This window comes from Desulfobotulus sp. (genome assembly GCF_034006065.1).
GTDB lineage: Bacteria > Desulfobacterota > Desulfobacteria > Desulfobacterales > ASO4-4 > Desulfobotulus.
Genome location: NZ_JAVETM010000008.1, coordinates 1 through 94,629, shown reverse-complemented (window position 1 = coordinate 94,629; position 94,629 = coordinate 1). Strand labels below are relative to the sequence as shown.

General features: G+C 55.7%; 72 protein-coding genes, 1 tRNA gene, 1 other RNA gene and 1 pseudogene. 55 read left to right on the top strand and 20 right to left on the bottom strand.

Features of this window, described 5'->3' with window-relative positions; translation table 11 throughout:
- The 3 genes from RBR60_RS05335 to RBR60_RS05325 all read right to left on the bottom strand — a co-directional run.
- The coding region (locus RBR60_RS05335; protein WP_413815450.1) for a sodium:solute symporter family transporter at nt 1-316 on the bottom strand (316 nt) is incomplete at its 3' end.
- Nucleotides 317-555: 239 nt separating this feature from the next.
- Entirely contained in the window at nt 556-828 is a 273-nt protein-coding gene (locus tag RBR60_RS05330) for a DUF485 domain-containing protein (RefSeq protein ID WP_320354847.1), read from the bottom strand.
- Nucleotides 829-1,415: 587 nt separating this feature from the next.
- The gene (locus tag RBR60_RS05325) at nt 1,416-1,736 is read right to left on the bottom strand and encodes a hypothetical protein (protein WP_320354846.1); all 321 of its coding nucleotides are present in this window, start codon (nt 1,734-1,736) and stop codon (nt 1,416-1,418) included.
- Nucleotides 1,737-2,267: 531 nt separating this feature from the next.
- On the opposite strand from RBR60_RS05325, the gene RBR60_RS05320 reads away from it, so the two are divergent.
- The 3 genes and pseudogenes from RBR60_RS05320 to RBR60_RS05305 all read left to right on the top strand — a co-directional run bounded on the left by RBR60_RS05320 (nt 2,268) and on the right by RBR60_RS05305 (nt 6,276).
- On the top strand, nt 2,268-3,167 hold the full coding sequence (locus RBR60_RS05320; protein WP_320354845.1) for a transporter: 900 nt from the start codon (nt 2,268-2,270) through the stop codon (nt 3,165-3,167).
- Between the two features lie 273 nt (nt 3,168-3,440).
- Nucleotides 3,441-4,246: pseudogene (locus RBR60_RS05315) on the top strand (2-amino-3,7-dideoxy-D-threo-hept-6-ulosonate synthase).
- 239 nt (nt 4,247-4,485) lie between these two features.
- Entirely contained in the window at nt 4,486-6,276 is a 1,791-nt protein-coding gene (locus RBR60_RS05305) for a methyl-accepting chemotaxis protein (protein ID WP_320354842.1), read from the top strand.
- Here the strand turns inward: RBR60_RS05305 and RBR60_RS05300 are convergent.
- The gene (locus tag RBR60_RS05300) at nt 6,255-9,812 is read right to left on the bottom strand and encodes a homocysteine S-methyltransferase family protein (protein ID WP_320354841.1); all 3,558 of its coding nucleotides are present in this window, start codon (nt 9,810-9,812) and stop codon (nt 6,255-6,257) included. The two genes, RBR60_RS05305 and RBR60_RS05300, sit on opposite strands and share 22 nt — an antisense overlap.
- Nucleotides 9,813-10,127: 315 nt before the next feature.
- On the opposite strand from RBR60_RS05300, the gene RBR60_RS05295 reads away from it, so the two are divergent.
- The 9 genes from RBR60_RS05295 (at nt 10,128) to RBR60_RS05255 (ending at nt 20,289) form a co-directional block, all read left to right on the top strand.
- On the top strand, nt 10,128-13,364 hold the full coding sequence (locus tag RBR60_RS05295; protein ID WP_320354840.1) for a PAS domain S-box protein: 3,237 nt from the start codon (nt 10,128-10,130) through the stop codon (nt 13,362-13,364).
- A 103-nt stretch (nt 13,365-13,467) separates the two neighbouring features.
- Nucleotides 13,468-15,012 (top strand): methyl-accepting chemotaxis protein, encoded by a 1,545-nt coding sequence (locus RBR60_RS05290; RefSeq protein ID WP_320354839.1) that lies wholly within the window; start codon nt 13,468-13,470, stop codon nt 15,010-15,012.
- Between the two features lie 95 nt (nt 15,013-15,107).
- A complete protein-coding gene (locus RBR60_RS05285) occupies nt 15,108-16,118 on the top strand; it encodes an ABC transporter substrate-binding protein (protein WP_320354838.1) in 1,011 nt (336 codons plus the stop codon).
- Complete coding sequence (locus tag RBR60_RS05280) at nt 16,115-16,900, top strand: ABC transporter ATP-binding protein (protein ID WP_320354837.1); 786 nt, start codon at nt 16,115-16,117, stop codon at nt 16,898-16,900. The genes RBR60_RS05285 and RBR60_RS05280 overlap by 4 nt, the downstream gene beginning before the upstream one ends.
- Nucleotides 16,897-17,661 carry an ABC transporter permease gene (locus RBR60_RS05275; protein WP_320354836.1) on the top strand — a complete coding sequence of 255 codons (765 nt, stop codon included), beginning with the start codon at nt 16,897-16,899 and terminating at the stop codon, nt 17,659-17,661. The genes RBR60_RS05280 and RBR60_RS05275 overlap by 4 nt, the downstream gene beginning before the upstream one ends.
- Nucleotides 17,658-18,539: a 1,4-dihydroxy-2-naphthoate polyprenyltransferase gene (locus tag RBR60_RS05270; RefSeq protein WP_320354835.1), complete on the top strand. Its 882-nt coding sequence runs from the start codon at nt 17,658-17,660 to the stop codon at nt 18,537-18,539. Before RBR60_RS05275 ends, RBR60_RS05270 begins: the two co-directional genes overlap by 4 nt.
- 88 nt (nt 18,540-18,627) lie before the next feature.
- Nucleotides 18,628-19,098 carry an ATPase P gene (locus RBR60_RS05265; RefSeq protein WP_320354834.1) on the top strand — a complete coding sequence of 157 codons (471 nt, stop codon included), beginning with the start codon at nt 18,628-18,630 and terminating at the stop codon, nt 19,096-19,098.
- A gap of 75 nt (nt 19,099-19,173) precedes the next feature.
- Nucleotides 19,174-19,386 (top strand): hypothetical protein, encoded by a 213-nt coding sequence (locus RBR60_RS05260; RefSeq protein ID WP_320354833.1) that lies wholly within the window; start codon nt 19,174-19,176, stop codon nt 19,384-19,386.
- Between the two features lie 72 nt (nt 19,387-19,458).
- Nucleotides 19,459-20,289 carry a nitroreductase family protein gene (locus RBR60_RS05255; RefSeq protein ID WP_320354832.1) on the top strand — a complete coding sequence of 277 codons (831 nt, stop codon included), beginning with the start codon at nt 19,459-19,461 and terminating at the stop codon, nt 20,287-20,289.
- 159 nt (nt 20,290-20,448) lie between these two features.
- On the opposite strand, the gene RBR60_RS05250 is transcribed toward RBR60_RS05255, so the two are convergent.
- The 4 genes from RBR60_RS05250 to RBR60_RS05235 all read right to left on the bottom strand — a co-directional run bounded on the left by RBR60_RS05250 (nt 20,449) and on the right by RBR60_RS05235 (nt 26,002).
- A complete protein-coding gene (locus RBR60_RS05250; protein ID WP_320354831.1) occupies nt 20,449-21,630 on the bottom strand; it encodes a 4Fe-4S binding protein in 1,182 nt (393 codons plus the stop codon).
- Nucleotides 21,631-21,753: 123 nt separating this feature from the next.
- Entirely contained in the window at nt 21,754-23,700 is a 1,947-nt protein-coding gene (locus RBR60_RS05245) for a M48 family metallopeptidase (RefSeq protein WP_320354830.1), read from the bottom strand.
- 75 nt (nt 23,701-23,775) lie between these two features.
- Nucleotides 23,776-24,366, bottom strand: coding sequence for a LemA family protein (locus tag RBR60_RS05240; RefSeq protein WP_320354829.1), 591 nt, complete (start codon nt 24,364-24,366; stop codon nt 23,776-23,778).
- Nucleotides 24,367-24,502: 136 nt separating this feature from the next.
- On the bottom strand, nt 24,503-26,002 hold the full coding sequence (locus RBR60_RS05235; RefSeq protein WP_320354828.1) for an amidase: 1,500 nt from the start codon (nt 26,000-26,002) through the stop codon (nt 24,503-24,505).
- A gap of 577 nt (nt 26,003-26,579) precedes the next feature.
- On the opposite strand from RBR60_RS05235, the gene RBR60_RS05230 reads away from it, so the two are divergent.
- The 8 genes from RBR60_RS05230 (at nt 26,580) to RBR60_RS05195 (ending at nt 34,556) form a co-directional block, all read left to right on the top strand.
- On the top strand, nt 26,580-27,332 hold the full coding sequence (locus tag RBR60_RS05230; protein ID WP_320354827.1) for a substrate-binding periplasmic protein: 753 nt from the start codon (nt 26,580-26,582) through the stop codon (nt 27,330-27,332).
- Nucleotides 27,333-27,393: 61 nt separating this feature from the next.
- The gene (locus RBR60_RS05225) at nt 27,394-28,158 is read left to right on the top strand and encodes a substrate-binding periplasmic protein (RefSeq protein ID WP_320354826.1); all 765 of its coding nucleotides are present in this window, start codon (nt 27,394-27,396) and stop codon (nt 28,156-28,158) included.
- A 151-nt stretch (nt 28,159-28,309) separates the two neighbouring features.
- A complete protein-coding gene (locus tag RBR60_RS05220; protein WP_320354825.1) occupies nt 28,310-29,101 on the top strand; it encodes a transporter substrate-binding domain-containing protein in 792 nt (263 codons plus the stop codon).
- A gap of 36 nt (nt 29,102-29,137) precedes the next feature.
- Complete coding sequence (locus RBR60_RS05215; protein WP_320354824.1) at nt 29,138-30,724, top strand: methyl-accepting chemotaxis protein; 1,587 nt, start codon at nt 29,138-29,140, stop codon at nt 30,722-30,724.
- Nucleotides 30,725-30,769: 45 nt separating this feature from the next.
- Nucleotides 30,770-31,987, top strand: a complete 1,218-nt coding sequence (locus RBR60_RS05210; RefSeq protein WP_320354823.1) for an ABC transporter substrate-binding protein — start codon at nt 30,770-30,772, stop codon at nt 31,985-31,987.
- Nucleotides 31,988-32,230: 243 nt separating this feature from the next.
- Nucleotides 32,231-32,977, top strand: a complete 747-nt coding sequence (locus tag RBR60_RS05205; RefSeq protein WP_320354822.1) for an ABC transporter substrate-binding protein — start codon at nt 32,231-32,233, stop codon at nt 32,975-32,977.
- A gap of 33 nt (nt 32,978-33,010) precedes the next feature.
- Nucleotides 33,011-33,787, top strand: a complete 777-nt coding sequence (locus tag RBR60_RS05200) for a substrate-binding periplasmic protein (RefSeq protein WP_320354821.1) — start codon at nt 33,011-33,013, stop codon at nt 33,785-33,787.
- Nucleotides 33,788-33,866: 79 nt separating this feature from the next.
- Nucleotides 33,867-34,556, top strand: a complete 690-nt coding sequence (locus tag RBR60_RS05195; RefSeq protein ID WP_320354820.1) for a transporter substrate-binding domain-containing protein — start codon at nt 33,867-33,869, stop codon at nt 34,554-34,556.
- Nucleotides 34,557-34,568: 12 nt separating this feature from the next.
- On the opposite strand, the gene ptsP is transcribed toward RBR60_RS05195, so the two are convergent.
- Entirely contained in the window at nt 34,569-36,854 is a 2,286-nt protein-coding gene (gene ptsP / locus RBR60_RS05190; RefSeq protein WP_320354819.1) for a phosphoenolpyruvate--protein phosphotransferase, read from the bottom strand.
- A gap of 201 nt (nt 36,855-37,055) precedes the next feature.
- On the opposite strand from ptsP, the gene RBR60_RS05185 reads away from it, so the two are divergent.
- The 6 genes from RBR60_RS05185 (at nt 37,056) to RBR60_RS05160 (ending at nt 44,573) form a co-directional block, all read left to right on the top strand.
- Entirely contained in the window at nt 37,056-39,635 is a 2,580-nt protein-coding gene (locus RBR60_RS05185) for a FapA family protein (protein ID WP_320354818.1), read from the top strand.
- 278 nt (nt 39,636-39,913) lie between these two features.
- Nucleotides 39,914-40,669, top strand: a complete 756-nt coding sequence (locus RBR60_RS05180; protein WP_320354817.1) for a metal-dependent transcriptional regulator — start codon at nt 39,914-39,916, stop codon at nt 40,667-40,669.
- A 194-nt stretch (nt 40,670-40,863) separates the two neighbouring features.
- Nucleotides 40,864-41,334 (top strand): type II secretion system protein GspG, encoded by a 471-nt coding sequence (locus tag RBR60_RS05175; protein ID WP_320354816.1) that lies wholly within the window; start codon nt 40,864-40,866, stop codon nt 41,332-41,334.
- Nucleotides 41,331-41,708 (top strand): PilZ domain-containing protein, encoded by a 378-nt coding sequence (locus RBR60_RS05170; protein WP_320354815.1) that lies wholly within the window; start codon nt 41,331-41,333, stop codon nt 41,706-41,708. The genes RBR60_RS05175 and RBR60_RS05170 overlap by 4 nt, the downstream gene beginning before the upstream one ends.
- Nucleotides 41,709-41,860: 152 nt before the next feature.
- On the top strand, nt 41,861-43,132 hold the full coding sequence (locus RBR60_RS05165) for a DUF2325 domain-containing protein (RefSeq protein ID WP_320354814.1): 1,272 nt from the start codon (nt 41,861-41,863) through the stop codon (nt 43,130-43,132).
- 376 nt (nt 43,133-43,508) lie between these two features.
- Entirely contained in the window at nt 43,509-44,573 is a 1,065-nt protein-coding gene (locus RBR60_RS05160) for a sensor domain-containing diguanylate cyclase (protein WP_320354813.1), read from the top strand.
- 22 nt (nt 44,574-44,595) lie between these two features.
- Here the strand turns inward: RBR60_RS05160 and ffs are convergent.
- An RNA gene (gene ffs, locus RBR60_RS05155) (signal recognition particle sRNA small type) lies at nt 44,596-44,694 on the bottom strand.
- Between the two features lie 206 nt (nt 44,695-44,900).
- Here ffs and tilS point away from each other — a divergent pair.
- The 4 genes from tilS to RBR60_RS05135 all read left to right on the top strand — a co-directional run bounded on the left by tilS (nt 44,901) and on the right by RBR60_RS05135 (nt 50,384).
- Nucleotides 44,901-46,313, top strand: a complete 1,413-nt coding sequence (tilS, locus tag RBR60_RS05150) for a tRNA lysidine(34) synthetase TilS (RefSeq protein WP_320354812.1) — start codon at nt 44,901-44,903, stop codon at nt 46,311-46,313.
- A gap of 215 nt (nt 46,314-46,528) precedes the next feature.
- Nucleotides 46,529-48,538 (top strand): ATP-dependent zinc metalloprotease FtsH, encoded by a 2,010-nt coding sequence (ftsH, locus tag RBR60_RS05145; protein ID WP_320354811.1) that lies wholly within the window; start codon nt 46,529-46,531, stop codon nt 48,536-48,538.
- Nucleotides 48,539-48,630: 92 nt separating this feature from the next.
- On the top strand, nt 48,631-49,497 hold the full coding sequence (gene folP / locus RBR60_RS05140) for a dihydropteroate synthase (RefSeq protein ID WP_320354810.1): 867 nt from the start codon (nt 48,631-48,633) through the stop codon (nt 49,495-49,497).
- Between the two features lie 113 nt (nt 49,498-49,610).
- Nucleotides 49,611-50,384 carry a type III pantothenate kinase gene (locus RBR60_RS05135; protein ID WP_320354809.1) on the top strand — a complete coding sequence of 258 codons (774 nt, stop codon included), beginning with the start codon at nt 49,611-49,613 and terminating at the stop codon, nt 50,382-50,384.
- 110 nt (nt 50,385-50,494) lie between these two features.
- Here the strand turns inward: RBR60_RS05135 and RBR60_RS05130 are convergent, their stop codons facing one another.
- From RBR60_RS05130 to RBR60_RS05115, 4 genes are all read right to left on the bottom strand, one after another.
- The gene (locus RBR60_RS05130) at nt 50,495-51,151 is read right to left on the bottom strand and encodes a zinc-ribbon domain-containing protein (protein WP_320354848.1); all 657 of its coding nucleotides are present in this window, start codon (nt 51,149-51,151) and stop codon (nt 50,495-50,497) included.
- Between the two features lie 18 nt (nt 51,152-51,169).
- Nucleotides 51,170-52,348: a PilT/PilU family type 4a pilus ATPase gene (locus RBR60_RS05125; RefSeq protein WP_320354808.1), complete on the bottom strand. Its 1,179-nt coding sequence runs from the start codon at nt 52,346-52,348 to the stop codon at nt 51,170-51,172.
- A 41-nt stretch (nt 52,349-52,389) separates the two neighbouring features.
- A complete protein-coding gene (locus RBR60_RS05120; RefSeq protein ID WP_320354807.1) occupies nt 52,390-53,472 on the bottom strand; it encodes a type IV pilus twitching motility protein PilT in 1,083 nt (360 codons plus the stop codon).
- 70 nt (nt 53,473-53,542) lie between these two features.
- Complete coding sequence (locus tag RBR60_RS05115; RefSeq protein ID WP_320354806.1) at nt 53,543-53,845, bottom strand: YggT family protein; 303 nt, start codon at nt 53,843-53,845, stop codon at nt 53,543-53,545.
- Nucleotides 53,846-54,179: 334 nt separating this feature from the next.
- Here RBR60_RS05115 and proC point away from each other — a divergent pair, with 334 nt between their 5' ends.
- The 4 genes from proC (at nt 54,180) to RBR60_RS05095 (ending at nt 56,854) form a co-directional block, all read left to right on the top strand.
- Nucleotides 54,180-55,043 carry a pyrroline-5-carboxylate reductase gene (gene proC, locus RBR60_RS05110; protein ID WP_320354805.1) on the top strand — a complete coding sequence of 288 codons (864 nt, stop codon included), beginning with the start codon at nt 54,180-54,182 and terminating at the stop codon, nt 55,041-55,043.
- 98 nt (nt 55,044-55,141) lie between these two features.
- Complete coding sequence (locus RBR60_RS05105) at nt 55,142-55,849, top strand: cytochrome c biogenesis CcdA family protein (protein ID WP_320354804.1); 708 nt, start codon at nt 55,142-55,144, stop codon at nt 55,847-55,849.
- A gap of 25 nt (nt 55,850-55,874) precedes the next feature.
- On the top strand, nt 55,875-56,291 hold the full coding sequence (locus RBR60_RS05100) for a thioredoxin family protein (RefSeq protein WP_320354803.1): 417 nt from the start codon (nt 55,875-55,877) through the stop codon (nt 56,289-56,291).
- The gene (locus RBR60_RS05095) at nt 56,288-56,854 is read left to right on the top strand and encodes a CoA pyrophosphatase (protein WP_320354802.1); all 567 of its coding nucleotides are present in this window, start codon (nt 56,288-56,290) and stop codon (nt 56,852-56,854) included. Before RBR60_RS05100 ends, RBR60_RS05095 begins: the two co-directional genes overlap by 4 nt.
- Here RBR60_RS05095 and RBR60_RS05090 read toward each other — a convergent pair.
- The gene (locus RBR60_RS05090) at nt 56,826-57,101 is read right to left on the bottom strand and encodes a hypothetical protein (protein ID WP_320354801.1); all 276 of its coding nucleotides are present in this window, start codon (nt 57,099-57,101) and stop codon (nt 56,826-56,828) included. The genes RBR60_RS05095 and RBR60_RS05090 overlap by 29 nt on opposite strands.
- A 306-nt stretch (nt 57,102-57,407) precedes the next feature.
- On the opposite strand from RBR60_RS05090, the gene RBR60_RS05085 reads away from it, so the two are divergent.
- Nucleotides 57,408-59,501: a ribonucleoside triphosphate reductase gene (locus RBR60_RS05085; RefSeq protein WP_320354800.1), complete on the top strand. Its 2,094-nt coding sequence runs from the start codon at nt 57,408-57,410 to the stop codon at nt 59,499-59,501.
- Between the two features lie 58 nt (nt 59,502-59,559).
- Here RBR60_RS05085 and RBR60_RS05080 read toward each other — a convergent pair whose 3' ends face one another.
- Nucleotides 59,560-60,039, bottom strand: coding sequence for a hypothetical protein (locus tag RBR60_RS05080; RefSeq protein ID WP_320354799.1), 480 nt, complete (start codon nt 60,037-60,039; stop codon nt 59,560-59,562).
- Between the two features lie 175 nt (nt 60,040-60,214).
- Between RBR60_RS05080 and RBR60_RS05075 the strand changes: the two genes are divergently transcribed.
- The 3 genes from RBR60_RS05075 to RBR60_RS05065 are packed head-to-tail and all read left to right on the top strand — an operon-like array spanning nt 60,215 to nt 66,876.
- Nucleotides 60,215-61,732 carry a tetratricopeptide repeat protein gene (locus RBR60_RS05075; protein ID WP_320354798.1) on the top strand — a complete coding sequence of 506 codons (1,518 nt, stop codon included), beginning with the start codon at nt 60,215-60,217 and terminating at the stop codon, nt 61,730-61,732.
- 39 nt (nt 61,733-61,771) lie between these two features.
- Complete coding sequence (locus tag RBR60_RS05070; protein WP_320354797.1) at nt 61,772-64,816, top strand: FecR family protein; 3,045 nt, start codon at nt 61,772-61,774, stop codon at nt 64,814-64,816.
- On the top strand, nt 64,813-66,876 hold the full coding sequence (locus tag RBR60_RS05065; RefSeq protein ID WP_320354796.1) for an adenylate/guanylate cyclase domain-containing protein: 2,064 nt from the start codon (nt 64,813-64,815) through the stop codon (nt 66,874-66,876). The genes RBR60_RS05070 and RBR60_RS05065 overlap by 4 nt, the downstream gene beginning before the upstream one ends.
- 119 nt (nt 66,877-66,995) lie before the next feature.
- Here RBR60_RS05065 and RBR60_RS05060 read toward each other — a convergent pair whose 3' ends face one another.
- Nucleotides 66,996-68,426 carry an NYN domain-containing protein gene (locus tag RBR60_RS05060; protein WP_320354795.1) on the bottom strand — a complete coding sequence of 477 codons (1,431 nt, stop codon included), beginning with the start codon at nt 68,424-68,426 and terminating at the stop codon, nt 66,996-66,998.
- A 427-nt stretch (nt 68,427-68,853) separates the two neighbouring features.
- On the opposite strand from RBR60_RS05060, the gene RBR60_RS05055 reads away from it, so the two are divergent.
- The 9 genes from RBR60_RS05055 (at nt 68,854) to RBR60_RS05015 (ending at nt 78,447) form a co-directional block, all read left to right on the top strand.
- Nucleotides 68,854-69,768 carry an ABC transporter ATP-binding protein gene (locus RBR60_RS05055; protein WP_320354794.1) on the top strand — a complete coding sequence of 305 codons (915 nt, stop codon included), beginning with the start codon at nt 68,854-68,856 and terminating at the stop codon, nt 69,766-69,768.
- Nucleotides 69,740-70,606 carry a metal ABC transporter permease gene (locus tag RBR60_RS05050; RefSeq protein ID WP_320354793.1) on the top strand — a complete coding sequence of 289 codons (867 nt, stop codon included), beginning with the start codon at nt 69,740-69,742 and terminating at the stop codon, nt 70,604-70,606. Before RBR60_RS05055 ends, RBR60_RS05050 begins: the two co-directional genes overlap by 29 nt.
- Before the next feature lie 91 nt (nt 70,607-70,697).
- Nucleotides 70,698-72,617 (top strand): biosynthetic arginine decarboxylase, encoded by a 1,920-nt coding sequence (speA, locus tag RBR60_RS05045; protein WP_320354792.1) that lies wholly within the window; start codon nt 70,698-70,700, stop codon nt 72,615-72,617.
- A gap of 63 nt (nt 72,618-72,680) precedes the next feature.
- The gene (locus tag RBR60_RS05040) at nt 72,681-73,859 is read left to right on the top strand and encodes a saccharopine dehydrogenase family protein (RefSeq protein WP_320354791.1); all 1,179 of its coding nucleotides are present in this window, start codon (nt 72,681-72,683) and stop codon (nt 73,857-73,859) included.
- A complete protein-coding gene (nspC, locus tag RBR60_RS05035; protein ID WP_320354790.1) occupies nt 73,859-75,028 on the top strand; it encodes a carboxynorspermidine decarboxylase in 1,170 nt (389 codons plus the stop codon). The genes RBR60_RS05040 and nspC overlap by 1 nt, the downstream gene beginning before the upstream one ends.
- 79 nt (nt 75,029-75,107) lie before the next feature.
- The gene (gene speB, locus RBR60_RS05030; protein ID WP_320354789.1) at nt 75,108-75,986 is read left to right on the top strand and encodes an agmatinase; all 879 of its coding nucleotides are present in this window, start codon (nt 75,108-75,110) and stop codon (nt 75,984-75,986) included.
- 647 nt (nt 75,987-76,633) lie between these two features.
- Nucleotides 76,634-77,077 (top strand): flavodoxin, encoded by a 444-nt coding sequence (locus RBR60_RS05025; protein ID WP_320354788.1) that lies wholly within the window; start codon nt 76,634-76,636, stop codon nt 77,075-77,077.
- Nucleotides 77,078-77,166: 89 nt separating this feature from the next.
- A complete protein-coding gene (locus RBR60_RS05020; RefSeq protein WP_320354787.1) occupies nt 77,167-77,571 on the top strand; it encodes a hypothetical protein in 405 nt (134 codons plus the stop codon).
- A 333-nt stretch (nt 77,572-77,904) separates the two neighbouring features.
- Complete coding sequence (locus RBR60_RS05015; protein ID WP_320354786.1) at nt 77,905-78,447, top strand: hypothetical protein; 543 nt, start codon at nt 77,905-77,907, stop codon at nt 78,445-78,447.
- Nucleotides 78,448-78,507: 60 nt separating this feature from the next.
- Here RBR60_RS05015 and RBR60_RS05010 read toward each other — a convergent pair whose 3' ends face one another.
- The 3 genes from RBR60_RS05010 to panB all read right to left on the bottom strand — a co-directional run bounded on the left by RBR60_RS05010 (nt 78,508) and on the right by panB (nt 81,472).
- Nucleotides 78,508-79,911 carry a radical SAM protein gene (locus RBR60_RS05010; RefSeq protein WP_320354785.1) on the bottom strand — a complete coding sequence of 468 codons (1,404 nt, stop codon included), beginning with the start codon at nt 79,909-79,911 and terminating at the stop codon, nt 78,508-78,510.
- Nucleotides 79,912-80,094: 183 nt separating this feature from the next.
- Nucleotides 80,095-80,265 carry a hypothetical protein gene (locus RBR60_RS05005; protein ID WP_320354784.1) on the bottom strand — a complete coding sequence of 57 codons (171 nt, stop codon included), beginning with the start codon at nt 80,263-80,265 and terminating at the stop codon, nt 80,095-80,097.
- Between the two features lie 421 nt (nt 80,266-80,686).
- Nucleotides 80,687-81,472, bottom strand: coding sequence for a 3-methyl-2-oxobutanoate hydroxymethyltransferase (gene panB / locus RBR60_RS05000; RefSeq protein WP_320354783.1), 786 nt, complete (start codon nt 81,470-81,472; stop codon nt 80,687-80,689).
- A 364-nt stretch (nt 81,473-81,836) separates the two neighbouring features.
- On the opposite strand from panB, the gene hisS reads away from it, so the two are divergent.
- The 8 genes from hisS to RBR60_RS04960 form a co-directional block, all read left to right on the top strand.
- Nucleotides 81,837-83,084, top strand: coding sequence for a histidine--tRNA ligase (gene hisS, locus RBR60_RS04995; RefSeq protein WP_320354782.1), 1,248 nt, complete (start codon nt 81,837-81,839; stop codon nt 83,082-83,084).
- A 233-nt stretch (nt 83,085-83,317) separates the two neighbouring features.
- Nucleotides 83,318-85,105, top strand: a complete 1,788-nt coding sequence (gene aspS, locus RBR60_RS04990) for an aspartate--tRNA ligase (RefSeq protein WP_320354781.1) — start codon at nt 83,318-83,320, stop codon at nt 85,103-85,105.
- A 30-nt stretch (nt 85,106-85,135) separates the two neighbouring features.
- Nucleotides 85,136-85,810, top strand: a complete 675-nt coding sequence (locus RBR60_RS04985; RefSeq protein WP_320354780.1) for a CBS domain-containing protein — start codon at nt 85,136-85,138, stop codon at nt 85,808-85,810.
- 157 nt (nt 85,811-85,967) lie between these two features.
- A complete protein-coding gene (locus tag RBR60_RS04980; protein ID WP_320354779.1) occupies nt 85,968-86,936 on the top strand; it encodes a calcium/sodium antiporter in 969 nt (322 codons plus the stop codon).
- 125 nt (nt 86,937-87,061) lie between these two features.
- Nucleotides 87,062-87,137 (top strand) — tRNA-Asn (locus RBR60_RS04975).
- Nucleotides 87,138-87,593: 456 nt separating this feature from the next.
- Entirely contained in the window at nt 87,594-89,750 is a 2,157-nt protein-coding gene (locus RBR60_RS04970) for an ATP-binding protein (protein ID WP_320354778.1), read from the top strand.
- A gap of 127 nt (nt 89,751-89,877) precedes the next feature.
- Nucleotides 89,878-93,324, top strand: a complete 3,447-nt coding sequence (locus RBR60_RS04965; RefSeq protein ID WP_320354777.1) for a PAS domain S-box protein — start codon at nt 89,878-89,880, stop codon at nt 93,322-93,324.
- A 101-nt stretch (nt 93,325-93,425) separates the two neighbouring features.
- Nucleotides 93,426-94,629 (top strand): PAS domain S-box protein (locus tag RBR60_RS04960; RefSeq protein WP_320354776.1); only part of this gene is annotated, 1,204 nt, incomplete at its 3' end.

Below are 94,629 nucleotides of genomic sequence, written 5' to 3'. Positions count from 1 at the left end.
TAAACTTGCCGTAACGCTTCAGGGGTTCGGCAACCAGGAAAAGGGCCACGACCCAGCCCGCAAGATAGCCGATGGAGTAAAGAAATCCATCATAGCCATCAAAGGCGATCATGCCGCAGATACCCAGGAAAGAGGCCGCAGAAAGGTAATCACCGGCAAAGGCAATGCCATTCACACCCCAATGGATGCTGCCGCCAGCAGCAAAGTACCCCTGAGCAGAGGTTGTTTTTTTAGCAAAAAACGAAGAAAGCCCTAAAACCGCAAGAACAAAGGCTACAAAAATCCCCACAGCCAGGGGTGACGGACTGTAAATCATTACAATTGCTCCTGTTTTTTCAATTGGTTGTCTTTTTTTCCATTACATACAGACAGATAGTAAGCGACAAGAATACAGGTCAAAACCACAAAAGATCCCCCATACAGAAAAGACATGTTCAAGCTGGAAAGCTCCATGACTTTCAATATTTTGGGTATCAGAATATTCATGGCTGCAAAGACGATGCAAAAAATCAAAAGGGCCAGTGGTGATAGACGACACATCATATCCTACCTCCCTTAAGTATTCAGTTCATCCTCTTTGTTTGAACACATTTTGTTGTAAACAAGCCCCATGATAAAAGCCAACAAGATCAATCCAACGCCATACACAATGGCCAGATTCAGCCCTGCAAAAACAATGGCCTCCATCATTTTCGGACTGAGTACATTGATAGCAATAAACCCTGCATAGACAAGCACGTACACAAAAAACATGTAGATACCCAGCTTAGATTTATAGTCCGATGCATGATCTTCGCCCCACTCCGTTGCTGGTCCATGTCCACCCATAAGAATCTGCCTCCTTCAGAAAAATATTAGTTTTAGAGTCTCCATAACTCCCCAATGCCATGATACCGGAAACAACACTGCGCATATTGTATTTTGATAAAAAAAAACAATATGCGGTATCATCATGGCTAACATGACACTGCAGAGATCACACCACAAAAACGTATGAGAGCCTTCAATGGCAGAACGCCTGCCCCCGTCCACCCAGCCCTCCAATAATCCCGACTCCCCAAGCCTTCACATTATGCCGCCCCTCCTGAGCCCATGCGACCGTATCGGGCCTGATCCAGAACCGGAATACCAGATTTTTTGCATTTTTACATAATAATCCAAATAAATACCCTATACACCCAAGCCCGAAAACTGGCAAGACGCTTTTCCAGCAGGTTGGACCCACAGGTCCCGCAAAAATGCATCAATTTCAGCATTCTTTTCATTTTTTGCGCCGTCTGCCCATGCGCAGCAGACCTCCGCACCAGAATATACGCATGCCATGAGCGGAGTTTTTAACGTTTCCCCGCCTTCTTTGTCAAGCACTTTGCTTTTTCAAGTTCCGTTCTGCCAGACCTATCCAGTCAAGTGGGCAGTTAAAAATCCACAATCTTTATTCCACGATAGACACCGTACTTCTGCCCACTCCGCTTTCCACCCCCGCTATCCCTTTCCATCCCCTCCTTCCTATCCCTGCCTCCTTCCATGGCCAGGGGCTCCTGCCCCATGCGAATCAGTCCCAGGGCAGAAAGGCTGAGCACATCCCCCATGAGCTCTTCTGAAGAGAGCTTCAGAAAAAACACCAGATCCCCCAGAGAACGAGATCCCGTACTGGCGGCCCAGATGCGCAGCATACGGCCTGAAAGCACATATTCCCTTTGGTTCCCCACCGAAATCCTCACCGGAAAAACATCCATATTCCCCTCCTTCTGCACGCGCTTCCGTGTACGATTCCTCCTGTCATGAAAAAAGCATCCCACCTTGCCTAAGCAAAAACAATTCCGTCACGTATCATTCCAGAAGAGTAAAAAGGAAAAATCATTGATTTTAAATATAAAAAAATCAATGACCCATCAAGCATCTATCTTAAAAAACGACAAAAAAGAAAAGTACAAATCCAAACATGACAATATCGAAACACAGACCCATTAATACTGGGCCTGTCTTTTAAAAAAAATGAATCATGCCACAGCCATTTTTTATATTTTTTCTGGATTTTTATGCATTTTATATTTATTGTCCACTGAAAGCATATTCATAATCTTATCTGCCTGCACCCTCAGGGTTTGCATAGGGCTGTGCAGGGCAAAAAAACAGTGTTTATGAAAAATAACAAAAGACTCACCCTTTTTTAAAAGAGGCCTGCACATCAAGGGCCTCCCAAAAAAATCACCGAAACCAGACAACTCGTCTGCCTATACCATCCACCAACAAGAAAGGACCCACCCATGCCCATCCGCTCCCTGAAACCATTGACCCCTTCCATCGGGCTTACTCTGGCCCTTTTGCTCTGCCTGGCTTTCACCCTGCCTGCGCCTGTCCAGGCGGGGGACGCCAAAGGCTATGTGGCTCCGCCGGACGGCACCACCGGCATTCTGATCTATGGGCGGCACAGAACGGGAAATGAACGCTACAAGGAAGGTAAACGCGATTCCCAGGACGCCAATTACAATCTCAATCTGCAAATTTTAAGGCCCGTCTATTATAAAGAAATCAAAGGCATCATGACTACCGTGCAGGCGCTGATCCCCTTTGGTAGCGTCTCCGTAAGTGGCCCTGCCTATGGCAATACCACGCTTTCCACCTCAGGCCTCATGGATCCCACCGTACTCTTCGGAATCTGGCCCATCAACGATCCGGATAATAAATTCTGGGTAGCCTTTTCCCAGTGGTTTCAGGCACCTTTTGGCGATTATGACGCATACAGGCCCCTGAACCTCGGAAAAAATCGTTGGGCCTTTAAAACTGAAGCCTCCCTCACCAAAGGCTTTGGCAATTTTTACCTTGACCTTGTTCCCAGCATTGAATTCTACACGGACAATGACAATTACGGCGCCGCCAGCGCCACGGAAAAAATGGACCCCCTTTTCCGCCTGGAAACCCACTTTTCCTACGACTTCACCCCCACCTTCATGCTTTCTCTGGGACACTATTATGAAAAGGGAGGTGAAACTGAAGTGGCAGGCGTGAAACAGAAAAATGAAAAGGACAATCACGCCCTCCAACTGACCCTGGGCTTCAGACCCGCCCCCAAACAGCAGCTCCTCGTCCAGTACTGGCGGGATGTGGACATTGAAAGCGGTTTTCTCACGCACCAGTATGGATTGCGCTACTTTTTCATCTTCTAGGGTCCCCTCTTGCATGGGGAGCCCAGGAAAAAGTATTGACAGAAACCGAATTTTATTCCATAAGGCCTTCATGAATATGATCCTCACCACTTCCTTTTTTTACTTTCAGGGCTTTTTGGGCGTGTTTCAAAACGCCTGGGGTCCTTTGAGGAGTGGCTGGGTCTGAAAAACGATCCATAAGACAAAAAACCACAAGGACCGCAGGCGAAAGTCGGCGGTCCTTTTTTATGCCTTTCCGCCGACCTTTGCCGCCTCACCCCCAAGGAGTCTCCCATGCAGCTTGGCAAACAGGTTCGGTTGGAACGAATTTTCGACCGTAACACCAAAAAAACCATCATTGTCCCCATGGACCACGGCGTGACCGTAGGCCCCATCCCCGGAGTAATTGACTTAAGAAATGCGGTCAACCGAGTGGCCGAGGGCGGCGCAAATGCCGTGCTCATGCACAAAGGCCTTCCCCGACGCACCCACAGAGGCCACGGCCGGGACATCGGCCTTATTCTTCACCTCTCCGCCAGCACCAGCCTGTCTCCTTTTTCCAATACCAAAACCCTGGTCGCCACCGTGGAAGATGGCCTGCGCCTTGGTGCAGACGGCGTTTCCGTGCACATCAATGTGGGGGATGAGAACGAAAGAAGCATGCTGCGGGATTTCGGAGATGTCACCACAAGGGCCAATGAATGGGGGATGCCCGTTCTCGCCATGGTCTACGCCAGAGGTCCCCGCATTGAAAACGAACACCATGTGGATGTGGTCAAGCATTGCGCCCGTTTAGGCGAAGAGCTGGGGCGGACGTGGTCAAGGTGCCCTATACGGGCAGCCCGGAAAGCTTCCGTCATGTGGTGGAAGCCTGCTGTATTCCCGTAGTGATCGCAGGAGGCCCGAAATTGGAAAATGACGCACAGATTCTCAAGATGGCCTATGATGCCATGCAGGCGGGTGCTGCGGGTCTTTCCCTCGGCCGCAATGTCTTTCAGCATGAAAATCCCACAGCCCTGGTCCGTGCGCTCCATGGCATTGTCAACGAGGGGATGGATCCAGCCCTTGCCATGGTAAGGCATCTCACACCCAACCCCTGAATCCGGATATCCGGGCAGGACGAGGGATTCGCCACTCCCCATCCTGCCCGTCCTCTTATCCTGCACCGCAATAAAAAAGCTTTACCTTTATCTCCTTATTCCTTTATAATCCCAAAGAAAAACAAGATCTAAGGCCCTTCCTTCCCCCCCGAGACTCCGGATTTCCGCAAGGAGAATTCCAGCCCGCAGCAGGGTGAATTCTTTCTTTCCGCTCTGACCCCTCATTCCAAGAGGCCGCCATGTCCCTTTCCCTTCGCCAGCGCTTCATGGTTCCCACACTCATTCTTTTCACCCTGGCCCTCATCGGCCTTTCCGCCATTGCCTATGCCCTGGCAAGAAGCGCCATGATTTCCCAGACCGAAGAACACCTGGCCTTTGTCGCCCGCAGCACTGCCAGCCAGATTTCCCAGTGGGTGGGGGAAAGACGGGGAGATGTGGAAACCTACAGTATCAACCCTCTCCTCCTTCGGACGCTTCTTGAATGGGAAAAAAATCCGGAACTCGTTCTCCAAAGCGCCTCTTACCTGAAGACCAGCATGGAAAGCATGGAAGGACAATACGAACTCATTGCCCTTGCAGACGCCACAGGCAAGGTGATCGCCACTTCCGATGGCAGCCATGAAAGGGGAATCGATATTTCCGGTCGTGCCTATTTTCAGTCAAGCATACGCGGAGAAGTGGCTGTTTCCGACGCCCTCATCTCCATGGCCTCGGGGAACGCCATTTTCGTGATTTCCGCGCCCATGCGCCATGGGAGAAAGATTACGGGCGTTGCTCTTTGCGCCATCAGCCTGGCTGTTATGGATGCGCGCTTCATTGCGCCCGTGCGGGTAGGATCCGAAGGTTACCTCTGGATTATCAATCAACAAGGAAAGGTACTGGTCCATCCGGACAGAAAAAGGGTTTTAAGTACCAGTGTGAAGGATGAACCCTTTTTCACACATATGCGGAAAGAAAAAGAAGGGGTAACCGCCTATGGTGCGGAGCAGGGCGTACAGATGGCCGGTTTTTTCCACATTCCGGACCAACAGTGGACCCTGGTGGCCTCCGCTCCCAGGGCCACCTTGCTTGCGGAGATCAACCGTCTCGGATTTTCCTCCGCCCTTCTGACACTCGCAGCCCTTGCCGCTGCCTCTTTTCTTCTCTTCCTCCTCACCCGTCCCCTGATCCGACAGATCCAGCAAGGCATACAGACCCTCAATGAAACCGCTCTCCACGTAGCCGAGGCTTCCTCCGAACTTTCGGCCTCTGCCCAGAATCTTTCCGACGGCGCCAACCGTCAGGTGGAAAGCAGCCAGGCGGCAACGCGCGCTCTGGAAGAAATCAGCGTCCGCACCCACGCCGTTGCAAACCATACTGAAGAGGGCAATCTTCATGCAAAGGAAGCCAGAAGTACCCTTGCATCCGCATACACCTCCATGGAAAGTCTTGTTTCCGCCATGGAACGCATCCGCTCCGCAGGGCAGAATACCGTGAAAATCATCAAAACCATTGATGAGATTGCCTTTCAGACCAATCTGCTCTCCCTCAACGCCGCAATCGAAGCCGCCCGGGCAGGTGAAGCCGGAGCAGGCTTTGCCGTGGTTGCGGAAGAAGTCCGCAGCCTTGCCATGAAATCCGCCCTGTCGGCTAAAAATACGGCGGAATTGATCCATACCACGGTAAGGGACGTGGAAGAAGGCATGAAAAAAGTCAGGGAGACCCGCACACAGATGGAAAATCTTCAGGAACAGATGACCCGGGTCAGCACCATTGTGGCGGAGCTGAAGGAAAACGCCAGGGAAAATGCCTCAGGCCTCACCCACATTGCAACCCATATCCAGGCCATAGAAAAAGCCACAGGTGAAAACGCCGCCAATGCCGAAGAATCCGCAGCCGCATCCGAAGAGATGAATGCCCAGGCCGAGCAGCTCAAGGCCCTCGCCGCAAGTCTTGCCTTCACCTGCAACGGAAAAGGGGCCGAATGCCCGGCCCCCATGGAATATTCGCTTTCCGTCCTGCCCCGACTTCAGACCTCAGGGCTGGCGTAACCCGCATTCTTATGAAAAATCACCAGAGCGGCCGTGGTGGAGGTGGGATGAAATTCCCCCGCCTCCGTCAGGGTGATTCCCAGCTCTTCGGCCTCAAGAAGGCGATACAGCACCCCGTTTTCCTCTAAAGGGATACCGGGATAGCCCGGAGAATAACGGCACCCCGAATCCAGCCCGGAAAGGGCCTTCAGTCTTTCGTGTAAAAGCCCCGCAAGATCTTCTGCAACGCGGTCGGAAAGCCCCTGAAGAAGATGGGCGCTTTCCGTATCCCCTGCGGCCTTGAAGGCCTCCACAGCTTCTGAAGATGCCCGCCCCGCCGTGGCAATCTGAAGCCCCACGCAGTCCCTTTTTCCATCCCCAAGGGGTCTTACAAAGTCCGCCACACAAAAAATATCCTTTTTGCCGGAGCCAGTCTGCATTTCTGTAAAGATGCGGGCCACTTCTTTTTCCGGATTTTCCGGATCAAAGAGCACAATATCCTGCCCCTCGCTGTTGGCCGGAAAGAGGGCCACGCGGCCTGAAGCCCGGATCAGTCCTTCCCTCTGCGCCCTTTCCATCCAGACCTCATAAAGATGCTCCCCGTCCGTTCGATCCTTTCCCATCTTCCAGTTCAGGGCAAAAAGCCTTTTTTCGTGGATGCCGATCTCCCTCAGCAGGGGGGAAAGGGTTTCTGCCGCAAAAGAATGACTTTCCGGATGGTTTCCGAAATCAAGCGTACGCCGTGGCAAGGTGGCCAGAAGCCCGGATTTTTCCTTTGCCCTCTCCTGGCCTGCCTGCCATGCGCCAAGGAGCTTTTCCCGGTTTTCCGCAATCACCGCCTCCCTTCTTGAAGACACCAGTCCCTCCATGAGGTTCACGCTGTCCATGGCGGTCTGGCAGTAAAAAACATCGGGCTTGATCTTTTCCACATCTCCGCCCCCTCGCAGGGCAACGGTGGCGGCATGACGGAGGTTCACGGGTGCGCCGCCCACAAAGACCGGAATGGAAAGCCCCAGCTCATCCATGCGTTTGACCACAGTAATCATGTGATTGGCCGTCTGAACAAGAAGGGCACTCATGCCGATGGCATCGGCCTTTTCCCGGATGGCCGTTTCCACAAAGGCATCCACCGGCACCTGTACCCCAAGATCAATCACCCGGAAGCCGTAATTTTCCAGCAGCGTTTTGGTGAGATCCTTTCCGATGGAATGCACGTCCTGGTATACCGTACCCATGACAATGGTGGCCTTGAAGGCCTCCTGCACCGCCCCTTCGGCCATGACATTTTCAAGAAAGCCCATGACAGCCTTCATCACGTCCGCGGCCTTCAGGAGATGGGGCAAAGAGGCCTCCCCTGCGGCAAAGCGTTCGCCCAGCACATTCATGGCATCCATGAGATAGTCACTGATGAGGACAAGGGGCGGAAAATCCTCCAGAGCCTTCACCGCATCCAGAACAATGGTGTCCTGATAGGCAATGTCCCGGCCCTTCCAGCACACCACACCCGGCTCCCGCTTTTTGAAACCATCCTTGATCTTTTCCCTCAGGGTCTCCGCAGGCGAAAGCCCCTCATAGGAAGAACGTTTTTCCACCTTGCGGCCCTGCTTGCGCTCGGCAATGTCCTCAAGCGTGGCATAGGCCTCCATGTCCCGCTCCAGCACCACCTTCAGGCCCAGGACATAATCCCCGGCATCCAGACTTTCCACGGGGGCGTAGTGGTTGGGATTCACGATGGCTGCATCCAGCCCCCGCTTTCGGCCCTCATCAAGAAAGACGGAGGTGAGCACCAGGCGCATATAGGGCTTTTTCGCAAGGCCGTTGGTGAGATTGCTGACACCGATGGTGGTCATGATACCGGGATGGGCCGCCTTGATGAGGGGAATGGAAGCAAGGGATTCCAGGGCAAAGTTCATGCCCTCCACCGACTCGGAACCAATGGGAAAGGCATTGATGTCGATGAGAAGCTGATCCGCGGCCACACCATAGAGAGAGGCCGTTTCCACCAGGCGGTCGGCAATGGCTTTTTTGCGCTCCTTTGTCTGGGCCGGACCTTCATCATCCGCAGCCAGGGCAATATATAAAGGATGATGAAAGGCCGTATGACGGCAGACAAAATCCGCCTTGGAGCCTTCCCCATGGCCCTCCATGGAAATGGAGTTGATGAGCGGGCGGCCGGGATAGGCCTTCACCGCAGCGATGAGGGCATCGGCATCAAAGGAATCGATGCACAGCGCCCCCGGAAAATCCACGCACACCCCCTGAATCACCTGGGGCAGCACGGTTTTGGTGTCCACAATGTTGGAGTCCATGCACACATCCAGCACCTCACAGCCCAGATCCTCCAGCTGCTCCCGCACCACTTCCTCCAGGGCATCCATGTCCGGAGGGCCATCGTGCTCCACCGCATCCCTCACCTTTTTGGAGCCCCGCACGTTGAGCCTTTCCCCGATGCGGATAAGCTGGGCCTCGCTTTCAAGGCGCACGGCCCTTCGCGGCCCGGCGAGATACACCCCGCCTTCGGGCTTTCTCTCTTTGGGCTTCCGCTTTCCGGCCTCTTTGGCCACAGCCCGGATATGGGCCGGGGTGGTGCCGCAGCATCCGCCCACAATGTTGATGCCGTAGGTATCCATGAACCTTGCCAGATGTCCGGCCAGATCCTCGGGCGACTGGGGAAAGACCGTTCTGCCCCCAATGTTTTCCGGAAGCCCCGCATTGGGCAAAACGGAAATGGGAAGGGGACTGAAACGGGAAAGTTTTGCCACCGTGGGCTCCATGAGATCCGGGCCGATGGAGCAGTTGATGCCCAGGGCATCTATGCCGATGCCAGACAGGGTAATGATCACGGAATGGATGTCCGTGCCGAAAATCTGCATACGGCTGTGGGCATCCACCGTCACCTGGCACATGATGGGCAGGCGCACACCCTTTTCCTTCATGGCCTTCTGGGCCCCGGAAACGGCGGCCTTCAGCTCCAGCATATCCTGCTGGGTCTCAAAGAGGAGCACATCCACCCCGCCATCCACAAGACCCGAAACCTGCACCCGGAAATTTTCCTCGATGCTTTCCCAGTCTCCCCTGTGCAGATCCGCCTCCGTGGGTGAAAGCACAAAGTTGGAAGGCCCGAGGGAGCCCACCACAAAAAGGGGCCTGCCATCATAGGCCGGAGAGGCCGCAAACAGCTCCTTGGCTTCTTTGGCAATGGCAGCGCCCTCGCGGCTCATCCAGTAGGCCATCTCTTCCGGAGAAAGGCGGTTCAGAAGAATGCCTTCGGGGATATTCTCAAAAAGCCCCGTATCCAGATCCGAAAAATCAAACTCCTGAAGTCTCAAGGGGCTTGCGCCAAAGGTGTTGGTCTCCACCCCGTGGGCTCCGGCCTCAAAATAGGCCAAATGAATATCCCGCAGGGCCGAAGGTCTGGAAAAAACCAGCATGTCCGAGAGCATTTCATAGGATTCACCGCCAAAATCCGCTGCGGTCAGGCCAAGGTTCTGGATCATGGTACCCATGGCACCGTCTAAAACAAGGATGTGGGATTTCAGGGCTTCAAGAAATGTCATGGTCTTCCTTTTTTCACATCAGGGCAAATAGGCATTCACAATAAAATTCTGTATCCGGAGGCAGGCACCACTTTTTTTACGAAAGGCCCCAGCCTTTTTCATCTGAAAACTTTAAAATATTACCATATCCTGATCTATCGATCTACGTCTTTTTCATCCCAGACCCCAAATACCCCATCCTTCTTTCCGGACCCCAGCGTCAAAAACAAGTGAGCGCTTTTTCTTTTGGGCCTGACATGCTATGGATGAAGCTCTTCTTTTTATCGCATGCAAGCCCCAAGCCCCACACCAACACCCCGCATCCAAGGACGTCCCATGATGTATCTGGATCTGGTTCTTAACCTGGCGCTTCTCATTGCCTTAAGTGTCCTTTCCGGTTTCATTTCCAGACGCTGGCCCCGAACAAGTCGCCCAGGTCCCTGGGTTCAGGGTTTTCTCTTCGGCTCCGCCGCTGTCATCGGCATGCTCAAACCTCTGGTTCTGGGACCTGGCCTGGTCTTTGACGGCCGCTCCGTGATGGTCAGCCTCTGCGCCCTTTTCCACGGTCCCATCGCCGGAGTTATCGCAGCGCTCATGCCCATACTCTGCCGCATACAACTGGGTGGGATCGGAACCTTCACCGGCGTACTGGTCATCCTTTCTTCCATGGCCATCGGCCTTTTGGCCCATGCCCACTTCCAGACCCGCAAGGCCACGCCCGACACCCGGGCTCTCCTGATTTTCGGCTTTGCCGTCCACCTCTCCATGCTGGCCCTCATGCTGACCCTGCCCAGAGAGGTGGCCTGGCTCGTGATACGCAACATGGCTCTTCCCATACTTTTCATTTATCCTTTGGCCACCCTGCTGGCGGGCAAGGTGCTTTCGGAGCAGGAGTTTTCCGCCCATCACCTCAGAAGTCTTGAAAATTCAAGGAAAAATCTTGATATCACCCTCAGATCCATCGGGGATGCCGTCATCGCCACAGACACCCGGGGGCGCATCACTCTGATGAATCCTGTGGCCCAGGCTCTCACCGGATGGACCTTCCAGGAGGCTCTGCAAAAACCCCTTACGGACATATTCCGCGTCATTCATGCCCACACCCGTGCGCCCGCTGAAGATCCCGTCAAAAAGGTGATAAGGACCGGCAAGGTGGAAGGTCTTTCCAACCACACCCTCCTTATCGCCAAAGACGGCCAAGAACTCCAGATCGCTGACAGCGCAGCCCCCATTTTCCAGGAGGATGGCGTCCTCACCGGCGTTGTTCTTGTATTCCGGGATGTGAGCGAGGAATACCGCAACCTCGAAAAACTCAAAGCCAGCGAAGCCCTGCTGCGCATGGCCGGGCGCATGGCAAGGCTGGGAGGCTGGTCTGTGGATCTTGCAACCGGAAAAATCACCTGGTCCGACGGGGTTGCCATCATCCATGGCATGCCCCCGGAATACGCCCCTACCCTGGAAGAAGCCTTTGCCTTTTATGCGCCGGAATGGCGGGAGAAAATCAGAAAAGCCTACGCAGCCTGCAGCAGGGAAGGCCTTTCCTACGACGAGGAGATGGAAATCCTCAACGCCCAGGGAGTCCGCATCTGGGTACGGACCATTGGCGAAGCCATACGCGACAAGGTCGGCGTCATCATCCGGGTGCAGGGGGCTTTTCAGGACATTGATGAACGCAAAAAAACGGAAATCCAGATTCAAAAGCAAGACCTTCTTCTCCGGGAAATGGGCGGCATTGCCCAGATCGGAGCCTGGGAATTCGATCCGGAAACCGGCAAGGGTACCTGGACCGACGAAGTGGCCCGCATCCACGGCCTTCCCGTTGATGAGGCCACTTCCGTGGAAAAAGGACTCGCCTTTTACACCGAGGAATCCCGGAGACGCATTGAGAGCGCCATACAGGATGTACTCTCCCGGCAAAAACCCTATGACCTCGAACTCCAGATGCTTTCTGCGGACGGCAATCGGAAATGGATCCGCACCATAGGTCATCCCGTCATCCGGGAAGGCCGGGTTGTACAGGTCCGGGGAACCTTCCAGGACATCACCCGGCAGAAGGCGTCAGAGGAAGCCCTCCTGGCCAGTGAAGAGGACTACCGGAGGCTCTTTGAGGAGCATGCCGCCATCAAGTTCATCCTGGATCCGGAAACAGGGGCCATTATCGACGCCAATGAAGCCGCTGTGGCCTATTACGGCTGGTCCAGGGAAAGCCTGAGATCCATGCATATTCAAGACATCAACCTTCTTTCCTTTGAAGAGATCGCCCGGGAAATTGAAAAGGTAAAGGCCCGCAACCGGGTGCACTTTGAATTTCAGCATCGCAGGGCCGACGGTTCCATACGGGATGTGGCGGTTTTCAGCTCCCGGATCCGCATGAAGGGAAAGGATTATCTCCACTCCATCATCCATGACATCAGCGAACGCAAGCGCCTGGAAAACCAACTTCTTCAATCCCAGAAAATGGAAGCCATCGGCAAACTGGCCGGTGGGGTAGCCCACGATTTTAACAATATGCTGAGCATTATCCTCGGCCACGGAGAACTGATGGAAGAATCCCTTGGTTCAACCCATCCCGCCATCCGGGATGTGCATGAGATTCAGAAAGCCGCCCGCCGCTCTGCCGAACTTACCCGACAGCTCCTGGCCTTTGCCCGCAGGCAGACCATTGCGCCCAGGATTCTGGATCTGAACGCCACCATCGAAGGCATGCTCAGGATGCTGCGCCGCCTCATCGGAGAGGATATCGACCTGCAGTGGCATCCAACAGAACATCTGTGGCCTGTGCGCATGGATCCCAGCCAGGTAGACCAGATTCTTGCCAACCTCACCATCAACGCCAAGGACGCCATTTCCGGCATCGGTCGGCTCACCATTGAAACGAGCAATGTTTCCTTTGATGAGGCCTATTGCGAAACCCAGGCGGAATTTCTTCCCGGAGACTATGTCATGCTGGCGGTCAGCGATGACGGCTGCGGCATGAACAGAGACACCCTTTCCCAGATCTTTGAGCCCTTTTTCACCACCAAACCCCAGGGTGCGGGTACGGGACTCGGCCTTTCCATGGTATACGGCATCATCCGCCAAAACGGCGGATTCATCCATGTGTACAGCGAACCCGGAAAGGGCAGCTCTTTCCGCATCTACATTCCCAGAGAAAAGAAAGGCCTGCCTGCGCCTCCCCAGACTGAAAAGGGGCCCATTCCCACGGGAAAGGAAGGCGTTCTTGTGGTGGAAGACGAGCCCGCCCTTCTCAAGCTCACCTCCCGCATGCTGGGACATCTGGGGTACAAGGTCTTTTCCGCAGCCACCCCCACAGAAGCCCTCGACATTGCCCAGACCCATGGAGAAGACATTCATCTGCTCCTCACCGATGTGATCATGCCTGAAATGAACGGCCGTGATCTGGCCCATCGCCTGCAGCTCCAGCATCCCCATATGCGCACCCTTTTCATGTCCGGGTACACGGCCAATGTCATTGCCCACCATGGGGTGCTGAAGCCGGGCATGCATTTTATCCAGAAACCCTTTTCCATGAAAAACATCGCTGATAAAATAAGGGAAACCTTAAGCCTCTGATTCTGAATCCAGCACTGACGCCACCCGCTTTTGCCTGCCAGACGACCTTCCCCCGCCCTTTTGGCGGGCGGGCTGGCCCGGAACCGCCTGTCAAGGAGACGCCATGCAAAGTACCCACCCCAGACTGGCTCCACACCACTCCATGCTCTTTCGCATCAACGCCCTTGTCCTTCTGCTCTCCACAAGCATCCTTCTCCTTCTCGGACTATGGCAGTACCAGGCCGCAAAAACGCGCTTTGAACAGACCCTGAATGCGGACGCCGATCTTGTCATCCAACGTCTCGCCCAGACCCTGCAGGACCCCTTTTATAACTTCGATACGGCTCAGGTTACCGCGGCCCTTCTTTCGGAAATGAGAGACTCCCGCATCCTCGCCGTGTCCGTTCAGGAGAATGCCGAGGATTCAGGAAGTTTTCTGTTCTGCCTGGGACGGGACGCCCAAGGCAGTCCCATTCCCATGGAAAGCCTTCCCCAGACCAAAGATTTTCTCCGCAAAACGCCCATCACCTACCGCGACATCCCTCTCGGTCATGTGACCGTGATCCTGGATCCCGGTCATTTCAAAGAAGGCCTCCGTCACATTCTCCAGGAAATTCTTTTCGGCATCCTGATTCTCGACACCCTTCTTTTCATCAGCCTGGTGCTGCTCCTCCGGAGGATGGTCCTCTTTCCACTCAGAAATCTCATTGCTGCGGTGCAGGATGTGGCCCAGGGCAAGGGCGATCTCACCCGCCGCATTCCCGTCCGCTCCCGGGATGAAATCGCTCTCCTTTCCATGTGGATGAACACCTTTGTGGAAACCCTTGAAGCAAAAGCAGATCTCGCCCGAAAGGTTGCAGACGGAGACCTTACCGTCTCCGTTCCCATCCTCTCCGACCAGGACACCCTGGGCCAGGCCCTGGCCACCATGGTCCGCAGGCTGGCAAGGGCCGCCCGGGAAGTGCGCTCCGCAGCCCAGGCCAGCGTTACCGCCAGCCGGGATGTCTTTGCCATTTCAGAACGCCTCAGCCAGGGAACCCGACGTCAGGCCCAGTCTGCGGATCACCTTTCCCAGCGCATGCGGGAAATCAGCCTGGGGGTGTCCCGTAATCTTGCCACAGCCCGTCGTGCGGAAAACGGAGCCACAGAGGCGGCAAACCAGGCCCAGGCCACGGGAAAGGCTGTGGAAAACGCCACCCAGGTGATCGCGGATATTACCAAGCGGATCGGCATTGTGGAGGAAATCGCAAGGCAGACCAACCTGCTTGCCCTGAACGCCGCCATTGAAGCGGCAAGGGCCGGAGAGCACGGCCGGGGCTTTGCCGTGGTTGCCGATGAAATCCGGAAGCTCGCGGAAAAAAGCCGGGAGTCCGCCGTCGCCATTGCCAAGGTCGCCAAGCAGGGCTCCCTTGTGGCAGACATTGCCCGGGAGCACCTCCAGGCCCTCATTCCGGAAATCGAGGCCAATGCCGACCGCGTGCGGGAAATTCGTGCGGCCAGCGACGAACAGGACGACGCCATCCGCCAGGCAGCAGAATTCTTAGGCGGCCTTGAAATCGTGGTGCAGGAAAACACCCAGTCCGCAGAAGAGATCACCCTGGCTTCCCAGGCCCTGAACCGCATTGCCGATCAATTGGAAAGCCAGGTGCAGGCCCTGCAGATAAAATAAGCTCTGGTGTTGACAGCGCAGGAGACCTTTGCCTAATTAGTGCCTGGAGATCCGAGGTCCGCCTCTGCCCCCAACCCATCCGGAGTCCTGATCCCATGCCCTTTGTGCATTTTGTACTCTCACTCTGTCTGCTTTTTTCCATAGCCCAGGCCGAACCCCTCAAGGTCGCCCTGCTGCCCATTCCAGACGCCCTGCCCTTTCATGTGGCGGAAAATCAAGGCTATTTTAAAGCAGCAGGCCTTGCGGTAAAGGCCATTCCCGTGGCCTCGGCACTGGAGCGGGATCAGCTCATGCAGGCAGGCCGCATCCATGGCATGATCAATGAAATGGCCGGTACCGCCAACTTCAACCGGGACACCCCGCGCATGCAGATTCTCCAGATTGCCAGGCGACCCATGGGGGATTTTCCCCTCTTCCGTGTTCTCGCACGACCGGGAAGCGACAAAAAGGAGCTGAAAGACCTTGAGGGCACGGCCATTGGCGTCAGTCGCCACACCATTATCGAATACCTCACAGACCGCATGCTCGGTCATGCAGGGGTTCAGAACGTGGAAATCCGTTCCGTTCCCGCCATTTCCGAACGTTTCCAACTTCTCATGCAAGGCCGCCTGGAAGCTGCGGTCATGCCCGACCCCCTGGCCTTCAGCGCCATCCAGCAAGGCGCCGGGGAGATTGCAAACGACCTTGAAGCCTCCTTTTACAGCGCCAGTGTCTTAAGCTTTGATATCCGCATCGTCCGGGATGAAAAGGAAAGGATCAGCGCCTTTCTTAAGGCCTGGAACCGGGCCGCAAGGGATATCAACGAAAACCCCGAAGCTTTCCGCCGCATTTTCATCGAAAAAGTTCGCATGCCGCCTGAGGTGCAGCAGATTTTTCCCATTCCCGCCTTCCCTGTGGCGGAGGTTCCTTCCCCCGCCCAATGGCAGGATATGATGGACTGGATGGTCACAAAGGGACTGCTGTCAACGCCCCTTGCCTATGCCGACAACATCTCAGACCTCAACCCTTCCGGATTTCTTTCTTCTGCTTCCAAAGCCCAGGAAACAGACCAAGGGCTGAAGCAGTCTCAGGATTCTTCTTCCGCCGGGGAACATGTCCGCCCATGAGCATGGTCTGCATCCAGAATCTCTGCTTCGGGTATCCGGGCAAGCCTCCTTTGTTTGAGCACTTTTCCCTCGACATTCCCAGGGGCGAATCCTGGGTTCTCATCGGTCCTTCGGGCTGCGGAAAATCCACCCTTCTTTCCCTGGTGGCAGGACTGAAAAAACCCTCAGAGGGTTTCATTGCCATTGAAGGCCGCAGACTGACCCGACCCAGGCCCGAAAGCGGCCTTGTTTTTCAGGATCACGGCCTTCTGCCCTGGGCCACCGTGGCCGCCAACGTGGCCCTTGGCCTCAAAATCCGTTCCTATTACGGTGCAGACGGTCGCCACGCCCCCCTGCAATGGCAAGCGGATCCCCAAGCCCAGGCCCACACCCTTTCTTTATGGATGCAACGGCTTGGCCTTGAAGGCAAAGAGCCCCTCTATCCCGCCCAGCTTTCCAGAGGCCAGCGCCAACGGGCGGCCATTGCCCGCACCCTTGTCATGAATCCCGACCTTCTTCTCATGGACGAACCCTTTTCCGCCCTGGATCCTCCCATCCGGGAAGAACTCCAGGGCCTCATGGCTGACCTGGGAAGGGAAGAAGCCATCACCCGCATCACCGTGACCCACGACATTGCAGAAGCCGTCATTCTGGGCGAAAAAATCCTCCTCGCTCACACCGGCACCAACCAGAAGCCAAAAATTCTTGAAAACCCTCTCGCTCTGGAAAAAGCCCCCAGAAAACACCCCCATTTCAACCCCATGTGCGATCAGGTGCGTCAGGCCATGGGAGATGCCTCATGAGACTTCCCCGAGCCCGCCTCCTGGAACCCTTCTTAGGCCTTGCCATGCTTCTCCTTGCCTGGCAGGCAGGGGCATCCGCCATGGCAAAACCCATACTCCCCGGCCCTCTCACCGTCATTCCCCTCTTTCTGAAAGATCTCTGGGGAGATCTTGGCTTACACTTTCTCGCCAGCAGCGGCCGGGTTATCCTTGCCATCCTCATTGCCGTATGCACGGCGGCCCCCCTGGGTCTGGTTCTGGGACAGTCCCCACGGGCCCATGCCCTTTTTTCTCCCATCATCACCCTCTTATACCCTGTGCCCAAAATCGTTTTTCTCCCGGTAATCTATGTACTCATGGGCATCAGCGACTTTTCCAAGATTTTTCTCATCTCCCTCATTCTCTTCTTCCAGATCCTTGTGGTGGTGCGGGATGAGGCCGCAAGCCTTACGCCCGAGCTCATCGCCTCGGTACGCTCCCTGGGCGCAGGCCGCAGGGCCCTTTTCCGTTTTGTTTATCTGCCCGCCACCCTGCCTGCCATCCTTACGGCCCTGCGGGTCTCCGTAGGTACCGCCGTGGCCGTGCTTTTCATTGCGGAACAGGCCTTAACCCAGTGGGGGCTGGGGTATTACATTGTGGTGGAAACCTACCAGGTTCTGCGCTACCCGGAAATGTACGCCGGCATTCTGGCCATGGGTCTTCTCGGCAGTCTCCTCTATGGTTTCATTCGCATCATTGAAAGAAAATTCGCTCCCCATCTTTTCATCAAGGACCAGGAATGAAACGTTTATCTGAAAAAGAAGCCTGGATACTGGCCACAAGACCCAAGACCCTGCCTGCAGCCCTGGGTCCTGTTCTTCTGGGAACGGCCGCTGCCACCAGCATGGGAAAATTTCACTTCCTCTCCGCCCTTCTGGCCCTTACCACTGCCCTGTTGCTGCAGATCGCGGTGAACCTCGCCAATGACTATTTTGATGCAAAAGCCGGGCACGACACAGACAAACGCCTCGGCCCCCTGCGGGTCACCCAGAGCGGTCTCATCCCTGCCCAAAAAGTGCTGGCAGCCATGATCTTCTGCATGGTGCTTGCTTTTTTCTCCGGTCTTTACCTCATCTTCAGAGGAGGCCTCCCAGCCCTTGGCATCGCCCTCTTTTCCCTTCTGGGAGTTCTCACTTACTCCGCAGGCCCCTTCCCCATGACGGAAAAAGCCCTCGGCGAAGGGGCAGCCTTTTTCTTTTTCGGTCCTGTGGCGGTCTGCGGAACCGTCTGGGTCATGGGCCTCACCTTTTCCCTTTCCGCCTTTACCGCTTCCATTCCCGCAGGCATGCTCATCGCCGCCATCTTGTCTGTGAACAATATCCGGGATATGGAAAATGATGCGGCCACAGGCAAACGCACCCTTGCTGTGCGCATGGGCCCCATTCCCAGCCGTTATCTTTTCACTGCTCTTGTGGCTGGTGCTTACCTGTTTCCCCTTACCCTGGCCCTTTTCACAACACCCTGGATGCTGCTGGTCTTTTTCTCGCTGCCCAAGGCCCTTGTGGTGATCCAGTCCATCTGGCACATGGACGGAAAACTCCTTAACGAGGTGCTGGCGGATACGGCCCAGCTCTCCTTCTTTTTCTGTCTTTTCTACGGGCTGGGACTGCTCATCGGGTAGTGTAAAAAATATCCCCATAAAAAAGGATCTTCTCCCATCTCTGGCCTATCACACTTCCAACCTTCAGCGGTATTTTAAGGATCGGTCCATGTTCACTTTGGATATTCCGGGTTTCGGACCCGTAAGGGCAAAGCATCTGGTGCTTGACTACAACGGCACCCTGGCGGAAGACGGCAGACTTGTGGAAGGGGTGGCACAACGGCTGCATCAACTGGCCGACCGCCTTTCCATTCATGTGATCACAGCCGACACCTTTGGCTCTGTCCAAGAAGCGCTCATGGGCCTGCCCCTTGGCATTGCCACCCTTGGACCCGGCAACCAGGAAGCTGCCAAACGCGCTTTTGTGGAAGACCTGGGGGCCGAACATGTCATTGCCATGGGCAATGGTCGCAACGACGCCGCCATGCTGAAAGCCGCACGCATCGGCATGTCCATTCTGATGAAAGAAGGCAGCTGCGCCCAGACCCTCATGCAGGCGGATCTGGTAAGCCGCCACATCTGTGAGGCCTTAGACCTCCTTCTTCATCCCTTACGCCTGGTGGCCACCCTGAGACATTAAACACTCCAGGATCCAAACCAGGGGACCGTACAGCACCTTGGGTCCCCAATACCTCAGACCCAAAAGGAGAACGCCATGATCCCGCGCATTTTCAACGCCGCTGCCATCTGCTGCATCCTTCTTGCCCTTTTCACGCTCATTCCCAGAGCTTCGGCTTCCAGTGAATGCCTTTTCGGATACAAGGCCTGGTGCTCCTTCACCCCCGGAAGCACCTTCATTCTGGGTATGATGGCCTATATCTTTCATGATATGGCCAGAAAACCCCCCCAGTCCCCGGACAAAAGGTAAAAGCGCCCCTGCCCGCTCCCTTGCGGGTTTTCATTTTTTCACCCATCGGCTCCAAGGCCGGAAAGGAACACCATGACCCACGCTTTTGTCACCATCGATCCTGAACGCTGCAATCAAGACGGCATCTGTGCGGCAGAATGCCCCGTAAAAATCCTGGGCTTCCCCAAAAAAGGCGAGACCCCCTCCCTGGTCCAGGGCGGCGAAGCCCTGTGCATCCGCTGCGGCCATTGCGTTGCCGTATGTCCCACTGCCGCCATCCGCCTGAATTTTCTCGCCCCTGAAGACTGCACCCCTGTGGACAGGAATCTTCTTCCAGACGAAAAAGCCACAGAGCATCTCCTCGCCACCCGTCGGTCCATCCGCAATTACAAAAAAGAAAGCGTGGATAAAGACCGCATTGAAAAGCTTCTCGCTACGGCCAGCCTTGCGCCCACAGGCCACAACAGCCGCTGCGTACAATGGCTTGTGATCCACGACACCCAAGAGGTACGCCGCCTCACCACCATGGTGGCGGACTGGATGCGCTACATGATCAAGGAGCAGCCCGCCATGGCCAAGGCCTTCCATCTGGAGGAAACCGTGGCTGGCTTTGATCTGGGCCTTGATGTCATCTGCAGGGATGCGCCCCACATTGTGGTGGCCTGCGCCCACAAGGCCGCACCCACGGGAGCCATTGACTGCGCCACAGCCCTGGCTTACCTGGAGCTGGCCGCGCCACCCATGGGTCTTGGCACCTGCTGGGCCGGATTTTTCAACATCGCAGCCACCTTCTGGCCCCCTTTAAAGGAAGCCCTCGGCCTGCCCAAAGGGGTGAACAACCATGGCGCTGTTCTCTTGGGGGTTCCCCGGTTCAAGTACCACCGCATTCCGCCACGCCAGGCCGCATCCATCCGCTGGGTGTGAGGGAAACCCTCTGATAAAAAAAAGGGCATGCAGTCCCCAAGGACTCAGCCCTTTTCATTCCAAAAAAAGATACGGCTGCGCAGGTCCATCCCAAAAGCCTTCCACGGCCTTTACCCTGCGCGGCCCTTCCTTTTCGTCCTGTATCTTGCGCCCCGAACCTCAGCGCCGCAGCCGGAGATACAGACGATCCTTCAGAGAAAAAAACACCATTTTCACAAGCCCCCCCATGTCCAGCTTTTTCCGTTTCCAGGCAAGACGCAACATGGCAAGGGCAATGTTGGGAGGAACCGGGGGGGACGCATCCTTTCTTACCAGAGCGAGGGCCGATGCAGGGCAGGTATCCACACAAAGACCGCAGCCGATGCAGCGTTTACGGTCAAAATACACCGCTCTGTCCTTCCTTGTGAAAGCCCCCATGGGGCAACGTTTCAGGCAGAGACCACAGCCCGTGCAAAGATCACTGGCCAGTCGGGCATGAAAGGGTGAAGCCACCACAAAGCCGGGATCGGGAAGCTGACGGAAGGTTCTCAGCAGGCCGCAACAGCAGCCGCAACAACAACAAATCCATTTCACCTCCCTGTCATTGCTCGGTTGCAGCACAAGACCCGCCTTGCTGGCAGAGGCAAGGATTTCCCGGACCTCTTCCCGGCTGGCCCTGCGACCAGCCCCTGTCCATCGGTAAAAATCCTCTTCTTCCCCAAAATTGATACAGGTTTCCAGGGGACGATCACAGGCTGCGTTCTGCATGCCCCTTTCCAGCCGACAGATACAGGGGGCTACCACAAAACTTGTCTTTTTTTCAATCAGGGCAAAGGCCTTTTCATAGGTCATGACCCTGAGATCCGCATGGATACTCTCCTGCACGGGGATCACCCGCATCTGCGGCGCTTTCTGCCAGCTTTTCGCGTCCACAAGCCAAGGCACATAAGCTTCCATGGCCTTGATCAGCTCCGGCGTCAGGCGATTCACCTGCAACTCCCAGATTCCCACAATGAACTGGGCCGCCATGTAACGGGGGGCTTTATCCTGTTTTTTGCTTCTGAAAATCAGACCCTTTTCCGCCATGGTTTCCAGCATGGCGGAAACGATCTTTTCTTCCATACCCGCGCGCAGGGCGATGACCCCGGCCTCTTCTTCCACAAGATTGAGGCAAGGCGCCAGCCTGGCTTCTTCCGGAGAAAAAAGCAGCTTTAAAATCCGGATTTCCACCCCTTCGGGGGTGGGAGGAAAACCACCGGGCTGCGCATCCAGATGCCGCGCCAGACGCTGGTAAATCCCTTCTTCAGAAGAATTTTGGAAGATACCGCCCCATTCCGGAAACTCTTCGGTGCTTTTTTGCATGTTTTCCTTCCAGTACGGAAATGAGGCCGGCAAAAATTATGGACCGCAAAACCCAAGGGCCTGGAATGACAATTTTTCACCCCAGGCCCATTCTGGGCATGAAAACCATGATCTCATAAGGATTCAGACAACAACCTGCGGCAACAAAGGAGGTGTCGGGATACAGAGACAAGCACAGATCACACGCAAAAGCTCCGCTTCTTCCAAAGAAAGGCTGCCATCGGATGAGGCTGTCACCAAAAGCGCCTGCACAAGCTCCCCCTTCAGGACAACATCCAGACTGTCCAGGATTCCAAGGGCCAGATCCATATCCCGGGCCCAGTCCAGAGGGACTTCATATGCAGGCACATCCATGGGCAGCATGCGACTGATACCCGATAAAAAAGCCCGTCGGGCCTGGGTCTCAGATTCATGCCCCTGCCAGGCCAGTACAGAAAAAAGCCGGATCAGAGCATCCCGGCACGCCCCTCCCCGCAGCCTGCGGGAATCCGGCCCCCCGCCCTTTTCCGTCTCTTCCAGACGACGTTTCAGAAGCCGGACCAGGCAGTATTCGAACACCGTCACCTGTCCATCCAGAAGAATCATCTGCTTCAGAAGACGGGAAAGCCGCTCCCGTACCGGCGCTTCCACCTGGCGCAGAACAGGAAAAGCCAGGTCCGTCAGGGGCAGGGTCAAAAGGGGATGCAGGCTCTCCGCCTCAGGAATCAAACTTTCCACCCTTTTCCCCAGATCATCGCCCAGCACCTCCCGGACAAAGGCCATCTGCGCTTCCCGCAATCCCTTTTCCCGGCCAAGAAGCAGGGCGGGGAAAAGCACCAGTACCCCGGTAGTACTGCGTGCCGCCCGAAGCAGGGCGTCGGGTATGGCCATCATCACCTGCTCGGCCTGATCCAGACGCTCGGGGTCCGGGGTTTCCACATCCTGCATCACCGCAGCCGTGAATGCGGAGGTCGGAATGGTTTCCCCTTCCCCTTTGCCCATGAGAAAGGCCCAGGGATTTTCCCCTGCGTCGAAGGCGGGACGCGCGCCCCGACTTACGGTTTTGGGACTGCCGGAAGCCGTCCGGAAATCCTCCGGTTGAAAGCTCGGGTCAATGGCCCGGATCCTGGCCTCCAGCGGCGGATGGGTGGCCAGTGCCGAAACCCAGAACTTCTGACCACTGGCAAAAAGCATGTGACTGACTTCTTCCCTCTCCGCAGCTCTCAGGTGGGAACCTGCGCCCAGTCCCCCTATTTTTTTCAAGGCGCCCCCGATCCCATCGGGATTCCGGGTGAACTGCACGGCATGGGCATCGGCCAGAAACTCCCGCTGTCGGGAAACCCCGGCTTTGATCAGGCGGCCGAAAAAAACACCGATATACCCCACCAGCAGAAGGGCAAGCCCCAGGATATGGCCTCCTCCCCCTCCCTGCTTCTGGTTATGGATCACGCTGCGCCGCCTGCCGCCGCTGTGCAGAAGCCCCCGCCCAATGACGCTGATGGCAAGAATTCCGTACAGGATTCCCATCATGCGGATGTTCATCCGCATATCCCCATTGAGAATGTGGGTGAACTCATGGGCGATCACCCCCTGCAACTCATCCCTTGTCAGCTGATCCAGAGCCCCCCGGCTCACGGCAATGGCGGCATCCTCCACCGAGTATCCGGCGGCAAAGGCATTGATGCCCTTTTCCGCCTCCAGCACGTAGATATGGGGCGTGGGCACACCAGAAGCAATGGACATCTCTTCCACCACATTGCAAAGCCGACGCAAAACAGGATCCTGGCTGTCCGGGTCCACCCAGACACCGCCAAGATCCAAAGCCACCCTGTCGCCCCCGCTGCGAAGCTTGGACATGCGGTACCAGCTGGCCCCAGCGATCACCAAAAGGGTGATCCCGCTGACAATACCATGAGCCTTCAGAGAGGCCGTCAGGGAGTTTTCTCCAAACCCTGCCTCAAAAAAACTGAAAAGACAGAGACTCACGGCAAGATTCACAGCCAGAACAATCAGCACGACGGCCAACAGAAAAAGAAGGACCAGCCTGCGGCTGTTGCGACGGGCGCGATCCTGATGTTCAAAAAAATTCATCCTGCGCCTCCGGAAAAATCATGGTATTGCCCCTACCTTCCGGATCCGGGCAAAACCCCATCCCATTTTTGTCAGTCAGGAGAAGGAAACCTTGGGCGCTTTGCGCATGGCTTTGTCTTCAATTTCAAGGAGGGCGGCGGACATGAAGCCAAAACGGGAGGCCACGAGATTTGCCGGAAATTGTTCTCGGGTGACATTATACGTCATGACCGCATCGTTGTAACTCTGCCGCGCAAAGGCCACCCGATTTTCCGTGCTGGCCAGTTCTTCGGAAAGCTGCTTCATGTTTTCACTGGCCTGAAGCTGGGGATAGGATTCGGAAAGGGCCATGAAACGGCCCAGCATCCCCCCAAGCCCCTGCTCCGCTGCGGACAGGGCCTGCATGGCCGAAGGATTACCCGGATCCGCCGCCGCCCTGCGAAGACCGGAAGCCGCCTGATTTCTTGCCGCAATGACCGCTTCCAGGGTTTCCCGCTCATGGGCCATGTAGGCCTTTGCCGTTTCCACAAGGTTGGGAATGAGATCGTAACGCCGGGTCAACTGCACATCAATCTGGGCAAAGGCGTTCTGAAAACGATTTTTCATTGTGACCAGTCGGTTGTAGGTCACAATGACAAAAATCACGATCAGAACCGCCACCACCCCCACTCCGATAATCCATTCCATGCCAGACTCCTTTTTCAAGCTGTCAGAAAATCCCAGAAAACATCCGCCCTGATTCCTCTGACCCATGGGCAGACTCCTGCGGGATACAAAAACTGCCTTTTAAAACACTTCTCTTCCCTTTTCCGCCGCCAGTCTCCTACGGTTTTCCGGAAAATGCCGCCAGAGGCGGTCTGTTGTGCAGCCAGGGCCGGGCCCGTTCCACCTGCCCCGCCAGGGCAAAAAGGGTGGCATCCTCCCCCATTCTCCCCGTAAAAAGCATACCCAGGGGAAGCCCTTCTGCGGTCTCATGCAGAGGCAGAGACATGCCGGGCAGCCCCGTCATATTGCCGCAGATGGTAAAGGCCATGCGGTTCAGTGTGGGAGCGGCAAAGGGTTTTGCAAGGCCGCTTTTCAGCAGAAAAGCCCCACCCGGCAGCCAGGATCCCGCCACAAGCAGCTTTTCCTCCATGGGAGAAGGAGGAATCTCTCCATGGGCCGCCGGAGGCCCGATGAGAGTGGGGGTTAAAAAAACATCCCAGGTTTCCAGAAAACGCCCCATTGCGAGCTGCACCCCGTGCCAGCCTTCCTTGGCAAGAACAAAATCCAGGGAAGAAAGGCTTTTTCCCATGGCCGCCATGTTCCGTGTGGCGGGCTCCAGCCTGCGCACGGCCTCCGGGCCACCCCACTGCCGCACCTTATGGCAAAGAGCCGCCGTATGAGCGCAGACCACCACCATGAAATCTTTCCAGAAACGATTCCTGTCAATGGAAGGCGCGGCTTCTTCCACCTTATGGCCCATGTTTTGCAAAAGGCGTACCGTGGATTCAAGACCTTTCAGAGCTTCGGGATGCACAGCCGTGGAAATCATGGGACGGCTGGAAAAGGCAATGCGCAAAGGACGGGGATCCTCGGCGCAGGCCTTCAGGCAGGATCGTTCCAACCGGGCAACCCGGTACGCAGCCCCCACTTCCGGACCGGAAACGGCATCCAGCATGGCCGCACTGTCCCGGACCGACCGGGTTATCACATGCCCGGTCACAGCCCCCTCCCAGGGCTCTCCGAACTCCGGCCCCACCGGCGTAAGCCCGCGGGAGGGCTTGAATCCGAAAACCCCGCAACAGGCTGCGGGAAAACGTATGGAACCGCCGCCATCATTGGCCGAGGCCATGGGGACAATGCCCGCTGCCACCACGGCGGCGGAACCGCCGGAAGAGCCCCCCGTGCTGTATCCCCTTTTCCAGGGATTGTGCACAGGGCCAAAGGCCTTGGGTTCTGTGGTGATGGTGAGGCCGAATTCCGGGGTGCTGGTCTTGCCAAAAGGAATCAGCCCCGTATCCATATATCGCCGGACAAGCTCGCTGTGCCTGTCCGGGATGCGCTTCACCGCAAGGCTTCCCATGGACATGGGCTCTCCTGCAAAATCATCCATGAGATCCTTAAAAAGGAAAGGGACACCGGAAAAAAGGCCCTCTCCGGACACATCTTCTGCCATCCGTCGCGCCCGTTCCGCAAAGGTATGGACAATGGCATTCAGTTCCGGGTTCAGGGCGCTGGCCCTTTCCAGCGCTGCTTCCAGCACTTCCGATGGTGAAACCTCTTTCTGACGGATCAGGTCGGCAAGACCCAGGCCATCGTACTGCGCATACTCTCTGAACATACCGCACTCCCATCCGGACTCTTGGTAATTGAAAAAAGGGTTTTACTTCCCAACACAGGTCGCATGACAGCAGAAGGGATCAAAAAGACCGCATCCATCCTCCCGGAAATTCGGATTACCCGGCAGATTCCGGGTCCCTTACGGCAAAAAAGGGCGTATACGGGGCTGGGGCTTCGGGGCAGGATCACAAACCAAAAAAACATGGCATCTGAACAATGCCCTATTCATACGCAGCGTCCCCTGCGCTGTCAATCCCCGCCATTTTCCGCCGACACAAGCCCGAAGTCCTGCAAGCGAGGATTTGAAAGGGATTTAAACCTTGCGCGTACCGCGCATATTCCCTATAATTAAACCAAATGAAAACAATTATATGAACATATAAAATAAACCCGGAAAAGCCCGTTTTCCGCCCTTAAAAAGCAGCCCCAAGACCTCAGAAAAAGCCCTGCTAAGGAAAAGCTCCGAAACTCCCTGGCACTTGGATGGGTTCCGGACTTCTCCTTGCCGTCCCCATGTCTCCCCGCCCCGCCTGTGGCGATTTTTCGGCTCTCCCCCCACCCAAGAAAGGAGTTCCGCCATGAAAAAGACCATCCTCTCCCTTCTTCTCGCAAGCCTTTTCTGCTTTCTGTCAGGTCCTGCCGCGGCTGAAAAAATTCTCATTGCAGCCTGCGATCCCTGGCCTCCCTTTGTGGATCCTCAGCATCCCAAAGAAGGCGTCAGTATGGAAATCATCCGGGCAGCCTATGCCACCCAGGGCTACGCCATCAAACTGGAATATGTGCCCTGGGCCAGGGCCGAACAGGGCGTCAAAGACGGAGTTTATGATTTCCTGCCGCCCACCTGGATGACCCATGAACGCCAGAAGTATCTGCTTTACAGTGAGCCCTATGCTGTCAATCAGATCAAATTCATCAAAAGAAAGGATGATCCCTTTGAATTTACAGGCATGGAAAGTCTTAAGGGAAAAACCATCGGAATTGTAAGGGGATATGGATACGGCGACGCCTTTCTCACCGCCACCCACTTCAGACGGGAAGAAGCCAATGATCTCATCAGCAATACCCGCAAACTCATTGCAGGCCGCATTGATCTTACCCTGGAAGATGAGATTGTGGCCCGCGTACGACTGGCCCAGGAAAATCCGAATCTGCTGAACGACATTTCCTTTACCCGCAACGCACTTTCCCGCAACCCCCTTCACATTGCAGCGGGTCTTAAAAATCCAAAACACCAGGAAATCATCACTGCTTTTAATAAAGGCCTGGCTGAAATCAGAAAAAATGGTACATATGCAGCAATATTGGCAAGCTACGGCATAGAATCCCACTGAAATCCGCCATGCAGCTTTCATCCCGAACATGGATAAAAACAAGAAAGGCTCGGTAAAACTGATGATATCGTATTTTTCCCCTTCCCGTCTCCTGTTCCGCACCCTCTTCATCCTGACGGCCCTGGCCCTTTGTTTTCCCGTGCTGGGGCCTGTGAACGCCCAGGCCGCAGACAAGGTCGTTCTCGCCAACGGAGATTGGGAACCCTATCAGGGAGAAAAACTCCCCCAGGGAGGTCCCGCAAGCCAGATTGTCCGTGAAGCCTTTGCCTCTCAGGGCTGGGATGTGGAGTTCCGGTATATGCCCTGGGCCAGAGGCTTAAGCCTTACCCAGGAAGTCCAGACCGATGGCACCATGCTTTACAGCTATAATGAGGAGCGGGGGAAAAACTTTTTGTTCAGTGCCCCCATCCTTGTACTGGAAACCGTGGTTTTTCACCGCAAAGACAAACCCCTTGCATGGCAGAACCCCGAGGACCTCAAAGGTCTGACCCTGGGGGCAGTACTCAAGTATGACTACGGCTTTGTCACGGAAGAAGCGGGTTATACCCTGGATCGGGTTGCTTCCAATGTGTTCAACTACCGCAAGCTGGCCGCTGGCCGCATTGACGCCCTGATGGAAGAACGTCTGGTGGGTCTTGCCGCCCTTGAAAGCGAAGGGTTTACAGACACCCTCACCTACCATCCCAAACCCATTAAAAGCGCTCCCTATCATCTCATTGTGTCCAGAAATCATCCCAGGGCCCAGGAGATCATCGCCGCCTTCAACCAGGGCCTTGAGCAGCTTAAGCAGGATGGACGTCTGGAAAAGATTCTCCAGTCCCGATAATTTTTTTTCATCCCATGCCTTTGTTCCAAACTCTCCGGCACCCCATGTGCATAAAAAACCGGCATGGGAAAAGGCACCGGGGCTTGCCACCGCATCCGCCCCGGTCCTTGTTACGCAGCTGTGAACACATGACCATAAGGAAGACACATCCATGAAAACCTCTTTCTTTTCCCCCGTGCGTATGCTCATCATTGGTATCCTGTGCCTTGGCGCCCTTGCGGGGGCCGCTTTCTGGTTTTACGCATCCACAGATCCCACCCTCTCCAAAGCCCTGGATCCCAACTCAAAAACCGTACACCTTGCAAACGGAGAGTGGGCACCCTATCAGGGGGAATCCCTGCTTGGCGGTGGTCCCATGAGCCGCATTGTCGCAGCAGCCTTCAGGAGCCAGGGGTGGAATGTGGAGTACACCTATCTGCCCTGGGCCAGGGGACTTGCCATGACCGAAGAGGTCAAAACCGATGGCACCATGCTCTACAGCTACAACGAAGAACGCGGGAAAAAATTCTTCTACAGCGACCCCGTCCTTCAGCTGGACACCGTGGTCTTCTACAACCTGAATAAACCCGTACGCTGGGACAAGCCCGAAGATCTCAAGGGCCTTGCGCTGGGTGGGGTTGAAAAATACGATTACGGCTTTGTGCGGGAAGAAGACGGCTACCGTCTCCTTCGCAGCACGTCTTCAGAGAGCAACCACCAGAGGCTGGCCGAAGGACGGCTGGATGGCGCTCTGGATGAAGTCCTGGTGGGCATGAACATCCTCAGAAACGCAGGACTCCGCCATCGCATCACCTTTCATCCGAGACCCATCAAAAGCCGGGACTATCACCTTATCCTCTCCAAAGACCACCCCAGGGCGGAAACCATCCTTTCCGTATTCAATCAGGGACTGGCCCAGATCAAAGCGGATGGAACCTTTATGAGCCTGCTTCAGTACGATTAACAAAAAAACACCTTGTACAACATGAAGGAGCCTTCCATGAAAACGACCGATCTCCGCATTCCTCTGCAAAAGCGTATCTTTGTACGCATTGTCGGTACAGTGCTGGTTCTGACCACGGTCATCCTGATGATGATGGGATTCTGGCAATACCAGAGCGCCAAAACCCGCCTGGAGCAGGGGCTCAATGTGGACGCAGATCTTGCCATCCAGCGCATCGGTCTCACGCTCCAGGATCCCTTGTACAATTTTGACATGAACCAGGCGGAAGCCATTCTCCGTTCAGAAATGCAGGATCTGCGCCTTCTGGCCCTGGCCCTTTCCGATGGGTCCAACCAGAAGCAGATCCTGATTCTGGGCAGGGATGCGGAAAAAAAAATACAGAAAACAGAAAAACTTCCGGAAGCCACACGTTTTCAGCGCCACAACCCCATTAAGCGGGGAGAAGACGTGCTGGGCCATATCACCATTCTCCTGGATCCCGAATTCTTTCAGGACAGTCTTCGCCAGATCCTGCAAAACACCATCCTCACCATCCTTTTTCTCAATATACTCCTGCTGGCAGTAATGGCCTTTGCCTTACGGCTGATGGTTTTTCATCCTTTACAGGGAATGATCGGCGCGGTCCGGGATCTGGCGGAGGGCGAGGGGGATCTCACCCGCCGCATCAACGAAAACAAAGGGGATGAGCTCAGCCTGGCCGCCCGGTGGATTAACCTCTTCATCTCCCAGATCCACGGCATCATGGTCCGCATCCGGGAAAACGGAAATAAGCTTATGGATGCAGCCTCAAGCCTCCTTGCCATCTCGGAGAATATGGCCAGAGACGCCAAGACCTCCGCAGAACGGGCAACGGCTGTGGCCCGCGCCACGGGAGAAATGAGCAAAAGCATGGACAGTGTTGCCTCCGCCATGGAACAGGCGGCCACCAACACCTCCATGGTGGCCGCAGCCACAGAACAGATGACAGCCACCATTGATGAAATCGCCAAAAACACGGAAAAAGCCCGCCACACCACGCAAAACGCCGTGGAACGCTCCGATGGCGCAACGGAAAAAATGGCAGATCTTGGGAAAATCGCATCTGAAATCGGAAAAGTAACGGAATCCATTACTGAAATTTCAGCTCAAACCAATCTTTTGGCCCTGAACGCCACCATAGAAGCCGCACGCGCCGGAGAAGCGGGCAAGGGGTTTGCCGTGGTGGCCGCGGAAATCAAAACCCTGGCCACCCAGACCACCACAGCCACGGAAAATATCCGCAACATCATCGGCTCCGCCCAGAGCATTATCCGGGAGGCCACCGCTGAGGTCAAAGAGGTCAGCCAGGCCATTCAGGCCACCAGCGGCATTGTCACCATCATCGCCACGGCTGTGGAACAGCAGTCTTCCGCCACACGGGAAATCTCCGGCAATGTCCTCCAGGCAGCCCAGGGCATTCAGGAAGTCAATGAGAACATGGCTGCCATGAATGGTTTTGTCCAGAGCATCCGCCAGGATATCGAAGGGGTGGACAGGATCAGCAAAGAAATGAACAACACCAGCTGTGAAGTCAATGGAAAGGCCCGTGAAGTTTCAGGCATGGCCGGAGGTCTTCAGACCCTTATCGATCGTTTTGTTCTGTGACCTCCTTAAGCAACCAAACTCCACCGGAAAAAAGGAGAAGGAACCTTGCATCCCAAGCCTACGCTGCCCTTTCATGAATATTTATTGAGAATCAGCCTCATCTGTCTTTTTCTGCTGGGGGGATTGGCATACCATGCCCATGCGGATTTTCCTGTGGGAATCAGCGAGACAGAAATCCGGATCGGTCAGTCCTGCGCCCTCACAGGGCCCGTCATGGGCCTGGGTACTGCCATGCGGGATGGGGCCAGGCTCTACTTCGCATATATCAACTCCCAGGGAGGGATCCATGGCAGAAAAATCAACCTCATCACCCTGGATGACGGATACAACCCTGAAACCTGCAAAACCAACACGGAAACCCTGATCCGCAAAGAAAAGGTTTTTCTCCTTTTTGGTTATGTGGGCACCCCCACCACCCAGGCAGCCCTTCCCTTGCTGCGGGAAACAGGAACCCCGCTTTTTGCCCCTGTCACAGGGGCTGAGATGTTCAGAAACCCCGTTTCACGGGAAGTGTTCAATATCCGCGCCAGCTATTTCCAGGAAACCGAAGCCATGGTTGATCGGCTCATCCATGACAGACAATTGCGACGCATTGCCGTTTTTTACCAGAACGACGCCTATGGGGAAGATGGCCTGAACGGAGTGCGCAGGGCAACGGCCAAATATGGACTTTCCCCTGTGGCCACAGTCAGCTATGACAGAACCCAGCCAGAGATAAACACAGCCCTTGCCCTTCTCATGAAGGAAAACCCGGATGCCGTCATCCTCGTGGGATCCACAGAACCTTGCGCACAACTCATCTCCGGAATGCGGGCTGCGGGCAGTGAGGCCCTTTTCCTCAATGTTTCCTTTGTGAATGGCGATCACCTTGCCCGCCAACTCGCCAATGACGGCGTCGGCGTTGTGGTCACCCAGGTGGTCCCCTTCCCCTTTTACAAAAGAATTCCTGTGGTGGCCGAATACAACCGCCTTGCCGCCGAACTCAGTCCGGACACAGAACCCTCCTTTGCAGGAATGGAAGGCTTCATGGCCGCCAAAGCCCTTTGCAGGGTGCTTGAGGAAAGCCCCCCCACCCTGACCCGTGAAGACTTTATCCAGACAGCCCAGGCACAAAGGGATACGGACATTGGAGGATTCACCGTCTCCTTTTCCCAAGACCTGCACCAGGGTGGCAATCTCGTCTACCTCACCCAGATAGGCCCTGGCGGGTTCCTGAGGCCCCTTGAAAATCTCGGCCAGCTCTACCCTTTTTTCAGGAATTAGCCTCCGGTTGCGCAGCCCCGGATCCAGACCTTGGGAAGCCACGCATCGCTTTTTCACAGAAAGCCAGACTGCACCCAGGGCTGCGTTTTTTTCAGGTTGTCCTGAACATTTTTCCCCCACAAGCCTTTAGACAAACGCAGTCAGAAGATAGAAAATCCATCCTTCTGCAAGCTCCTTTTTCAGTACGAAGAATGCCCATGGCAGGCATCGGTTAAAAAAAACATCTCACAGAAAGGACACCGTATGCTTTTTTTCAGAAACCTCCTCATAAGCCTTTTTCTCTTCTTCTGCCTCCCCCTCCCTGCCTTCTCAGGGGAGGCTCTCAAGGGCGCCACCCTGAACTGGGAGCCCTACATCGGCGTGAACATGCCCAGGGAAGGATATGTGGCGGAAGTGGTCCGTGAGGCCTTATCTGCGGGCGGTGGGTACACCCTGGACATTCAATATATGCCCTGGGCACGCGTGGTGGCCATGACCAAGGCAGGACAGTTTGATCTTTATTTTCCCGAATATTACGCCGAAGAACTGAAAAAAGACTTTCTCATCTCCGATGCCTTTCCCGGCGGCCCTCTGGTTTTTTTCCGCAAAAAAGGCAGCCAGATTTCCTATACAAAGCTTCAGGATCTCAGGTCCTATAAAATCGGGGTGGTCCGGGGTTATGTGAATACGCCGGAGTTTGATGCCGCCACCTATCTCACCAAAGAAGAAGTCACAGAAGATCTCCACAACTTCCTCAAACTTCTGGCAGGCCGCATCGACCTTGTGGTTGCGGATCAGTATGTGGGCCTTCACCTGCTCCGCACCCAGCTGCCGGACAGAAGCCAGGAGGTGGAAATACTGAGCCCGCCTTTGGGAAATAACGATCTTTATGTCTGTTTTCCTAAGAAAATCCAGGACGCAGAAAAAAAGCTCAAGGCCTTTAACAGGGGCTTAAAAATGCTCAAGGAATCCGGCCGTATTCAGGAAATCATGGCCAGCCATGGCTTCTGACCTCTTCTTGTCCCCCAATAAAGGGAGGATTGAATGAGACACCCCCCCTATCGAATGCTGCTCATTCTTTTCTTTTGGCTTTCTGGCATTTCCGGTTTTGCCTTCGCACAGGAAACCATCCGTATCACCAATGGAGAATGGCCCCCCTATCTTTCAGAGAAATTAAAACATAACGGGCTCGCCTCACGCATCGTCAGAGAAGCCTTTGAACTGGAAGGAATTCAGGTGGTCTATGATTTCTTCCCCTGGAACCGCTCCCTCATGCTCGCCCAGACAGGGGAATGGGACGGAACCGCTGTCTGGCTGCGCTCTCCCGAAAGGGAACAGGAATTTTACATCAGTGACCCCGTGGTCCAGAGTACCTATGTCTTTTTTCACCTCAAAAAAAGAAACTTCAGCTGGAAAACGCTGGAAGATCTGAAAGACTACAGAATTGGGGGAACCTTTGGTTATGATTATGGAGAAGCTTTCCAGAAGGCGGAAAAAGAAAAAAGAATCCGTGTAGAACGCGCTTCCAGGGATGAGCTGAACCTTGCCAAACTGCTCCACGAGAGAATCGATATTTTTCCCTTGGATATCAACGTGGGCTATACCCTTCTGGTCAATGAATACCCCCCGGAAGTTGTCAGCACAGTGACGGTGCATCCCCTTGCCCTGAGAGATGACCCTCTGCATCTGCTCCTGTCCAGAAAAGTACCTGAAAACAAAACTCGGATGGAAAAATTTAACAGCGGTCTGAAAAAATTATACGAAAGCGGTAAAATTGATCAGTATCTCGAAGAATCCCGAAGAGGGGAGTATAAACCATAAATCCGCATAATACGGCGGGGTTCCCAGCCCCGCCCAGGCTTCCCAGCCTTTCCATCCCACCCGAGAGAGGAGAACTCCCATGCGCATCCAGGCCACCCTCACAGCCCTTGCCTTCGGCTTGCTTCTTTCCACATCGGCCCTGGCCGAAGACATATGGAAAATCACCTCCCTTAACTGGGAGCCCTATTCCGGTGCACAGATGAGTTCCCAGGGAAACTCCATACAGAAATTACGGGAGGTTCTTCAAAAAGAAGGTATCCGCTTGATCGTGGAATTCTACCCTTGGGCCAGGGCCCAACACCTTGCAAAAACCCAGGACTATGTGGGGTATTTTCCTGCCTGGCCGGAAGAAGTTTCCGAAGGCTTTATCGCCTCTTCCCCCGTTGACTGGTCGGAGATCGCGATTCTCAAACGTTCAGGCGAAAAAATCACATTTGAAAATATTGAGGATCTTTTTAAAAAATACAACGTGGGTCTCGTAGGAACCTATACCTACCCCAAAGCCATTCAGGACGCCGCCCAAAAATATGCCGATCACGCAGATCTCGCTCCCCATGAGACCTCCTTATTGCAAAAACTTTCTCAAGGACGGCACCCTGTTGCCATAACCGATCCCAACGTCATGATGTTTCTTGCGGAAAAACATGGCATCCACAATGTCGAAACTCTGCAGATACTCATGAAAAAAGAGTTGGTCATCGCCTTCAGGGATGGGGAAGACAACAAGGCCCGGATCCAACTGCTTCAAAAACTGCTTAAAAAACCCTGACTCCCCAAAACCTCATGCCTCGGCAATGAGAAGCCCCATGGCCTGGGAAACGGCCCGAATGGACGACATGCCGAGCAGATTTTCAGCATGATCCTTTGCCCATCCCAGGTCAAGACGCTGAATCTGGCCCTGAACCGCTGGCATAAACTGGGGGTCCAGACTCAGACTTCGGATACCAATACCCAGCAAAAAAGGAATAAAAGCCGGATCATGCCCCATCTCCCCACAAACCGAAACGTCTATGTCCGCGTCCCTGCCTGCGGCTGCAATGCGGGCCAGAGATCGCAACACGGAAGGATGCTGGGGCTGATAGTAATGGGCGACCTTGGGGTTGCTGCGGTCCACGGCCAGCATGTACTGCACAAGATCATTGGTGCCGATGGAGAAAAAATCCGCCTCTTTTGCAAAATCCCCGATGATCTCCACCACAGCAGGCAACTCCACCATCATGCCAATGGCAGGGTGGGTGTGAAAGGCCAGCCCCTCCCCCCGTAAGGCGTCCATACAGGCCATCACCATGGCCCTGGCCTCCCGGAACTCGTCCAGACTGGAAATCATGGGAAACATGATCCGCGGTGAAACAGCCCCATGGGCCGCCCGTAAAATCGCCCGTATCTGGGTCTCGAAGAGGTCTTTGTGCATCAGGGAAAAGCGTATGGACCGCAGCCCCAGCTCCGGGTTCACCTCCGCACTGCTGTTTGCATGGGCCATCACCTTTTCGCCCCCCACATCCAGGGTCCGGATGGTAACAGGCTTATCCGGCATGCCTTCAAAGAGCCTGCGATAAATCCCGTGCTGCTCCGCCTCCGACGGGAAGGCGGAGCGGATAAGGAAGGGAAACTCACTGCGATACAATCCAATGCCCTCGGCTTTCATTCTCAGGGCAAGGCGCATTTCAGACAACAAATTGATGTTCGCCAGAAGCTGGATTTTCACCCCATCCCGGGTGAAGGTGGCATCCGCCAGTCCTCCGCTCCCTTTTTCTACGGAAAGCCAGGTTTCCCGACTCCTTGAAAAGGTCTCCACCACCCCAGGTTCCGGCCGGATATAGACATTGCCCACTGCACCGTCCACAAGCACCCGGGTTCCTTCGGGAAGATCCAGCAGCCCCCGATCTTCCACAAACACCAGGGGAATCTGCAGCGACCGGCACAAAATGGACACATGGGAAGTCAGTCCTCCGGAAACCAGCACGATCCCGGCCACATCCTGGCTCACAAGCTTCAGAACATCCGAAGGAAAAAGCTCCCCTGCAATCACAACACCCCCCCCATGTCCAAGGGGAGCCTCATCTTCTCCGCCGGGTTTCATATTCCGCAGAAGACGACAGGAAAAATCTTCAATGTCCGATACCTTTTCACGCACATAGGCCTGGGGAGAAGCACCCAGTACAGCGATGTAATGGCGAGCCACACTCCGCACCGCAGCCATGGCCGAAAGCCCTTCTGCGATCTTTTCCTCAACACGTCGCCGGAACGACGGATCCTTGAGCATCATGAAGTGGGCGGTAAAGATCAGCGCCGCACTTTCCGGAAGCCTCTCGGCAAATCGTTCCTGAAGATCCGTAAGCTCCTGGGCCGTACGCTCCAGAGCCTGGTGGAAGCATGTCCGCCCCGTCGGCATACCGGATTCCGTATCTTCTCGCAGAATATCGCATGCGGTCTGCCCCAGGATCAGGGCGGGTCCCATGGCATATCCCGGAGAAGCCGCTTTTCCACGAACAAGGGAAGGTAGTTTTTCAGAACAAGGGGATGCGCCTTTTCCAAAGGAGTCTCCGGAAAGGGAAAGGAGCAGACGGGCATTCTCCAGGGCACTTGCCAGTTGTGAGGCTGTTGCACGCAAAGCCCGGACATCCATGTCGTCAAAGCGGTCTGTGTCTTCGTGCTGCACCACAAGAACGCCAATGCGCACAGCGCCCCTATGGATGGGCACCGCCAGAAAAGAAAAAAAACGTTCTTCCCCGGTTTCCGAAAAATACCTGAAATCCGGGTGTTTGTGCCCGTCTCCCGTACACAGGGCCTCAAGACCGGAAAAGACCTTGCCCACAAGCCCCTCCCCAGGAGCCAGGCGCACGCGCCCCACGGCTTCCTTTTTCAAGCCCAGGCTGGCCCGCAGCACCAGAGCTTCTGTGGATTCGTCGTAGAGATAGATGGAGCATACCTGGGCCTTCAGATGGCGGGCCACGAGGTCCACGGTCTGATCCAGAAACATCAGGATATCATCGGAATCCCTTAAAACTCCGGAAAGCTCTCCCATATCGCACAAAAGATTGAGATGATCAGAATAATCAGGGGTCATCGTCAGCCTCCTCGGCCGGATTCTACGTCAGAAATCGCCCCGCGCCATCTGAAAAGCACCCGCAGAATTCCGCTTCAGCGCAGGCCAGGGGATAAAAAGGCAGCCCTCATCCAAACACTGCTTTTTACATCGGCAAAAATATGCTTAAATCACAGATCCGTCCATGGTATTCTCTTTTTCGCTGGCCTTGGGAGACCTTCTATGCAGCTGACACCCGAAACAAACACTTCCACACCCGCCACTCCCCAGGAAGGGCCTGTGGACCTGCAGCAAGATATTGCCTATCCCATTCTCGGCAAGCTTGCCATTGACAGCGGCCTTCTCACCAAGGAACAACTCCGGCAGGCCATCTCTGAGATGCTTGCGGAAAAGAGTATGGGAAAAACCGTCTCCCTTGAAGAAATCCTCATCTCCAGGGGTTATATCCGACCCGCATCCATGGAAAAACTTCTGGCCAGCACCCTGCGCGCCATGGACCGTCAGTTCTGCACCCTTGCCCAGGAGGTGGGCATACTGGATTCTGCGGTCTGTGAAATGGCCCTCAGCATGCAGGCGGATGCATACCGGGAAGGCCGCCTGGTGCCGGTGAGCGAGATTCTCATGGAAAAGCAGATGCTCAGCCCTGAGCAGCAGGCTCACCTCTTATCCCGCATGCGGGGACAAAAAGCTCCTGCGCCGCAAAAACCCAAACCCTCCCTCCTGGAAGCATGGAAAGAGCAGGATAAAAAGCGGGAAATCACAGCCAGTTCCAAGAAAATCCCGGCCGAGGAAATGGCCATTGCCCGTATGGCCCTTCAATACAATTTTATCACCACAGAGCAGCTGCAGACAGCCATCCAGCACTGGTCCCAAGCCCAGCAGAGCCTTGCACCCCGCAACCTCAGCCAGATTCTTGAAGACCTGGGGCTCATCAACCGCAAACAGATCAGCCTGCTTCACGCAGCCCGGCTTTTCCACGAAACGCGGCAGATGGATCAGATGTTCGGCCGCCTTTGCATACGCAACAACTTCTGCACCGAAGATGACGTCCTCCGGGCCTTGGACACCCAGCTTGCCAAGTTCAAGCGCAACCGGACCATCAAGCTGCTTGGCAATATCCTCATGGAAATGGACGTTCTTACCCATGAGCAGATGCTCTATGTACTCCGGGAACAGAAGCGGGTTCCGGACCAGAAGAAAAAAGAAGCCGAGCCCCATGTCCAGCAACCCACCATGCCCCTCAAGGATCCAGGGGTTTTTGTGGAAATCGAGGAGGATGGCCTCTCAGCCCGCCTCATGCCTGCCCCCCTGGTTTCTCCGGATCTCAGCCTTGCCGACCTTCTTCAGCTGATCAAGGCCGCAGGCGTGGTCTTTGGGCTTGTGCCGGAAAAAACCTTCGAGCGCTACCTCACAGATCCTGAGGCTCAGCAGGCCCCCTTTGAAATCGCCCAGGGTATTCCTCCGAAAGATCCCGAAGATGGGTATATCCGTTATGGCTTTGATCCTGATTACCTCAAGGTCGGTTCCGTTGATCCCGATGGCAACATCGACTACTTCAATCGGGGCGAGGTTCCCTTCATCCGGGCCCGTACCCTTCTGGCAGAACGCATTCCCCCCAAAGAAGGCGCGCCGGGTATGAAGGTCACAGGGGAAGAAGCTTTACCCAAAGAGCCCAGGGATGTGGAACTGCGGGCCGGCAGCGGTGCAGAACTTTCCCTGGATGGTCAGATGGTCCATGCCCTCATCGACGGTCAGCCCCACACCACCCTGGGCGGGAAAATTTCCGTGTTTCCCGAGATGAATATTCAGGGCGACGTGGATCTTAAAACCGGCCATGTGTCCTTTGCCGGTGCCATCCGCATCCAGGGCAGTGTGCAGCCCGGATTCCGGGTTGAAGCCGCATCCGCCTCTGTAACGGCGGTGACGGATGCGGATATCACCGTGACCGGCGATCTTGTGGTCAAAGACGGTGTCATCGGAGCCCGAATCCGTGCAGGCGGCATGGTACAGGCCAAATTTGTCGTGGATTCGGAGATCCTTGCCTTTGGCAATATCGTGGTGGAAAAGGAAATCATCAATTCTGTCATCCGCACCAGCAGCACCCTGGCCCTGCCTGGCGGCAAACTCATTGCCAGTGAAGCTGCGGCCAGGGGCGGCATGGAAATCTATGAGGTCGGTACGGACAAGTCTGCTCCCTGCCGCCTTTTCATCGGTGTGGATTTTCATATACAAAGTGAAAGCCAGCGCCTGCGCCAGGAATCCGCCAGACTTAAAAAGGAAATTGAAACCACACAAAAAAGCATCCAGAACCTGGAAAATCAGCAGATCGAGCTGCATAAAGCCATCGCCAAGAAAGCCCAGCTCCAGGACCATAACCTGCGCCTCATCACCAAACTTTCCGCAGCCCTTACCCAGAACAATCCCAAGGCCGCAGCCATCACCAACCACATCGCCCACCTTAAGGCGGAAAATCAGGCAGCTGAAACGGCCATTACGGAACTCTTTGCCGAGCAGGACAAGATACTCGACCACATTCTGGGGGAACAGACAAAAATGGAGACCCTTTCCAAGGCCGTGGAGGAAACCCGCAGCGAGTATCAGGCCCTCATGGACTGGAACAAAATCCATACGCCCAAACCCATGCTGAGGCTCAAAGGCCCCATGGCCTCCGGCACCCTCATCACCGCCACCAAATCCCAGATCAGCATCAAGGAAAAGGTCCGGAACATGGTCTTCACCGAAGTCCAGACCACAGACTATGAAGGAGAACCCAGCTGGGCCATCCGGATGCAGAACAAGTAGTCCCTTCCACCCATGGCCCCAAAACCCAGACCAAAGAATCTGTGGGCTCTTTGATCTCCGCACGTCCTCTTGAGATTTTATGCGGGCCGGAAAAGGAAAAGACTTTTGACTCTGGCATCATTATTTTAAGCCTTGACAAAAAAGCCAAAGGCTACGATGGTGTTTACGGTAACAAAATTGTCCTGAAAGGGATAAGATTTATCGGTTTTCCTGCTCCTTCCATCTATAGATACCCGGATCCCGAATCACCCGATCCCAAGCCCCCAGGAAATATGATCATGTCTGAATCCGAAAAACTGAGCGCAAGCCTTGAGGATTACCTTGAAACCATTTTTCATGTGGTTGCTGAAAAACAGGCCGCGCGCGCCAAAGATATCGCCAAACGCCTGAATGTAAACAACTCTTCTGTCACCGGTGCCCTCCGCTCCCTCTCGGAAAAGGGATACATCAACTACGCACCCTATGACCTGATCACCCTCACGGCAAAGGGTACAGAACTGGCGCGGGATGTGGTTCGCCGCCATGAAGCGCTTCAGGACTTTTTCACCAAAATCCTCCAGATCCCACCGGACGAAGCCGAAGATGCCGCCTGTAAAATGGAGCATGCCATCTCCCCCAACATTCTCAACCGCCTGATCCAGTTTGTGGAATTTGTGGATATCTGCCCCAGGGGCGGTGAAGACTGGATCCGTGGCTTTGGTCGCCACTGTGAACGCTCCGAAGTGGGCGGATGCGAATCCTGCCTTTCCAACTGCGTCAGCGAACTTCAGGAAAAAAAAGAGCTCATCCAGGATCCTGCCAAGGCCCTTGTTCCCCTCTCCCGCATGAAACCCGGTGACAAGGCCGTGCTTTCCATCCTGGCTGGCCGGGCTTCCGCCCTCAGGCATCTCAATGAAATTGAGGCAGGTCCGGGTAATGTGGTGGAAATTGAAGCTGCCGACCAGGAAAGCGAAAACCTCACCATCAAAATCAAAGGCTATCATCTGATCCTCCGCATTGAAGATGCGGAAAAAATCATGGTACTCCCCTGCTGACCATGGAGGCCTGCTCTCCCTGTGGGAGGTGCCGCCCGCCGGTTCCTCCCCTTTTCAAAACGCATAGCGCTCCATGCAAGGGGCTTAGGGGATGCCTCCTCAGGCAGATACGGGTTTTTCCGCCTCAGCGGAACAGCGTTTTTTTTTGCTGGCAAATTTCTCAGCCCCTTGTTATACATACCCAAATGAAAAATATGTTAAACTTCTGGATCCGGTTTCCCGCCTATTTTCTGGGTACGCTGGTTCTTTTTTTCCTCTATTCCCATCCCCTGGAAAGATGGATGGAAGCGGGAAACGATGCCCTCAAAATCATTCAGACCCGTCAGGACATTCAGGAAACCGCCCTTGCCCTGGAAGCCCACTACAAAACCACGGGCCACTATCCCGCACCCGGTGATCTGGATGACTTTCTGCGGCAGCGATTCCCGGACGCACTGAAACGCCAGATTCCCATTGATCGCTGGGGCAACCCCCTGCGCTACAAGACCACCGAAGACCAAAGGGGATTCTTCCTGGTCAGCATGGGAAGGGATGGTCTGCCGGATACCCCCCATGATTTTGGCATCCAGATTTTTTACTGGACGCCCAGGGAAGAAGAAAAACCTTTTCCTTCCGAAGAAACCGTGCTTCCCGAATCCGGGACATCACAGGAAGCCTCCAAATGAAAAAGCAGATCCTCCTGGGTACAGATCGTCGTCAAACCCGCCGTTTTCCAGCCAAGGCCTCAGCCTTTGCCGTCCTCAGCGGCAATCCTGTGCGCATCGGTCAGATTCTGGATTTAAGCTGCATGGGGCTGGCCTTTACCTATCTTTCCGACATCGACTGGCCCCATCCTCCCCTGTCCGCAGAAGACTTTCTCACCCTGCATTGCGAGGGATGGCATATCCGTCTCCAACCCAATCAGTATCGCATTGTAACGGATCGTCCCTTTGCCCCCACCTTCTCCCTCAGCCATATTCCCATGCGCAGAATATCCTTCAGTCTCTGCCACCTCAGCCCCGAGGAAAAAAGCCTCCTGAAGGAATACCGGCGCCCCTGAAGCCCCCCTGCCCTGCTTTCTCTCCAGGCTTCAGCTCCCCCCTTGTTTCCCATTCAGGAACCCGTTCACCGAGCAATTATCTAAAAATTTTAGTTGACACAAATAATTTTTAAAAATAAAAAAGCCCCAGGACACCATACCCAGGAGGCCCCATGACCCCCATGCTCCACCACAAGTTCAGCCTATCTCCTTCCCCCATCCCCGCAGAAGCCTGGATGCCTTCAGAAGTACGCTTCCTTTCCGTCTGGGAAATCCCTCAGATGATGAAGTGCCCTCTGATGGGTACCTGTCTTTCCATTGAAGACCACCAGCGCCTGCTCAAAAAAGCCGGAATCTGCACTCGCCGCATGTCACCTCCGGCCCTGCACGAAGCGGTGATGACCCACATCGAAGGCCCCACCAAAGCCGCCAGAAGAATCGATGCCTTTTTCAGAAAAAACTTTGAATCCCAGGCCCTTCCATGGCTCCATGCCTCTGAGCCGGAAATCCGCAAACTCTGGGATCAGGGTCTTGAAAACGGAGACATCGAACGCCCCCTCTACATCATTGCCTGCCGGTCCAACATCTCTTCGGCCCTTCAGTTCCATGCCTTTGGCATCCTTCACATGCTGGGACATACGGCCAAAAGGGATCTCATGGAATGCCGCAGAACCATCACAAAGCTGGAAAACGCTCTGGCCTCAGAGGGGGAAAACCTTCGGAAAATTCAGCGGGAACAGGTAGAGGAAAGAAAACGCATGCAGGGAGAAATGGGCTTGCTCCAGGAGCATCTTCGGGCTCTGAGCCACGCTCCTTCCCTTTCTTCCGAAAAAAAGGAAAGCCCGAGGGAAACCCTCGACCTTCTCAATGAGCGGGTACGGCGTCTCAAGGAAAAAAACCAGGCCCTCACCGAACGGATCCGCAAGCTGGAGGCCGAACGGGAAAACCAGCGCCGGAGTCTTGAACCCCTGGAAACACGTCCTGGGGCAGGCCCTTCGCCCATGACCTTCCTTGTTCCGGATGCCGTCCCCTGGAATACCTCTGTCAGTGAAAACAGCCCACCCCCTCTCATGGACAAGCGTATCCTTGTGGTGGGGGGACGTCCCTGCATGCGTGCACGCTACCGCGATGCCGTGGAATCCGCTGGAGGACACTTTGAATACCATGACGGCTGCATCCACGGCGGCAAACAAACCCTGGAGTCCAGGGTACGGCGCTCGGATCTTGTACTTTGCCCTGTCAACTGCAACAGTCATGGCGCCTGCGGACTGGTTAAGGAAATCTGCCGCAAACACGGAAAATGCCTGCGCATGCTCGATTCCTTCAGCTGCTCAGCCATTGCCTCAGCCCTCAGCAAGGCCGCAGCCCCCTCCTCGCCGGAATCGGAAAACACCCACTCCCCGCCCCTCATCGCTGGAAACCGATTTTCCGCCATGGCGCCCTGACATTTCCCCGTCCGCACCCGCATCCCGCCCTCTTAAGCCCTTCGGAAAATCCCCTTCAGGCCCTTATGCCCGGTGCGGACGGTTTTCTTTCACACTCTAAAAAAGCCCCTGTCTTCTGAGTCCGGTAAGCTGAATGGACGCATCATTCCCACCTTGGCAGCGGCCAGAGAATTTCAGAAGAAAAACAACCATCGCTCTGCCCCAGGCCTCGCTGGCAGCCCCATTTTTTCCTGAACACCGCTGCATCCCCCTTTCAGAACCCGACCCTTCATTTTTTTCATTCCAAAAACAAAATGCACTTTGACTTCTCCTCGCCTTCCTTTCTATACTCCTCGCGGATCTTTCAAGGCCAACCCCCCAAGGCAGGAGCAAACCCATGGCCTCCCCCCCCGAAGAAATACCCAACCCACTTGAATCCAAAGCATTACTGGCCTGTCTTGAAGTCGGCAAACGTCTCACATCCACACTGGACCTCAATGAAATTCTCCAGCTCATCATGGAAAAAGTCAGCGCTCTGGTGGCTGCGGATCACTGGTCCCTTCTCCTCAAAGATGACAACACCGGAGATCTCAGCTTTAAAATCGTTGTGGGCATTGAAAAGGAAAAGCTTTCCGCCATACGCATCGCAAAGGGCCGGGGCATCGCCGGTCATGTGGCAGAAAGCTGTGAAGCCCTCTTTGTGGAAGATGTGAAAAAAGATCCCCGCTTTTTTCCCGACGTGGATGCCATCACAGGTTTTGAAACCCACTCCATCTTCTGTTTTCCCCTGTGCATACACGGCAAGGTGCTGGGCGTGATCGAAATTCTCAATCTCAAGGATCTTCACATCTTTAAAAGCAGTCACCTGCCCATCCTCACCCTGCTTGCCGATTATGCGGCCATCGCCATACGCAACGCCCAGTTTCTGGAACGCATCCGCCAGCTCAGCATCACCGATGAATACACAGGACTCTTCAATGCCCGCTATATGCATGAAGCTCTGGAAACCATGATTCGAAATGCGGAAAGGCTGGGAGAAAAGCTCGCTGTGGCTTTTATGGATATGGATCACTTCAAGGAGGTGGTGGACAACTACGGACATCTGATGGGGTCCCGGGTTCTCCGGGAAGTGGGGGAAACCCTGACCCAAACCCTTGGAGCCAGCGATCTTCCCGCCAAATACGGGGGGGATGAGTACATTATTCTTATGCCCGGATGCGACCGGGATGCTGCGGAAAAAAAACTCAACATGCTCCTTGAGACCATCCGTCGTACGCCCTACCTGACTTCCGGGCCGCAGGCCCCTGTCCGGGTTACGGCAAGCCTTGGTTTTGCCGTTTATCCGGACGACGCCCGCAGCAAAAAAGATCTGCTGCTCTTGGCGGACAAGGCCATGTACAGTGTCAAGAAACACCGCAAAAATGCTGTGGCTTCATGGAAAAAAAGCCTTGCGCTTCCATAAAAAAACAAGCCTCCAGGGGCATCCTGGCCGGGATCGAACCACGACACATACCGCATCACTTATCGCTGCTTCCTTCCGGACCTGACGAGGTTCGCGGGGGTATGTTACGTAGCGGCCGACCAGGATGCCCCTGGAGGCTCATTCATCGGCCTCCTTATACAGATCTTGAAGCTTCTTGACAAGGTATTCTTGATGCGATCGGCAAAGTCCCATCCCCTGCCCGTATCCTGCGATAAAAACGCAGCAGACCCCGCAGGCCAGACGCCCTTTTTTTCTCATGACCTTCAAGGCGCAAAACGCCCTTTTTTCATCCCCATATGAGCCCCCATGGACAATATCGCCTTTTTTCTTGAAAATCTCTGGGCAAGCCTGAAACACCACGGCATCGCACACACCCAAGACCGGATCCTCGTTGCCGTATCCGGTGGTGCGGACTCCATGGCCCTTCTCCATGGCCTCAGCGATCTCCAGGCCAGGCATGGAGCCTCCCTGGCCGTTGCCCACCTGAACCATGGCCTCAGACCCGAGGCGGATGAAGAGGAATCGTTTGTGGCAGAGCAGGCGGACCGGCTGGGCCTTGCCTTCCATCGCCACAGGGCCTTTTTGGACCGGGATTTCAGAAAATACGGCATTGAGGAAGCCGGACGCATGGCGCGCTACGCTTTTTTTGAAACCCTGTGCGCCCGTTTCGGCTACACCCGCATCGCCACAGCCCATCATGCCGATGACAGGGTGGAACAGATTCTCATGAACCTCATCCGGGGATGCGGGCCCGATGGACTCCAGGGCATTCCCGCTTCCCGGGGAAAGCAGATCCTACGTCCCCTCATGGGGCTGCACCGCAGCCACATTCTTGCCTATCTTCTGGGAAAAGGCCTTACATGGAAAGAAGACGCCTCCAACCAGGATACGCGCTTTCTACGAAACCGGATCCGCCACATTCTGCTGCCTCTCCTCGAAAGGGAATTTAACCCCGCCATAAAAAAAACCCTTCTGCGCACAGGGGATATTGCGGAAAAAGAAAACCTCTGGCTTTCCTCCCTCGTCCGGGAAACCTTCGCCTCCCTCCTTATTTACGAGGCTCCCGGCACCCGCCACCTGGATGCCCCAGGACTTTCCGGATTTCCCCCAGGCCTCCAGGCCCGCGTCCTCCGACATGCAATCCAGGAACTCACGGGAAATACCCAGGCCATCACCCAGACCCACATCGAAGCCATCACGACTCTTTTAAACCAAAAAGAATCCAGGCAATGCCATCTACCGGGAAAACTTCTCGTCCGTCTTTCCGCGGGCATACTGGAAATCCTGCGCTCGCCCCACGCCCTGCGCCACAAGGAAGATCCCGTGCCTACCTTTCGACAGCTTCTCTTACTGCCTGAGTGCCTGCCCCAGGAAATTCCTCTGCCTCCGGGCCTGGGCCGACTGAGAATCAGCGCGGACCCTCCGCCATCTCTGGCTCCTGGTATCCATCAGGCCATTCCCCCAAGCTGCTTTCCCCTGATCCTGCGCGCCCTTATTCCCGGAGACCGCATGCGGCCCGCAGGAAGGGGAGGATCCCGCAAGATTTTTCCCCTTCTTTCCGAGGCAAAAGTCCCCCTGCACCTGAGAGCCATGCGGCCTGTCGTGGCAAGGGAGAAAGAAATTCTCTGGGTGCCTGGCCTGCCGCCGGATGCCTCCTTATCCCCTCTTTCTTCTTCTGAAGAGCCCCTATGGCTTTCATGGAGAAGTGAAAATGGATGAGAAAATATCAAGATCTCTCACGAATTTTTTAAGAATGTGCTATAAGGAATCCGGTTTTCCGGATCCGGAAGACTCCCGCAGCCAGGATGGCCCCAGGCAGAGGACCGTGGCCTTTAACTTTTACTTGCCTAGTGTGCCATGATGGTTACTATATGCAGGACGTTTTGCCCGCACCGTTTTTTTACGGACAAACTTCCACGCTCCAGGAGGGCGCATTGAACCCATTTTACAAAAATTTATCCTTGTGGCTCGTAATCATCCTCATGATGATCATGCTGTACAACATCTTCAACCAGCCCCAGTATACCGAAGAAAACATCGGATATTCCGATTTCCTCGCCATGGTGGACAGAGAACAGATCGCCAATGTGACCATACAGGGCAGAGATCTCCTTGTGGTCACCCAGACCAATCAGAGATTCAAAGTCTTTTCTCCTGAAGATCCGGACCTCATTCCCATGCTCCGCGCCAAGGGTGTTGCCATCAAGGCCAAACCCCCGGCGGAATCCCCCTGGTTTGTCTCCGTGCTGGTATCCTGGCTGCCCATGCTTCTGCTCATCGGGGTGTGGATTTTCTTCATGCGTCAGATGCAGGGAGGCGGCGGTAAGGCCATGAGCTTTGGCAAAAGCCGGGCACGCCTCATGGACGAAAACACCACGCGGGTCACCTTTGTGGATGTGGCCGGTGTGGAGGAAGCCAAGGAAGAGTTGCAGGAGATTGTGGATTTTCTCCGGGACCCGAAAAAATTTACCCGCCTGGGTGGCCGCATTCCCAAGGGTGTCCTTCTCACCGGCTCACCGGGTACGGGCAAAACCCTCCTTGCACGGGCTGTGGCCGGTGAGGCAGGGGTTCCCTTTTTCAGTATTTCCGGCTCCGATTTTGTGGAAATGTTCGTGGGTGTGGGGGCTTCCCGTGTCCGGGATCTTTTCAACCAGGGGAAAAAAAACGCACCCTGCATCATCTTCATCGATGAAATCGACGCCGTGGGCCGCCAGCGCGGCGCTGGTCTTGGCGGAGGCCATGACGAACGGGAACAGACCTTAAACCAGATGCTTGTGGAAATGGATGGTTTTGAGTCCAACGAAGGCGTGATCCTCATCGCCGCCACGAACCGTCCGGATGTACTGGACCCGGCCCTGCTCCGGCCCGGCCGCTTTGACCGTCAGGTGGTCGTTCCTCTGCCCGACATTGCCGGAAGGGAAGCCATCCTGCGGGTACACATGAAGCGTTCTCCCATTGCCAAGGATGTGAATGTCAAAGTTCTGGCCAAGGGCACGCCCGGGTTTTCCGGAGCAGACCTTGAAAACATGGTGAATGAAGCCGCCCTCATTGCTGCCAAACGCAACAAAGACTTCCTTGACATGAAGGACTTTGAAGACGCCAAAGACAAAGTCTATATGGGGCTTGAGCGCAAATCCAATGTCATGAGCGAAGAAGAAAAAAGAGTCACAGCCTACCACGAGGCAGGGCACGCCCTTGTGGCAAGGCTGCTGCCCTTCACAGACCCTGTGAACAAGATCACCATTATCCCCAGGGGACGGGCCGCAGGCATCACCTGGTTCCTTCCCGATGAAAGTGCTTTCCGTTACAAAGACCAGCTCATCAGCGGACTTTCCGTGGCCTTTGGCGGCCGAGCAGCCGAAGAGCTTATCTTCAAGCGCATCAGCACAGGAGCCGCAAACGATATCAAGCAGGCCACGGATGTGGCCCAGCGCATGGTGCGCTCCTGGGGCATGAGCGAAGACCTGGGCCCCATTTCCTACGCCAAAGGAGACGAACAGATTTTCCTTGGCCGGGAGATCGGCCAGAGCCGGGATTACTCCGACGAGACGGCCCGTAAGATTGATTCTGAAATCGCAGCCTTCATCCACGGGGCTTACACCCGTGCCCTGGATGTCCTCACCCATCACCTTGAAATTCTGCATAAACTTGCGGATATGCTCCTTGAGAAAGAAACCGTATCCGGCAAGGAACTGGATGACCTCATCCTTTCAATCAAACCGGACATCGTCTTTCCCTCCCACCTTCCGGAAATGGAGGAGGATGACAACCTTTACGATCCTCCGCCCCAGCCCCGGTCTGCCATGAAGCCCTCGGTGAACAGCGAAGATGCCATGGATGGGGAGGCATCCGAAGAAAAGGTCCGCACCGAAGAAGATCTTCCGCATGCAGAAGCAGAAGAAAAATCGGAGACAGAAAACCCAAGGCCTCCCCAGACCCCCTGATTCTGACAGGCCGACTCCCCTCTTGTCCGGGTCCTTGTTTTTCCCAAAAAAAAGGACCCGGTTTCTTTTCCCCCTTATGCTTAAGGCCATCCATGTCCGGTCTTTTCTTACGCACAGCCCGGGGCAGCCTTGTGGTCAGGGATCGCTGCGCCATCATGGGCATCCTCAACTGCACCCCAGACTCCTTTTCCGACGGTGGCCGCTATCTCGACCTTGAAGCCGCCCTCTCCCATGCCCGCAATCTCATTGCCCAGGGCGCGGATATCCTGGATATCGGAGGGGAATCCACCCGCCCCTTTTCCCAGCCCGTTTCCGCAGAAGAGGAGTGCCGCAGGGTTCTTCCCCTTATCCGGGAGCTTCGCAGGGAAACCGACATCCCCATTTCCATCGACACCCACAAGGCCAAGGTAGCCCAAGGTGCCCTTGAAGCCGGAGCGGATATGGTCAACGACATCTCCGCACTGGGCGATCCCGATATGCTGAGCCTATGCGCAGACACGGGCGCCGCATGTATTCTGATGCACATGCAAGGCACCCCGCAGACCATGCAGCTTGCCCCCGGTTATGCCGATACGATCCATGAAATCATGATTTTTCTGGAAGAAAAAATAAAAGCAGCGGTGGCAGGAGGCCTTGAAAGGGATCGGATTCTGGTGGATCCGGGCATTGGATTCGGAAAAACTCTGGAAGACAACCTTCAGATTCTCGCCAACCTGGATGCCTTCCGATCCTTGGGCTACCCGCTTCTTCTGGGCGCTTCCCGCAAACGCTTCCTCCGTACCCTCACCACCCGCCATGGTAGAGAACCCGCGCCCTCCAGCACCGAGGTTCTGGCCGGCACGCTCACCACCAGCATCCTCGCCGCCCAGGCCAAGGTATCCGTTATCCGGGTCCATGATGTGGCTGCCACACGGGCCGCCTTCGATGTGCTGGATGCCATTGAACGGGCGCGCCCTTAAAAATCCCGCCTCCTCCCGCAAGTCCCCACTTGGGCCGCATATCTTCCTTGACAAAGTTTCGGGTTTGCAGGAATGTTCCCACGCTTTTCCCACAAACCCTACGAGGAGGTCCCATGCTGCTGGTGATTGATGTCGGAAACACCAACACCGTGATCGGTATTTTCGAAAAGGATGTACTCCGCAAAGACTGGCGCGTACCGTCCAGGCGGGATACCACGGCCGACGAATTTTATGTGCTCATCAAAAATCTTTTTCAAGATGCGGATATTCCCCTGGAGAGCATTGAAAAAACCATCATTTCCTGCGTAGTACCCCCCATGGCTCCGGTACTGGACGCCTTCTGCCGACGCCGTCTCAGCGGCGCTCCGCCCCACTGGATCACGGCCGCCTCGGTCCGGGGATGGATGCCCATCCTCTATACCAACCCTGCGGAGGTGGGTGCAGACCGCATTGTCAACGCCGTGGCCGCCTACCATCGCTATGCCCAGGCCCTCATTGTCATTGACTTTGGAACCGCCACCACCTTTGATGTGATCTCCACCCAGGGAGAATACCTGGGTGGCGCCATCTCTCCAGGCATTGCCATTGCTGCGGATGCCCTTTTCCAGAGAGCATCCAAGCTGCCCAGGGTGGCCCTTTTCAACCCGCCCGCAAACGTCATCGGCAAGGACACGGAAAGCAGTCTCAAATCTGGTATTCTCCATGGCTATGCCGCACTGGTGGATGGCATGGTGGACAAAATCCGGGAAGAGATGGAAGGCCCCGCCAAGGTCATTGCCACAGGCGGCCTTGCGCCCCTCATGCAGGCCGTCTCCCGCACCATTGAGCTTGTGGACAGCAATCTCACCCTTGAAGGTCTGCGCCTCCTCAGCCAACGCCTGCAATGAAACACATAAGGATCCGGACAAAACGGGCTTCTGTCCGGATCCCCAAAAAGGCACATCCTGAATTTCCCCTCGGACGGGGCATGTCCCTATTTCTTTCAAATGGACACGAGTCAGCGCCGCCCCTCCTCTTTCAGAGCTTCCAGAAAAACCTCATAGAAATGCCTGGAATCCGCAATCCCCTGCTTCAGAAGACGTTCCAGATCAGGAACATGGCGCACATTTACCACAAGGTTGACACTCCGGACAAAGGCCACCAGGGAATCCAGGGTGCTGTGACGCTGGGAAAGCATCACCACAAACATCTCCCTGCGCAGCATCATGGGCAAACGCTCCAGGTACAAAAGTACGGAATTGCGCTCCGCACTCACCTCGCCAAACCCCTCATACACCACCACCAGATGACAGGTGTGCATGCGCAGAACCTTGAGCGCCTCATGGGGCGCGCCCACGCACATGACCTGGTACTCCATGAGCTCCAGAGTGTGCCGTATCTCATCCAGAAGATCCGGATCTTCCACACACACCAGGGCCCGTTCCCCCTCCTCTTCGGCAAAGGTCAGGGCAGAAACCGCAGGGCTGTTTTCCCGTCCCCCCTCCATGGAGGCCGGTGACCGCGGAAACGCTTCTTTACTCCGCCCTCCATCCGGCGCTGTAAAGGAAAAACGATGGCGACACTTCGGACAGGTCACAGCCACGGTCTTTCCTGGTGGAATTTTTCCGGACGGAACACGAAATGCGCTCTGACAACCTTCACACACCAGGGTCATGCCTTCTTCCGCAACCATTTAAAAGCCCTCCCGCCGCCGACCGTAACCCCGGTCAATTTCCAGGTTGCTGATGTCCGTGGTGCTTTCCCCCCGGGCTGCCTTGATCTGATCCAGCCCCCTGCCCACGGTCTCCCGCCTGGAGGCATAGGAAAGGGCCGTTGCCTCGGTGATCAGGCCCTTTTCATACAGGTGGAGGATGGAATCATCAAAGGTGCACATGCCTCTGTGCCGCCCGGCCTGGATCATTTCATAAAAGGTTTTGCCCTCAGACTCCCCATGCATGATAATTTCCTTGACCCGCAGACTGGTTCCAAGGATTTCAAAGGCTGCAACCCGCCCGCCCCCCACCTTGGGTAAAAGCCGCTGGCAGATGATCCACTTCACCGAATCCCCCAGGCGGATGCGCATCTGCCTTTCCTCTTCACTATCAAACATCCCCACAATGCGGTTCACGGTCTTTCCCGCATCCACGGTATGCAGGGTGGTCAGAACCAGGTGCCCGGTTTCCGCAGCACGAAGCCCGATCTCCACCGAATCCCGATCCCGCATCTCTCCCACCAGAATCACCTTGGGCGCCTGTCGCAGGGCTGCACGCAGACCTGTGCTGTAATCCGGGAAATCCACACCCAGTTCCCGCTGATTAAAGGTGGATTTTTTCTGGGGATGCTGGTACTCCACCGGATCCTCCAGGGTGACCACATGCACCTCCTGGCTCGTGTTAATGGCGTCCAGAATGGCGGCAAGGCTTGTGGACTTTCCCGATCCCGTGGCTCCGGTTACAAAAATCAACCCGTTTTTTTCTGCAGCCACCTGATGGAAAACCTCCGGAAGCCCCAGGGTTTCAATGCTGGGAATGCGCGCCTCCAGCTTCCGCAGCACCGTGGAGTAATTCCCCCCGGACTGGGAAAAGACGTTCACGCGGAATCTGGCCTTACCCGGAAGGCTGTAGGAAAGATCGCAGGATCCGTCCCTCACCAGTTGCTGGGCCATGCGCCTGTTCCGGCCAATGAGGGTCAGGGCCAGCACTTCCGTCTGATAGGGCGTGAGGGATGGCAGAGGAGGATCCATGGGAACGCCCTGCAGACGCCCGTCACTTTCCACCTGGGGCGGACGGCCTGCGGTAAAATTAAGATCTGACACATTCTGCCTGAAATCCAGCATCTGGGTGAGAATATGATCTATTTCCTGTTTTTTCATGGCGCTACGTCCCTTTTCAAAAGCCTTGCGACCTTTTCCTGTCAGACCTCCGTGAAATCCAGGGGCGGATTTTTCAGGAAATTCACAAAACGCGATTTTTCATTGGCCTTGGAATAGGCGTCATCCGCACTGATCACACCCCGGGTATAAAGATTCATGATGGCGTCATCCAGAAGCTGCATGCCATACTTCTTTCCCGTCTGTATCATGGAGGCAATCTGAAAGGTTTTGCCCTCCCGGATCAGGTTACGCACCGCAGGATTGGCAATGAGAATCTCCATGGCCGCAACACGGCCCTTCTGGTCAATGCGTTTGAACAGGGTCTGGGAAATCACAGCGCGGATGCTGTCCGCCAGGGTAGAGCGCACCTGGGACTGCTGATTGGCGGGAAACACCTCAATGATGCGGTCGATGGTCTTCGCCGCACTGTTGGTGTGCAGGGTGGCAAGAACCAGATGCCCCGTGCTGGCCGCTTCAATGGCAAGGGAGATGGTTTCCAGATCCCGCATCTCGCCCACAAGGATGATATCCGGGTCCTCGCGCAGGGCCCCCCGCAGCGCTGCGGAAAAACTCTTGGTATGCGTGCCCACTTCCCTGTGGTTTACAAGGGCGCTCTGGCTTTTATGCACAAACTCAATGGGGTCTTCCACCGTAATGATGTGGTCTTTTCTGTGTCGGTTGGCCACATCCAGAATGGCGGCCAGGGTGGTGGATTTACCCGAACCCGTGGGGCCTGTGACCAGCACAAGGCCTCTGGGCAGGAGGGCAAGCTTGGAAATCACCGTGGGCAGTCCCAGCTGCTCTGCCGTGAGGATGGTGGTGGGAATCTCCCGGAACACAGCCCCCACCCCATTGCGTTGGAGAAAATAATTGGCCCTGTACCGGGCCAGAGATTGAATCTCATAGCCAAAATCCACATCCCCGGTTTCTTCAAAGCTTTTGATCTTATCCTCAGGACAGATCTCATACAGCATGGAGCGCAGCTCGTCATTATCGAGAACCTTGTATTTCACCCGCTCCATTTCCCCATTGATCCGCAGGGCCGGGGGTTGACCCGCAACGAGATGGAGGTCCGAAGCCCCCTGGTCGTGCATGAGCTTAAAAAAAGCATCAATTCTTGCCATGGCGTTTTTTCTCCCTATGGAGGAAGCCCCAAAGCATGCCCCTTCTCTCAAGGCATGCGCTGCAACCGTTTCAGCGTCCCATCATCACACCCATGTTGTACAGGGTTGTCACCAGAAATTCCTGCAGAAAAACAATGGCGAGGATGATAAGGATGGGAGAAAAATCAATTCCTCCGAACTGCAGGGGAAGAATTCTGCGGACCCTGTCCATCACAGGGTCCGTCACCTGATGTAAAAATCGTACAATGGGATTGTGGGGATCGGGGTTCACCCAGGATAAAAGCGCCCTGGCAATGAGAATCCACATGTAAAGGGTTAATACCACCTGAGTGATCTTGGCCAGAGCCACAAAAAAATTTCCGAAAACAAACATGGGAAAAAACCTCATTTTTATCCGGATAAGAAAAATGCCCCCACACATTCTTAAAAGGGGCGGTAAAAACCCATTTTCTTTCCTGTCCCCGTGCAGGAAACCCCGTGGGACCAGAAGATGAAAACGGGCTGAACGATCATAAGGGTGCAGCATACGGCATGCCGCCCGCACCCGTCAAGAATCGGGAGCAAGCCCCGCAGGCATCCGCATTCCCCCCACTCTGGACCCGAAGGCCCGACCATCTGGGTCTTGTATCATGGGCAAACTTGGTGCATATCCTTGTAGGCTGAATGAAAAGGCCTCGCCCCTCCCTACCCTGACAAGGAGTTTTTTCATGCCCCTTTCCCAAAAACAAATCGGCTTCATCGGCGCAGGGAATATGGCCGAAGCCATGATACAGGCCTTGCGTCATGGCCTTGACCTCCCTTCCCACCACATCCTTGCGGCGGATCCGGATCCTCTGCGGCGGGATCTCATGACTTCCAGATTCGGTATTCAGACCACAGAAGACAGCATGGACGTCTTCATGCGCGCCGATATTCTTGTTCTGGCGGTCAAGCCCCAGCAGATGGAAGCGTTGCTCGCAAGCCTCACCCAGGACAAACGCTACAGCACCCTGTCCCGAAAAAAACTCATTCTTTCCATTGCAGCGGGTATCTCCCTGCATTTTCTTGAAAAACATCTCAAAGCCTCTCTCAGTCCAAGTCAGAAAGATCTTCTGGTTCCCATACGGGTGATGCCCAACACACCCTGCCTTGTGGGCTGTGGCATGTCCGGGATCAGCCGGGGGGCGGGCGTGCGGGATCCGGATATGGAACAGGCCATGGCCCTCATGTCCGCCATGGGAAAGGTCTGTGTGATTCCGGAAAGCCTCATGGACGCCCTCACCGCCCTTTCGGGATCCGGACCGGCCTATCTTTTTCTTTTTGCCGAATCCATGATCCGGGCCGGAGAAAGCCTTGGGCTCTCCTCTCAGGACGCCCTGACACTCACCGTTCAGACTCTCAAAGGCGCGGTGGCTCTTCTGGAAACCGGGGAAGCCGACGCCGCAACCTTAAGACAGCGGGTCACTTCGCCTGGGGGCACAACGGCCGCAGCCCTTGCCGTACTCCGGGATGGCGGATTTGAGGATCTCATTCTTCGGGCTCTGGTCGCGGCCCGGGATCGTTCCAGGGAACTTTCTGCCAATCTCCCGTAACCAGATGTGCCCCAAAGGCTCTCATTCAGCGTGCGCATCCCAGAAGTTCCTTAAGGGATTGCGGATTTCTGAACTCCAAACATCTCTATGGAGAAGCCATGCTCCTTGTGGAACCCGTTCCCCTCATCGCCGCCTTCAGCGCCGGGATTCTGTCCTTTCTGTCTCCTTGCATCCTCCCCCTGATACCGGCCTACTTCAGTTTCATTTCAGGCGTTTCCATGGATGAGTTGGGAAAGGGCCCCTCCCCTGGAGCCCAACGCAGAATACGCCTCACCACCCTGGGCTTTATTGCGGGTTTTTCCCTGGTCTTCATCGCCCTGGGGGCATCCGCCACATTCCTGGGCCAGCTCCTCTCCCAAAACGGGGGCTGGGTGCGCATGGTCGGGGGAAGCCTTGTTCTTGTCTTTGGCCTTCACCTCATGGGCCTTTTACGAATTCCCTTTCTCCAGACCGAAAAACGGGTGCATCTGAAAACCAGACCTGTTCATGGACTCGCCGCCTTTTTCATCGGAATGGCCTTTGCCGCAGGCTGGAGTCCCTGCATCGGCCCCCTTCTCGGATCCATCCTCGTTATGGCCGGCACCCGGGAAAGCCTGGAGCAGGGCATTCTCCTGCTTTCTGTCTACGCCCTCGGCCTGGCCCTGCCCTTTGCGCTACTGGCCTTTACCGCAGCACGGCTCATGGCTTTTGTCCGCAAAGCCAAACCCTTTTTACGTGCAGCCAATATCACCGCAGGCATTCTTCTTGTCACAAGCGGCCTGCTCCTCATGACCAACCAGATGGGAAGGCTCATGTTCCTTCCCTAGGCTTACAGCCATAAGGAGATTTCCAATGTCCATTTTCCACCGTCTCACCCTGACCTTGCTTTTTCTTTTCATGGCAAGCCTCGCTTCCGCCCAGTCCCTCGCCTGGACACCCCACAACAAAGCCCTGGAGCAGGCCGCACAGGAAGAAAAAAAAGTTTATTTTTATTTCCAGAGCAGCCAGTGCTCCTGGTGCCGTACCATGGAGGAAAAAACCCTCGCGGACGCAGAGGTGATCCAATACCTCAACACCCACTTCATCAGTGCGCGGATTGATGTGGACAGGAATACGGCCTTTGCCCGAAAATTCCGGGTCAGCGGTGTTCCGGCCCATATTTTTCTTTCCTCCGGAGGCGAGGGGCTCTTTTCAAGACCCGGTTATGTTCCGCCGGAAACCTTTTTGCGCATCCTGAAAATTCTGAACACAGGAAACCACGAAAAATGAAGTCTTTTCCCGAAACGTATCAGAATATCATCCTCCGCCATCCCCATCCCGGTCCTCCGTCACAGAGGATACGACCTGCTGCCGTATCCTTTCTGCTCACACCGGAATCCGAGCCCAAACTCCTGGCCATCCAGAAGGCTCCCCACCCCCACTACACCTGGGCCGGTCAGGTGGCTCTGCCAGGCGGTCATATTGACCCCAGGGATCCGGACAGCACCCATGCAGCCCTGCGGGAGCTGAAAGAAGAGCTCAACATCCCCTCCGAGGAGGTCCGCATCATCGGATCCATGGGCCATTTCATGACCTTGAACAATGTCTGCATTGAAGTTCTCGCCGGATGGTGGCAGGGCGCTGGCCCCCTGACCCTTGATCCCGCAGAAATCTCCAGGGTTCTGGACATCCCCATCCAAGGCCTGATGGAAACCCATCAGCGCCAGGGCTTTCACGGAAGGGAGCCGGACTGGACCGAACTGCGCTATCCCATAGGAGAAGACGCCGTAATCTGGGGAGCCACAGCCCGCATTGTCCACCATTTCATGGAATGCCTCCTTTCTCCGGAGTAACCGTCCCTGACCGCCGTCGGGTCACCCGTAAGCCCATGCGCACCATGAGCCACAGGCTGATCAGGGCCATGACCAGAGGCACCCAGATGTTCTGGCGCCAGGGCTCCGTCTGCAGAGCCTCGAAAATCCCCACCAGACTGAACACAAAAAACGGCAACAGAAGCCAGAAGGCCACTCTGCATGCAAGCCGGGTATCGTACCAGGGAACCATCTGTTGCCGATGTACGGGCTTGTTACCCCATCCCATAAAACCTCCCTGTTCACTGTTTTCTGACCCGGTCAGAATCCGGGCAAAAAAATGCGGTTCCCAAGGCTTGCCCTGCCCCCTGTTTTTTCCCAAAAAACCAGGCAGATCCCCCATCGACCACAATATACAGACATAAAAACCAGAAACAAACACAGCATATAGTCTTGACTTCCCCTTACACCTCCCTTATCCTTGGCAAAGTCAAGGCGCGCAGTCACCTTGAAATCCGCCTCTTTTCTCGCAGGCACTCCCATCGTCAGCGTTCCGGAACATCCCGGATGAACCCTAAAAAAACCGAGAGATCCCATGCTTGAAAGTATCAGAAAACGCAACGGCCGTATTGTCGAATTCGACTCCTCCAAGATCACCGCAGCCATCACCAAGGCAGGCAAGGCCACAGGAGAATTTGGTGAAAGGGAAGCCCGCAAGCTCACCCTCCGGGTTCTCACCCTCATTAAAGACATGCGCCTTGGACCCTCTCCGGATGTGGAAGCCATCCAGGATATTGTGGAGCGCGTACTTCTGGACTCTCCCTATCTCCAGACAGCCAAGGCCTACATCATCTACCGGGAGCAGCGCTCCCAGCTCCGCAACATCGTCACCCGGGTCAACGGGGACCTTGTGGACAACTATCTCCGCCAGATGGACTGGAAAATCAAAGAAAACAGCAACATGAGCTACTCGCTCCAGGGGCTGAACAACTATATTTCCTCAGACATCACAGCGGAATACTGGCTGAACCGTATTTATCCACCGGAAGTTCGGCGGGCGCACAAAGACGGGGATATGCACATCCATGACTTGAGTCTCCTTTCCGTCTACTGCGTGGGCTGGGATCTTCAGGACCTGCTGCGCCAGGGCTTCAAAGGGGTTTCCGGCAAGGTGGAAAGCGCCCCTCCCCGCCATTTCCGCTCAGCCCTGGGCCAGCTTGTCAACTTCTTCTACACCCTTCAGGGGGAAGCCGCAGGTGCTCAGGCCGTATCCAACTTCGATACCCTCCTCGCCCCCTTTATCCGCTACGATCAGCTCGATTATGTGGAAATCAAACAGGCCCTTCAGGAGTTTGTCTTCAACATCAACATCCCCACCCGGGTCGGCTTCCAGACCCCCTTCACCAACATCACCATGGATCTCAACGTACCGGGCATTCTCAAGGACGTGCCTGTGGTCCTGGGGGGCCGGGATATGGATATCACCTACGGGGATTTCCAGGCGGAAATGGATCTTCTCAACCAGGCCTTTGCCGAAGTGATGATGGAAGGCGACGCCCGGGGCCGGGTCTTCACCTTCCCCATTCCCACCTACAACATCACCAAAGATTTTGACTGGGACAACCCCCGCATGACAGCCATCTGGAAAATGACGGGGAAATACGGCATCCCCTATTTTTCCAACTTTGTGAACTCGGACATGGATCCCGACGATGCCCGGTCCATGTGCTGCCGCCTGCGCCTTGACAACCGGGAACTGCGCAAACGGGGGGGTGGACTTTTCGGGGCCAACCCCCTCACAGGCTCCATCGGGGTGGTCACCATCAACCTTCCCCGCATCGGCTACCTTGCGGATACGGAAGAGGAATTCAAAACCCTTCTTGATAATGTCATGGATCTTGCCAAGGAATCGCTGCAGATCAAGCGCAAGGTTCTGGAGCGATTCACCGATGGCTGCCTCTACCCCTACTCCAAGTTTTATCTGCGGCACATCAAGGAACGCACGGGGGTTTACTGGAAAAATCATTTTTCCACCATCGGCATCAATGGCATGAACGAGGCCTGCCTCAACTTCCTGGGCGAAGACATCGCCTCCGAGGCAGGGCATCGCTTTGCCCTTTCCATTATGGATCACATCCGCAAGCGTCTTGAGGAGATTCAGAACGAAACCGGGGATATCTTCAATTTAGAAGCCACCCCTGCGGAAGGCACGTCCTACTCTCTCGCCCTGAAAGACAAAAAAATGTATCCGGATATTCTCTGCGCCAATGAGGAGGATTTCAAAAACGGAGGCGATCCCTTCTACACCAACTCCACCCACCTGCCGGTGAACTACTCCGATGATCTTTTCACCGTTCTCGATCATCAGGATGATCTTCAGGCCAAATACACGGGCGGTACCGTACTCCATACCTTCCTTGGGGAAGAAATCCGGGATCCCGCCATCACCCGCAATCTGGTGCGCAAAATAACAGACAACTACAAACTGCCCTATTTCACCCTGACCCCCACCTTCAGCGTCTGCCCTCTCCACGGATACATGCGAGGAGAAAAAACCGCATGCACCACCTGCGAAGGCCCCACAGAGGTCTACTCCAGGGTGGTGGGCTATCTTCGCCCTGTCAACCAGTGGAACAACGGCAAACAGACCGAATTCCGCATGCGCAAAACCTTTAAGGATGCCATGTAGAGTACTGCTCCTTTCCAGGACCCGTGCCTTCCGTACTCTAAGGTCCTGGAAAGTTCTTTTAAAAAAACGTCGAACGATCCAGCACGAAGGCTTCCAACCGGGGATCCCTCATATCCACGGGAATGCCCGTCCGCGCCAGCACAAAGGCCTCAATGGTCGCCAGATCCGGATGCGGCCTGTCCTCTGCCAGGAGATCCTGGTTTTCCCCTTTCAGGGAGGAAGAACTTCCCGAGGGCAGGTAAATGGCGCCTGTGGCAAAATCCACGGCAAAGGCCACAATACCCGGAATAATGAAAAAGACAAGGCAGGCCGCATCCAGCACAGCCACCGCAGGATCAATACGCCGCCCTGCGGGATCCGCCTGAAGCGTCGCCTGCCTGCGCTCCGGATATAAAAGGGTTCCGCAGCCTGTCATGGACAGCACACATACCCCAAGAACCAGTCCCCTCAGCCATCTCCGCATCCAGCCCATGACACCTCCCCTGAGAGCCTCTCTCTTCCCGGCATCGGCCTTTTTCCGTCCTTCCAGGCAAACCATGCCGACTACTTTACAGTATTTACTTTTTGCCGGAAATTCCGATATAATGGGCCATTCGGACAAAAGGCCGCATACGCCTTATTTTTACAGCGTTCCCCCATCCATGACAAGGGCATGGTCCTTTTACCCAGGCAGATGGCACCCGCCACTGCTTCAAAAAACAGGGAAGCCGCCCATGAAAAGATCTCTTCTGCTGTTCTTTCTCTGGCTCATGGTCTCCGGAGCCTTTTCCCCTCCTGCCTTGTACGCCCAAGGCAGCGATGGGCAAAGCAGCCTGCTGCAAAAGGCCATTTCCGAATACCAGGAGGAACGCTTTGAAGAAGCCCTGGAACTCCTCATCCTGGCCCGTCAGCAGGTGCCCGCCTCTTCCGTCGCCGCCTTCTATCTGGGGCTGGTGTACAAGCAGACAGGCGATTATGCAAAGGCAGCCAGCCAATACCGTGAAGCACTGAGACTCAGCCCCAGGGTCCAGGATGCCTATATCGAACTCATAGAAGTCCTGATCCGCATGGAAGAGATTCCCGAAGCCAGAATGTACATCCTCCAGGCGGAAAGCGAGGGAGTCCTGCCAGACCAGATCGCCTTTCTCAAAGGGCTGACCCTTGCCCGCATGGGCAACAGCCAAAAAGCCATTGCAGCCTTCCGGAAATCCATGGACCTGAACCCCGCCCTCACCACATCCGCCGAACTTCAGATTGCCATACTCCACGTCCAGGAAGGCAAGATCCGCCAGGCAAAAAACAGCCTGGAGGCCCTTTCCACCATGGCGCCGGACCCGGATCAGGCGGATTTTGCCCGGGAATACAGCCAATCCCTCACCCGGCTCATGGAGACGCACCGGAAGTGGCGCTTCAGCCTGGGAGCAGAGGTGCGCTATGATGACAACGTGGTCGCCAAACCTTCCAGCACCATCACAGGCGTGGATATCACAGGAGAAAAGGACACAGGCCTTCTCACCACCTTTCAGGCAAGCTTCAATCCCCTCCTGGATCGTCCCTGGTCCCTGAATGCGCAATTTGCCTTAAGCGCCAACACATATAAGGACACCTCCAGCCACAACATCCTTCTTCCTTCCATGGCCCTCACCCCGGCCTGGCACTTCCGCCAGGGCAATCTCGGCCTGCCCCTTTTCTGGAACCGGGCCTGGCTGCATGAACGGGAATACATGGACACCATGGGGCTCAGGCCCACCCTCTTTTTTCAGCTGCACCCCAGTCACATGGTTCGTCTTTCCGCAGGCTATGCACGGCGGGAAATGCTGCAAAGCGCCCGTCACCCCGACGAAAACCGGGACAGCCATGTTTACAGCGCAGCCACCGCCTATTTTTATTCCTTTGCCCAGGCCCAGGGCCTCTTTCATCTGCGATACGAGTACATTCAGGATGACGCTGAAGGTGCCAACTGGCAAAATCAGGGGCATCGCTATGGCGCAGGCCTTCTTTTTCCCATACACGCCCAGGTACGTATTTCCCTTTCCGCCGAACATTTCAAGCAGGACTATGACAAGGTGCATTCGGTTTTTGGCCTGAAACGCAACAACCGCAGCAATACCTGGACCACCCAGATTCTCTGGGATATTTCCCCGAAGTTGCTTTTCACCCTCAGCTACACGGGCAACGAGGATGACTCCAACATCCCCATCTATGCGTACCGCCGCAATGTCTATGGGGCCGGTATGGAATACCGTTTTTAATCCCAAGCTTCACCCGGCTCCGCAAAGGAGGTTGCCGCCATGCATAAAATCTGCTGTTTTCCCATGAAAATATCCGGTTTTTTCCCATGCATCCTTTTTCTTTTTCTGTTTTCCGGCGTTGCCTACGGCCAGAATCCACCACAAGAGGCCATCGGCCATTTTGCCGAGGTCTCTGGCATCGTAGACGTGCTGAGAGGCGGAGCTCTGCCCGCCATTCCCGTCCACGTTCAGGATCCGGTGTATGTGCAGGATGTAATCCGCACGCGAAGCCAAGGCCGCGCCAGTCTCGTTTTCACGGATGGCAACCGCCTGGACATTGCCGAGCGCAGCCGCATTGACATACGGGAATACCTCCACAACGCAGACACAAGCAGCAGCATTATCGACCTCCCCAGAGGCAAAGCGCGTGCCATCATCAGCCCTGAAACCAGCGGCCGTATTGCCATACCCGACTCAGGCAACCGTTTTGAAATCCATACACCCAACGCCGTTGCAGGGGTTCGGGGCACGGACTACATCGTCTTTCATCAGAACGCCCTTACTGTGGTTCTGGTGGCCCGAGGTCGCGTCCAGGTATATAACCCCGCCATACCGGAAATACAGGTGGACCTGCTGCCAGGCCAGACCACGTCCGTTCCCGCACGAAGACCCCCACGCGCTCCGCAGTCTGCACCTCCTGAAACCCTGCGCCAGCATCAGCAGGACACCTCTTCCCAGGACGCAGAGGAAAGCGGGAAAGAAGAAGAAGGCAAACCCCTTTCTTCCTCCCGGAGGGCCGGAGAAGGCGCGCGTTTAAGCGCCAGCCCCACCCCCCTGTTGCCTTCGGAAGCGGATCTTTCCCAGAGCCGATCTGCCGATCTGCCCGCCGCACAGTCTGTCGCATCCGATGAATCCCCCACAGACTATCTTCCCGGCCCGCCCCCCATCAGCGAGACCCGCGAAGAAATCTTACCCCAACCCAAACCCGAGCCCAAACCAGAGCCAGAACCCAAACCAGAGCCCAAACCGGAACCTGACCCGGAACCCCGGCCCGAGCCTGAGGTCATCCTGAGCAGCGCCACTCTCTTCACCTCGGCGCCCCGCGGAAACTGGATGGTGGAGGCCAATCAGGATCTTTATTTTGAGTACCGCCTGGATACCCATGAAACCTGGACGCCCATCAACAGCACGGCCAGCAGATCCGAAGAAATTCATGTCCTGGATCTGAAGGAAGGGCTGCATCAGATTCATATCCGCGCCATAGACCAAAGCGGCGAAACCGTGGCCTCCTTTTCTGAAAATTTCTTTTACGGAGCCAAAACCTATCTTCTCAAAGGACGTATCTACGGCGAAAACGCTTACGCCATTATCGATGAAATCCAGGCGCCAGGCCTCCTTTACCTCAACACCGGCCTGGGAGAAGGAGCCAGCTTTGCCAGCATGAAGCTTCCCCATGCCCAGACCCTGCCTTCCACGCTCCAGGCAGGCGGCCTCGCTTCTCCCCAAACCCGTGGCGACACGTGGGATTACAATACAAGCGACTACGGATTCTGGCTTTCGCAAACCACTCTCCAGCCTTCGGATTCTCAGGGGATGGTGTCGGGCCAGGCCGCACTCACCTTCATGAACGGACTCTACTACGGCAGAGGCCAGACCCTCTTTACCGGATCCCACAGGGACAACACCCTTGAGGGCCACTGGCTCACTCCGCTTTCCCTATACAACACCCACAAAATGACCCTGAGTCCCCTGGCCTTTGTCAGCCCCATGCACATGCCCATGGTCTTCACAGGAAGGCTGAGCCTGGACGATGGGGTTCACGTGGACGCCCTCTGGGGAGGCATTTCCACCGAAAAGGATTCCAGCTCCCTCTGGCATCCGGGCACCACTGCCCCCCATCAGCCGGTCACCCTTCTTGGCCGCTACGATGGAGCGCAAAACCAGGCCCCCCGTCTGCTCAGCACAGGCATTTATGCGCAAAACCATGTGGATGGCTCTCAGACCACCTATGATGGGGGCAGTTTTGCGGGCTTCATGGCGGGTCGTCAGGTGGGGAACAACCTGGAAACCCGGATTCTGGCCCTTTACCGGGATCCAGCCAACCAGACCGGAGTCTTCCAGGGCCTCATGGGAGCTGCGGGAGAATCCAATCTCTATCCGGAAATCGGCATGATGCACGTACAGGGCGGCGTTCACACGGCCACAAGGCTCGGCGGCGATGACAGCACCCTTCTGATTCCCCAAGCCAGTACCTTTATGCTCAATTCCGGAGATGGCTATTTTACAGACGACAGTCCCCTTTATTCGGAAAGCGGTCCGCACCACAAACTTGACATCCTCCATCTTCCCCAAGCCTCCTGGGGCATTGCCCGCATGCAGATAGGCGGCAGCTATACGGGTAATGCCCGCCACAACTGGACGCTTTTCCTCAGTACGGACACGACCGACTCACCCCTTGATCTGCGCACGCTGACCCAGGGGAAAGGCTGGGAAGACCAGCGCTTGTCAGGAGAAACCGTGGGGTATTACGCCCACATCCAGAACGAAGACGCCCAAACGGGCATTTACCTGGGCGAAACCCTGGGTACCTTTGATGCCGCAAACTGGCAGGCCTTAACCTTGGGCGTCTACATGGACACAACCACCCTGCTCTCCATGATTGATACGGGCAGCAACCCCAACACCGAGGCCCTCGCCCAACTCCACATTCCCGCCTTTGAAGTGGGACGGGCAAGTCTCAGCGGCGCTTACACCGACGCAAGCGGCTCCCTTTCTGTGGAAATGAAAGACATGATCTTTCTGGCTCCCAGCACAGGCGCGCGTCCCAGCATCTGGGCCTCCGGGGATGTACAGGGCTTTTACAGCCCTGGGGGAGACTACCCTTACAGGACCGTGGACCTGCAAGGCTCCGGCCTGGATGCGCGCTTTACCCTCAAAGAATTTGACACCACAAAGGGGCTGTGGAAGGCTTATGTCCACGGCGGCGGAACACTCACGGAGGGGCATTTCAAAGATCTCTTTTACTTTGAAGGCCTGGGCGCAGGTCACATTGATGTGACGAAAAACACCTTTTCCGGCACAGCCGCAGGGCTTCTCGAGCCATGACCTTTTTTTCCAGTCTGAACCCCGGAAATGCCAAGGCTTCTGAAAAGGGCCTCCGCTTTCCGGGCTTTTTCCTTCCCCTTTCACCCCAAACCCCTGAAAGTCGCCACAAAGCCCTTTCCCTGATCACGGGTCTGGGCCTTACTTTTTTCTGTGCCCTTCTTTTACCCATGCAGGTTCCCTTTTTTGAGCATGTGGAAAAAAACCTGCTGGATTATCGGTTTACCCTACGCGGAGTCCGGACACCGCCGGATATTCTCCTCATTGCAGCCATTGATGAAAAAAGCCTTGCCCACCTGGGTCGCTGGCCCTGGGGACGGGATATCATGGCCCGCCTTGTGGATACGCTCTCGGAAGCTGGAGCCAAGGTCATCGCATGGGACGTTTTTTTCAGTGAACCCGAACCAAACGATCCTCTGCTTGCCGAGGCCCTTTACCAGGCCGACAATGTCCTTCTTCCCATGCTCATGGATTTTGAACATGCCCCCATGCCCTCCATCAACCCCATTCTGCCTGCCTCTGCGCTCACAAGCCTTGTCAACCCGAACGCCTTTTCCCGCTATCCCCCCATACAGGGCAACCAGGTAATCCTGCCTGTGGATGTACTCAATGAAGATGCAAAGGGCCTCGGGCACATCAACATGTTTCCTGACAAAGACGGCACCCTGCGATGGGAAGCCCTTATCATCGCCCATGACGGCTACCTCTACCCCGCCCTCAGCCTGCGGACTGCGGCGGAATACCTGGAAATTCCCCTGAGCGCCGTGACGGTGGAAGCCACCAGGGCCATCATCTTGAAAGATCAGCGTATTCCCACAGACTTCTGGGGACGCACCCTCATCCACTACTATGGCCCAGGCCGCACTTTTTCCCAGGTTTCCATCATTGACATCCTGGAAAACCGCATCCCGAAAGAAGAAATCCAGGGAAAAATTGTCCTCATCGGCGCCACAGCTGCGGGCATCTATGATCTGCGGGTAACACCTTACAGCGCCGCCATGCCAGGGGTGGAAAAACACGCCTCTGTCATTGCCGCCATCGTGGAAAACCGTTCATTGCAGGCAGCTCCCCTGTCCCTCAATCTCGGGGTGCTTCTCAGCTCAGGCATTCTCTTTTCTTTCGTCATCACACGCTTCAGGGCCATTCAGATTTCTTCTGCCCTCACCCTTGCAAGCCTTCTCGCCCTCAGCGGAGCGGCCTGCCTGGTCTTTGCCAGAAACGGGATCTGGCTGCACCTGACCTATCCCCTTTTCAACATTCTCTGCATTTACACCGCAGGCACGGCCCTCCATTACGGCCTTGGGGAAAAAAACGCCCGCCGCATCCGAGCCATGTTTTCCTCCTATGTGACCGAACGTGTGGTCAATGAGCTCATTCAGCATCCGGAAATGGCCCGGCTGGGGGGCATACGGCGGGAAGTGACGGTGCTTTTTTCCGATGTAAGGGGATTTACCTCTTTTTCGGAAAAACACTCTCCGGAGGAGGTGGTGTCCATCCTCAACGAATATCTGGGAGAAATGACCCGCGCCGTGTTTCAGTGGGAAGGCACCCTGGACAAGTTCATCGGAGACGCCATCATGGTTTTCTGGAACGCTCCCATGCTCCAGCCTGACCATGCGGGGCTGGGGGTCCACTGCGCTCTCGAAATGATCCAGCGGCTTGATGTCCTCCAGGAAAAGTGGCGGCGGGAAGGAAAGCCCGTGCTGGACTGCGGCATCGGACTCAACTCAGGGGAGGTCTTGGTGGGAAATATCGGGGCTGAAGGACAGAAAATGGACTATACCATCATCGGGGATCAGGTGAACCTTGGGGCGCGCCTTGAATCCCTCACAAAAAAATACAAGGCCCGCATCCTGATCAGTGATGCCACCCTCGAAAAAATCCGCCCTCTCATGGAAAAGGGCGATTTCCGGGGTCTCCGGGCCCTGGGACGGGAACGGGTGATTGTCAAGGGCAAGGAAGAACCCGTCACCCTTTACGAGCTGATCCAGGAAAAAGGGGATCTTCCCGCAGAAATCATCCCCTGCCCCCATCAGGAGGTGATCCGCATGACAGAAAAGTAAGGCGGATCGCCCCCAAAACTTTTGGGAGGCAAATCCGCCCTGGCTTTCCTCGCCCCAAAAAAAAGTTTTTTTCTGGGTCTTTCACAAAAAAAGCCGCATCCGGAAGCAGCCTTTCCCTTTCATACCTTTTCCTTATCCAGTCCGGAAACAAACCAGCGCCGCAGAAGATCCATTTCCGTTTCACTGAGTAAGAGCTGGGCATTTTCACAAAGGTTCAGGGTGTTGGCCAGAAGACGATCCGCCAGAATCCGGGCGGACTCCCTGCGCTCGCCAAAACGGTGCCCTGTGAAGGCAATACCCCGAAGCACGAAATTCACATGCTGCCGCGCCACAGGAACTTCCTGGGTTTTACACCGATCCCGCACAGCCTTGGAAACCGTGGTCATGTTATAGCCCGAGTGGTTAATTTCCTGGGCAATGGCCGAAAACAGCACACCATAGTGCTCCGGCGAAAGGTAGGGCGTGTCCGTCAGATCATGCACTTTACGCGCCAGGGCCGCCATTTCCGGATCCCGGGCTTCAAACACCTCATCCCGGATCCCTGTGTCACCGGCGGGTACCGCATGCCGGGTAGGGTCATAGACATAACCCGGAATCACAGGGGAGGTGGCCAGACGTCCCAGATCCAGCTCCGAGAGAAAAAGCTTGAAGCTTCCCTTCCCCTGCCAATCCATACCCACCTCAGGAAAGGCCTGACGGATCCGGTAAGCCAGCTGGGCCATGGTGACCGCCTCAGGAGAAGATCGCACAAAGGTCTGCACCAGACGGGAACAGCGATCCAGGTAGGCATTCATACCACCCGGCGCAGCTTCGCTTCCGTTCTGCCCCAGGGAGGCCGCCACAGGGGAAGGCGGTGTGACCGGCGGTGCAGGCGCTGGGCTGCTGAGCGCCATGGACGAAGACGTTCCGCCCACAGGTGTCAGAGAAACCGCCGACACAGGAACAGATGCGGCTGCATCCGGCCGACGGATGATGCGGGCAGGTTCGGCATAGCCCATGCCTCCGCCTCCCAGAGCCTCTTCAATGAAAACATCCTGATCAATAACAAGATCGCTGGCAGCCCTGTAGGCCGGCGAGGTGGAGCCCACGGCCAGCACGGCGGTCCTTCTGTCCCATTTGCGGAGTTTTAACAGAACAGGGGTGAAATCCGCATCCGCGCTCATGATGATGAATTCATCGTAATTCACCTTATGATCCAGAAGATCCAGAAGGTCCACCACCATGTGCACATCCGCGCTGGTCTTTCCCTGGGTGGTGAGACTCGGGCAGTCTACGGTCTCAAAGGCTCCCCGGATGAAATAAGGTCTGAAATTCCCGAAACTTTTGGGATTCAGATAACAGCGCCGCACCAGAATATTGCGTTTGGCCCCCGCATCAATTCCCGCATAAGGCGGAAGAGAATTTTCAAGCCAGGAAATCCAGTCCAGGGGACGGGTGGCAAAGGTCCTTGCAATATTTGCATCCAGCTCAGAAAGCCGGATAAAAATATTGTCAAAATCCACAAAAACCGCACTGCGCATGGGTCGCGTGTTGCACTCCAGAAACTGCATGTCTTTTTCCTCCTTTCCCGCAAAAACTGCGGGAAAATACGCTGTTGCGTCCTTACCGTTTACGGAAAAAACGCCTGATCCTTAAAAAAAAAAAATCGACCCTCTCCTGCACCCAACTCTGGAGGCATCGGAAGAAAAAGGGTTTTCCTTTCCCAAAGCCCCTTCTGGCCTTTTGCAAACCATATGGAGACGATCAGGTCCTTTTAATGGTTTTTATAACGCCGCATGATGATGAAGCCTCTTACTTTTGAGTTCAGGCATGAAAAAAGGGGTTCCCCTACCAGAAAAACCCTCTTGCAGAATACCATTTGTCAGAAAAAAAACCTATGGTTTAAACCCGCCCGAAGGCAAAAGCCCGAAAAAAGGCCTTTTCTCCCCGTTTTCAAGCTCTTTTCCCCCTCCCCTGGGGTACAAGACAGGAAAACTATTGAAAATCATCCTGCAATATGTCACATGCAGGGAAAATGCCGGTGCGGCGGCAGCCCTCCTGAAACCCCGCCATCTCCCTGACCTTGTTCCCAGGGTACACCCCCAAACTCACCGAGGCCCCATGGACGAAGCCATTGTACGCTTTCAGCAGGTGGATTTTGCCTATGAAAATGGTGTTCCCGTACTGGAAGGCATCAATTTTGCCATATGGCCGAGGGAACTTGTGGCCATGGTGGGCCCCAACGGAGGCGGCAAGACCACTCTCCTCAAGCTCATGACCGGCATGCTCCATCCCTCTTCGGGCAGTGTAAGCCTTTTTGGTAAAAATCCCGCATCCGTACGCTCCCGGATCGGCTACATGCCCCAGTATCTCCACTTTGATCCGGATTTTCCCATCACGGTTGAGGAAGTGGTGCTCATGGGGCGACTGGGCCGCAGAGGCATAAGGGGGTTTTTCGGATGGCCGGAGAAAAGGGATCGCATGCGGGCCATGGACTGCCTTGCCCATGTGGAAATGGAAAAGCTTGCGTCCCGGCCCTTTTCCGCCCTTTCCGGCGGACAGCGCCAGCGGGTCATGATCGCAAGGGCCCTTGCCTGTGACCCGGAACTCCTGCTTCTCGATGAACCCACGGCCAATGTGGATTCCCAGACCGAAAGCCGTTTCATGGCTCTCCTTCAGGAGCTTTCCAGGGAAATCACCATTCTCATGGTCTCCCATGACATGGGCTTTGTCAGTGCCATCGTGAAAAGCGTGCTCTGCGTCAACCGCAGGGTGGTGGTGCATCCCACAACGGAGCTCACGGGCATGGTCATCCAGGACATCTACAACTGCAGCATGCAGATGGTGCGCCATGATCACCGCTGCACGGAAAAGGGGCACACCCATGTCATCCCTGATCACGATTCTCCTTGACCCGGACATCGTATTTTTACGCTATGCCCTGGCCGCAGGCTTTCTTTCCAGCATCAGCTTCGGGGTGGTGGGAGCCTATGTGGTGGCCCGCCGCATCAGCACCATTGCCGGCGCCATTGCCCACTGCGTTCTGGGCGGCATCGGCTTTTCCCTCTTCATGCAGGAAAAAAGCCCTTCGCCCCTCTGGGATCCCGTCGCCGGAGCCCTGGGCTCTGCCGTGCTGGCCGCCCTCATTATCGGTGTGGTCAACATCAAAGCCAAACATAAAGAGGATACGGTCATCAATGCCCTCTGGGCCGTGGGCATGGCGGTGGGCCTTCTCTTCATGGCAAAGACCAGGGGCTACATCGACCCCATGAGTTTTCTTTTCGGCAACATTCTCATGATCGGCCCTTCGGACATCCGGCTCATGGCAGGCCTCGGAGGGATCATTCTCCTCCTTGTCCTGCTTTTTTACCACAAGCTTGTGGCGGTGTGCTTTGATGAGGAGTTCCTCGAACTGCGGGGCGTTCCCGCCCACTTTTACTATTTTCTCCTGCTCCTGCTCACGGCCTTGAGCATTGTACTCCTCATCCGGGTGGTGGGCATTGTGCTGGTCATCGCCATGCTGACCCTGCCTGCGGCCATGGCAGGACAGATGGCAAGAAGCCTTGCCGGGATGATGGGTCTTGCCGTACTGTTTTCCATGGTCTTCACAACGGGTGGCATTGCCTTGAGTTTCGGGATGGATCTGCCCTCAGGACCAACCATTGTCATCTTTGCTGCGGCAAGCTACCTTTTCCTCCTTGTCCTGCTGGGAATCAGAAAACGCTGGCAGGCTCAGGATCAGGCCAGCTGAAATCCGTTTTCTAAAAAAAACTGCGGGCTCAGGAACAGGAAAACCTGGGTTCCTTCACACACGACCCCTTAAAACAAAAAAGGATCTGGAATTGCTCGAAAAACATTCTCTTGACCGTTGGACCCTTGAAAACGCCCTGGACCTCTACGGCGTCCGGAACTGGGGAGCCGGTTATTTCGACATTTCCCAGGCTGGGGAAGTCATCATCACCCCCATCCCTGACCGCAAGGATCTTTGCATCAGCATCCCGGAACTCATCGCAGGCATCCGGGCCAGGGGCAAGGAGATGCCCGTGCTGCTGCGCATTGAAAATATCCTCGACTCCCAGATCTCCCACCTGCACTCGGCCTTTGCCGGAGCCATCCAGAATGCGGGCTACAAGGGCAGTTTCCGGGGTGTCTATCCCATCAAGGTCAACCAGCAAAAACAGGTGGTAGAAGAGGTAGCCAGCTTCGGAGCCCGCTACCACCACGGGCTTGAGGCCGGTTCCAAGGCCGAGCTCATCGCAGCCCTCTCCTTTCTGAAAGACCCCGAAGCCTGCATCATCTGCAATGGCTACAAGGACGAGGAATTCGTGGATCTCGCCCTCTGGGCCTGCAAAATGGGCTTTCCCTGCTTTCTTGTGGTGGAAATGCCAGGAGAGCTGGATCTGATCCTCAAACGGGCGGCCATCATTGATGTGCGGCCCCGCATCGGTGTCCGCATCAAGCTTGCCTCCAAGGCCGGGGGACACTGGACGGATTCCGGCGGCGACCGCAGCATCTTCGGCCTCGACACCACCCAAGTGGTGAGCCTTGTGGACCGGCTTCGGGATGTGAACATGCTGGATTGTCTCCAGCTGCTGCACTACCACTTAGGCTCCCAGATTCCCAACATCCGGGACATCCGAAACGCCGTGCTGGAAGCCTGCCGGATTTACGTGGGCCTCATCAGCGAAGGAGCGGCCATGGGCTACCTCGATCTCGGAGGCGGGCTGGCCGTGGACTACGACGGCTCCCACACCAACTTCGCCAGCTCCAGAAACTACAGCATCGACGAATACTGTGCCGACATCGTGGAAACGGTCATGGGTGTCATGGACGAGGAAGAACTGCCCCATCCCATCATCATCACGGAGTCGGGCCGGGCCACGGTGGCCTACTACTCCGTGCTCCTTTTCAACATCCTGGACGTGAGCCGCCTGGAACCCCAGCCCTTCCTGAGCGACATCCCCGAAGACGCGCCGGACATCATCGCAAACCTTGTGGATGTTCTGCATTCCTTAAGCCTGCGCAACCTTCAGGAATGCTTCAACGATGCCATCTACTACAGGGACGAACTGCGCCAGCGCTTCCAGCATGGAGCCGTCACCCTGCGGGAGCGCTCCCTCGGAGAAACCATCTTCTGGCACATCATCCACACCATCGCCTCAGAAGTGAAAAAGCTTCCCCGCATTCCGCCGGAACTCAGCGAGCTGGACGATGCCCTGGCCGACATCTATTACGGCAACCTATCGGTTTTCCAGAGCCTTCCCGATGCCTGGGCCATTGATCATCTCTTTCCCATCATGCCCGTGCACAGGCTTCTTGAAAAACCCACCCGAAAGGCCGTGATCGCAGACATCACCTGTGACTGCGACGGCAAGCTCGACAGCTTCATCGACATCCACGGGGTGAGAAAATCCCTGCCCCTCCATGATCTGAAGCCGGACGAGGAATACTACCTCGGCGCCTTTCTTGTGGGCGCATACCAGGAGACCCTCGGGGATCTGCACAACCTCTTTGGGGATACCAATGTGGTCAGCGTGCGCATCCGGGAGGACGGCACCCTGGATTATGTGAAGGAAATGGAAGGGGATTCCGTGGCCGACGTATTGAGCTACGTGGAATACAGCCCGAAAAACATGGCCGAACGCTTCCGCCACACGGCAGAAGCGGCCATCAAGGCGGGCTTCATCAGTGTGGAAGACCGCTACAAGGTCATGCAGGCCTATGAGGCGGGACTGCGGGGCTACACCTACTACGAACGCTGAGACATGCTGGAAACCGAAAAAAAATCCATTACGGTCTTCAGCAAGACACAAAGGAGGCAAAACATGTCCAAGGTTCTCATCATTGGGGCTGGCGGTGTCGGTCAGGTGGTGGCCCACAAGTGCGCCCAGCTGCCCGAAGTCTTTTCCGAAATCATGCTGGCAAGCCGCACCAAGGAAAAGTGCGACCGCATTGCAGCCACGCTTCCCCGACCCATCCGCACGGCAAGGCTGGATGCCGACCATGTGGCCGAAACCGTGGCCCTGATCCGGGAGTTTCAGCCGGAAATGGTCATCAACGTGGCCCTGCCCTATCAGGATCTCGCCATCATGGATGCCTGCCTGGAAACGGGCGTGCACTATCTTGACACCGCCAACTACGAGCCCCCGGATCTGGCCAAGTTCGAATACAAGTGGCAGTGGGCCTATCAGGACCGCTTTCAGGAAAAGGGCCTCATGGCCCTCCTCGGCAGCGGCTTTGACCCCGGTGTCACCAATGTCTTCTGCGCCTACGCCCAGAAACACCATTTTGACGAAATCCATGTGCTGGACATCATCGACTGCAACGCAGGAGATCACGGTAAGCCCTTTGCCACCAACTTCAACCCGGAAATCAATATCCGGGAAATCACCCAGAGGGGCCGGTACTGGGAAAGGGGCGAATGGGTGGAGACGGATCCCCTCTCCTGGTCCATGACCTATAATTTTCCCGAAGGCATCGGCCCCAAAAAATGCTTTCTCCTCTACCATGAGGAGCTGGAATCCCTGGTGAAAAACCTTAAAGGCCTGAAGCGCGCCCGCTTCTGGATGACCTTTTCCGATGCCTACCTCACCCATCTGAAAGTGCTGGAGAATGTGGGCATGACCCGCATTGATCCGGTGGAAATCAAGGGCCAGAAAATCGCGCCCATCGAATTCCTGAAGGCCGTTCTCCCTGACCCCGGCAGCCTCGGCCCCCTCACCAAGGGTCGCACCTGCATCGGCTGCCTCATGAAAGGCGTGAAGGACGGAAAGGAAAAAACCGTTTACATCTATAATATATGCAGCCACGAAGAGGCCTATGCGGAAGTGGGCTCCCAGGCCATCTCCTACACCACAGGGGTACCGGCCATGATCGGTGCCAAAATGATGCTCACCGGCAAATGGACGGGCAAGGGGGTCTTCAACATGGAAGAGCTGGATCCTGATCCCTTCATGGAAGCCCTGAACCAGCACGGACTGCCCTGGAAGGAAGTGATTCTCTGATGTCAAGGGACAGTCTCGGGGAAGCCTTAGGCTTTGACCCCCACGCCATTGCCACGCCAGCCTTTGTGGTGGATGAAAGACGCATTGAAAAAAACCTTGCCCGCCTGCGGGAGGTGAAGGCCAGAACGGGATGTCACATCCTCCTGGCCTTAAAGGGTTTTTCCATGTTCTCCACCTTTCCTCTCATCCGGAAAAGCCTTGACGGCACCTGCGCCAGCTCCGTGCACGAGGCCATGCTTGGAAAGGAAAGCTTTGGCGGCGAGGTGCATGCCTTTGCCGCCGCCTTCAGCAAAGAGGACATGGAAAGCTTTCTTGCCCTCACCGATCATCTGGTCTTCAACTCCTTTTCCCTGTGGGAGCGTTTCCGGCCTATGGTGGCGGCTTGCCCCAGGAAAGTGAGCTGCGGCATCCGGGTGAATCCCGAACGCTCCGTGGGCAGAGTGCCCATCTACGACCCCTGCGCACCGGGCTCCCGCCTGGGAGTGAGGCCAAAGGACTTCCGGCCCGATCTTCTCGAAGGCATCGAAGGACTGCATTTCCACGCCCTCTGCGAGCAGAACAGCCATGAACTGGAAATCGTGCTGGAAGGCTTTGTCCAGCACTTCGGGGAATTCATCCCCGCCATGAAATGGGTGAACTTCGGCGGTGGCCATCACATTTCACGGCAGGACTATGACCTCGAAAAACTCTGCCGCCTGATCACGGATTTCAGAAAACGCTTCAACAACATCCCCGTGTACCTGGAACCAGGAGAAGCCATTGCCCTGGATACGGGCTTTCTGGTGGCCGAGCTCCTGGACATCGCGGGCTCCGGCCCGGATACCCACGCCATTCTCGATACCTCCGCCACCTGCCACATGCCCGATGTGCTGGAAATGCCCTACAGGCCGCAGATCATCGGAGCCGGGGAAGAGGGGGAAAAGGCCCACACCTACCAGCTGGGAGGCCTCTCCTGCCTTGCCGGGGACAATATCGGCCGCTACAGCTTTGACACTCCCCTCACCGTGGGCGACCGGCTGGTCTTCACGGACATGGCCCACTACTCTATGGTGAAAACCAACACCTTCAACGGCATCCGCCTGCCCTCCATCTACCGCCTGGACATGGACGGCAGGCTGCATCTGGAACGGGAATTCGGCTACGGGGATTTCAGAACCCGGCTGGGCTGAATGACAAAAAAACAAGATTGAAACCTCAAGATGGCAGGCTCCGGCCTGCCATTTTCATCCCGGATAAGGAAAGTCTTTCATGGAAATCCCCAGCGCCTACCCCTTTTTTCTTGCCTCGGAAAACCCCGGAAACGCCCCGGAAAACTGCCTCTTCCACGTCATTCCCGTGCCCTGGGAAGCTTCCGTCTCCTATGGCGGAGGTACGGCAAAGGGGCCTTCGGCCATTTTAAAGGCTTCGGAACAGCTGGAGCGCTTTGACGGCGTGGATGAACCCGCAAGGCTCGGTATCTGGACCCACCCGCCCGTGGCCTGCGAATCCGGCCCGGCCAAGGTACTCTCCCGCATCGCTTCCGCCTGTCAGGGGCTTTTGGCCCAATACCACATTCCCGTCCTTCTGGGAGGGGAACACACCGTGACCCTGGGCGGCCTCATGGCCGCAAAGGAGCGTTTCGGAGAAATTGGTGTGGTGCAGATCGACGCCCATGCCGATCTCAGGGACAGCTACGAGGGCAATCCCTACAGCCACGCCTGCGTCATGCGCCGGGCTCTGGACATGGGGCATCAGGTCTTTCAGGTGGGCATCCGCGCCCTCTCCTCAGAAGAGGCGGACTTCCGGGAGGCATTTCCCGTAAGACACCTCGATGCTGCCGCCCTGGCCCTGTCCGGAATTCCGGACAGGCTCCTGCCCGAAGATTTTCCCGAACGCATCTGGCTCACCATTGATGTGGACGGCCTGGATCCCTCCATCATGCCTGCCACAGGCACCCCTGTACCCGGCGGACTTTCCTGGTATCAGACTCTCGATGTCATCGCAAAGGCCGTGAGCGGCCGGAAGATCGCAGGCTTTGACCTTGTGGAGCTTGCCCCCATCGAAGGCCTGCACCATGCGGACTTTCTGGCCGCCCACCTTGCCTATCAGACCATGGGTCTCATTGGCCGCCTTTCCCGGCTGCCCTGAATGGCATGCAGGCTGCGGCCTGCATGCGGTCAGGTGCCTTCACACAAAATTCGACCATACAGAACAGCGGGTCTTTTATACCCGGCCTGAATCAAACTGTGTTTTTTTTATCCATCCTTTTTTCCTTTTCCGAAAAAAAATGCCCAGCCTTCTCCGTTTTCATCCCTCTTTTCCGGGGTTCTCTTTTTTGATCAAAAAAATAATATTTATTTTCAAATGCTTAAAAACACCCCTTCTGAAAAACACAAAATAAAGAACTGTGGCACGCAGAATGCATAAAGAGAAAACGAATCCAATGAACGGATTCAAGGTCTCACCCTGGTCGGCTTGCTGTTCTGCGGCAAGCGATCCCTCACAAGAACCGGAATAATTACCGGCCCCCCTCTTTTCCCCTGCCCATTCCCTGCCATGCCGGGCGCCCCTTCGACCAGGGTGCCCGGCGGTATTCCTCCCTCTCTTCGAACTCCCTGAAACACCCCCGTTTTTCTTGTAAAATTCCTGTACCAGGCTCAAAAACCGCCCTTTTTCGAGTCTGGACTGTGGTGAATTTTATTTTTTGCCTCGCCTAAAAAAATCATTGACACAAAAAAGCGCCTTGTGTATTTTTGGCAAGACTAAAGATTGAAGTCCACCACAAGGAGATACCCATGACCACAATCCTCATCGTTTACGGCTCCACCACGGGCAATACGGAAACCGTTGCCTCCATGCTGGAAAAACAGCTTGCAGCCAAAGGCTTAAAAATCACATGCAAAAACGTGACGGACACCCCCGTTGACGAACTCAAGTCCTATGGCCTTCTGCTTCTGGGATGCTCCACCTGGGGAGAAGATGAGATCGAATTGCAAGACGATTTCATTCCTTTCTATGAAGCCCTGGACACAACCGTACTCAAAGGCAGAAAAATCGCCGTATTCGGATGCGGAGACAGCTCCTACACCTACTTCTGCGGCGCTGTGGATGCCATTGAAGACAAGGTCAAGGCCTCAGGCGGCAAACTCCTCATTGAAGGCCTGAAGGTGGATGGGGAGCCCGGTGATGCCCGCAAGGAAATTCTCGACTGGGCCGATGAACTGGCTGCAGCCCTTTAAGCCTGATGTCCTCTGCGGTCTTTACGCCCAAGGTGAGAAGACCGCAAAATCCCAACTCCCCCATACCCTGACCCCAAAGGAAGGCAGACATGACCAAAAAACAATCCAAAGTAATGCGAACCTTCCAGATCCGGATGATCACCCAACTGGCCCAGGGCACCTTTTCTTCCATAGACCTTAAAAACGAATTCTTTGTGAAGTGGCTGGTGGGCTACATGGCCGACAACCAGATCCCCTTCCAGCTCATCCCCTTAGGCGCAGGCGTTACCCGAATTGTTCTGGCAGGTTGCCTCTGTCCCCACTGCCAGGGAAAAGGCTTTTTTTCCGATCCCAGCGTGATGACAAAACGGCCAGCACTTCTGGACGATTTACAAGAAGAAGACATGGAAGAAGCATCCCCTGCCCACCCCGCGACCTGCGGCGGCAACTGCGCCTGCGAGAACGGCTGCGCCAGCGGCGGCACCTGCTGCCAGACGCGCCGCAGGGCCGCCTGAGTGTCCCATCCGCTGGTCCTCCCCGTAAAGACCAGCGCCCTCCGTCTCCCCCCACATCCGGCCCTCCCTCCACACCGGAATAAGGGGTGACACCTCCTTCCCATCCCCCAATCCCCCCCGCATCCTCTCCCCTCTTAAGTCCCAAAGGCCTTCTTTCCCTTTATCCGGCCTTCTCCATCCGGTCCTGCTTTCCTCTGTCACAAGCTCCCGCTTGACAAGGCCCCTCTGCTTTCGGATACTCCCCAGCAGATTTTTTGCCCAACCTGCCTTTTCCCTGGACTTTCAACGCCAGGAGGCCGCCTTTCCTTATGTACCAACCTGCGGAGCGTTTTCATGAACACCCACCCCCAAACCTGTGTACAACGCTATCTCGAAATCGAATCCCTGCTGCACCATTTTTATACCTTTTTCGATTACTGCGCCGCTGTGTGCATTCCAGGCCTCCTTGCCCTTTCTGGCGGAGCCCCTGTGGCCGCCTGCTGCAAAAACCGCTATTACCGGATCTATGACCTGGAGCACCCCTCCTTTGACCTGCTTCGCAAGGAACGGGAAGCCCTGTACGGCAGACCCGAAGATCAAAAGGAAAGCTCTTTGGTAAGCCCCTGCGAATATCACGGAGAAAAAGGCTGCCGCCTGAAAAGCCACAAAAGCCCGGTCTGCTTAAGTTTCATGTGCCGCCCCGCCATTGAGAATCTGCGGGAAAAGCACAACATCTTCACCTATGATTATCTGGGCTTCAATTATGCCCTGGAGTGGATTCTCTCGGGAGATATGGGAGAAAGGGAGTGGGAAAATTTCAGGGAAAGTCTTTTAGAGATGATCCGTAAGGTGTCCGGAAAACAGGGGAAAGCCCAGGGGAGCCTTCCTGAAAAATGAAGGAAGGAACTAAAAAAAACACCGGGCAGGGGCATCCTCCCCCTGCCCGACCCCTTATTTTCATGATGAAACGGCCCCATAAAACTGAAGGCCCGGCGGAATACATTCAAAAAGAAGGGCTTCCTGCGGTATCCGCCCTCCTCTGGGATCCTGAAGCCAGGCGAGACACCCCCGCAATCCTTCTTCATCCAGAACCAGGGGGGCGGCCGCTGGCCTGCGGATCAGAGCCAAGCGGCAGTCCGGCCCCAGATCCAGTTTTTTCGCCCCCAAAGGTGCCTCTTCGGGATTGAGAAGCCTGACACCGGAATACAGAAGCTTTCCCGTACAGGGACCGGGCCGGACATGGCCCGCAAGAAGAGGAGCAATACGAAGACCATCTTTCATGGCGCTGAGGCGGAAAAGCCCCGCATCCCAGCCCGATGCGGCCAGACGCGCCGCTTCCCCTTCAAGAAAGTCCTCAGGCCCTTCCAGAATGAGCTGGCGCAGATACCCGTTTTCCGTCAGCCCTTCATCGGAAAAGGCGGCAAGCGGTGAGGTCTTCATGCGTAAGCCCACCTGCTGAAAACGGTGCTTGTAGGCAAAACCACAATAATTCACACCTAAGGGCAGATCCATATCCCTGGAAAAACGCAAAAGACGTAAGGCCGTAATTTCCGACTCCATCACCGTGAGGTGAGCGTCCCGGATATAGGTATAGTTTCTTTCCAGAAGACGAGGGAGATTGTGGGGGGTCAGCCGGAGCTGGTGGAGGTTCAGATACCGGATACCCGCTTTGGCCATCTCCGGCATTTTCAGCATCAGAAGGGCTTCCTCTTCGGGAATGGCGGGAATCTCAATGGTGACGGTGGGGATGTGATCCACGGCAAGGATCGCCTTTTCAAGGCTGTAGCCCATCGCACCAATGTCAAAACGGATCTCGTCCAGCCCTGCTGCACCAAGGGTTTTAAGCTTTGCCGCATCCGCCAGAATGCCGTTGGTGTACATCCAGATATGCACCTTCTTTCCCAGACGCTCCCGCACGGCCCTGAGGTAAGAGAGGGTGCGATCCAGGGTCAGAAGGGGCTCCCCACCGGAAAAACTCACCCCCTTAAACCCTAAGGCTGCCACATACTCCGCATAGCCTTCGGGGCTTGCAAAGGTCAGCCCCTGGGACACGGGGAGACCCAGCTCCTTCTGGGGGGCAGGGCAGTAAAAGCAGGAGGCGTTACAGCAGCCATTGATGAAAAGACAAGACCACTGGCCTGCGGCGCAGAGGGCGCAACCCGGCGACAGGCGGGACATATCCGGCTTGGTGCCTTTGCATCCGGGGGTCACCACACCCGCCACAGCAGAAAGCAGCATCCGCCGCTCCTCCATGGCCTGAACAGCCCTTTCTCCTTCGGCAAAAACAAGACGCCCCACACCTTCTCCATACTCCCGGAAATTCTCATCTTCAAAACAGGGCTGTTCCTGCACAAGGGCCATGGACACTCCTTACTGGAAATTCAACATGTATGGGGGAGAAAAACAGACATTTTTACAGCGAAACCTCCTATTTTTGCAAATAAAAAAGGAGGCCCACATCCGGAACCTCCTTTCCCTGAGAATTCAAAATCCTGGATTTTTTTGATGACGCCCTGAATCAGATTTCTTCCCTGTCCGTCCGGGTCAACGTTCCCCCGGTACGCTCCACAGCGCCATCACTCCATCCACCACGCCCCTGTCTTCCCTGACCAGCACCGCATCGCCCCCGTCCTCCGCAGCGCCCCTGCATTCTCGCCTGAGACGGGGAAACGTCCTGGGTTTCCGCCCTGCCTTTTCCCCGACCACAGGGGCCAAGCCCTTTTCCTGTCCCCGGTCCCTGTCCAGCGGGGCCCTGTCCGTTCATTCCCGGCATATGCGCCTCCTTTTTCTGTCTGAAGGATGTCACTTCCCGTGGTTAAAGGACGGGAGAGGGCTCCAGACTCATTATGAACATATGCCCATAATGCGCCCAGAGCAAGACCCATTTCAAAAAAGTTTTCCCAAACCTTAAACGTGCCCAAAGACACGACAGGGGCCAGCCCCCTGGGCTGAGTCCCCTGTCGTTCAAGACCCTATGAAAACCGTAGCGAGTTCAGTCCTTGCTCCCCTCGCCCTGCCCATCCATTGCATGCAGGCCTCCCGGCAGCTGCACACCGTGATCCGGATACAGGCAAGCCCAGGGCCTGTCCTGCAGTTCCTCCAACATGGCAGACAGCACCGGCTTATTCGAAAAAGATCAATAACTGTGCTCAGGCCCCGGAAACTCCCCGGAGCGCACCGCATCGCCATAGGCCCGGAAACCCTTGAGGGTCTCGGCCTTCAGATCCGCAAACATTCGTGTGAATTTGGGCATATAGCCAAGGTTCAGTCCCAGCAGATCGTGCATCACCAGAATCTGCCCATCACAGTGAACCCCGGCCCCGATGCCAATGGTGGGAATGGCAAGCTCCCTTGTGATGCGCTCGGCAATGGCTGCGGGAATGCCTTCCAGCACCACGGAGAAGGCCCCTGCCTCCGCCACCTGATGGGCATCGGCCAAAAGCCTTTCTTCATCCCGCTGCACCCGATAACCGCCCATGGCATGGACACTCTGGGGCGTGAGACCGATGTGGGCCTGAACGGGAATGCCCGCATCCACCATGGCGCGGATGGCCTCCGTCACCGTGGCCCCGCCCTCCAGCTTCACCGCAGCGGCTCCCGCCTCTTTCAGAAAAAGCCCCGCATTGCGTACCGCCTCCCGGACATCGGCCTGGTAGGAAAGAAAGGGCAGATCTCCCACCACAAGGGCCCGCTGGGCAGCGCGACTCACCATACGGGTATGATAGAGCATTTCCTCCATGGTCACGGGCAGGGTATTTTTCTGACCCTGCACCACCATGCCGAGGGAATCCCCCACAAGAATCAGGTCTGCCCCAGCCTCATCGGCCAGACGGGCAAAGGGATAATCATAGGCGGTGACCGCCACAATTTTTTCTCCTGCGCCCTTCATTTTCAAAAGATGTGTCGTACTTACCGATGCCATGCTTTTCTCCCTTCCTGCGCCGGACCTCTGGATCGTTTTCCGGGCAAGCCCGACTCCGAATTTTGCAGGTGAACCGCCTTGATTGATTATGCTTTTCGGCTTTTCCAGCCCGTCCTCTGAACGCCGCTGCCCCAAGGCTGCCAAGTCTCCATTCAAGGAGCGTTTTCAATGCCTATCCCCGCAAGCCCCCCCTGTCAAGGCAGAGAAAGTCTTTTGGGACAAAGCGCCTGCATTTCAAGGAATCCGGTTGACGCTTGCAAGGCCCTGCGATAAGAGAACACGGTTATGGTATTTATTTCACAAGGGGTTCCCCGTCGGACCCTGGAGAATTCTTCAGTCCGATTTTTTCAGGATGGAAATTAAGATGATTCAGCTGATCCGAGGCTTTAAAGATATTCTGCAACCCGAAGCAGGTCTATGGCAGCACATCGAAAAAGAGGCCCGAAAACTCTTTGAGATCCATGGGTACCAGGAAATCCGCCTGCCCATTCTAGAAAAGACGGAGCTTTTTGCCCGCAGCATCGGAGAGACCACGGACATCGTGGAAAAGGAGATGTACACCTTCACGGACCGGGGCGGGGATACCCTCACCCTCCGGCCGGAAGCCACCGCCTCCGTGGTGCGCGCCTATATTCAGCACAAGCTTTCGGGAACGGAGCCTGTGCGGAAATTCTACACCATCGGTCCCATGTTCCGCAGGGAGAGACCCCAGAAGGGCCGTTACCGCCAGTTCTACCAGATTGACGTGGAGGCCTTCGGCATCGCTTCACCTTATATAGATGCCCAGATGATCCTCATGCTGGCCACCCTCATGGAACGCCTCGGGGTCACGGGCATTTCCGCCCACATCAACTCCCTGGGCTGTCCGGACTGCCGTCCCCGTTACCGGGAAACCCTCACGGCCTTCATCGAGGCCCGCAAGGAGCAACTCTGCGAAGACTGCCTGCGCAGAAAGGACAAAAACCCCCTGCGGGTTTTGGACTGCAAGAGTGAATCCTGCCGGAAGGCCATGGCCGAAGCGCCGGAGCTTCTTGACGAGCTCTGCGCCCCCTGTGCCGAGCACTTTGCCGTGGTGCGGCGGGAACTTGACCGCAGATCCCTTGCCTACAAGGTGGACAAACGCCTCGTACGGGGTCTTGATTATTACACCCGCACAGCCTTTGAACTCCAGACGGACATGCTGGGCGCCCAGAGTTCCGTAGCGGGCGGCGGCCGCTATGATGGTCTGGTGAAGGCCCTGGGCGGACCGGACATTCCGGCCATCGGCTTTGCCATCGGTTTTGACCGTCTGGTGGAAGTCATTGCCCAGACCCGGCCTCCGGAAGAGGCAAGACCTGAAGTCTTTTTCATCCCCTTAGGCGAAAAGGCCATGGAAAAAGCCTTTGATTTCTGCATGCAGCTTGCCGAAAAAAAGATTGCCGCAGAAGCGGACTATTCGGGCCGCAGCCTGAAAGCCCTCATGAAGCGGGCCGACCGCCTGGCCGCGCCCAGGGTGGTGATCCTTGGAGAGACGGAACTTCAAAAAGGACTTGCCACCGTGAAAACCATGGCCTCAGGCGAGCAGGAAGATATCCCCCTCGAAAATCTCGTGGAAAGGCTTTCTCTTCCCTGAATAAAAAGGGACTGAAAACCCTCAGATTTTTTTAAAGTACATCCGTAACTATTCAGTAAATTTTCCCCTCTCCCTCTGGGAAAGGGGCCAGGGGTGAGAGAAGAGCGCTGTAAAAAGCATCTTATCCATTGACTTTTTCTAAAGATTTTAAAAGGCTGCCAAAGTCACAAGAGCCCTTTTCTGAATAATTACATACCTCCAACGCTTACGTTCATGAATCAAGGAGAGTTCCCGTGCCGGATATGCTTGGCGATATGAAAAGAACCCACCACCTCGCCAGCCTGGGCCGCCAGGATATGGGTGCAAGTGTGGTACTCATGGGATGGGTGCAGCGCAGAAGGGATCATGGCGGTGTGATTTTTGTGGACCTTCGGGACAGGGAAGGCATCACCCAGGTGGTCTTCAACCCCGAACGCAACCCGGAAGTCCATGCCAAGGCCCACGGCATCCGCAGCGAATTTGTCCTGGCCCTGCGGGGTACCGTGGTGGCGCGACCCGAAGGCATGGAAAATCCCAACCTCAAAACCGGCGCCATCGAGGTCATGGTGGATGAGCTGCGTATCCTCAACACCGCTGCCACGCCTCCCTTTCTCATTGAAGAAAACGTGGAGGTCTCCGAGACCATCCGGCTTCAGCACCGGCACCTGGATCTGCGCAGACCCCAGCTCCAGAGAAGCCTCATCACCCGGCACAAGACGGGTCAGGCCATTCGGAATTTTCTCAACACCCAGGGCTTTCTCGACATTGAAACTCCCTTTCTCACCCGCAGCACCCCCGAAGGCGCCAGAGATTATCTGGTTCCCAGCCGGGTAAACGCAGGCCAGTTTTACGCCCTGCCCCAGAGCCCCCAGCTTTTCAAGCAGCTGCTCATGATCGCAGGCTTTGACCGCTACTACCAGATCGTCAAATGCTTCCGGGATGAGGATCTGCGGGCCGACCGTCAGCCCGAGTTCACCCAGATTGACCTTGAAATGAGCTTTGTCACAGAAGAAGATGTCATGAGCATTGGCGAAGGTCTCGTATCCGCCGTCTTTAAAGAGGTTCTCGGCATGGAGCTTGCCACCCCCTTTGAGCGCATGGATTACGAAACCGCCATGGATCGCTACGGCCTCGATAAACCCGACCTGCGTTTTGGTTTAGAGCTTGTGGATCTCACCGCCATGATGGAGACGGTGGGCTTCAAGGTCTTTGCCGATGTGGCCAAAAAGGGTGGGATGATCAAGGCACTCAACGCCAAGGGCTGCGCCGAGTTCAGCCGCAAGGAAATCGATGACCTCACCGCTTTTGTGGCCATCTACCGGGCCAAGGGACTGGCCTGGATCAAGGTGAAGGAAGACGGTGAATGGCAGTCTCCCATCGCCAAGTTCTTCAGCGAGGAAGAAAAGGCCCGCATGGTGGAGCGTCTCCACATGGAGGCAGGCGACCTCATCTTTTTTGTGGCGGACACCCCCACTGTGGTCAACGAAGCCCTCGGCAACCTCCGCAACCACCTTGGCCGTAAACTGGGGCTTGTGGATGATGCCGTCTTCCGTTTTGTCTGGATTACCCGCTTTCCCATGTTCGAGTATGATGAAACGGAAAAACGTCTGGTGGCCCTGCACCACCCCTTCACCGCCCCTGAAGAGGCGGATTTTGCCAAACTGGACACAGCCCCCCTCAGTGCCAAATCCAGGGCCTATGACCTGGTGCTGAACGGCACGGAAGTGGGCGGGGGCTCCATCCGCATCCATCAGCCGGAAATGCAGCAGAAAATCTTTGACGTGCTGGGCCTTTCCCGCGAAGACTACGAGGACAAGTTCGGTTTCCTGGTGGACGCCTTGAGTTCCGGCGCACCTCCCCACGGCGGCATGGCCTTTGGCTTTGACCGGCTGGTGATGCTGCTCACCCGCCAGTCTTCCATCCGGGATGTGATCGCCTTCCCCAAAACCCAGAAGGCCGCCTGTCTGCTCACCGGAGCGCCCAGCAAACCCGCGCCCTCCCAGTTGCAGGAGTTGGGTGTGCAGGTTGTCGCCGAAACCTAAGGGATAAACCCCAAGCCCAAGGAGGACTGCATGTACATTGGCCGCATCATGCGTACGGATCTTGTTACCGTTCCGCCGGAAATGCCCCTGGCCGAGGCCAGGGAACTCATTGACCAGAAGGGCATTGAACACCTGCTGGTGGTGAACAGAGAAGGAAAACTGGTCGGCGTGGTCTCAGACCGGGATATCCGGCAGAACTGGGCCTCTTCCGCCACCACCCTTTCCAGCCATGAGCTGAACTATCTTCTCAGCAAGGTCACCATGGCCATGATCATGCGCAAGAAAATCGTGACCATCACCCCGGACACCACCATTGAACGGGCGGCCATGATCATCCAGGAAAAACGCATCGGCTCCCTGCCTGTCATGGAAAACGACCAACTTGTGGGTATCATCACCCGCACCGATGTCCTCAAGGTACTCCTGGATGCCATCGGCATTGCCGAAGGCTCCGTGCGTTTTCAGGTACTCATACGGGACCGCCTCGGCGCCCTTGCCGAAATCGCAAGAATTCTTTCCGCAGAAGGCATCAATATCCAGAGCCTCATCTCCTGGCCCATTGACGAGCATCCAGGGGTTTTCCAGCTTGTGATGCGGGTGGCGGCAAGGGATCTCGATGCTGCGGTAAAAAGCCTTGAGGCCGGTGGCTTTGCCGTTCTGACCCGCCATGTAAAGGATCTGACGCCTTACATTCCAAAGGCCTGACCTTTTTTGCTGCGGCCCTGGGGCCGCAGCAGCGTCACTCCCAAAAAAAGCCCAAATGCCCGGCGTTTCTTTTACCCGTGCATTCCACCCCGCAGGCATGTAAGGAAACACCGCTGCCACCCTCTCATGCTTTTTGTCCTTTTCCTGAGGTTCTGTCATGGTATATCTGCAACTGGTTGTCGGCCTGGCCCTGCTCATCAAAGGCGCGGAGCTCCTTGTCAATGGAGCTGTCAGCATTGCCCGCCGCTTCCAGGTTCCGAGCATCGTCATCGGTCTCACCATTGTGGCCCTCGGCACCTCCCTTCCCGAACTTTTTGTAAATATCTACGCCAGTCTGACCGACAATTCCGCCATTGCCGTGGGCAATGTCCTTGGCAGCAACATTGCCAACACCCTGCTCGTTCTGGGGCTTGCGGGGGCCATTTCTCCCCTCGCGGTTCAGCGGGGTACGGTCTGGGCGGAAATTCCCTTAAGCCTTCTGGGTGGTGTCATGCTCGCCGTTGCCGTGAACGATATGTTCTTTGACGGAGCGCCCATCAATCAGCTGACCCGCACCGACGGTCTGGCCTTTCTCGGTTTTTTTCTTATCTTTTCCTATTATTCCTATTCCCTTTCCCAATCCAAGGGCAATGAGCGCCTCACCCCCCCGAAGGAAGCCCGGTATACACCCTTAAAATCCTGGATTTACATGATCCTCGGCATGGTGGGGCTGGGCCTGGGCGGAGACTGGATTGTGGAATCTGCGGTACACATTGCAAGAGAAATCCAGATTTCAGAAGATGTGATCGGCCTCACCATCGTGGCCATCGGCACCTCCCTTCCCGAACTGGCCACCTCCGCCACCGCCGCCTGGAAAGGCAATGCCGCCATTGCTGTGGGGAATGTGGTGGGCTCCAACATCTTCAATATCTTTTTTGTCTTAGGTATCAGCGCCAGCATCAAAGCCCTGCCCTTTTCCATCACCAACAATGTGGACATCGCCGTTGTCATCCTCTCCAACGTCCTCCTTTTTATCTTCATGTTCGTTGGAAAACGCAGAGCCATTGACCGATGGGAGGGCGTTCTCATGGTGATTCTGTACGCCGCTTACATCGGCAGTCTTTTCATACGCAACGGAAGCCTTTAAAAAAAAGAGAACCTGTTTTCAAAAAAACAGGTTTGAAAAAAAGTCCTGATTCCGTTTTTTTTCGTTGACACTTCAGGATCAAAGCCGTATAAGTTGCCTCGTTCTGCTGCAAGGCGGAACGCTGCTCCCCAGTAGCTCAGTCGGCAGAGCAAGTGGCTGTTAACCACTGGGTCCGCGGTTCAAGTCCGTGCTGGGGAGCCAAATTGATAATCCCTGCACACTTTGGTGTGCAGTTGGTTTTTATACCCCCCTGTCCTTTTCGGCAGGGGGTTTTTTGTTTTTACCTCGCCTCCCCCCTTTCAGAAATTTCTTGTTTTCAGCATCAAATCCGTCTACTTTCAGCCATACGCATGCCATTCCCCCTATCCGCCATCTTCCTTCACCCCCCGCCACGGAGGCAGCCCATGCCCCTTTCCCCAAGGCCCCTCGGGGACCCTTCCCACAAGCCCCCACTCCCTTCCCCTCTCAAATCGCCACGGCCTGCTCATGAGCCAAAATCTGCTGTCTTGCAAACCTCCGTCCCTGGGACAGGGCCCAGCATGTGCCCACGCCTCCAACGCACAGAAAAAAACCGTGCGCACAGGACAAAAAAATCCCATCCTTCCGCCAATCCAGATGGAGATGGCCTTGGAAAGACACCAGAAAAGGAAAAATTCCATGCCCATTGACAATCCTCCCCCTCCCCATGGCTTCTGGACGGCAGATCCTGAAAAAAGCGACCTCTCGGCCAAGGCTTTTCAGGAACTGCGTGAAAGGGAAAAAACCTACAGAGATCTTTTTGACCATGCGCCCATCGGCATTTTCTGCTTAACCGCCCAGGGAATCCCCCTTTTCATGAATGCCGCCATGGCCCGCATCCTGGGGTTTTCATCCCCTGAGGCGGTGATAACCCATTCCACAGACCTGGGTGCCGTCTTCTGGCTGCAGCAGGAACAAAAGGAAAAAATCCTCCGCCATCTTCGGGAAACCGAAGCCATGCAACCTCTGGAGTATGTGCTGACCCGTGTGGATAACAGGCGCATCTGGGTATGCATGAATGCCCGCATGCGCAAAGGCCTCCATGGGGACGATTTTCTCATTGAAGGCTTTGCACGGGACATCACCGCCCGGAAAGACGCCGAACAAGCCCTTTTGCACCAATCCCGTCTGCAGCATCTGCTCATGGAAATCGCCGCAACCTACATCAACCTGCCCCTCGCCGACGTGGATGCTCACATTCAGAAATCCCTGGGAGATATGGCCTGCTTTGTTAACGCGGACAGGGCCTATATCTGCACCTATGATTTTGAAAAAAAAATCTGCACCAATACCCACGAGTGGTGCAGACAGGGCATAGAGCCCCAGATACACCACCTCCAGGCTGTTCCTTTTTCTTCCATGGAAGACTGGGTGGAAGCCCACGTCCAGGCACGCCCGATTCACATTCCTCTGGTTTCTGACCTGCCCCGCGGCGGAGCGCGGGATGTGCTGGAGCCCCAGGGAATCCAGAGCCTTCTCGCCATTCCCATGGTGCATATGCAGACCTGCCTCGGATTTATCGGCTTTGACTCCGTGCGCTCTCCCCATGCCTATTCCGGCACAGAACAACAGCTGCTCAGCCTCTTTGCCCAGATGCTCGTCAATGTGGGTCTGCGCAAAAAGGCCCAGGAAGACCAGAACCTTCTCCAGGCCCAACTTCTCCAGGCTCAGAAAATGGAATCCGTGGGGCGACTGGCCGGGGGCGTGGCCCATGATTTCAACAACATGCTCAGCGTCATCATCGGTCATGCGGAACTGGCCCTGGAAGATCTTCATCCGGAAAGCCCCCTTCGCAGCGATCTCACCCAGATTCAACAGGCGGCCCGCAGATCCGCAGATCTCACCCGCCAGCTCCTCGCCTTTGCCCGGAAACAGACGGCCATGCCCCAGGTGCTGGATCTCAACGAAACCGTCAGCGGCATGCTCAAAATGCTGCAACGGCTCATCGGTGAAAACATCCGCCTCCGATGGCTTCCCGAAGCCAATCTCTGGCCCGTGCTCATGGATCCGGGGCAGATCGACCAGATCCTCGCCAATCTCTGCGTCAATGCAAGGGATGCCATTGAAGGCACAGGTGAAATCACCATCCGCACCTGCAACGCCTCCTTTGATCCCACCCATGCGGCAAACCACAAGGGGTTTCTTCCTGGCGACTATGTGGTATTATCTGTCCATGACACGGGCTGCGGTATGGCTCCGGAAATCATCCCTCATCTCTTTGAGCCCTTTTTCACCACCAAGGCCGTGGGCAAGGGAACCGGGCTGGGCCTTGCCACCGTCTATGGCATTGTCAAACAAAATGAAGGCTATATCCAGGTTCACAGCACGCCGGGCAAGGGCTGCACCCTGGATATTTACCTGCCCCCCCACAGGGGCGAGACCTGGGCCCTGGATCGGGAAAAGCCCCGTCTTCTCACCGGCAGGCCCCATGAGACCATTCTGGTTGCAGAGGATGAACCCGCCATCCTCAAGATGACCCAGAGAATGCTGGAAAGCCTGGGATATACGGTGCTGGTGGCCTCCTCCCCGGAAAAGGCCCTGGAATCCCTCCAGAGCCATACGGATACACTGGATCTCCTCATCACGGATGTCATCATGCCGGGCATGAACGGCAGGGATCTTGCAGATATGCTTTCCCGCCTGCATCCGGGATTTAAAACCCTTTTCATATCAGGCTACACCGCGGATGTGATTGACAGGCACGGCGTTCTTGATGACGGCGTACACTTCATCCAGAAACCCTTCAGTCGCACGGATCTTGCCCACAAAGTCCGTGAGGTGCTCGATGAACCTTAAAGAGGATCCTGTTCCGTGCCCCCAAAGGATCTTCTCTCTGCAAAACCTGCCAATGCTTTAAAGAAAACCTGAAGCCTCTTTTTCGCACACTCAAGACGGATTTTCCCCTGCAAGGGAGCGAGCCTCCATGAAAAAATTGTCCGACCTTCTCCTCCGCCTTCCTCCCATCCTTCCCCTGGTCCTGATCATGGGGGTAGCGGTCTTTGTCGCAGGGGGCCTTTACCATTACAGGGCCTCCGCCACCATCCGAACGGCCATCGCCCAGCTTTCCTCGGAAAACACCCTGCGCATTGCCGATCATCTCCAGGCCTTTTTACATCTGCCCCGTCTTGTGAACGACATCAATGCCGACGGCCTTACCCAGGGGCTTTTACCCCCGGGCAACCAGAGTCTTCTTGAACAGCATTTCCGCAGGCAGGTTCAGCTGTTTTCCCAGGTCAGCAGTATTTACTTCGGCAATGCCCGGGGCGGCCTTGCCAATGGCGGTCGGGAGCCCGAAGGCCACAGCACCTATTTCATTGCAACGGATGATTTCTCCGCAGGCCCGTTCAGAAAGTACGCCGCAACCTGGGAAGGACTCCGGGGAGAGGTGATCGCCACAGTGCCCGACTTTGACGCCCGCACCCGGCCCTGGTACCTGAAAGCCCTTGAAAAGAAAGGCCATGCCTGGAGTGAAGTTTACATTCTCTTCACAGGAGACGCCATCGCCCTTTCCGCCAGCCGCCCGGTATGGGACAAAAAAGGAGACCTGCTCGGCGTGGTTTCCGTGGATATCTTCCTCTCCCATATCCGCGACTTTCTGCAGAAAATGCAGATCAGTAAAACCGGTGGCGCCTTTATCATGGAAAAATCCGGTTTTCTTGTGGCCGCCTCCCTTCCGGAAAGCCCCGTACTCCAGCACAAAGATGGAGAAAAGCCCGAAAGACTGCGGGGAACCGAAAGTCCCTGTGAACTGACCCGCAAAGCCAGCCAAGCCCTTTTCAGCCGATTCGGAGGCCTTGAAAACATCCGCACCATGGAAACCCTCACCCTTTCCGTGGGAAAAGAAAAATTTTTTCTTCAGGTTTCTCCCTTAAGGGAAAACAGCCATATCGACTGGCTGATCTGTGTGCTGGTTCCGGAGGCAGACTTCATGACCCCTGTGCTGAAGGCCCAGCACAACACCTTCTTCATTCTCAGCCTTGCCTTTATCCTCGCCCTTTTAACCAGTAAACTTCTCCGGGAAAGGGAGGCCAATTTCCGGAGCTTTTTTGACAGCACCACGGACCTTGTGGCCGTCACCCGTCCCGGAGGACGCATCCTTTTCACCAACAAGGCCCTGCGCAGACATCTGGGCTATTCCGCTCAGGAATGCCATGGCATGCATATTATTGATCTTTACGCCAAAGACAGGCGTGAAGAAGCCAGACAGACCCTTAAAGCCATCCTGGATGGCGACAAGGAAATCTGCACTCTCCCCCTTGCCCGCAAAGACGGAAGCCTGTTCTATGCCGAGGCCCGGCTCTGGCGGGGACGGTGGAACGGCAAGGAATGTATTTTCGGCATTGCCAAAGATATCCGCATCCAGATGGCGGCTCAGGAACGCTTTGAAAGTATTTTCCGCAACAATCCCGCCCTCATGTCCCTGGCCACTCTGCCCGAACGACGCATGGTGGACGTCAATGGGGCATTTCTCGAAACTCTGGGATACACCCGGGAGGAAGTCATCGGAAAAACGCCTTCGGACTTGTCCCTTTTTCCTTATCCGGACCAGCAGTCCCGACTGGTGGAGCGCCTTTTTGCGGAAAACCGCGTGAGCAATACGGAAATCCAGCTTAAGACCAAACATGGCGACATACGCTATGGTATCTTTTCCGGAGAAATACTCGGCAACGGAGACACCTCCTACCTTCTCAGCGTGATGATTGACATCAGTGATCGTAAGGAAGCCGAAATGGCCCTGAATCAGTCCAGGGATATCCTGGAAAAAACCAACCTCGCCCTGGAAGCCTCCATCGCCCAGGCACTGGAGATGACCCGGCAGGCCGAAAAGGCCAATAAGGCCAAAAGCGCCTTTCTCGCCCACATGAGCCATGAAATCCGCACGCCCATGAACGGCGTCATCGGCATGACAAGCCTCCTTCTCGGCACCCGGATGACGTCAAAACAGCGCCATTACGCAGAAAGCGTGCGCACCAGCGCCGAAGCCCTTCTGGAGATCATCAACGATATTCTGGATCTCTCCAAGATCGAAGCCGGAAAACTCGATCTGGAAACCCTCGATTTCAACCTTGAAGAACTCCTGCAGAGTTTCATCAGATCCATGGAAGTACAAGCCCACAAAAAAGGGCTGCGCTTTCTCTGCGCACGGAATCCGGACGTTCCCACCCTGCTCCGGGGAGATCCCGGAAGGCTGCGTCAGATCCTCACCAACCTCGCAGGAAACGCCATCAAGTTCACCCCCCAGGGTGAGGTTGCCATCCATATCCGCGTGGAGCGGGAAGACAAGGACACCGTTCTTCTGCGCTTTGGAGTCCGGGACACAGGCATCGGCATTCCGGAAAAGAAAATTCCCCTTGTCTTTGATAAGTTCACCCAGGCAGACACAGCCATCACAAGGCAATATGGAGGAACGGGTCTGGGCCTTGCCATCGCAAAACAGCTGACCCGGCTCATGGGCGGAGAGATCGGGCTTGAAAGCCAGGAAGGTAAAGGATCGGAATTCTGGTTTACCGCACTCCTGGCGAGACAAACTCCGGATAGCACGCATCCGGTTTCACGGGAAAATGCTGTGCCTGCTTCCCGTCCGGCCCTGCGCTACACCCCCAAAACCCGGGTTCTTCTCGTGGAGGACAATTTCATCAACCAACAGGTGGCCAAGGGGTTTCTGGATACCCTGGGGCTTTCCGTCATCACGGTGACCCATGGCGAGGAAGCCCTGGCAGCCCTCCGGGATTTTCCTTACGACCTGGTGCTCATGGATGTCCAGATGCCTGTCATGGATGGTCTTGAAGCCACAAGACGTCTCAGGGATCCGGCTTCCGGCGTGCTCAACCCCCAGATTCCGGTCATCGCCATGACCGCCCACGCCATGCAGGAGGATCGGAAAAGATGCCTGGATGCGGGCATGAACGATTATGTGACCAAACCCCTTTCCCCTGAGGCTCTCACCCAGGCTCTGGCCCGGTGGCTTCCGCCTGCTCCGGACACGCCTTCCATGGCACGGCCTGCGGAAAAGAAACATCCGCATGCATCCTCCCAGGAAAACCAGATCTGGAATCCGCGCATACTCTCAGATTTTTTCCAGGGAGACCGGGAGCTCATGGAGGTGATTCTCGATGAGTTTCTCAGCACCGTATCCGTGCAGCTTGAAACCCTGGAGGCCTTGATCCGGCAAGGGGATCTGGCCACGGTGCAGATGGAAACCCACAGCCTGAAAAGCGTATCCGCTCATATGGGGGCGGAAGCCTTTTCCTGGGCGGCCCTTCAGATGGAAACCGCGGCAAAGGCGGAAAACCTGGAAGCCGCCCGCCTCTGTCTGCCCACTCTCAGAAAACAGCTGGATGCCTTCCGCAAGGCCATGGGCAAGGCCTGAACAAGGATTTTTTTTCTTAAGAGTGCGGGAAGAAGCCCCCAGAATCCAAAACAGATTTTTCATGAACCCATGCCCCTTCCGGGTCCAGGCAAAGGAGTCCCATGGAAAAAAAACACCCCCTCCCCCAAGGCTCCGAGGCCCCCGAACCGAAGATCCACTGGGATATCTACCGGATTCTCTTTGAAGAAGCTCCGGACAGCATGTTCATGGCCGACCCCCAGGGCAGACTCATCGCCGTTAACGCCAGTGTCACAGCCCTTACGGGGTATGCAGCCCATGAAATTCTGGGAATGCGCATCCAGGATCTCATTCACCCGGAGGATCTCATCAGAAACCCCACACCCGCACAGGATCTGGCCCAGGGCAGGATCATCACCCGGGAAAGGCGGCTCATACGCAAAGACGGCAGCCTCGTCTGGGTGGAAAACCGGGTCCGCATGCTGCCCGACGGCAATCTTCTCGGCATCACCCTGAACATCAGCGACCGCAAACAGGTGGAAAAGGCACTTTCCACCACCAAAGACCAGCTTTCGGAAGCCACGCGTCAAAAACGGGATGCATATACCCAGGCGGAAGAAAGCCGGGCCAGACTCATCGCCATCCTGGAAAGCACCAGTGATCTTGTTTCCACAGCAACACCCGACGGCCGCCTCACCTATCTCAACCAGGCAGGCCGTCGCATGGCAGGCTGGGGGCAGGACGAAAGCCTGGATCAGAAAACCATTGCAGACCTCCATCCCGCCTGGGCTCTGGAAAAAATCCGCAAAGAGGGCATCACAACCGCCACGCGAAAGGGAAACTGGGAAGGAGAAACGGCTGTTTACCATCGGGAAGGACGGGAAATTCCCGTGTCTCAGGTCATCCTTGCCCATCGGGGAAAGGATGGCAGGCTCCATTATCTTTCCACCATCATGCGCAACATCAGCGAGCGGAAACGCACGGAAGAAGCCTTACGTAAAAGCGAAAACCTGCTCAGCAGCATCTACCGCGCAGCGCCCACAGGAATCGGGATGGTGAGCAACCGTACCCTCATGACCATCAATGACAGGGTCTGCGAAATGACAGGGTATACACGGGAAGAACTCATCGGTCAGAGTTCCCGTTTTCTCTATCCCAGTGATGCGGATTTTGAGCGCGTGGGCGTGGATAAGTACGAGCAGATTCACAAAACCGGAACTGGCACCGTGGAAACCCGCTGGCAACGTAAGGATGGAACCATTCTCGAGGTTCTTCTCAGCTCAACCCCCATTCATCCCCAGGATCTCAGCGCAGGCGTGACCTTCACCGCCCTGGATATCACAGAGC

Coding starts and splice junctions, on each gene's coding strand:
- RBR60_RS05330 (WP_320354847.1), bottom strand. CDS start 828: ATGGGTGGACATGGACCAGCAACGGAGTGGGGCGAAGATCATGCATCG.
- RBR60_RS05325 (WP_320354846.1), bottom strand. CDS start 1,736: ATGGATGTTTTTCCGGTGAGGATTTCGGTGGGGAACCAAAGGGAATAT.
- RBR60_RS05320 (WP_320354845.1), top strand. CDS start 2,268: ATGCCCATCCGCTCCCTGAAACCATTGACCCCTTCCATCGGGCTTACT.
- RBR60_RS05305 (WP_320354842.1), top strand. CDS start 4,486: ATGTCCCTTTCCCTTCGCCAGCGCTTCATGGTTCCCACACTCATTCTT.
- RBR60_RS05300 (WP_320354841.1), bottom strand. CDS start 9,812: ATGACATTTCTTGAAGCCCTGAAATCCCACATCCTTGTTTTAGACGGT.
- RBR60_RS05295 (WP_320354840.1), top strand. CDS start 10,128: ATGATGTATCTGGATCTGGTTCTTAACCTGGCGCTTCTCATTGCCTTA.
- RBR60_RS05290 (WP_320354839.1), top strand. CDS start 13,468: ATGCAAAGTACCCACCCCAGACTGGCTCCACACCACTCCATGCTCTTT.
- RBR60_RS05285 (WP_320354838.1), top strand. CDS start 15,108: ATGCCCTTTGTGCATTTTGTACTCTCACTCTGTCTGCTTTTTTCCATA.
- RBR60_RS05280 (WP_320354837.1), top strand. CDS start 16,115: ATGAGCATGGTCTGCATCCAGAATCTCTGCTTCGGGTATCCGGGCAAG.
- RBR60_RS05275 (WP_320354836.1), top strand. CDS start 16,897: ATGAGACTTCCCCGAGCCCGCCTCCTGGAACCCTTCTTAGGCCTTGCC.
- RBR60_RS05270 (WP_320354835.1), top strand. CDS start 17,658: ATGAAACGTTTATCTGAAAAAGAAGCCTGGATACTGGCCACAAGACCC.
- RBR60_RS05265 (WP_320354834.1), top strand. CDS start 18,628: ATGTTCACTTTGGATATTCCGGGTTTCGGACCCGTAAGGGCAAAGCAT.
- RBR60_RS05260 (WP_320354833.1), top strand. CDS start 19,174: ATGATCCCGCGCATTTTCAACGCCGCTGCCATCTGCTGCATCCTTCTT.
- RBR60_RS05255 (WP_320354832.1), top strand. CDS start 19,459: ATGACCCACGCTTTTGTCACCATCGATCCTGAACGCTGCAATCAAGAC.
- RBR60_RS05250 (WP_320354831.1), bottom strand. CDS start 21,630: ATGCAAAAAAGCACCGAAGAGTTTCCGGAATGGGGCGGTATCTTCCAA.
- RBR60_RS05245 (WP_320354830.1), bottom strand. CDS start 23,700: ATGAATTTTTTTGAACATCAGGATCGCGCCCGTCGCAACAGCCGCAGG.
- RBR60_RS05240 (WP_320354829.1), bottom strand. CDS start 24,366: ATGGAATGGATTATCGGAGTGGGGGTGGTGGCGGTTCTGATCGTGATT.
- RBR60_RS05235 (WP_320354828.1), bottom strand. CDS start 26,002: ATGTTCAGAGAGTATGCGCAGTACGATGGCCTGGGTCTTGCCGACCTG.
- RBR60_RS05230 (WP_320354827.1), top strand. CDS start 26,580: ATGAAAAAGACCATCCTCTCCCTTCTTCTCGCAAGCCTTTTCTGCTTT.
- RBR60_RS05225 (WP_320354826.1), top strand. CDS start 27,394: ATGATATCGTATTTTTCCCCTTCCCGTCTCCTGTTCCGCACCCTCTTC.
- RBR60_RS05220 (WP_320354825.1), top strand. CDS start 28,310: ATGAAAACCTCTTTCTTTTCCCCCGTGCGTATGCTCATCATTGGTATC.
- RBR60_RS05215 (WP_320354824.1), top strand. CDS start 29,138: ATGAAAACGACCGATCTCCGCATTCCTCTGCAAAAGCGTATCTTTGTA.
- RBR60_RS05205 (WP_320354822.1), top strand. CDS start 32,231: ATGCTTTTTTTCAGAAACCTCCTCATAAGCCTTTTTCTCTTCTTCTGC.
- RBR60_RS05200 (WP_320354821.1), top strand. CDS start 33,011: ATGAGACACCCCCCCTATCGAATGCTGCTCATTCTTTTCTTTTGGCTT.
- RBR60_RS05195 (WP_320354820.1), top strand. CDS start 33,867: ATGCGCATCCAGGCCACCCTCACAGCCCTTGCCTTCGGCTTGCTTCTT.
- ptsP (WP_320354819.1), bottom strand. CDS start 36,854: ATGACCCCTGATTATTCTGATCATCTCAATCTTTTGTGCGATATGGGA.
- RBR60_RS05185 (WP_320354818.1), top strand. CDS start 37,056: ATGCAGCTGACACCCGAAACAAACACTTCCACACCCGCCACTCCCCAG.
- RBR60_RS05180 (WP_320354817.1), top strand. CDS start 39,914: ATGTCTGAATCCGAAAAACTGAGCGCAAGCCTTGAGGATTACCTTGAA.
- RBR60_RS05175 (WP_320354816.1), top strand. CDS start 40,864: ATGTTAAACTTCTGGATCCGGTTTCCCGCCTATTTTCTGGGTACGCTG.
- RBR60_RS05170 (WP_320354815.1), top strand. CDS start 41,331: ATGAAAAAGCAGATCCTCCTGGGTACAGATCGTCGTCAAACCCGCCGT.
- RBR60_RS05165 (WP_320354814.1), top strand. CDS start 41,861: ATGACCCCCATGCTCCACCACAAGTTCAGCCTATCTCCTTCCCCCATC.
- RBR60_RS05160 (WP_320354813.1), top strand. CDS start 43,509: ATGGCCTCCCCCCCCGAAGAAATACCCAACCCACTTGAATCCAAAGCA.
- tilS (WP_320354812.1), top strand. CDS start 44,901: ATGGACAATATCGCCTTTTTTCTTGAAAATCTCTGGGCAAGCCTGAAA.
- folP (WP_320354810.1), top strand. CDS start 48,631: ATGTCCGGTCTTTTCTTACGCACAGCCCGGGGCAGCCTTGTGGTCAGG.
- RBR60_RS05135 (WP_320354809.1), top strand. CDS start 49,611: ATGCTGCTGGTGATTGATGTCGGAAACACCAACACCGTGATCGGTATT.
- RBR60_RS05130 (WP_320354848.1), bottom strand. CDS start 51,151: ATGACCCTGGTGTGTGAAGGTTGTCAGAGCGCATTTCGTGTTCCGTCC.
- RBR60_RS05125 (WP_320354808.1), bottom strand. CDS start 52,348: ATGAAAAAACAGGAAATAGATCATATTCTCACCCAGATGCTGGATTTC.
- RBR60_RS05120 (WP_320354807.1), bottom strand. CDS start 53,472: ATGGCAAGAATTGATGCTTTTTTTAAGCTCATGCACGACCAGGGGGCT.
- RBR60_RS05115 (WP_320354806.1), bottom strand. CDS start 53,845: ATGTTTGTTTTCGGAAATTTTTTTGTGGCTCTGGCCAAGATCACTCAG.
- proC (WP_320354805.1), top strand. CDS start 54,180: ATGCCCCTTTCCCAAAAACAAATCGGCTTCATCGGCGCAGGGAATATG.
- RBR60_RS05105 (WP_320354804.1), top strand. CDS start 55,142: ATGCTCCTTGTGGAACCCGTTCCCCTCATCGCCGCCTTCAGCGCCGGG.
- RBR60_RS05100 (WP_320354803.1), top strand. CDS start 55,875: ATGTCCATTTTCCACCGTCTCACCCTGACCTTGCTTTTTCTTTTCATG.
- RBR60_RS05095 (WP_320354802.1), top strand. CDS start 56,288: ATGAAGTCTTTTCCCGAAACGTATCAGAATATCATCCTCCGCCATCCC.
- RBR60_RS05090 (WP_320354801.1), bottom strand. CDS start 57,101: ATGGGATGGGGTAACAAGCCCGTACATCGGCAACAGATGGTTCCCTGG.
- RBR60_RS05085 (WP_320354800.1), top strand. CDS start 57,408: ATGCTTGAAAGTATCAGAAAACGCAACGGCCGTATTGTCGAATTCGAC.
- RBR60_RS05080 (WP_320354799.1), bottom strand. CDS start 60,039: ATGGTTTGCCTGGAAGGACGGAAAAAGGCCGATGCCGGGAAGAGAGAG.
- RBR60_RS05075 (WP_320354798.1), top strand. CDS start 60,215: ATGAAAAGATCTCTTCTGCTGTTCTTTCTCTGGCTCATGGTCTCCGGA.
- RBR60_RS05070 (WP_320354797.1), top strand. CDS start 61,772: ATGCATAAAATCTGCTGTTTTCCCATGAAAATATCCGGTTTTTTCCCA.
- RBR60_RS05065 (WP_320354796.1), top strand. CDS start 64,813: ATGACCTTTTTTTCCAGTCTGAACCCCGGAAATGCCAAGGCTTCTGAA.
- RBR60_RS05060 (WP_320354795.1), bottom strand. CDS start 68,426: ATGCAGTTTCTGGAGTGCAACACGCGACCCATGCGCAGTGCGGTTTTT.
- RBR60_RS05050 (WP_320354793.1), top strand. CDS start 69,740: ATGTCATCCCTGATCACGATTCTCCTTGACCCGGACATCGTATTTTTA.
- RBR60_RS05040 (WP_320354791.1), top strand. CDS start 72,681: ATGTCCAAGGTTCTCATCATTGGGGCTGGCGGTGTCGGTCAGGTGGTG.
- nspC (WP_320354790.1), top strand. CDS start 73,859: ATGTCAAGGGACAGTCTCGGGGAAGCCTTAGGCTTTGACCCCCACGCC.
- speB (WP_320354789.1), top strand. CDS start 75,108: ATGGAAATCCCCAGCGCCTACCCCTTTTTTCTTGCCTCGGAAAACCCC.
- RBR60_RS05025 (WP_320354788.1), top strand. CDS start 76,634: ATGACCACAATCCTCATCGTTTACGGCTCCACCACGGGCAATACGGAA.
- RBR60_RS05020 (WP_320354787.1), top strand. CDS start 77,167: ATGACCAAAAAACAATCCAAAGTAATGCGAACCTTCCAGATCCGGATG.
- RBR60_RS05015 (WP_320354786.1), top strand. CDS start 77,905: ATGAACACCCACCCCCAAACCTGTGTACAACGCTATCTCGAAATCGAA.
- RBR60_RS05010 (WP_320354785.1), bottom strand. CDS start 79,911: ATGGCCCTTGTGCAGGAACAGCCCTGTTTTGAAGATGAGAATTTCCGG.
- panB (WP_320354783.1), bottom strand. CDS start 81,472: ATGGCATCGGTAAGTACGACACATCTTTTGAAAATGAAGGGCGCAGGA.
- hisS (WP_320354782.1), top strand. CDS start 81,837: ATGATTCAGCTGATCCGAGGCTTTAAAGATATTCTGCAACCCGAAGCA.
- RBR60_RS04985 (WP_320354780.1), top strand. CDS start 85,136: ATGTACATTGGCCGCATCATGCGTACGGATCTTGTTACCGTTCCGCCG.
- RBR60_RS04980 (WP_320354779.1), top strand. CDS start 85,968: ATGGTATATCTGCAACTGGTTGTCGGCCTGGCCCTGCTCATCAAAGGC.
- RBR60_RS04970 (WP_320354778.1), top strand. CDS start 87,594: ATGCCCATTGACAATCCTCCCCCTCCCCATGGCTTCTGGACGGCAGAT.
- RBR60_RS04965 (WP_320354777.1), top strand. CDS start 89,878: ATGAAAAAATTGTCCGACCTTCTCCTCCGCCTTCCTCCCATCCTTCCC.